105 protein-coding genes and 2 pseudogenes (1 of these 107 cut by a window edge) are annotated in these 112,863 nt (G+C 65.6%); 49 read left to right on the top strand and 58 right to left on the bottom strand.

Translation table 11 applies throughout. The features are described 5' to 3' along the window. Positions 1 to 70: 70 nt before the first annotated feature. From P2G67_RS08240 to P2G67_RS08230, 3 genes are read right to left on the bottom strand one after another with little or no spacing between them, the layout of a single operon-like run. A complete protein-coding gene (locus P2G67_RS08240) occupies positions 71 to 382 on the bottom strand; it encodes a DUF1244 domain-containing protein (protein WP_275821912.1) in 312 nt (103 codons plus the stop codon). A gap of 25 nt (positions 383 to 407) precedes the next feature. After that, positions 408 to 1,286: an N-formylglutamate amidohydrolase gene (locus P2G67_RS08235; protein WP_275821910.1), complete on the bottom strand. Its 879-nt coding sequence runs from the start codon at positions 1,284 to 1,286 to the stop codon at positions 408 to 410. Next, positions 1,283 to 1,600: a DUF1476 domain-containing protein gene (locus tag P2G67_RS08230; protein WP_275821908.1), complete on the bottom strand. Its 318-nt coding sequence runs from the start codon at positions 1,598 to 1,600 to the stop codon at positions 1,283 to 1,285. The genes P2G67_RS08235 and P2G67_RS08230 overlap by 4 nt, the downstream gene beginning before the upstream one ends. 193 nt (positions 1,601 to 1,793) lie before the next feature. On the opposite strand from P2G67_RS08230, the gene P2G67_RS08225 reads away from it, so the two are divergent. Further along, complete coding sequence (locus P2G67_RS08225) at positions 1,794 to 2,564, top strand: NRDE family protein (protein WP_275821906.1); 771 nt, start codon at positions 1,794 to 1,796, stop codon at positions 2,562 to 2,564. A 6-nt stretch (positions 2,565 to 2,570) separates the two neighbouring features. Here the strand turns inward: P2G67_RS08225 and P2G67_RS08220 are convergent, their stop codons facing one another. The 5 genes from P2G67_RS08220 to P2G67_RS08200 form a co-directional block, all read right to left on the bottom strand. Then, a complete protein-coding gene (locus P2G67_RS08220; protein ID WP_275821904.1) occupies positions 2,571 to 3,380 on the bottom strand; it encodes a phosphodiesterase in 810 nt (269 codons plus the stop codon). 58 nt (positions 3,381 to 3,438) lie between these two features. After that, entirely contained in the window at positions 3,439 to 4,719 is a 1,281-nt protein-coding gene (locus tag P2G67_RS08215) for an ABC transporter substrate-binding protein (protein ID WP_275821902.1), read from the bottom strand. Positions 4,720 to 4,780: 61 nt separating this feature from the next. Next, positions 4,781 to 5,623, bottom strand: a complete 843-nt coding sequence (locus P2G67_RS08210; protein WP_275821901.1) for a carbohydrate ABC transporter permease — start codon at positions 5,621 to 5,623, stop codon at positions 4,781 to 4,783. Further along, a complete protein-coding gene (locus tag P2G67_RS08205; protein WP_275821899.1) occupies positions 5,623 to 6,540 on the bottom strand; it encodes a carbohydrate ABC transporter permease in 918 nt (305 codons plus the stop codon). Before P2G67_RS08205 ends, P2G67_RS08210 begins: the two co-directional genes overlap by 1 nt. Beyond that, positions 6,537 to 7,712, bottom strand: a complete 1,176-nt coding sequence (locus tag P2G67_RS08200) for an ABC transporter ATP-binding protein (protein ID WP_275821897.1) — start codon at positions 7,710 to 7,712, stop codon at positions 6,537 to 6,539. Before P2G67_RS08200 ends, P2G67_RS08205 begins: the two co-directional genes overlap by 4 nt. A gap of 452 nt (positions 7,713 to 8,164) precedes the next feature. On the opposite strand from P2G67_RS08200, the gene P2G67_RS08195 reads away from it, so the two are divergent. The 3 genes from P2G67_RS08195 to P2G67_RS08185 are packed head-to-tail and all read left to right on the top strand — an operon-like array spanning position 8,165 to position 12,960. Then, positions 8,165 to 10,102 (top strand): PrkA family serine protein kinase, encoded by a 1,938-nt coding sequence (locus tag P2G67_RS08195; protein ID WP_275821895.1) that lies wholly within the window; start codon positions 8,165 to 8,167, stop codon positions 10,100 to 10,102. 16 nt (positions 10,103 to 10,118) lie between these two features. Further along, the gene (locus P2G67_RS08190) at positions 10,119 to 11,420 is read left to right on the top strand and encodes a YeaH/YhbH family protein (protein ID WP_275821893.1); all 1,302 of its coding nucleotides are present in this window, start codon (positions 10,119 to 10,121) and stop codon (positions 11,418 to 11,420) included. A 16-nt stretch (positions 11,421 to 11,436) separates the two neighbouring features. After that, positions 11,437 to 12,960: a SpoVR family protein gene (locus P2G67_RS08185; protein WP_275821891.1), complete on the top strand. Its 1,524-nt coding sequence runs from the start codon at positions 11,437 to 11,439 to the stop codon at positions 12,958 to 12,960. Positions 12,961 to 13,010: 50 nt separating this feature from the next. Here P2G67_RS08185 and P2G67_RS08180 read toward each other — a convergent pair whose 3' ends face one another. The 3 genes from P2G67_RS08180 to P2G67_RS08170 form a co-directional block, all read right to left on the bottom strand. Further along, a complete protein-coding gene (locus P2G67_RS08180; RefSeq protein WP_275821889.1) occupies positions 13,011 to 13,139 on the bottom strand; it encodes a putative transporter small subunit in 129 nt (42 codons plus the stop codon). A 12-nt stretch (positions 13,140 to 13,151) separates the two neighbouring features. Next, complete coding sequence (locus P2G67_RS08175) at positions 13,152 to 14,768, bottom strand: sodium:solute symporter family transporter (RefSeq protein ID WP_275821887.1); 1,617 nt, start codon at positions 14,766 to 14,768, stop codon at positions 13,152 to 13,154. 71 nt (positions 14,769 to 14,839) lie between these two features. Further along, the gene (locus tag P2G67_RS08170; protein WP_275821885.1) at positions 14,840 to 17,212 is read right to left on the bottom strand and encodes a trimethylamine N-oxide demethylase; all 2,373 of its coding nucleotides are present in this window, start codon (positions 17,210 to 17,212) and stop codon (positions 14,840 to 14,842) included. Between the two features lie 93 nt (positions 17,213 to 17,305). Here P2G67_RS08170 and P2G67_RS08165 point away from each other — a divergent pair, with 93 nt between their 5' ends. Then, entirely contained in the window at positions 17,306 to 18,268 is a 963-nt protein-coding gene (locus P2G67_RS08165; protein ID WP_275821883.1) for a LysR substrate-binding domain-containing protein, read from the top strand. Between the two features lie 55 nt (positions 18,269 to 18,323). Here P2G67_RS08165 and P2G67_RS08160 read toward each other — a convergent pair whose 3' ends face one another. Then, positions 18,324 to 19,739 (bottom strand): trimethylamine monooxygenase, encoded by a 1,416-nt coding sequence (locus P2G67_RS08160; protein ID WP_275821881.1) that lies wholly within the window; start codon positions 19,737 to 19,739, stop codon positions 18,324 to 18,326. A 185-nt stretch (positions 19,740 to 19,924) separates the two neighbouring features. On the opposite strand from P2G67_RS08160, the gene P2G67_RS08155 reads away from it, so the two are divergent. After that, positions 19,925 to 21,211: an ABC transporter substrate-binding protein gene (locus P2G67_RS08155; RefSeq protein ID WP_275821879.1), complete on the top strand. Its 1,287-nt coding sequence runs from the start codon at positions 19,925 to 19,927 to the stop codon at positions 21,209 to 21,211. On the opposite strand, the gene P2G67_RS08150 is transcribed toward P2G67_RS08155, so the two are convergent. The 3 genes from P2G67_RS08150 to P2G67_RS08140 form a co-directional block, all read right to left on the bottom strand. Next, on the bottom strand, positions 21,208 to 21,939 hold the full coding sequence (locus tag P2G67_RS08150) for a FadR/GntR family transcriptional regulator (protein WP_275821877.1): 732 nt from the start codon (positions 21,937 to 21,939) through the stop codon (positions 21,208 to 21,210). The two genes, P2G67_RS08155 and P2G67_RS08150, sit on opposite strands and share 4 nt — an antisense overlap. Before the next feature lie 135 nt (positions 21,940 to 22,074). After that, complete coding sequence (locus P2G67_RS08145) at positions 22,075 to 23,463, bottom strand: aspartate aminotransferase family protein (RefSeq protein ID WP_275821875.1); 1,389 nt, start codon at positions 23,461 to 23,463, stop codon at positions 22,075 to 22,077. A gap of 303 nt (positions 23,464 to 23,766) precedes the next feature. Beyond that, positions 23,767 to 24,531, bottom strand: coding sequence for an SDR family oxidoreductase (locus P2G67_RS08140; RefSeq protein ID WP_275821873.1), 765 nt, complete (start codon positions 24,529 to 24,531; stop codon positions 23,767 to 23,769). A gap of 122 nt (positions 24,532 to 24,653) precedes the next feature. On the opposite strand from P2G67_RS08140, the gene P2G67_RS08135 reads away from it, so the two are divergent. The 3 genes from P2G67_RS08135 (at position 24,654) to P2G67_RS08125 (ending at position 27,010) form a co-directional block, all read left to right on the top strand. Beyond that, positions 24,654 to 25,121, top strand: coding sequence for a flavodoxin family protein (locus P2G67_RS08135; protein ID WP_275821871.1), 468 nt, complete (start codon positions 24,654 to 24,656; stop codon positions 25,119 to 25,121). A 27-nt stretch (positions 25,122 to 25,148) separates the two neighbouring features. Continuing rightward, positions 25,149 to 25,535, top strand: a complete 387-nt coding sequence (locus P2G67_RS08130; RefSeq protein ID WP_275821869.1) for a cupin domain-containing protein — start codon at positions 25,149 to 25,151, stop codon at positions 25,533 to 25,535. Positions 25,536 to 25,633: 98 nt separating this feature from the next. Then, a complete protein-coding gene (locus P2G67_RS08125) occupies positions 25,634 to 27,010 on the top strand; it encodes a glutamine synthetase family protein (RefSeq protein ID WP_275821867.1) in 1,377 nt (458 codons plus the stop codon). A 7-nt stretch (positions 27,011 to 27,017) separates the two neighbouring features. On the opposite strand, the gene P2G67_RS08120 is transcribed toward P2G67_RS08125, so the two are convergent. Next, a complete protein-coding gene (locus tag P2G67_RS08120) occupies positions 27,018 to 28,499 on the bottom strand; it encodes a carboxypeptidase M32 (protein ID WP_275821866.1) in 1,482 nt (493 codons plus the stop codon). Between the two features lie 78 nt (positions 28,500 to 28,577). Here P2G67_RS08120 and P2G67_RS08115 point away from each other — a divergent pair, with 78 nt between their 5' ends. Continuing rightward, positions 28,578 to 29,039, top strand: coding sequence for a hypothetical protein (locus tag P2G67_RS08115; protein WP_275821864.1), 462 nt, complete (start codon positions 28,578 to 28,580; stop codon positions 29,037 to 29,039). On the opposite strand, the gene P2G67_RS08110 is transcribed toward P2G67_RS08115, so the two are convergent. The 9 genes from P2G67_RS08110 to P2G67_RS08070 form a co-directional block, all read right to left on the bottom strand. Then, positions 28,987 to 29,712 carry an SURF1 family protein gene (locus P2G67_RS08110; RefSeq protein ID WP_275821862.1) on the bottom strand — a complete coding sequence of 242 codons (726 nt, stop codon included), beginning with the start codon at positions 29,710 to 29,712 and terminating at the stop codon, positions 28,987 to 28,989. The genes P2G67_RS08115 and P2G67_RS08110 overlap by 53 nt on opposite strands. A 13-nt stretch (positions 29,713 to 29,725) precedes the next feature. Further along, complete coding sequence (locus P2G67_RS08105; RefSeq protein WP_275821860.1) at positions 29,726 to 30,112, bottom strand: DUF983 domain-containing protein; 387 nt, start codon at positions 30,110 to 30,112, stop codon at positions 29,726 to 29,728. A gap of 172 nt (positions 30,113 to 30,284) precedes the next feature. Then, complete coding sequence (locus P2G67_RS08100; RefSeq protein WP_275821858.1) at positions 30,285 to 31,124, bottom strand: cytochrome c oxidase subunit 3; 840 nt, start codon at positions 31,122 to 31,124, stop codon at positions 30,285 to 30,287. A 23-nt stretch (positions 31,125 to 31,147) separates the two neighbouring features. Further along, positions 31,148 to 31,789 (bottom strand): cytochrome c oxidase assembly protein, encoded by a 642-nt coding sequence (locus P2G67_RS08095; protein WP_275821856.1) that lies wholly within the window; start codon positions 31,787 to 31,789, stop codon positions 31,148 to 31,150. A 5-nt stretch (positions 31,790 to 31,794) separates the two neighbouring features. After that, positions 31,795 to 31,950 (bottom strand): cytochrome c oxidase system small membrane protein, encoded by a 156-nt coding sequence (locus P2G67_RS08090; RefSeq protein WP_275821855.1) that lies wholly within the window; start codon positions 31,948 to 31,950, stop codon positions 31,795 to 31,797. Then, positions 31,943 to 32,872, bottom strand: a complete 930-nt coding sequence (locus P2G67_RS08085; RefSeq protein WP_275821853.1) for a heme o synthase — start codon at positions 32,870 to 32,872, stop codon at positions 31,943 to 31,945. The genes P2G67_RS08090 and P2G67_RS08085 overlap by 8 nt, the downstream gene beginning before the upstream one ends. A 105-nt stretch (positions 32,873 to 32,977) precedes the next feature. Further along, a complete protein-coding gene (ctaD, locus tag P2G67_RS08080) occupies positions 32,978 to 34,585 on the bottom strand; it encodes a cytochrome c oxidase subunit I (protein WP_275821851.1) in 1,608 nt (535 codons plus the stop codon). A 23-nt stretch (positions 34,586 to 34,608) separates the two neighbouring features. Beyond that, positions 34,609 to 35,469, bottom strand: coding sequence for a cytochrome c oxidase subunit II (gene coxB / locus P2G67_RS08075; RefSeq protein ID WP_275821849.1), 861 nt, complete (start codon positions 35,467 to 35,469; stop codon positions 34,609 to 34,611). Between the two features lie 285 nt (positions 35,470 to 35,754). Beyond that, positions 35,755 to 37,113 (bottom strand): DUF3422 family protein, encoded by a 1,359-nt coding sequence (locus tag P2G67_RS08070; RefSeq protein WP_275821847.1) that lies wholly within the window; start codon positions 37,111 to 37,113, stop codon positions 35,755 to 35,757. A gap of 106 nt (positions 37,114 to 37,219) precedes the next feature. On the opposite strand from P2G67_RS08070, the gene tldD reads away from it, so the two are divergent. Then, a complete protein-coding gene (tldD, locus tag P2G67_RS08065; protein WP_275821845.1) occupies positions 37,220 to 38,653 on the top strand; it encodes a metalloprotease TldD in 1,434 nt (477 codons plus the stop codon). Positions 38,654 to 39,375: 722 nt separating this feature from the next. On the opposite strand, the pseudogene P2G67_RS08060 reads toward tldD, so the two are convergent. Next, positions 39,376 to 39,735: pseudogene (locus tag P2G67_RS08060) on the bottom strand (transposase); the annotation flags it as partial. Between P2G67_RS08060 and P2G67_RS08055 the strand changes: the two are divergent. Then, positions 39,728 to 39,958, top strand: a pseudogene (locus P2G67_RS08055) (metallopeptidase TldD-related protein); the annotation flags it as partial. The pseudogenes P2G67_RS08060 and P2G67_RS08055 overlap by 8 nt on opposite strands. 9 nt (positions 39,959 to 39,967) lie before the next feature. On the opposite strand, the gene P2G67_RS08050 reads toward P2G67_RS08055, so the two are convergent. Genes P2G67_RS08050 through P2G67_RS08040 form a run of 3 tightly spaced genes read right to left on the bottom strand, consistent with a single transcriptional unit; the run spans position 39,968 to position 44,613 of the window. Beyond that, entirely contained in the window at positions 39,968 to 40,357 is a 390-nt protein-coding gene (locus tag P2G67_RS08050) for a RidA family protein (RefSeq protein ID WP_275821843.1), read from the bottom strand. Between the two features lie 32 nt (positions 40,358 to 40,389). After that, positions 40,390 to 43,509, bottom strand: a complete 3,120-nt coding sequence (locus P2G67_RS08045) for an efflux RND transporter permease subunit (RefSeq protein WP_275821841.1) — start codon at positions 43,507 to 43,509, stop codon at positions 40,390 to 40,392. A gap of 12 nt (positions 43,510 to 43,521) precedes the next feature. Continuing rightward, positions 43,522 to 44,613 (bottom strand): efflux RND transporter periplasmic adaptor subunit, encoded by a 1,092-nt coding sequence (locus P2G67_RS08040; protein WP_275821839.1) that lies wholly within the window; start codon positions 44,611 to 44,613, stop codon positions 43,522 to 43,524. A 264-nt stretch (positions 44,614 to 44,877) separates the two neighbouring features. Here P2G67_RS08040 and P2G67_RS08035 point away from each other — a divergent pair, with 264 nt between their 5' ends. The 7 genes from P2G67_RS08035 (at position 44,878) to P2G67_RS08005 (ending at position 51,286) form a co-directional block, all read left to right on the top strand. Then, complete coding sequence (locus tag P2G67_RS08035; protein ID WP_275821837.1) at positions 44,878 to 45,480, top strand: L,D-transpeptidase family protein; 603 nt, start codon at positions 44,878 to 44,880, stop codon at positions 45,478 to 45,480. A gap of 138 nt (positions 45,481 to 45,618) precedes the next feature. Then, entirely contained in the window at positions 45,619 to 47,895 is a 2,277-nt protein-coding gene (locus tag P2G67_RS08030; RefSeq protein ID WP_322099664.1) for an NADP-dependent malic enzyme, read from the top strand. 102 nt (positions 47,896 to 47,997) lie between these two features. Beyond that, entirely contained in the window at positions 47,998 to 48,540 is a 543-nt protein-coding gene (gene mobB / locus P2G67_RS08025) for a molybdopterin-guanine dinucleotide biosynthesis protein B (protein WP_275821833.1), read from the top strand. A gap of 2 nt (positions 48,541 to 48,542) precedes the next feature. Continuing rightward, positions 48,543 to 49,799: a molybdopterin molybdotransferase MoeA gene (locus P2G67_RS08020; RefSeq protein ID WP_275821831.1), complete on the top strand. Its 1,257-nt coding sequence runs from the start codon at positions 48,543 to 48,545 to the stop codon at positions 49,797 to 49,799. Between the two features lie 13 nt (positions 49,800 to 49,812). Continuing rightward, positions 49,813 to 50,064 carry a molybdopterin converting factor subunit 1 gene (gene moaD / locus P2G67_RS08015; protein WP_275821829.1) on the top strand — a complete coding sequence of 84 codons (252 nt, stop codon included), beginning with the start codon at positions 49,813 to 49,815 and terminating at the stop codon, positions 50,062 to 50,064. A 4-nt stretch (positions 50,065 to 50,068) separates the two neighbouring features. Next, entirely contained in the window at positions 50,069 to 50,521 is a 453-nt protein-coding gene (locus P2G67_RS08010) for a molybdenum cofactor biosynthesis protein MoaE (protein ID WP_275821827.1), read from the top strand. Positions 50,522 to 50,617: 96 nt separating this feature from the next. Further along, on the top strand, positions 50,618 to 51,286 hold the full coding sequence (locus P2G67_RS08005; RefSeq protein WP_275821825.1) for a hypothetical protein: 669 nt from the start codon (positions 50,618 to 50,620) through the stop codon (positions 51,284 to 51,286). Positions 51,287 to 51,325: 39 nt separating this feature from the next. Here P2G67_RS08005 and P2G67_RS08000 read toward each other — a convergent pair whose 3' ends face one another. The 5 genes from P2G67_RS08000 to P2G67_RS07980 all read right to left on the bottom strand — a co-directional run bounded on the left by P2G67_RS08000 (position 51,326) and on the right by P2G67_RS07980 (position 55,375). Continuing rightward, a complete protein-coding gene (locus P2G67_RS08000; RefSeq protein WP_275821823.1) occupies positions 51,326 to 51,784 on the bottom strand; it encodes a GNAT family N-acetyltransferase in 459 nt (152 codons plus the stop codon). A gap of 147 nt (positions 51,785 to 51,931) precedes the next feature. Continuing rightward, a complete protein-coding gene (locus P2G67_RS07995; protein WP_275821821.1) occupies positions 51,932 to 52,528 on the bottom strand; it encodes a class I SAM-dependent methyltransferase in 597 nt (198 codons plus the stop codon). 183 nt (positions 52,529 to 52,711) lie between these two features. Continuing rightward, positions 52,712 to 54,121 (bottom strand): ATP-binding protein, encoded by a 1,410-nt coding sequence (locus P2G67_RS07990; protein ID WP_275821819.1) that lies wholly within the window; start codon positions 54,119 to 54,121, stop codon positions 52,712 to 52,714. An 11-nt stretch (positions 54,122 to 54,132) separates the two neighbouring features. Continuing rightward, positions 54,133 to 54,843: a response regulator gene (locus P2G67_RS07985; protein ID WP_437124250.1), complete on the bottom strand. Its 711-nt coding sequence runs from the start codon at positions 54,841 to 54,843 to the stop codon at positions 54,133 to 54,135. Positions 54,844 to 54,868: 25 nt separating this feature from the next. After that, the gene (locus P2G67_RS07980) at positions 54,869 to 55,375 is read right to left on the bottom strand and encodes a MarR family winged helix-turn-helix transcriptional regulator (protein ID WP_275821816.1); all 507 of its coding nucleotides are present in this window, start codon (positions 55,373 to 55,375) and stop codon (positions 54,869 to 54,871) included. A 198-nt stretch (positions 55,376 to 55,573) separates the two neighbouring features. On the opposite strand from P2G67_RS07980, the gene P2G67_RS07975 reads away from it, so the two are divergent. Both P2G67_RS07975 and P2G67_RS07970 read left to right on the top strand, forming a co-directional pair. Continuing rightward, positions 55,574 to 56,488, top strand: a complete 915-nt coding sequence (locus tag P2G67_RS07975; protein WP_275822194.1) for a branched-chain amino acid aminotransferase — start codon at positions 55,574 to 55,576, stop codon at positions 56,486 to 56,488. A 27-nt stretch (positions 56,489 to 56,515) separates the two neighbouring features. Further along, complete coding sequence (locus P2G67_RS07970) at positions 56,516 to 57,010, top strand: GreA/GreB family elongation factor (protein WP_275821815.1); 495 nt, start codon at positions 56,516 to 56,518, stop codon at positions 57,008 to 57,010. A 117-nt stretch (positions 57,011 to 57,127) separates the two neighbouring features. Here the strand turns inward: P2G67_RS07970 and arsH are convergent, their stop codons facing one another. From arsH to petA, 5 genes are all read right to left on the bottom strand, one after another. After that, positions 57,128 to 57,856, bottom strand: a complete 729-nt coding sequence (gene arsH / locus P2G67_RS07965) for an arsenical resistance protein ArsH (RefSeq protein WP_275821812.1) — start codon at positions 57,854 to 57,856, stop codon at positions 57,128 to 57,130. A 210-nt stretch (positions 57,857 to 58,066) separates the two neighbouring features. Continuing rightward, the gene (locus tag P2G67_RS07960) at positions 58,067 to 58,420 is read right to left on the bottom strand and encodes a tRNA-binding protein (protein ID WP_275821810.1); all 354 of its coding nucleotides are present in this window, start codon (positions 58,418 to 58,420) and stop codon (positions 58,067 to 58,069) included. 98 nt (positions 58,421 to 58,518) lie between these two features. Then, entirely contained in the window at positions 58,519 to 59,283 is a 765-nt protein-coding gene (locus P2G67_RS07955) for a cytochrome c1 (protein ID WP_275821808.1), read from the bottom strand. A 3-nt stretch (positions 59,284 to 59,286) separates the two neighbouring features. Further along, complete coding sequence (locus tag P2G67_RS07950) at positions 59,287 to 60,567, bottom strand: cytochrome b (protein ID WP_275821806.1); 1,281 nt, start codon at positions 60,565 to 60,567, stop codon at positions 59,287 to 59,289. A gap of 13 nt (positions 60,568 to 60,580) precedes the next feature. Further along, positions 60,581 to 61,129: a ubiquinol-cytochrome c reductase iron-sulfur subunit gene (petA, locus tag P2G67_RS07945; protein ID WP_275821804.1), complete on the bottom strand. Its 549-nt coding sequence runs from the start codon at positions 61,127 to 61,129 to the stop codon at positions 60,581 to 60,583. A gap of 290 nt (positions 61,130 to 61,419) precedes the next feature. Here petA and P2G67_RS07940 point away from each other — a divergent pair, with 290 nt between their 5' ends. Beyond that, on the top strand, positions 61,420 to 61,881 hold the full coding sequence (locus P2G67_RS07940; protein ID WP_275821802.1) for a tRNA (cytidine(34)-2'-O)-methyltransferase: 462 nt from the start codon (positions 61,420 to 61,422) through the stop codon (positions 61,879 to 61,881). Beyond that, positions 61,878 to 62,759, top strand: coding sequence for an oxygen-dependent coproporphyrinogen oxidase (gene hemF / locus P2G67_RS07935; RefSeq protein WP_275821800.1), 882 nt, complete (start codon positions 61,878 to 61,880; stop codon positions 62,757 to 62,759). The genes P2G67_RS07940 and hemF overlap by 4 nt, the downstream gene beginning before the upstream one ends. Before the next feature lie 24 nt (positions 62,760 to 62,783). Here hemF and P2G67_RS07930 read toward each other — a convergent pair whose 3' ends face one another. Continuing rightward, on the bottom strand, positions 62,784 to 63,197 hold the full coding sequence (locus tag P2G67_RS07930; protein ID WP_275821798.1) for an EVE domain-containing protein: 414 nt from the start codon (positions 63,195 to 63,197) through the stop codon (positions 62,784 to 62,786). Positions 63,198 to 63,268: 71 nt separating this feature from the next. On the opposite strand from P2G67_RS07930, the gene P2G67_RS07925 reads away from it, so the two are divergent. After that, positions 63,269 to 64,033, top strand: coding sequence for a creatininase family protein (locus P2G67_RS07925; RefSeq protein WP_275821795.1), 765 nt, complete (start codon positions 63,269 to 63,271; stop codon positions 64,031 to 64,033). A gap of 75 nt (positions 64,034 to 64,108) precedes the next feature. Here the strand turns inward: P2G67_RS07925 and P2G67_RS07920 are convergent, their stop codons facing one another. Further along, entirely contained in the window at positions 64,109 to 65,722 is a 1,614-nt protein-coding gene (locus P2G67_RS07920; RefSeq protein WP_275821793.1) for a phosphoenolpyruvate carboxykinase, read from the bottom strand. Positions 65,723 to 66,034: 312 nt separating this feature from the next. On the opposite strand from P2G67_RS07920, the gene P2G67_RS07915 reads away from it, so the two are divergent. The 9 genes from P2G67_RS07915 (at position 66,035) to otsA (ending at position 76,590) form a co-directional block, all read left to right on the top strand. Then, the gene (locus tag P2G67_RS07915) at positions 66,035 to 66,790 is read left to right on the top strand and encodes a response regulator transcription factor (RefSeq protein WP_275821791.1); all 756 of its coding nucleotides are present in this window, start codon (positions 66,035 to 66,037) and stop codon (positions 66,788 to 66,790) included. Next, the gene (locus P2G67_RS07910) at positions 66,729 to 68,516 is read left to right on the top strand and encodes a sensor histidine kinase (protein WP_437124249.1); all 1,788 of its coding nucleotides are present in this window, start codon (positions 66,729 to 66,731) and stop codon (positions 68,514 to 68,516) included. The genes P2G67_RS07915 and P2G67_RS07910 overlap by 62 nt, the downstream gene beginning before the upstream one ends. An 18-nt stretch (positions 68,517 to 68,534) precedes the next feature. Then, positions 68,535 to 69,911 carry an RNase adapter RapZ gene (rapZ, locus tag P2G67_RS07905; protein ID WP_275821787.1) on the top strand — a complete coding sequence of 459 codons (1,377 nt, stop codon included), beginning with the start codon at positions 68,535 to 68,537 and terminating at the stop codon, positions 69,909 to 69,911. 104 nt (positions 69,912 to 70,015) lie between these two features. Further along, positions 70,016 to 70,426 carry a PTS sugar transporter subunit IIA gene (locus P2G67_RS07900; protein ID WP_275821784.1) on the top strand — a complete coding sequence of 137 codons (411 nt, stop codon included), beginning with the start codon at positions 70,016 to 70,018 and terminating at the stop codon, positions 70,424 to 70,426. A gap of 61 nt (positions 70,427 to 70,487) precedes the next feature. Continuing rightward, positions 70,488 to 70,778: an HPr family phosphocarrier protein gene (locus P2G67_RS07895; RefSeq protein WP_275821782.1), complete on the top strand. Its 291-nt coding sequence runs from the start codon at positions 70,488 to 70,490 to the stop codon at positions 70,776 to 70,778. Continuing rightward, positions 70,768 to 72,546: a phosphoenolpyruvate--protein phosphotransferase gene (gene ptsP, locus P2G67_RS07890; RefSeq protein WP_275821780.1), complete on the top strand. Its 1,779-nt coding sequence runs from the start codon at positions 70,768 to 70,770 to the stop codon at positions 72,544 to 72,546. The genes P2G67_RS07895 and ptsP overlap by 11 nt, the downstream gene beginning before the upstream one ends. Positions 72,547 to 72,625: 79 nt before the next feature. Continuing rightward, positions 72,626 to 73,402, top strand: coding sequence for a trehalose-phosphatase (gene otsB, locus P2G67_RS07885; protein WP_275821779.1), 777 nt, complete (start codon positions 72,626 to 72,628; stop codon positions 73,400 to 73,402). Between the two features lie 3 nt (positions 73,403 to 73,405). Beyond that, positions 73,406 to 75,199, top strand: a complete 1,794-nt coding sequence (locus P2G67_RS07880; protein WP_275821777.1) for a glycoside hydrolase family 15 protein — start codon at positions 73,406 to 73,408, stop codon at positions 75,197 to 75,199. Next, positions 75,199 to 76,590, top strand: coding sequence for an alpha,alpha-trehalose-phosphate synthase (UDP-forming) (otsA, locus tag P2G67_RS07875; protein WP_275821775.1), 1,392 nt, complete (start codon positions 75,199 to 75,201; stop codon positions 76,588 to 76,590). Before P2G67_RS07880 ends, otsA begins: the two co-directional genes overlap by 1 nt. Here the strand turns inward: otsA and P2G67_RS07870 are convergent, their stop codons facing one another. Continuing rightward, entirely contained in the window at positions 76,591 to 77,796 is a 1,206-nt protein-coding gene (locus P2G67_RS07870; RefSeq protein WP_275821773.1) for a diaminopropionate ammonia-lyase, read from the bottom strand. It abuts the gene before it with no gap. Positions 77,797 to 77,911: 115 nt separating this feature from the next. Between P2G67_RS07870 and P2G67_RS07865 the strand changes: the two genes are divergently transcribed. Continuing rightward, a complete protein-coding gene (locus P2G67_RS07865) occupies positions 77,912 to 78,931 on the top strand; it encodes a glucokinase (RefSeq protein WP_275821771.1) in 1,020 nt (339 codons plus the stop codon). Positions 78,932 to 78,938: 7 nt separating this feature from the next. On the opposite strand, the gene P2G67_RS07860 is transcribed toward P2G67_RS07865, so the two are convergent. Genes P2G67_RS07860 through P2G67_RS07850 form a run of 3 tightly spaced genes read right to left on the bottom strand, consistent with a single transcriptional unit; the run spans position 78,939 to position 81,840 of the window. Further along, positions 78,939 to 79,880, bottom strand: coding sequence for a prephenate/arogenate dehydrogenase family protein (locus P2G67_RS07860; protein WP_275821769.1), 942 nt, complete (start codon positions 79,878 to 79,880; stop codon positions 78,939 to 78,941). Further along, on the bottom strand, positions 79,877 to 80,947 hold the full coding sequence (gene hisC / locus P2G67_RS07855) for a histidinol-phosphate transaminase (protein ID WP_275821767.1): 1,071 nt from the start codon (positions 80,945 to 80,947) through the stop codon (positions 79,877 to 79,879). The genes P2G67_RS07860 and hisC overlap by 4 nt, the downstream gene beginning before the upstream one ends. After that, complete coding sequence (locus P2G67_RS07850) at positions 80,947 to 81,840, bottom strand: chorismate mutase (protein WP_275821765.1); 894 nt, start codon at positions 81,838 to 81,840, stop codon at positions 80,947 to 80,949. Before P2G67_RS07850 ends, hisC begins: the two co-directional genes overlap by 1 nt. A 208-nt stretch (positions 81,841 to 82,048) precedes the next feature. Between P2G67_RS07850 and metX the strand changes: the two genes are divergently transcribed. Genes metX through P2G67_RS07835 form a run of 3 tightly spaced genes read left to right on the top strand, consistent with a single transcriptional unit; the run spans position 82,049 to position 84,780 of the window. Then, on the top strand, positions 82,049 to 83,275 hold the full coding sequence (metX, locus tag P2G67_RS07845; RefSeq protein ID WP_275821763.1) for a homoserine O-acetyltransferase MetX: 1,227 nt from the start codon (positions 82,049 to 82,051) through the stop codon (positions 83,273 to 83,275). Beyond that, positions 83,272 to 83,913: a methionine biosynthesis protein MetW gene (gene metW / locus P2G67_RS07840; protein ID WP_275821761.1), complete on the top strand. Its 642-nt coding sequence runs from the start codon at positions 83,272 to 83,274 to the stop codon at positions 83,911 to 83,913. The genes metX and metW overlap by 4 nt, the downstream gene beginning before the upstream one ends. Before the next feature lie 39 nt (positions 83,914 to 83,952). Further along, positions 83,953 to 84,780: an ion transporter gene (locus P2G67_RS07835; protein ID WP_275821759.1), complete on the top strand. Its 828-nt coding sequence runs from the start codon at positions 83,953 to 83,955 to the stop codon at positions 84,778 to 84,780. Between the two features lie 63 nt (positions 84,781 to 84,843). Here P2G67_RS07835 and aspS read toward each other — a convergent pair whose 3' ends face one another. Next, positions 84,844 to 86,634 (bottom strand): aspartate--tRNA ligase, encoded by a 1,791-nt coding sequence (aspS, locus tag P2G67_RS07830; protein WP_275821757.1) that lies wholly within the window; start codon positions 86,632 to 86,634, stop codon positions 84,844 to 84,846. 501 nt (positions 86,635 to 87,135) lie between these two features. Between aspS and P2G67_RS07825 the strand changes: the two genes are divergently transcribed. The 5 genes from P2G67_RS07825 (at position 87,136) to P2G67_RS07805 (ending at position 96,425) form a co-directional block, all read left to right on the top strand. Further along, positions 87,136 to 88,170: a TAXI family TRAP transporter solute-binding subunit gene (locus P2G67_RS07825; protein WP_275821755.1), complete on the top strand. Its 1,035-nt coding sequence runs from the start codon at positions 87,136 to 87,138 to the stop codon at positions 88,168 to 88,170. A 112-nt stretch (positions 88,171 to 88,282) separates the two neighbouring features. Beyond that, entirely contained in the window at positions 88,283 to 90,277 is a 1,995-nt protein-coding gene (locus P2G67_RS07820; RefSeq protein ID WP_275821753.1) for a TRAP transporter permease, read from the top strand. Positions 90,278 to 90,338: 61 nt separating this feature from the next. Continuing rightward, entirely contained in the window at positions 90,339 to 91,511 is a 1,173-nt protein-coding gene (gene rnd, locus P2G67_RS07815) for a ribonuclease D (RefSeq protein ID WP_275821751.1), read from the top strand. A gap of 37 nt (positions 91,512 to 91,548) precedes the next feature. Then, positions 91,549 to 94,035 (top strand): ATP-dependent helicase HrpB, encoded by a 2,487-nt coding sequence (gene hrpB / locus P2G67_RS07810; protein WP_275821749.1) that lies wholly within the window; start codon positions 91,549 to 91,551, stop codon positions 94,033 to 94,035. Between the two features lie 167 nt (positions 94,036 to 94,202). Further along, complete coding sequence (locus P2G67_RS07805; RefSeq protein ID WP_275821747.1) at positions 94,203 to 96,425, top strand: cellulose biosynthesis cyclic di-GMP-binding regulatory protein BcsB; 2,223 nt, start codon at positions 94,203 to 94,205, stop codon at positions 96,423 to 96,425. A 21-nt stretch (positions 96,426 to 96,446) separates the two neighbouring features. Here the strand turns inward: P2G67_RS07805 and P2G67_RS07800 are convergent, their stop codons facing one another. The 3 genes from P2G67_RS07800 to P2G67_RS07790 all read right to left on the bottom strand — a co-directional run bounded on the left by P2G67_RS07800 (position 96,447) and on the right by P2G67_RS07790 (position 97,811). Further along, the gene (locus P2G67_RS07800; protein ID WP_275821745.1) at positions 96,447 to 96,983 is read right to left on the bottom strand and encodes an NUDIX hydrolase; all 537 of its coding nucleotides are present in this window, start codon (positions 96,981 to 96,983) and stop codon (positions 96,447 to 96,449) included. 106 nt (positions 96,984 to 97,089) lie between these two features. Then, entirely contained in the window at positions 97,090 to 97,434 is a 345-nt protein-coding gene (locus P2G67_RS07795) for a ribbon-helix-helix domain-containing protein (protein ID WP_275821743.1), read from the bottom strand. 104 nt (positions 97,435 to 97,538) lie between these two features. Next, positions 97,539 to 97,811 (bottom strand): BolA family protein, encoded by a 273-nt coding sequence (locus tag P2G67_RS07790; protein WP_275821741.1) that lies wholly within the window; start codon positions 97,809 to 97,811, stop codon positions 97,539 to 97,541. 131 nt (positions 97,812 to 97,942) lie between these two features. Here P2G67_RS07790 and P2G67_RS07785 point away from each other — a divergent pair, with 131 nt between their 5' ends. Next, positions 97,943 to 98,896, top strand: coding sequence for a DMT family transporter (locus tag P2G67_RS07785; RefSeq protein ID WP_275821739.1), 954 nt, complete (start codon positions 97,943 to 97,945; stop codon positions 98,894 to 98,896). Positions 98,897 to 98,952: 56 nt separating this feature from the next. Beyond that, positions 98,953 to 99,684 carry a tetratricopeptide repeat protein gene (locus tag P2G67_RS07780; protein WP_275821706.1) on the top strand — a complete coding sequence of 244 codons (732 nt, stop codon included), beginning with the start codon at positions 98,953 to 98,955 and terminating at the stop codon, positions 99,682 to 99,684. A gap of 6 nt (positions 99,685 to 99,690) precedes the next feature. Here P2G67_RS07780 and P2G67_RS07775 read toward each other — a convergent pair whose 3' ends face one another. After that, entirely contained in the window at positions 99,691 to 100,359 is a 669-nt protein-coding gene (locus tag P2G67_RS07775) for a glutathione S-transferase family protein (protein ID WP_275821704.1), read from the bottom strand. 186 nt (positions 100,360 to 100,545) lie between these two features. On the opposite strand from P2G67_RS07775, the gene lepA reads away from it, so the two are divergent. Then, complete coding sequence (gene lepA / locus P2G67_RS07770) at positions 100,546 to 102,351, top strand: translation elongation factor 4 (RefSeq protein WP_275821702.1); 1,806 nt, start codon at positions 100,546 to 100,548, stop codon at positions 102,349 to 102,351. A gap of 82 nt (positions 102,352 to 102,433) precedes the next feature. Continuing rightward, positions 102,434 to 103,018, top strand: a complete 585-nt coding sequence (locus P2G67_RS07765; protein ID WP_275821700.1) for an NAD(P)H-dependent oxidoreductase — start codon at positions 102,434 to 102,436, stop codon at positions 103,016 to 103,018. Between the two features lie 343 nt (positions 103,019 to 103,361). Here the strand turns inward: P2G67_RS07765 and P2G67_RS07760 are convergent, their stop codons facing one another. Genes P2G67_RS07760 through otnK form a run of 3 tightly spaced genes read right to left on the bottom strand, consistent with a single transcriptional unit; the run spans position 103,362 to position 106,370 of the window. Further along, on the bottom strand, positions 103,362 to 104,420 hold the full coding sequence (locus P2G67_RS07760) for a TauD/TfdA family dioxygenase (RefSeq protein ID WP_275821698.1): 1,059 nt from the start codon (positions 104,418 to 104,420) through the stop codon (positions 103,362 to 103,364). 46 nt (positions 104,421 to 104,466) lie between these two features. After that, positions 104,467 to 105,102, bottom strand: coding sequence for a 3-oxo-tetronate 4-phosphate decarboxylase (gene otnC / locus P2G67_RS07755; protein WP_275821696.1), 636 nt, complete (start codon positions 105,100 to 105,102; stop codon positions 104,467 to 104,469). Beyond that, complete coding sequence (gene otnK, locus P2G67_RS07750) at positions 105,099 to 106,370, bottom strand: 3-oxo-tetronate kinase (protein ID WP_275821694.1); 1,272 nt, start codon at positions 106,368 to 106,370, stop codon at positions 105,099 to 105,101. Before otnK ends, otnC begins: the two co-directional genes overlap by 4 nt. Positions 106,371 to 106,664: 294 nt before the next feature. On the opposite strand from otnK, the gene P2G67_RS07745 reads away from it, so the two are divergent. Further along, positions 106,665 to 107,324: a peroxiredoxin gene (locus tag P2G67_RS07745; protein ID WP_275821692.1), complete on the top strand. Its 660-nt coding sequence runs from the start codon at positions 106,665 to 106,667 to the stop codon at positions 107,322 to 107,324. An 89-nt stretch (positions 107,325 to 107,413) separates the two neighbouring features. Here P2G67_RS07745 and P2G67_RS07740 read toward each other — a convergent pair whose 3' ends face one another. The 4 genes from P2G67_RS07740 to P2G67_RS07725 form a co-directional block, all read right to left on the bottom strand. Next, positions 107,414 to 108,331, bottom strand: a complete 918-nt coding sequence (locus P2G67_RS07740; RefSeq protein ID WP_275821690.1) for a cytochrome c — start codon at positions 108,329 to 108,331, stop codon at positions 107,414 to 107,416. Positions 108,332 to 108,342: 11 nt separating this feature from the next. Beyond that, positions 108,343 to 108,816, bottom strand: coding sequence for a c-type cytochrome (locus P2G67_RS07735; RefSeq protein WP_275821688.1), 474 nt, complete (start codon positions 108,814 to 108,816; stop codon positions 108,343 to 108,345). 128 nt (positions 108,817 to 108,944) lie between these two features. After that, a complete protein-coding gene (locus tag P2G67_RS07730) occupies positions 108,945 to 109,688 on the bottom strand; it encodes a competence/damage-inducible protein A (protein ID WP_275821686.1) in 744 nt (247 codons plus the stop codon). A 13-nt stretch (positions 109,689 to 109,701) separates the two neighbouring features. Beyond that, positions 109,702 to 110,148, bottom strand: a complete 447-nt coding sequence (locus P2G67_RS07725; RefSeq protein WP_275821684.1) for a hypothetical protein — start codon at positions 110,146 to 110,148, stop codon at positions 109,702 to 109,704. Positions 110,149 to 110,421: 273 nt separating this feature from the next. Here P2G67_RS07725 and P2G67_RS07720 point away from each other — a divergent pair, with 273 nt between their 5' ends. Both P2G67_RS07720 and P2G67_RS07715 read left to right on the top strand, forming a co-directional pair. Then, complete coding sequence (locus P2G67_RS07720; RefSeq protein WP_275821682.1) at positions 110,422 to 110,544, top strand: aa3-type cytochrome c oxidase subunit IV; 123 nt, start codon at positions 110,422 to 110,424, stop codon at positions 110,542 to 110,544. 205 nt (positions 110,545 to 110,749) lie between these two features. Further along, a complete protein-coding gene (locus tag P2G67_RS07715; RefSeq protein WP_275821680.1) occupies positions 110,750 to 111,994 on the top strand; it encodes an MFS transporter in 1,245 nt (414 codons plus the stop codon). Positions 111,995 to 112,082: 88 nt separating this feature from the next. On the opposite strand, the gene denD is transcribed toward P2G67_RS07715, so the two are convergent. Next, on the bottom strand, positions 112,083 to 112,863 hold the 3' portion of the coding sequence (gene denD, locus P2G67_RS07710; RefSeq protein ID WP_275821678.1) for a D-erythronate dehydrogenase. 197 nt of this gene lie beyond the right edge of the window; only the last 781 of its 978 coding nucleotides appear in the window; its start codon lies off the right edge, out of view; its stop codon occupies positions 112,083 to 112,085.

Here is a 112,863-nt window from a genome sequence, read left to right as displayed (position 1 = left end):
ATGAAGGTTGAGGGAACCTAGCGAGCGGGAGGCCGCTGCACAACGACCTCCCGCAGCGCATTTCCAACAATCAGCCGTGATTGGCGTGGGACTTCTCGAAGGCCGCCTTCTGCTCCGGCGTGGCTTCGCTCTGATACTTGGCGCGCCACTCCGCGTAGGGCATGCCGTAGACGATCTCGCGCGCCTCCTCCTTGTCCAGGTCCAGCCCCTTTTCGTTGGCGGCCTCCTGGTACCAGCGCGACAGGCAGTTGCGGCAGAAGCCGGAGAGATTCATCAGGTCGATGTTCTGCACATCGGTGCGTTCGCGCAGATGATCGACCAGGCGGCGAAAGGCAGCCGCTTCCAGTTCGGTGCGGGTGGCGCTGTCGAACTTATCGGACATAATAAAAAATCCCTTGCTGTGTCTCTCAGGTCTGTCCCTCTGAGGGGATGTTGGCCATATCGCGCTGCTGCGCAAGCAGGGGCTTCAGCACGTCGCGCAGAATCCGCGCCCAGCGCTGCACGCCCTCGCGAGTGTCCACCAGATCCTGGCGCAATTCGATGAGCGCAGAGGGCAGGCCCCGCCCCTCACCGTGGGCGTGCAGGCCGTAGTCCTCGCTCGAGGCGCCGGAATAGGGTTCATTGTCGCCCACCGTCAGCCCCCGCGCCCGCAGCGCCTCGATCAGCGGCCGGGCGATGCGGTCATCCTCGTTCCAGAGAATGCCGATCTCCCAAGGCCGCCGGAAGCCATCCATCACCGGTGTGAAGGAATGCAGGAAGATCAGAAGCGGCGGCCGGCCCTCTGCGAGCTTTGCCTCGATCTGACGTGAGACAGCGGCGTGGTAGGGCTTGAAGAGTTGCTCGACCCGCGCGCGCCGGTGCACCTCTCCCAGATTGCGGTTGCCGGGAATCTCTGTCCCATCGCTGACCGCCGGTATCGAACCGCTCGAGCCGGTGCGCCGATTGGCGTCGATGACCAGGCGGGAGAAATCCGACAGCACGCAGGGGCAGTCCAGCGCCGGTGCGAGCTGCGCGGCCACCTCCGCCACGCCGATGTCCCAGGCGATGTGTCGGGCGAGCTCGGCCCCATCGAGGCCGAGTCGCTCGAGCCGCGCCGGAATGCGCCGCGAGGCATGGTCGCAGATCAGGACCGCCGGCGCCTGCCCCGCACTGTTCAGAAAGCGGAAAGATGCCGGCTCTCCCGCCTCGCACAACGGCAGCTGGCCGGCGCAGTCAAAGCGATAGAGTTCCGCGATCGCCGGCTCGGACAGCGCAGGATGGCTCATGGCGGCGACGTTCGCGCTCACTCGGACATCAGCTGATGTTTTGCCGTGGCCGTCAGTTCTTCGATCTTCTTGCGCAGGCGATGCTCGGAGAGATCGATGTTCTTTTCCTGAAGATCGGCGAAGACCTTGCGCACCACGTCCTCGATGCCGGGTTCGCTGAAGTCGGCGGAGATGACCTCGCGGGCATAGTCATCGGCCTCCGGGCCCTTCATGCCCATCAGTTCAGCGGCCCAGAGACCGACCAGCTTGTTGCGCCGGACCTCGACCTTGAACTGCAATTCCTGATCGTGCTTGAACTTATCCTCGAATGCCTTCTCGCGGTCACTGAAGCTCATCTGGTTATCCTTCGTTCGGCTGGCCTTCGATCGGCTGGTAGGGACGCGCTGCAGCTTGCCGCCTCACGTCCCGAAGTGCTAGAGCCGATCATCTCACATCGGACGCGCGAAGCGATCCGAACAGAGACGTGAATCGGCTCTACCGCTTTAATGTAGACCGGAGGTGAACAACGCGCAAAGGACGCCTCCCACCTTGTGCACACTCGTGATTCTGCAACGCCCCGGCACCGATTGGCCCCTGCTGCTGGCCAGCAACCGCGACGAAATGGCCGAACGCCCCTGGTTGCCCCCTGGCCGACACTGGGAAGACCGCTCCGAAGTCGTCGCGGGCCAGGACCTGCTTTCGGGCGGCTCCTGGATGGGCCTGAACGACCACGGCCTCGTCGCCTGCATGCTCAACCGCTACGGCAGCCTGGGGCCAGCGCCGGGCAAGCGCAGCCGGGGGGAACTGGTGCTGGAAGCGCTGGATCACGCCGACGCCCGCGACGCGGCTGAGGCACTGGCGGACATCGAGCCCAGCGCATACCGTAGCTTCAATGCCGTGGTAGCCGACAACCGGGATGCCTACTGGGTCCGCCATCTGGGCGATGAAAGCGAGGTGGTGGTCCAGCCCCTGCCGCCGGGGCTCTCCATGATCACCGCCCACGACCGCAACGACACCCGGGGCAGCCCGCGCCAGCGCCTCTACCTCGATCGCTGGCGCGCGGCCACCACGCCCGATCCGGAGCAGGGCAACTGGCAGGCCTGGGAAGCCCTCTTGGCCAGTCGCGAAACACTGCCCGGCGAAGGGCCGGCCAGCGCCATGACCGTCAGTCTGCCCAGCGGCTTCGGCACCCTCTGCAGCAGCCTGATCGCCCTGCCCGCTGACACGAACCGGAAACCGATCTGGCGCTTCGCGCCGGGCGCACCGGACCGGACGGCATACGAACTGATTGATTTGGGTCTCGAGCCGTCGGGCGGCTGAAAGGGCTCAGGGACCCAGGCAGTTGCGGGCGCGCACGATGCCCTCGCACTCGATCATGTCATAGCCGTGCACGAACACCCCTTCCTCGTTCAAGGTGATGATGCTGTAGTTGAGCGGCGCTGAGGTCCAAAACGGCGTCGGATCATCGAAACCGGGGATGAACTGGTGATTCGAGCCGCGTCCGGCACTGAAGGGGATCCCGTCGCTCGTGACGCCCGACAGCGGCACGTGGATGTGACCGAATATGATGTGGCGGACACCGCCCGGATGGGCACGCAGCAGTGTCATCACCGACTCGCCGTCATGGAAACCGATGTGCTTGAAGTGCCGCATGCCGTGGGGGACCGGGGGATGGTGCAGGAAGACCACCACCGGCACGTCCGGTCGCTCCTGAAGGCGCGTGTGCAGCCAGCGCAGCCGGTCGGCGCAGTAGATGCCGCCGATCACTCCCGGCGCCTGGCTGTCGAGAAAGAGCAGGCGCAAGGAGGGGTTCTCCAGATCCTGCACCGACTGAACGAAACCATTCTCGTCGACGGGTGACTCGGGGAAGGCTTCCAGAAAGGTGTCGCGCCGGTCGTGATTGCCGAGCAGGAGCCGGCAGGGCATCGGCAAGGGTGACAGCACCTCTCGCAGCTGGCGATAGGCGTCCAGGTTGCCGTCGTTCGCTATGTCGCCGGTTATGACCAGCAGGTCCGCGTCGGCTTGATGCTCGCAGATGTGCGTCACCAACTGGCGCACGCGATCACAAGGGTCCATGCCGTAGAGCCGCGCGCCCGGCTCCACCAGGTGGGTATCGGTAAGCTGTATGATCTTCATGACCTGTCCTTCGACGGGACGGGAAAGGCTCGATCAGAGCCTCTCCCCTCCGAGGCATTCAGCGCATCAGCGCTTCGGTTTCGCTGACAATCTGCTCCAGCCCCTCCTCCACGCTCAGGTCACCGCGCATGACTGAGGCAATCAGATCGCGTTGGGTGCGCCAGATTCGCACGGACTCTCCGCCCGGGTAGCCGACCCACGGCCAGGAACGATCGATCTGGCTCGGTGCCGTGGCAAAGTTCGGGTTGGCCTCGTAGAAGGGCGCCAGATAGTCCTCGCCCAACGCACGCCGGTTGGTCGGCAGGTATCCCGCCGTCTGCACCACAATGGACTGTGCTTCGGGACCCGTAACGAAGGTCACGAACTTCCAGGCCGCCTCCTGCTTCTCCGCCTCATCGCTCAGAACGATGACGGCATTGCCGCCGGTGGGAACGCCGCCCTCCTCAGGATTGTCGAGCGGGAAAACCGCGGTGCGCAGATCGAAACGCTCGCCGACGAGGCCGCTAACCCGCGCGAGCTGTGCCGGCGTGGCAAAATAGATGCCCGTGAGGCCTGCGCCGAACTGCTGCATGGACTGGTCGCGATCGATCAGTTCCATGCCGCCTTCCGCTACCAGCCGCCGGCTGATCGACAGCGCGTTCAGGCCCAGTTCGTTGTTGAAGCCAACGGAGGCTTCATCCTCCGAGATCAATGCGCCGCCTTGCTGGTAGATCAAAGCCTGCCAGAGCCAGTCGTCCGGCCAAGCATGAATGTCATAGGCGATCCCGCTGATATCAGAGCCCAGTTCATTGATGTCCGCGGCCAGTTCGACCAGGTCATCCCACTTGGACGGCATGTTCTCCGGATCACCACCGGCCTGGCGCACCAGGTCGGCGTTGAAATAGATGATCGGTGAAGAGGCGTTGAAGGGGATGCCGTACTGAACGTCATCCACCCGCCCGAGCGCCAGCAGCTTCGGATCGAAGTTGGCGTTGATGAACTCCTCGCCCTCTTCCTCCAGCAGCGGCCCCAGTTCAATGATCTGACCACGCTCCGCGAGCCGGCCGGTCAGTTCGCTGAGCAGGTGGAAACCGGAATAGTAGACGTCGGGAAGCTGATTGGTCACCGCGTTGCGGAGCATCTGCTGATGCCCCTCATCGTAGTTGGCGCAAGGGGCCAGGAAGTTGATCCCGATCTCCGGATGCTGCTCCATGAAGGCTTCGGCAATCGGCTCATGAAAGCGGGAGAAGCTGGGATTGCAGTAGAGCACGTCCAAGATGACGTCCTGCGCCGAGGCCGATGTCGCAAACACGCCCGCGACAAGTGTGGCGCAAAGCAATCCGCTTCGAAGGTGTCGCATTCTTATTCTCCACTATGGGCTGATCGATTGAGAAAAGAGAGGAAGGAGGAGGCCGCGGGCGCTACTTGACGCCGGTCATGGTGATGCCCTGGATGAACTGGCGCCTGGCGAAGAGGAAGGCGACCACAAGCGGGGCTGTGAGCACGGTTGCACCGGCCATGAGCGCGCCGTAGTTGGAGCCGGCCTCGGCATTTGTGAAAAAGAGCATCCCGAGCGGAGGCGGCGCGAGCTTGGTGTCCGAGACCACGATCATCGGCCAGTAGAGATCGTTCCAGTGGGCCACGAGCGAAAAGACGGCAAAAGCCGAGATGGCAGGCAAGGCCGAGGGCGCGACCAGCCGCCAGCAGATCTCCAGCTCCGTGAAGCCGTCCAGCCGGGCCGCCTGAATGATTTCGTCGGGATAGCTCTTGAAGGTCTGGCGGAAGAGAAAGATTGCGAAGACCGACAGGAAGAAGGGCAGCATCATCGCAAAGTAGGTGTTCAGCAGATTGAACTCCGCGAGGCCCATGAAGAGCGGCAGGGCCAGCACCTGCATCGGGACACAAAGCGCGCCAACCACCAACGCGAAGAGCAGTCGCCGGCCGGCAAAGGGAAGCTTGGCCAGGGCATAGGCAGCAGGTACGGCGACAAGCAGCTGCACCACGAGAATGCCCAGGCAGACGATCACCCCGTTCAGCATGAAGCGCAGCAGCGGCACCATGCCAAAGGCCTCGCCGTAGTTTTCCCACCCGTAGAACTCACGTGGGATCGGCCAGAAGCTGACGCTGAATATCTCGGAAGGGGAACGGATCGATGTCAGCACCATCCAAAAGAAGGGCAGCAGGATGAAGGCTGCACCGATCAGCAGGACAAGATGCGACAACAGCGGCGTGAGCCCTGCAAGGGGAGAGGGAAATTTGCGCATCAGTAGTGGACCCGGCGATCGAGGTGGAAGGTCTGCCAAACCGACAGCAGCAGCACGAAGGTCATGAAGACGAGCGTCAGTGCGGCGGCGTAGCCCATCTCGAAGTACTGAAAGCCTTCGAGGTAGATGGCATAGAGCAGCACTTCGGTGCCCCGCTGCCCCTTGGTCAGAACCGCCACGGTCTCAAAGACCTTGAAGGCGGTGATCGAGGTGGTGACGGTCACGAACATCGTCGTCGGACCGAGTTGCGGCCAGGTGACGGTGAGGAAGCGGTCCAGTGGCGCCGACGCGCCATCCACCCGCGCCGCATCGTAGAGCTCACGCGGAATGGCCGTGAGGCCAGCCAGGAACAGGATGACGTTGAAGCCCACGACCTGCCAGACGCCGATCGCCGCCAAAGTCGGAACGATCAGCGCGGGATCAGACAGGAAGTGAGTCTCCGGCAGCCCCAGTGTCTGCAGCAGCTTGTTCACCGGCCCCAGACGCGGGTGCAGGATGAACTGCCAGACTGTCGCCATGGCCACGAGCGTCGCGGTGACGGGCAGAAAGTAGATTATCTCGTAGAGCGAGCGGGTGCGGCGACGCTGGTGGATCAGGATTGCGATGACCAGCGCCAGCCCCACACCGAAGGGAATGACGATGGCGACGTAAAGCAGCGTGTTGCTGAAGGCGCGCTGGAACACGGGGTCAGCGAAGGCGCGCTCAAAATTGTCCAGCCCGACGAAGCCCGTGACCACTGCGCCCAACTGGTAATCAGTCACACTGAGCGCCAGGAGCATCGCAAGCGGCACCAGGTAGATCAGCATCAGCAAGAGGGCGGCCGGACTGACGAAGGTCCAACCTTTTAAGCTCTCCGCGTAACCACGCCTTCGATCACGACGGCGAGAAATGTCGGTGGGAAGACTGATGGCGCTCATGCCGACTGCAGCCTCACCGGGGCATCGAACAGGCTGACGTCCATGCGCCGATCATCCGAGCCGAACAGATGAGCATCAGCCGCAGAGAAGGCAATGGTCAGCGCCTGTCCCTCGGCCAGCGGCTGTCCCTCCAGGGCTGCGCCGGAGACCCGAATTCGCACCAGTTGGTCACGTCCCTGTGGCTCGGCGAACAGGATGTATTCGCTGCCATGGTGCTCGATGCGCCGCAGGGTGGCCCCAAAGACCACATCCTCGGATCGGGCGGAAAGCCGGATGCTCTCCGGCCGTACGGCCAGGCTTGCCCGCTGCCGGGTTTCCGACGTCACCATTCCCGAAACGGGTCGGCCGAGACAGCTGACGGTCCCGGCGCTGTCGATCTCGGCAGGAAAGCAGTTGATTGAGGGAGTGCCGATGAACTGCGCCACACGCAGGTTCGCCGGCGCACTGTAGAGTTCGCTTGGCGTGCCGAACTGCAGGATGGCCCCGCGCTCCATCAGGGCGATCCGGTCCGACATGGTCATCGCTTCGACCTGATCGTGGGTGACGTACACGAAGGTCGCGCCGACGCGCCGATGCAGATCGGTCAACTCGCCGCGCATATGGACCCGCAGCTTGGCATCCAGATTGGACAGAGGCTCATCCATGAGGAACAGCGACGGCTGTCGGACCATGGCGCGCGCCAGAGCGACACGCTGACGCTGCCCGCCGGAAAGCTGGGCAGGCTTGCGCCCCAGAAGGGGCCGAATCTCGAGCTGGTCTGCGACCTCTTCAACCGCCCGGTCGATGGTGCTGCGGACCTGTCTGCGTCCCGGCGCAAGCGCGCCGAGCAGCGGAAGCCGGGCCAGAAAGTGAAGGCGGGACATGATCAGAGGCGTGGCAATGTTGGCTGCCACGGTCATGTGCGGGTAGAGCGCGTAGCTCTGAAACACCATGGCGATCCGCCGCGCCTTCGGCTCCAGGTACGTCACCTCGCGGCCGTCAATGGCCACCCGGCCGCCGTCTGCCTGCTCGAGCCCCGCGATGATCCGCAGCAAGGTGGACTTGCCGCATCCCGACGAGCCCACCAGGGAAACGAACTCCCCGCGCCGGATCGAGAGGTCGATGCCTCGGAGGACGGGGTTCTCCGGCTCGAAACTCTTGTCGAGACCGCGCAATTCCAATCCCAGCGTCATGATCTGCTCCGCAGCTGCCGTGGTGCGGGCACACCATCGCTGCGGCGTGCGACAAAGGGATCACGCTTTGGCGATCCTTCATTGAAGGATCGATTACAGAACGACGACGGTGACTTCCTTGGGAGCAGGCGATGAAGCAGGCGATGGGGGGATGGCGTGGCGGCCTGGCGGGCCTATATCCTTATGGTAAGGCTACGGCCAAAAAGGGTCGGGCGACGCCCCGGCCGCTCCCGCTTGATACCACTCGGTCTCGGCGGGGATGCCGCCACCCCTTTTGACCGTATACACATCGCGACCCGAAATAACGCGGAATTGCGATAGGTGCGCCGGCAGAAGGGGAGCATTGTTTATGGAACGCTTCAGTTGATTTTCGATTTCTTTATACGACGAGGGTGAACGCGCAGAAGTACCGAAATTTTACGCCCGTCATACCGCAGCGAGGGACTTGGGTCATGCTGGATGTCTTTTCCGACTACACGGAGAACTACCGGACCCGCAAGCAGTCCGAGATGAGCCTGATGGAGTATCTCGAACTCTGTGCCGAAGACTCCATGGCTTATGCTTCGGCGGCCGAGCGTATGGTGGCCGCTATCGGTGAGCCCGAGGTGCTCGACACATCGAAAGACCCGCGCCTAGGCCGAATCTTCATGAACCGGACGATCAAAGTCTATCCGGCCTTCCATGATTTCTACGGCATGGAAGAAACAATCGAGCGCCTGGTGGGCTACTTCCGCTACGCGGCCCAGGGTCTGGAGGAGCGCAAGCAGATCCTCTACCTGCTCGGCCCCGTGGGCGGCGGCAAGTCGTCGCTGGCTGAGCGGCTGAAGAGCCTGATGGAGGTCCACCCCATCTATGTGCTCAAGGCCGGGGATGAGATCAGCCCGATCTACGAAAGCCCGCTCGGCCTCTTCGATCCCGAGCGCATGGGGCCCAAGCTGGAAGAGCGTTTCGGCATCCCCCAGCGCAAACTAACCGGCCTGATTTCCCCCTGGGCAGTGAAGCGCCTCGACGAGTTCGACGGCGACCTGGCCCGCTTCACCGTCGCCAAGGTCTATCCCTCCAAACTGCGCCAGATCGGCGTGGCCAAGACCGAACCGGGCGACGAGAACAATCAGGACGTTTCCAACCTCGTCGGCAAGGTCGACATCCGCAAGCTGGAGTACTTCAGCCAGAGCGATCCCGACGCCTACAGCTATGCCGGCGGCCTCAACTGCACGACCCAGGGGCTGCTGGAATTCGTGGAAATGTTCAAGGCGCCAATCAAGGTGCTGCACCCCCTGCTCACCGCCACCCAGGAAGGCAACTACGTGGGCACCGAGAACATCGGCGCCATCCCCTACCAGGGCATCATCCTGGCCCACTCCAACGAGTCGGAGTGGCAGAGCTTCCGCAACAACCGGAACAACGAGGCCTTTCTGGACCGCGTCTCGGTCATCAAGGTGCCCTACTGCCTGCGGGTGAGTGAGGAGGAGAAGATCTACGACAAGCTCATCCGCAACAGTGAACTGGCTGAGGCGGACTGCGCACCGGGCACGCTGCACATGCTGGCACGCTTCAGCGTGCTCACCCGCCTGAAGGAGCACGAGAACTCCGATCTCTTCTCCAAGCTACGGGTCTACGACGGCGAAAGCCTGAAGGACAGCGACCCAAAGGCCAAGTCGATCCAGGAGTATCGCGACGCCGCCGGGGTCAATGAGGGCATGGAGGGGCTGTCCACCCGCTTCGCCTTCAAGGTGCTCTCGCGCACCTACAACTACGACGCAACGGAGGTGGCGGCCGACCCGGTGCACCTCATGTACATGCTGGAGCAGGCAGTGCGTCTGGAGCAGTTCCCCGAGGAGACGGAACGGCGCTATCTGGAGATGATCAAGGGCGAGCTGGCGCCGCGCTACGCGGAGTACGTCGGCAACGAGATCCAGAAGGCCTACCTGGAGTCCTATCACGATTACGGTCAGAACCTCTTCGACCGCTATCTCGACTATGCCGATGCCTGGGTTGAGGACCACGACTTCAAAGATCCGGACACGGGCCAGATGATGGATCGCGAGCTGCTGAACCAGGAGCTCAGCAAGATCGAGAAGCCGGCGGGCATCGCCAACCCCAAGGACTTCCGCAACGAGGTGGTGAAGTTTGCCCTGCGCTCACGCGCACAGAACGCTGGGCGTAACCCTTCCTGGACCTCCTACGAGAAGATCCGCGAGGTGATCGAGCGGCGCATGTTCAGCCAGGTGGAGGACCTGCTGCCGGTGATCAGCTTCGAGAGCAAGAAGGAGTCCGAAACCCAGCGCAAGCACAGCGAGTTCGTCGAGCGCATGGTGGCCCGTGGCTATACCCAGCGTCAGGTCCGACGGCTGGTGGAGTGGTACATGCGAGTGAAGCAGGCCGGCTAGGCCGGGGGAGCAGGCAGTGCGGATCTTCGATCGGCGACGCAACCCGCAAGGTAAGAGCCTGGCCAACCGGCAACGCTTCATGCGCCGCGCCAAGCGGCAGGTCACCGAGGCGGTGCGCCAGGCGTCCTCCGACCGCAGCATCCGGGACATGCCGGGCGAGGAGAAGATCGTCATCCCAGCCGACAGCCTGCATGAACCCCGGCTGCGTCACGATCCGCGTACAGGCCAGCAAGACGGCGTGTTGCCGGGCAACAAGCACTTCCGCCAGGGTGATCGCGTGCGCCGTCCGCCCGAAGGCGGCGGCAGCGGGGGCCGCGAGGGCAGCCCCGACGGCGAGGGCGAAGACGCCTTCACCTTCGTGCTGTCGCGCGAAGAGTTCCTGGACATCTTCCTGGAAGACCTGCAACTGCCCGACCTGATGAAGAAGAGCGTCACCCGCTCGGAACAGGTCTCCTACCAGCGCGCCGGCTTCACCGCCAGCGGCGCGCCGACCAACATCAACCTGCTGCGCACCATGCGCAACAGCCTGTCCCGGCGCATTGCCCTGCGGCGACCGGGCCGAGGGGAAATGGCTGAGTTGGAGCGCGAGATCGAGGCTCGCGAGGCACAACTGGCCGAGAAGTCCGAGGCCGAGAACGACCCGGAGCTGATCGCGCTGCGTGCGCGCCTGGAGCGGCTGCGCCGGCGCGCGCGGGAAATTCCCTTCCTCGATCCGCTCGACCTGCGCTTCAACCGTTTCGAGGCTGTACCGAAGCCGGTCACCCAGGCGGTGATGTTCTGCCTGATGGACGTCTCCGGCTCCATGTCGGAAGAGATGAAGGACCTGGCGAAGCGCTTCTTCACCCTGCTCTACCTCTTCATCCAACGGCGCTATCGGCACGTGGAGATCGTCTTCATCCGCCACACCCACCGGGCCGAGGAGGTGGACGAGGAGACCTTTTTCTATAGCCGGGAAACCGGCGGCACGCTGGTCTCCACCGCGCTGGAGGAAATGCGCCGCGTGATCGACGCCCGCTATTCGCCAGCAGACTGGAACATCTATGCCGCCCAGGCCTCCGACGGCGACAACATGACAGCCGATGGGCCCCAGGTGGCGGCCCTGTTGGAAAAGGACATTCTGCCCTTCACCCAGTACTACGCTTACATCGAAGTGGCCGGCGGGGTCGGGGAGTTGCTGCGCACCCGCTCCAACCTCTGGCAGACCTACGCACCCTTCAGCGAGTCCCACGCCAATTTCGCCGCCCGGCGCGTGGCCAAGCGCAGTGACATCTACCCCGTTTTCCGCGAGCTCTTCACCCCGGAAACCGAGCGCGCGTGAGAGAGGAGCCGAGCCGATGACCACCTTGTTCAGCGGCGGCGACTGGTCCTACGACAGCCTGGAGCGCAGCTATCAGGCCATCGAGGCCATCGCACTGGGCGAACTCGGGCTGGAGATCTATCCCAACCAGATCGAGGTGATCACGGCCGAACAGATGCTCGATGCCTACGCCTCCATCGGTCTGCCGCTGATGTACAATCACTGGTCCTTCGGCAAACAGTTCGCGCACAATGAACTGCTCTACCGCAAGGGCGCGCGCGGGCTGGCCTACGAGATCGTGATCAACGCCAATCCGTGTGTCAGCTACATCATGGAAGACAACTCCATGGCCATGCAGGCGCTGGTCATGGCACACGCCGCCTTCGGCCATAATCACTTCTTTCGCAACAACCACCTCTTCCGCCAGTGGACGGACGCGGATGCCATCCTGGACTATCTCGCCTTCGCCAAGGGCTACATCGCCCACTGCGAGGAGCGCTACGGGGCACGAGCGGTGGAACGGCTGCTGGATGCGGCCCATGCCTTGATGGACCAGGGGGTCAACCGCTATCAGCGCAAGCGGCGAACCGGGCCCCAGTGGAGCGAAGCGCGCGAACGCGAACGTCGGGCCTATGCCGAGGCCAGCTACGACGACCTCTGGACCCGCACCCGCCCGCACGCGCCGGAACCGCCGCGGGCCCGCCCGGACGCGCCGGCACCGGACGAAGCGCTCGACCTGCCCGAGGAGAACCTGCTCTACTTCCTGGAAAAGCACGCCCCGCGCCTGGCGCCCTGGCAGCGCGAGATCCTGCGCATCGTGCGCCAACTGGCACAGTACTTTTATCCGCAGAAGCAGACCAAGGTGATGAACGAGGGCTGCGCCACTTACGTGCACTACCGGGTGATGAACCGGCTGCACGAGCAGGGGCAACTCTCGGACGGCGGCTATCTGGAGTTCCTGCACGCCCACACGGCGGTGATCTTCCAGCCGGACTTCGACGATCCGCGCTTCGGCGGCGCCAATCCCTATACGCTGGGATTCGAGATGATGCGCGACATCGAGCGCATCTGCCGCGAGCCCAGCGAGGAGGATCGCAGCTGGTTCCCGGACATCGCCGGCTGCGGCACGCCCATGGAGGTGCTGCGCGACGCCTGGGTGGAGTATCGTGACGAGAGCTTCCTGCTGCAGTTCCTCAGCCCGAGTCTAATCCGCAAGCTGCGGCTATTCGAGCTGACCGGGGAGGAAGACGAGCCGGACTACCTGGTGGCCGCCATTCACAACGAGCAGGGTTATCAGAAGATTCGCCGCGCGCTGGCCCGGCAGTACGATGTCTCCCTGCACGAGCCCGACATCCAGGTGGTGGGCGCTGATCTACAGGGTGACCGCACGCTGCTGCTGCAGCATCAGGTCTACGATGGCCGCCGGCTGGACGAAGCGGACGCCACGCTGGTCCTGCACCACATCGCCCGCCTCTGGGGCTATCCTGTGGTTCTGCTGGAGGTGGATGCAGCAAGCGGCGCCACTTGGCGCCGCCTGCATTGCCATCAACCGGATAGTTGAGTGGCCCGATAACTGACTGGATGGGGGAGGCCGAAGCCTCCCCCGAAGGTTCAGACCAGGTCTCGCGATTCCTCACGAGCCTCACGCAGGTCCTTGAGGAATGCCCTGCAGATCACGAACAGCACCGCTGCGGAGATCACGGGCCAGACCAGGATGTAGAGCGTCAGAATCATTTCCATCGTGATCTCTCCTTATTCGGCGGCTTGGGTTGAGTCGCTCTTCTGGAAGCGCTGCACCCGCTGCGGGATGAGGGCGAAGTCGAACTCCTCCTTGCTCATCAGGCTCAGCGCGACACAGATGATCGTGCTGGCCCCATAGGCGGTCAGAGAGGCCAACAGCACGGTGTAATCGCCCAGGAAGCCGGCAAAGTACCAGGCCAGCACCAGGGTCATGATCACACCAACCGCCATGCCGGCCGTACGCCCGAAGAAGGCGAAGGTCATAAGGCCGAGCACGACACCGCCACCGACTGCAGCGATCAGTTCGAAGAGGAGGCCGATCACGCCGTCCATCGGCAGAAGCTCGAAGCGCGCGATGGTGAAGAGTGCCAATCCACCGAGCACCGCGGCCGTGAAGGCAGTGTTGGTGACACGCCCCCAGTAACAACTCGAGATCACCGGGAAAACGATTGCACCCCAGAGCGCACCGACGAAGACCAGCATCACCAGGATGTCCAGCGAGAAGCTGGCCAGGATCAGCCCGATCATCGTTGCCACGATCATGGTGATGCGGCCCAGCAGCAGCATCTTGCGCGGGTCTGGACGACCCTTTGCGATGTTCTTGCCGTAGACGTCGGTCATCATGATGGCCGACAGCGCCGAGAGGTCGGAGTCTGCAGTGGACGACAGCGACCCGATCACCAGGATGAAGAAGAGCGCGATCAGGACAGGCGGCAAGTAGCCCGAGGCCATCTGCGGGATGATGTTGTTCAGATCACCGTCTGCCGGCACCACGCCGATCAACAGCGCCATCAGGCCCAGCATGCCGAGACCGATCACGACCGCGCCGTAGCCGATCGTCGCCGTGATGAAGGTGGGCTTGATCAGGTCCTGGCGCACAGCGAAGAGCCGCTGCGCAATGGTCTGATTGCCGATGGCATAGGCCAGCACCGCGACGAAGAAGGGCGCGCCCTGCTCCAGGATGGCCGTGCGCGAGAAGAAATCGGCCTGCTCCGCCGTCAAGCGACTCATGCCTTCGGCGAGAACGCTGGGCCCGCCAAGGCTGAACAGGATCCAGGGAATGATGATAACCGCAACCGCCATCATGCAGACCAGCTGCGCGAAGTCGGTCAGGATCGAGGCGCGGAAGCCGGACCACAGAGTGTAGGACAGGACGCCGAAGCCCGCGATCAGCACGCCGTGCGTGAAGGACAGCGGCGACAGCACCGCGACCAGGGCGCCGGCGGCCGTGAAGTTCACCATCAGGCTGATGGCACTGCCCAGCAGATTGGAAAACGCGAGGATCAACTGGCTGGAGGAGCCGTGACGGGCGTGGATCAGCTCGCCCAGCGTGTGCGCGTTGGGCGCAAGCTGCCGGAAACGCAGGCCGAAGGGGAAGATGAAGAGGATCATCAAGGCGCCCCACAGACCGTAGTGGATGGCGCCCGATAGGCCATAGGTATAGCCGGAACTGGCCGCGGCGTAGAAGGAGGCCGCCCAGATCCAGGTCGCCGTCATGCTGGCGGCGGCAATGCCAAAACCGACCCGCCCGCTGGAGACCATGTAACCGTCAACGTTCTCCTTCTTGTGTCGCACCAGAAGCGACAAGAGAAAGGTGCCCCCGTAGAAACCCGCGAGCAGCAAAAGCATGCTCGTGCTCGAAAACTCGAAATACGGAATCTCCATTCCTTTTAAACTTCCCCTACTGTTGTTTGTTATATTTAGGCGTAGATGCCTTTGACCCTCTCCTTGGTTGGATCAAAGTGCGGAGCGCGCACCACGGTGGCCGGGATCCGCTTCTGGAGCCCGTCGAGCTGCCCAACCTCGACTTGGGTTCCCTCTTCGGCATGGGTCGCGTCCATACGGCAGAGCGCGATGACCTTGCCAAGGATCGGCGAACGCACAGCCGAGGTGATCTCGCCCACCTGGGCCCGGCCGATGCGCACACAGTCTCCGCTGGACGGCACTTGGTGGCCGACCAGATCCAAGCCGACAAGCTTGCGGGTCGGATGCGCCTTGCGCTCCTCCAGCACCTTACGGCCGATGAAGTCGTCCTCCTTGGACTTGAGCGGAACCGTGAAGCCGATGCCGGCCTCGAAGGGGTTGGTCTGGTCGGTGAACTCGAAGCCTGCGAAGACCAGTCCCGCCTCGATCCGCACCATGTCCAGCGCCGCAAGTCCGAAAGGCGTCAGGCCATGCGGCTGTCCGGCCGCCCAGACGGCATCGAAGACCTCGCGGGCATCCTTGGGATGGCAGAAGACCTCAAAGCCCAACTCGCCAGTGTAGCCGGTGCGCGATACCACCACGGCCGGACCGTGGAAGTCGCCAATGCGTCCGACAGTGAAGCGAAAGACGCCCAGTTCCTCCACTGTGGTCCGGTTCTCCGGCGTCCAGATCACCTCGCGCAGGATGTCGCGGCTAAGTGGCCCCTGGACCGCTATGTTGTGCAATTGGTCGGTGGAGGAGCGCACCCAGACGTCCATACCGTGCTTTTCCGCCTGTTCGCGCAGCCACAGCCCGGACGTGCCGCAGCCGCCGACCCAGCGGAAATTGTCGTCGCCGAGACGGAAGACCGTGCCGTCGTCCACCATGCCGCCGTGCTCGTAGCACATGGCGGTATAGACCACCTGGCCGACACTCAGCTTCTTCATGTTGCGGGTGACGCAGAGTTGCATCAGCGCTTCAGCGTCCGGGCCGGTCACCTCGAACTTGCGCAGCGGGCTCAGGTCCATGATTGCCGCCTTCTCGCGGCAGGCCCAGTACTCCGCGATCGTGCCGTGATCGTTGAACTGGTTGGGCAGCCAGTAGCCGTTGTACTCGACGAAATCGCGCGTGTGTTCGGCGAAGCAGTCGTGGAAGGCCGTCTTCTTGGTGGGCTCCACCTGGGCGTCTGCAGTCATGCGAAAACCTATGGATCGTGAGAAATCTTCCTGCTGGTCATAGACCCGCACCTGGATGTCGGTGGGATTCCAGCCATTGGCGGGATCCACGTCGCAGGGACAGGCGGTGGAAACGCACAGCAGGTCGGTCAGGGCGCGCACCAGCACGAAGTCGCCGGGGCGCGACCAGGGGTCGTCCATGCCGATGGCATTGGCGTCGTCCAGCAGGGTGTTGAAGAAAAAATTGATCGCGGGCCAGCCGCCGCGCGGGGGCAGACCATAGCGCTCGAACTCCCGATTGATGTTGTCGGAACAGTTGACGTGGCCCGGATAGCCCAGGTCCTCATAGTAGCGCGCGGTGCAGGCCAGGCCGAAGGTGTCATGCCGGCCGCAGGTGTCTTGCACGATCTCCACCAGCGGCTGCATGTCGACCGAGTAGTACTTCGCGAAGAGGCCAGGTCGGGGATAGAGCGAGCCGCTCAGGCTGCGCGTCGTGGTCGGGTCGATGTCGGCGATACGCCCCTTCTCGACCGCCCGCAGATCCAGCGCCTGAAAATCGGAACACTCCCGACCCTGCACATCCAGCACCTGGATGTACTGTCCCTTCTTCACCTCATAGGTCCGGGCCTGGCCCGGCTGAATGTTGATATCGGTGAGAGGGTCGGCCAGGGGATCGGGCGGTGCTTGCCCCCCTTTGCGCTGAACGGGGCGCGCGCGCTTCACATAGGCCACCAGGTCGGTGGGCGGGTTCTGCGCGTCCACGGCCATCGGTCCGCCGGGAGCAGCGACGATGAGCAGACCCGGCCCCTCCGCCGTGAAGCTGGCGCTGTCGCCGGCCCGTGATCCGGGGCCGAAAAGTCGGATGCAGGTGGCGTTTGCGAGGTCGAAGCCGGACTTCTCGAGCGCGGCGCGCACCCGCCGCGCAGAAGGCTCCGCGGAATTCAAGATCGCGCGCAAGCCCTCAGGTTGATGGGACGTCTGCACGCCCAGCAGGCCGGAATTGCTGCGGCCCTGCGGGTCGAAGAAGACAAGTTCGCAGGATTGCAGGCCCTCTCGGTTGACGACGGTGATCTCGTCGCCCACTTCGATCGCCAGTGTGCGTGACCCGCCCCCGGGAACAGGGTGGCGTTCCGTGCCCGGTGGAAGCAGCGGCAACCCAGGTACCAGGACGCCGCCACGCACCTGAGGCGTTTCGAACTGCTGCAATACGCCCATTTTTGCGTCCTCCTTCGCAATTCCGGCCATTAGTCGGTTGACAGGAGAGGGGCGTAAAGCAGCATTGTCTGAGGCTCAGCCTCAGGAAAACTTATGCGAAGACGCCAGAACAGACTGCCGCCGCTCGATTATCTGATTGCCTTTGAAGCGGCCGCCAGATTGGGCGGCTTCACTGCGGCTGCTGCGCGGCTCAACCTGAGCCAAGCCGCGGTCAGTCGGCAGATCAAATTGCTCGAAGAGCATCTGGGCGCCCGACTGTTCCACCGGCGCTATCGCTCGGTGGTCCTGACGCGTGAAGGTCAGGCTTTCCTGCAGCATGTGAGCCTGGCGCTGGATCAGGTGGAACAGGGCCTCGAAGGCCTGCGCGAAGCAGTGGAGCGGCCCCGGGTCACGCTGGCCGCCACCCAATCGGTTTCAACCCTCTGGCTGATGCCGCGCCTGCGCCGCCTGCGCCAGGATCATCCGAACCTCGATATCCACCTGGTCTCGACGGATATCGACGCCGAAGCCCTGGCCGGGGAGCATGACCTGGTCATCCTGCGCGGCGAAGGGGCCTGGCCGGATTTCGAGGCCGAGTTGCTGTTGAGTGAAGAGGTCTTTCCCGTCTGCGCGCCAGACTACGCCACGGACCGCAAGCTCCATGACCTCGAGGCTTTACGCCGCTGTACGTTAATTACTGTGGCCAGTCACCACAGCGAGTGGATGGACTGGAGCCGCTGGTTGAAGAGCAAGGGCATGGCCGACAGCAGCGAGATGCCCAGCCTGAGCTTCAACACCTACGCTCTGTCCATCCAGGCCGCCGTCGACGGATTGGGCGTCGCACTCGGCTGGCGCTATCTGGTGGACTGCCATCTGGCCGAGGGCTCGCTCATCAAGCCGCTGGCGGAGAGCGTTCGCACCCGCTCCGGCTACTTCCTGCTGCAGCGTCGCGGCGACGTCCCAAGCGGTGCCGCCCAGGTGGTGCGGGACTGGCTGTTCGCCGAAGCCCGCGCCGCCGACACGCCGCAGGCCCAGCACGCGTTTCCTTGCCTGGAAACGGGATCGCACTCACCCTGAACCCATGGGTCTCAGGGTGAATGCGTAGATTTGGCCCGGCTTCTCCGAAGCCGGATCAGGCTCCGGCCGCTGCGCGCTGCTTGTGCAGCGAGATGACCTCGGCATCACGGGATTCGGACGGCGTCCTCTGGAGGTAGGCTTCTAGGGAATCGTCCAGCGCATCCTTCCACGGCGTGTGGTGGGCGGGCGATACCTTGCCGGTCATCACCGAACGGTAGGATTTGTTGCGGAAGCCCATGATGTCTTCCTTCTTGTGCTTCTTCCAGGCGTAGAAGGCCTCACAGGCTCCGTCGACATCGAAGCTCGGGTAGTCGGTCTCGGCGATCAGTTCCTTGATATAGTCGCCCTGGTACTTGATCGCATGGCTGGCGTCCCCGCCGCCGGCGTCCTCAAGGGCAACCCGCTCCTCGACGTCCTTCTCCAGCACGCTCCTGTCCTCAGGGATCGCGATCTTGCCCAGAATGGCGTCACGCACCCACCAGGCCTGGGCATCGAACATGTTGAAGGTGAACCACTGATCCTGCATGCCGAGGTAGAACATCTTGGTGTTCTTGACGAAGACGACCCCCTTGTAGAGATCGGCCGCCGCAAGGCGGTTCGCCGTTTTCAGCCGCAGGTCGTCCGGCAGGAAGTTGAAGAAGTGCTGGTACCCGGTGCAGAGGATGATCGCGTCCACCTGCCGCGAGGAACCGTCCTTGAAATAGGCCGTGTTGCCGTCAACACGCACCAGCGCAGGCACCTCTTCCCAGTTGTCGGGCCAGGCGAAGCCCATGGGCGCGTTGCGATAAGCCACCGTGATCGACTTGGCGCCGTACTTCCAGCACTGCGATCCGATGTCCTCGGCGGAATAGGAGGAGCCCAGGATCAGCAGGTCCTTGTCGCGGAACTCCCGGGCATCCCGGAAATCATGGGCATGGAGGATCCGACCGTTGAAGCCCTCAAAGCCCTCGTAGTAGGGCACATTGGGCGTGGAGAAGTGACCCGACGCGCAGATGACGTGGTCGAAGGTCTCCTCGTAGGTGGTATCCTTGATCTGGTCGTGCGCCGTGACCGTGAAGGTGCCGTCGCTCTCGTTGTAGCGCACGAAACGCACCGGGGTGTTGAAGCGGATCCAATCACGGATGCCTGCCTTCAGCACACGCCCCTCGATGTAGTCGAAGAGCACCGCGCGCGGCGGATAGGAGGCGATCTCCTGCCCGAAATGCTCATCGAAGGTATAGTCGGCGAACTCCAGGCCCTCCTTGGGTCCGTTGGACCACAGATAGCGATACATGGAGGAGTGGACGGGCTCGCCCCGTTCATCCAGGCCCGTGCGCCAGGTGTAGTTCCAGAGGCCGCCCCAGTTGCTCTGCTTCTCGAAGCAGACGATTTCTGGAATCTCCTCGCCCTTCTCCCGGGCGGACTGAAAGGCACGCATTTGCGCCAGTCCCGAGGGGCCGGCACCGATGATCGCTACGCGTTTGGACTTCATACTGTCTCCTCCGTGGCCCGGACCACTTTCATCTTGTGGTCTCCTGTTCCGACAATGTGGTGCAGCGTGTAGCCAGAATGGTGCAAGAGATTGAACCAATCGGTCAACAGGAAATCGTCAGATCAGTGGACGTGATCGATCCGCAGCCCGCTTCCAATTGACCGCGATCTGCACTAGATGGAGCTATGGCTCCCTCCAGCTTCGCCCATCAGCTCGCGGTCTCCAGCACCCTGCCCCGCCTCTCGGTGGGGATGAATGAGCCCATCATCCTTGGTTTTCTCGCGCCGCTGAGTGGTTCGCTGGAATCATGGGGCCAGCCGGGGCTTTACGGCTGCGAGATCTGGGTCGACTGGCTGAACCGCAATGGCGGCTTGATGATTGGCGGGCGCCGCTATCCCGTCGAGATCAAGCATCACGACTGCGGCCCAGACGCCGAGGCGGCGATGGCCGGCGCGCAGGAACTGGTTGAGCGCCACGGCATCAAACTGCTGATGATGCTGGGCGGCGACGCGCTCACACCGCTGCGCGACTACCTCAACCGGCGCAAAATTCTCACCGCCACCCTGCTGCCGAGCGACCTTTCACCCGAGAGCCCCTATCTGATCGCGCCCAGCGAGCTCCACCCGATCTTCAATGTCACCGGCGTCGAGTGGCTGCGAAAGAGCCGGCCTGAGCTCGGCAGGGTCGCGCTCTGCAGCCAGATGGACGGCCTGGGCCTGCCTTCTCTGGCCAGCTATCGTGCGGCTTTTCGGGCCGCCGGCCTGCCTATCGTGAAGGAGATCCGCTACGCCCCCGACAGCAGAGACGTGGCGGGTGTGGTACAGCCCATGCTGGATGCCGACCCGGACATCCTGTGCTGGTGCACCAGCCACACTCCCATGGTGCACGCGATGACCGAATATGCCCATGCGCAGGGCTTCAAGGGGCAGATCATCAGCTGCACGCTGGACCGCTACGATCGATTGATCGAGCGAACATCGCCCGCCTTTATGGAGGGCGTCATTTTCCAATTCCCGGAGTTCGACGACCCCAAGCTGCGCGGCAAGACCTTCTTCTTCCATCAGCCGGGCGCGTTCTTCGAGGAGTACAACCGTCGCTTCCCAGGCGCCTGGAGCGCCGTGAGTTGGGAGTATGCGGCCATTCTGGACATCTGGCATGGCGCGGTAGAGAAAGCCAACAGCCTCAGCTCCGCCTCCGTGCTGGCAGCCATGAAGCAGCTCGGGCACGTCACCCATGCCTTCGGGCCTGCCCGCTGGTGGGGCCGCGAACTCTTCGGCATCGACAATGCGCTGGTCGGTGACTGGCCCGTTGTGACGATTCAGCAGGGGCGCGCCCGCATTGCCGAGTTCAGGTCCATCTCCACCTGGCTGTCACGCCACGGCGCACTCCTCAAAGAGGAGATGCAGGATCTGGGCCAGCTCTGGGAACAACGCATGCTGGCGGAGAGTCGCACTCCCGCCGACGTCCTCTAAAGCTCCTGCAGCAGCAGCTTCTGCTCTTCGATCAGGTGCAGCTTGATCAGCTCCACAGCCCGCTCCACATCGCGCGCGGAGATGGCGTTGGACAGGCTGTGGTAGCGCTGCTTGTACTCCTGAATCCGCCTGGGGGTGAGGTAGCGGCGCAGCAGCGTGGTGCGAAAGCTCAGGCGGCAGGACTCGATCGCCAACTCATAACAGGAGGCCAGCAGGCGATTGCGCGTGCCGGCGGCAATCATTCGATAGAGCCGCTCCTCGAACTCCACAAAGGCGTCCACGTCGCTGCGCACCGCCTCGAACTCGGTCATCAACTGCACCAGATCGCCGATCTCCCGCGGCGTCATGTTGATGACCGCAAGCCGCACCATCTCCGGTTCCAGAATGCCCCGCACCACCAGATGATCCAGCGGACTGGTCTCGAGCGCGAAGGAATGACTGGCCGGCTCGGGAACTGAGGCTTCCGCCCGGTAGGTCACGAAGCTTCCGCTGCTTCGTCGCCGTCTGATGACGTTGCACTCTTCCAGGACATCCAGCGCCTCGCGCACCGTGTTGCGCGCCACGCCCAGTTCCGCCGCCAGCGCCCGCTCCGAGGGTAAGCGCGATTCGTGAGGGTACTCGCCGTTCTTGATCTGCGCGAAGAGCGTATCCAGCACCACCTGCACCGTCGCCCCCACCGAATGGGTCGCAATGATCTGCGAAATCACCTGTGGGCTACGGTCTTCCATCTGCGGCGTTCTTCCCTGACTTGTGGCTCAATGCCTCGCAGCATAGCGCATTTTGGTCTGGACCAAAATGGCAATCTGGTTCAGCCGCGAGAGACTACAGCAAAACGCCCCGCAGAGCGGGGCGCGCTGGAAGCCTCAGAGCACGCCGAGGTCGCGTGCCGTGGCGTCTATGCAGTGCTTGAGCCGGACCACCATCTCGTCGATCTCGGCCGGGGTGATGACCAGTGGCGGCGAGAGCACCATGGCATCGCGCACTGCACGGATGACCACGCGATTGGCGAAGCAGTGATCGCGGCAGATGCCGCCGACCCGGCCCAGCTTCTCCCAGTGGGTGCGGCTGGCCTTGTCCTTCACCAACTCCACAGCGGCGATGAGGCCGGTGCCGCGCACTTCCCCCACCAGCGGGTGATCGTCGAAGGCGGCGTGCAGGGCCTGCTGCAAGTGCGGGCCGGTCTCGTTGCGTGTGCGCTCCACCAGCCCTTCCTTCTCGATGATGTCGAGATTAGCGAGCGCCACGGCACAGGCTGCCGGATGGCCGGAATAGGTGTAGCCGTGGGCGAATTCGCCCCCTTCGCGCAGCAGGGCTTCTACGATGCGATCGCTGACCCCCACGGCTGAAAGCGGCAGGTAGCCTGAGGTGATGCCCTTGGCCATGGTCATCAGGTCCGGCTCGATGCCAAAGAGCTCGGAGGCAAACCAGTGGCCGGTGCGCCCGAAACCGCAGATCACCTCGTCGGCGACCAGCAGCACGTCGTACTGGCGGCAGATGCGCTGCACCTCCTCCCAGTAGCCCGGCGGCGGCACGATCACTCCGCCCGCCCCCATGATGGGTTCGCCGATGAAGGCGGCAACATTCTCCGGCCCGATCTCGAGGATCTTCTCCTCGATCGCCCGCGCCGCCTTCTGCCCGAACTCCTCTGGCGAGAGGTCGCCGCCGAAATCGTACCAATAGGGCGGCACCACGTGATGGAAGCCGGGCAGCGGCAGGCCAAAGCCCTCCTGCATCGGAGTCATGCCGCCCAGCGAGGCCGAGGCCATGGTGGAGCCATGGTAGGCGTAGGTGCGGCTGATGAAGTGCTGCTTCTCCGGCTGGCCTTCCAGCTTCCAGAAATGCCGCGCCAGGCGCACCACGGTGTCGTTCGATTCCGAGCCCGAGGAGCCATAGAAAACCCGGTTCAGCTTCTCGGGCATCAAGGCGGCCAGGCGCTCGGACAGCTCGACCGGCGGCGGCGTCGCCGTCTTGAAGAAGGTGTTGTAGTAGGGCAGTTCCAGCATCTGCCGGTAGGCCGCTTCTGCCAGCTCCTTGCGGCCATAGCCGACATTGACGCACCAGAGCCCCGCCATGCCGTCCAGGAAGGCCTCGCCCTCGGAATCGAAGAGCTGGATGCCCTCGGCGCGGGTGATGATGCGGCTGCCGGCCTCCGCCCCCTTCAGGTCGCGATAGTCGGTGAAGGGGCTGAGGTGATGGCGGCGGTCGAGGTCGCGCCAGCGCGCAGTGGTGTTGCGGACGGGGGTATCGGTCATGGTTAAGGTCCTTCGCAGCAGAGGGGATCAGCGCCGATGGGAGCACCGGCGCCCGAAAGCGGGCGGCGAAGGCTGTCTAAGGATTGTATCCGATGCGCGCGCAGAGGATCAGCAGCTCGGCCTGGCGGCTGCGAGCGGAGTGATAGCGGCGGCGATCCTGGAGCCGCGTTGCGTGGATCTGTCGCATCGTTGCATCCGGTAACGGGGAAAGTCCCTGTCTATAACAGCCGGACGGGAAAGTCCCAAGCATCACCCGGCACGCCCCGGGCCCCGGCGTGCGTGCCGAGGCCCGGGACGCATCAATCAGCCACGGCCGACGAAGGGCATCTTGGTGGCCATCACGGTCATGGTCAGCACGTTGGCGTCCAGTGGCAGGCTGGCCATGTAGACCACGGCATTAGCCACGTGCTCCGGATCCATGCGCGCCTCCGGCTTCTTGCTGCCGTCGGGCTGCAGCACGCCTTCGGTCATGCGCTCGGTCATCGGCGTGGCGGCATTGCCGATGTCGACCTGGCCCACGGCGATGTCGAAGTCGCGGCCGTCCAGGGCGCAAGACTTGGTCAGGCCGGTGATGGCGTGTTTGGTCGCGGTATAGGGCGCCGAGTGCGGGCGCGGCGTATGGGCCGAGATCGAGCCGTTGTTGATGATTCGCCCGCCGCGCGGCTTTTGCTGCTTCATCAGGCGGAAGGCCTGGCGGCTGCAGAGGAAGGCGCCGGTGAGGTTGGCGTCCACCACCTTCATCCACTCCTCGACCGGCAGTTCTTCCATCGGCACGGCCGGCGCGCCGGTGCCCGCGTTGTTGAACAGCAGGTCGAGGCGGCCGAACTCCTTTTCGATCCGCTCAAAGAGATCCTCGACCGCCACCGGATCGCTCACGTCGGCTGGCACCACCAGGGTGCGGGCTTCGGGGTCGGCCGCGGCGATCTCCGCCTCCACTTCTTCAAGCGGCTCGGGCCGGCGGCCGGTCAACACCACCGTGTAGTTCTCACGCGCAAGCGCCAAGCAGGCTGCCCGCCCGACACCGGTGCCGGCACCGGTCACCAACGCAATCTTCGCGGTAATCTCCATCGGAAACTCCTCCCACCTTTTCTGTTTCGGACGCTGTCTGCTCTTCTTCTAGCTGCCAGGACGCCGAGGGAAAAGCACCGGCTGCTGGAGCCCAGGGCGGCCGGTCTGTTACTGTGGCAGCCATGAGCGGCAAAAGCCTCCTGATCGTCGGGCACATCCCCTCCGACAACACCAAGCGGCTGCGCGATGCGCTGGTCGAGGGCGCGACGCAGCCGGAGATCGAAGGAGTGACGCTTACGGTGCGCACGCCCTTCGAGGCTGGACCCGAGGAGGTCCTGGCGTCGGACGCAGTGCTGCTCTTCACCACGGAGAACCTCGGCTACATGAGCGGGGCGCTGAAGGATTTCTTCGACCGCAGCTACTATCCCTGCTTGGAGAAGACCGATGGCCTGCCCTACGCTCTTTGCGTGCGGGCCGGGCACGACGGCACCGGCACCTGCCGCGCCGTCGAGAGCATCACCACGGGCCTGCGCTGGCGCGCGGTGCAGGAGCCGCTGGTCTGTCGCGGGTCCTTCCAGGAGGACTTCGTCGAGCAGTGCCGCGAACTGGGTCTTCTGATGGCCGCTGGCCTGGAAGCCGGCATTTTCTAGCGAGCACGGACAAACAAGGAGCCAAGCATGGCCGATCCTTTTCAGGCACCAGCGGAGGGCAGCGCGGTTCTGGACCTCTCCCCGCCCGCCAGCGGCAGCCGCTACCACGACCCGGCTGAGGCAACCTGGCAGGCCACCGACGCGCCCGGCTTTTGGCTGAAGCCCCTGCTGGACGATCGGCAAAGCGGCCTGTCGACCGCGTTGATGAAGATCGACCCCGGCGCCTATGCCGATTGGCACGCGCACCGGGAGCTGGAGCAGATCCTGGTGCTGGAGGGCAGCTTCCACGACCAGGATCAGGAGATTTCCGCCGGCGGCTATGTGGTGCGCGCGCCCGGCGCCTCGCACACGGCCGGTAGCCGGGAGGGCGCGGTGGTACTGCTGATCTTCACTGCAGCGCAAAGCACGGACTGACCCGCCCGCAAAAGCCAGCGGCACCGGCGTCATCGGCCGTTCCCCCGCCCCTTTCCCTGTGCCATGCTGAGGCTCTCCTCCGGCAGCGGTGACGAAGCATGAGCGACGGCTTTCATTTGAGCGAAGCGGCACTGGCGCAGACCATCGACTGGCTGCGCTCACGCAAGGTGGACGAGGTGGAATGCCTCCTGCCCGACGCCAACGGCATGATGCGCGGCAAGATCGTCCCGCGTGAAGACTTCATCCGGGCACTGGACAGCCAGGGCCTGCGGGTGCCGGAATCGATCCTGGTGCAGTCGGTGACCGGCCACACGGTGGACGATACCCTGGTGGCCGCCGAGATTGATTCCGACATTCGCGCCGTGCCCGACGTTGCAACCCTGCGTCTCGTGCCCTGGTATGAGGAGCCGACAGCCCAAGTGATCTGCGACGCCTGGACCACCGATGGCCGGCGGGTCGACTATGCACCGCGCTCGGTGCTGCGCCACGTGCTGGAGTGCTACGCCGAGCGCGGGCTGACGCCGGTGGTCGCCCCTGAGTTGGAATTCTACCTGGTCGAAAAGAACAACGACCCGGACCTGCCGCTCATCTCTCCGCCCGGCATTTCCGGGCGCCGCGAGTCCGGCCGTCAGGCCTACGGCATCGAGGCCGCCAACGAGTTCGACCCCGTGGTGGAGGACATCTACGACTACTGCGATGTCCAGCAGATCGAGATCGGCACCATGGCCCACGAATCCGGGCCGGTGCAGCTGGAGATGAACTTCAAGCATGGCGACGCGCTGGCGCTCGCCGACCAGGTTTTTCTCTTCAAGCGCACGGTCCGCCAGGCCGCTCTCCGCCACAAGATGTTCGCCACCTTCATGGCCCAGCCACACGAGAACGAGCCGGGCTCGGCCATGCATGTGCATCAGTCAGTGCTGGAAACAGCCACGGGGAGCAACATCTTCACCGCGCAGGACGGCAGCGATGCGCCGGCCCTACTGCACTACATCTCCGGGCTGCAGCGCTACGTGCCGGCCGCGATGCCGCTCTTCTGTCCCAACGTCAATTCCTTCCGGCGCATCCGGCTCGAGTCCGATGCGCCGATCAACGTGCACTGGGGCCGGGACAACCGCACCTGTGGGCTGCGGGTACCCGATTCACCGCCCGAGGCGCGCCGCGTCGAGAATCGGGTGGTGGGCGCCGACGCCAACCCCTATCTGGCCATCGCCGGCACCCTGGCCTGCGGCCTGCTCGGCCTGGAGGAGGAGTTGCAGCCGGAGCCGATGGTGACCATCGACGCCCACACCCTGCCCTTCACCCTGCCGCTGCACCACCACCAGGCCCTGGAACTGCTGAAGGGCTGCGCGCCGCTGGGCCGGGTGCTGGGCCAGCGCTTCGTCGATGCCTTCATCGAGGTGAAAACCCTGGAGTGGCGCCTCTACAACAAGGTGATCTCTTCCTGGGAGCGGGAGTATCTGCTGCTGAACGTGTAGGGCTTGGTTATCCCAGGTAACGCTGGCGCAGGTGGTCCAGGTAGATTTCCGGATCGAGTGGACGGCCGGTTGCGGTCTCCACCAACTCCTCCCACTCCAGCAGCGATGCCCTGGCATGAATCTCGCGTCGCATCCAGGCAAGCAGCGGCGTGAAGTCACCCTGCTCCAGGGCATCCGGGATCGCCGCATCGCTTTCCACGGCAGCCCGGTACAGCTGGGCCGCGGTCATGGCGCCCAGGGTATAGGTGGGGAAGTAGCCGAAAGCCCCGTCGTACCAATGGATATCCTGCAGGCAGCCAAAGCCATCGCCCGGCGGCACGGCACCCACCAGCGCCCTGGCCTGCTCCCGCCACGCGCCGGGCAGATCAGCAAGCGGCAGATCGCCCGACAGCAACGCCGGCTCGAGTTCGTAGCGCAGCAGCACATGCGCCGGATAGGTTACCTCATCGGCATCCACGCGAATGAAGCCGCGCTCCACCCGGGTCGCCAGACGATAGAGGTTCTCAGGCTTCCAGGCGGGGTCAGCGCCGAAATGCTGCGCCAGCAGGGGCGCCAGGTAAGCCAGGAAGGCGCGGCTGCGGCAGGCCTGCATCTCGACCAGCAGCGATTGGCTTTCGTGCACCGCCATGCCCCGCGCTTCGCCCACGGGCTGCAGCCGCCAGTCCCGGGGCAGTCCGGCCTCGTAGAGCGCGTGCCCCGTCTCGTGCAGCACCCCCATGATCGCGGAGCTGTAGTCCGCCTCGTCCCATCGCGTGGTGATACGCAGGTCGTCGGGAGTGCCACCGGAAAAGGGATGCAAGGAGGTGTCGAGTCGCCCCTGATCGAAGGGGAAGCCCAGCCGCTCCATCAAATTGCGCGCCAGCGCTTCCTGGGCGGCTTGCGGGAAAGGCCCTTGCGGCACCAGGGGCGTGGGACGCGCGGCCTGTGCAGCCAGGGCACCCTCGATCAGTTCGGGCAGTGCCGTACGCAGCGGGGCGAAGAGGCTCTCCACGCGCGCAGCCCGCAGGCCCGGCTGATACTGTTCGAGCAGGGCGTCATAGGGCGTCAGGCCCAGAGCCGCGCCACGCGCCGCCGCACTCTCACGCACGCGGGCAATCACCTCGGCCAGGGCGGGGCGGACGGCGGCAAAGTCGTCGTTCTTCCGGGCCTCGCGCCAAAGCATCTCGCAGCGGCGGCAAGCTTTGGTCAGGGCTTCCACCAACTCCGGTGGAACGGCGGTGGCGCTGCGATGGCTGCGCAGCATCTCGCGCAGGTTGGCCGCCTGCCAATGGTCCAGCGGCTCCTGCTGCGCCTGCTCCAGCAAGTCGCCGGTCTCGGGCGCGGTCAGCAACTCGTGCTGAAGCACCTCCAGCGTTGCCAGCTGCTCCGCGCGGGCGCCACTGCCGCCCGACGGCATCATGGTGGCCATGTCCCAGTGCAGCATCGATTGTGCACCAGCGAGTGTCCCAATTCGCTTGAAGCGTTGCTGTAGAAGCTGATAGGCGGACATGGTCTTGAGTTCATCCTCGCTTTTGCGCCGCGATCAAACTGCAATCGCGGTCCACAGCATGGTCATCCCGGAGCCGCAATGAAACCCCGCCTCGACAAGCCCGTTGCCACCTTTTCCTTCGACCGGACCAAAAGCTGGTCCTTCATGATCATGCTGGCGGTGCTGATGATGCTGGGCTTCGCTCGGATCGCCCAAAATGGCCTGGAGGGCGAACTGGGGGGCATCTTCATCCTGATCGTCATCCCCGGCCTGGCCATGTGGATGGTGGGCGCGGAACTGCGCATCAAGGGTCCGGTGCTGATCATCGCCGAGGACGGACTCGTTGATCGGCGCAAAGGGCCTGATGGCATCGCCTGGGAGGATGTGCAGGAGGCCACCATCAAGCGCCGGCTGCTCAGCCGCGGCATTCGCATCCTGCGCACCGATGGGGAGCGCTACGACATCGAGCTCAACCTGATCAAGGCCAAGCCCCTGGAGGTGATGAAGCTCATTCAGGAGTGCGCCCACCGCGCGGTCGGCGATGAAACAGAACATAAATGACCAGCAGAGCCGCGGCCATGGTGAACCAGAACAGCGCATACTGCAGGTGATTGTCGCGCAGTTCCGGCTCCGGGGGACGGGCTTGGGGCGGCGGCGGCAGCTGGCCGGGCTCGACCACGGCGTAAATCTCGGTGACGGGCTGCAACAGGCCGGTGGCGCCCGCCATCGCCTCCAGGTCCGGCCAGAGCCAACGATTGCCGGCCGGGTCGTTCACCGGGCGCAGCCAAGTGGCCCAGGCCGGACCGCCCCAACCGCCGCGGCGTGCTGTCGCCACCACTTCTAGCGGGCCGTCCGGCTGGCTTGCACGACGTCCGGCGGGATCGAGATCCGCTGCCGACAGCCAGCCCCGATCCAGAAGAATCTCACGGCCATCCTCCAGGCGCAGCGGCGTGACCACGTGATAGCCATTCACGCCATCCAGGGTCCGTGACGCCCAGTAGAGTTCGCGCTCGTGCAGCAGTGTGCCAGTGAGTGCGAGGCGGCGGAACTCCAGCGCGTCCGGATCGATCCGCTCCGGCAGAGGCACCGGTGGTTCGGCCTGTTGGACTGCCAGGTCCGCGATCAGGTCGTGCTTCCATTCCCGCCGATCCAGTTGCCAGGAGCCCAGAGCCAACAGGATCGCCAGGGCTGGCAGCATGATCACTGTGGGCCAGAAACGCGGACGAAAGGACATCACGGTTACCGGCTCAGGGCTCGTAGCGGGTGCTGCCGCTGTCGCTGGCTTTGTGGCGATACTGCAGGGCGATCATCGTCGCCTTGAAGGGCCGCAGCATGGCAATGGCGCCCCCCAAGATGACCACGCCCCAGAGCACCGCATGCACCCAAAGGGGTGGCTCGACCCAAGATTCGAACAGCAGCGCCGCCGGCACGACCAGAAAGCCCAGAATGAAGATGAGGAAAACGGCCGGTCCGTCGCCGCTGTCGGCGCTTTTCAGATCCAGCCCACAGCGTTCGCAGCGATCCTGCACAGTCAGGAAGCCATCGAAAAGCCGTCCCTGCCCGCAGCGCGGGCAACGGCAGCCAAGTCCCGCGGCCAGAGGCGACACGCGGGCATGATGATGTGAAGATGTCATAGTCGAAAATCACCTTGCAGGATCACCCGCACTTCTTGCAAGGGACGGCATGTCGCAGCCCGGAACGGGAACAGCGCGCCCAGGGATAAGGCGCGCTGTTGCAAGCTTCAAACAGAGCTCTCCGCCGCGTCGCCCAAAGGCAGAACAGCGGAGAGTGCACTGCACGGCGGGATCAGTGGGCGGCGATCGCTCCGGCACCCCACCAGTAGATGGCGACGAAGAGGAACAGCCAGACGACGTCGACGAAGTGCCAGTACCAGGCCGCTGCCTCGAACCCGAAATGGTGGTCCGGCTTGAAGTGGCCGGCATAGGCACGAAGCCAACAGATCGCCAGGAAAATGGTACCCACCAGAACGTGGAAGCCGTGGAAGCCGGTCAACATGTAGAAGGTTGTCGAATAGATGCCCTCACGGAAACCGAAAGCCGCATGAGAGTACTCGTACGCCTGCAGGCTGGTGAAGAGCGCCCCCAGCAGAACCGTCAGCCCCAGCCCCTGGAGGAGACCCTGGCGATCGCCTTGGCGCAATGCGTGATGCGCCCAGGTCACGGTGCAGCCGGAGAGCAGCAGGATCAGGGTATTGAGGAACGGCAAGTCGAAGGGATCGAAGGTGATAACACCTTCCGGGGGCCAGACGCCGCCGATGGCCGCTGTGCGCTCGGCGTGAATCGGATCGTTCGGAAAGAGCGCGACATTAAAGTAGGCCCAGAAGAAGGCTACGAAGAACATCACCTCCGAGGCGATGAAAAGCAGCATGCCGTAGCGCAGGCCAATCTGGACCACCGAGGTATGATGTCCTTCGTGGGTGGCCTCGCGGACCACCTGTCGCCACCAGCCGAACATCGTCATGAGCACCAGGAAGATGCCGGCAAACAGCATCCAGTTGGTGGGGGCATGCATGAAGACGACCATGCCGACGGCGAGGAAGCCGCCCGATAAAGCCCCAATCAACGGCCAAGGGCTAGGATTGACTAGATGGTAAGGATGGTCTGGTTTCGCGTGTGCGTCGCTCATCTTTCTCTTCCCCCAGGCGCGGCTTAACGGGCCGCTGTCTGCTCTTGCCTGTAGCCGGACTCTTCCGGCGCCATTTCGCTCATTTGCTGTTCTTCCTGCTCCGCGTCCCAGTCATCCAGGTCGCGGAAGAAGGTGTAAGACAGCGTGATCGTGTGCATATCTTCGAACTCGGGATCCTCCAGAATCGCCGGATCGATATAAAAACTGACCCCCATCTCGACGGATTCACCAGCTTCCAACTTCTGCTCGTCAAAACAGAAGCATTGCACCTTGTGGAAATAGGGCCCTGCCTTAAAAGGCGTCACGTTATAGATCGCGGTCCCTACGGTCGGCCGCGAGGCTTGGTTCTCGGCATGATAGACGGTCAGGTTCGGCTCACCGATCCGCACCACCATCTCTCGCTGCTCGGGCTTGAATGACCAGGGCAGGCGCCGGTTCACGTCCGCGTTGAAGCGCACCCGGATGGTTTCGGCACTGGCCGCATCGGGCGCGCGCTCGGCCACCTGCGTGGTGCCGCCATAGCCTGTCACGCGACAGAAGAGATCGTAGAGCGGCACGGCGGCGAAAGTCAGGCCCACCATGCCCACCACAATGCTGCAAAGCACCAGCACGAGACGGCCATTGCGCCGATCGGTCTGTGAGGAGCGACGGTCGGACTCAGACATCTGCTTCACCCTCCCATACGGATCATGGTGACGAAGAAGACCAGCACGATGAAAGCGAGCAAGGCGAACAGCAGAGCAAGATTCTTGCGGCGCTTGGCATGATGCACATCGGAACTGCCCGGTCTGCGGCGGCGATCATTGGGATCCTTGAGCTCAGGCAAGACCAAGTCCCCCGATCAGACCTTCGCCGCGATCAACGATAAGCAGAGCAAAGAGGAGGAAAAGGTAGAGGATCGAGAAGGCGAAGAGCCGCTTCGCTGCCCGATCGGTATCCGCTCCGCTCGGCGCGCGCAGCACGGCCAGCGCACCGGCCAGGAAAAGCAGACCCAGAACAAGCGCGGTGGCACCGTACACGATCCCAGCGGTGCCCAGCAGCGCCGGCGCCGGCGCCAGGGGCAGCAGCACCAGGCTGTAGAGCAGGATCTGCCGCTTGGTGGCGCCCTCCCCGGCCACAACGGGCAGCATCGGCACGCCCGCGCGGGCATAGTCGCCGCTGCGATAGAGCGCCAGCGCCCAGAAGTGCGGCGGCGTCCAGAAGAAGATCAACGCGAAGAGCAGCAGCGACTCGATCGACACACTGCCGGTCACCGCGGCCCAGCCAATCATGGGCGGGAAAGCCCCAGCGGCACCACCGATGACGATGTTCTGCGGCGTGCGTCGCTTCAGCCACACGGTATAGACAAAAACGTAAAAGAGGTTCGCCAGCGCGAGCAGGCCCGCAGCGACCCAGTTCAGCGCCAAACCCATCACCATGACGGAGAAGAGCGACAGCACCACCCCAAAGGCCAGCGCTTCTTCGGGCGCGACGCGACCCTGCACGATGGGCCGGGCCCGCGTGCGAGACATGACGGCATCGATGTCGCGGTCGTACCACATGTTGATGGCGCCGGCTCCGCCGGCAGCCACCGCAATGCAGAGCACCGCGACGGCGGCCAAGAAGGGATGCAGGCTGCCCGGTGCGACCAGCAGGCCGGCCAGGCCCGAGAAGACCACCAGGGACATGACGCGCGGCTTGAGTAGTGCGACGAAATCACGCAACTGCTCTTGCGTCTCTGTGGCCCTGTCGAGGGTGGTGTCGCTCACGCCTGAAACTCCTGATCACGAACCCGTCTCGTCACCGCGCTTGGTGACGAAGGGCGGGCCCTGACCGAAAGGCTAGGGCCCGCCCGCTGTGTCACTGCGCGCCGATCACTTGATCTGCGGCAGCTTGTCGAAGGTGTGGAACGGCGGCGGAGAGGAAACGGTCCACTCCAGCGTCGTCGCGCCTTCGCCCCAATAATTGCTGGCCACCCGACGCCCCGAAGTGAGCACCCAGATCGTCATCCCGACGAAGAACAGCGTCGAAGCGAAGGACAGGTAGGCACCCAGGGAGGAAACCAAATTCCAGCCCGCGTAGGCGTCCGGGTAGTCGATGTAGCGACGCGGCATGCCCTGCAGACCCAAGAAGTGCTGCGGGAAGAAGGTCAGGTTCACGCCGATGAAGGTGGTCCAGAAATGGATCTTGCCTGCCCATTCGGGGTAGGTCCGACCGCTCATCTTGCCCATCCAGTAGTACATGGCACAGAAGATGGCGAAGACGGCACCCAGGCTAAGCACATAGTGGAAGTGGGCCACCACGTAGTAGGTGTCGTGCAGCGCGATATCGATGCCCGCATTGGCGAGCACCACACCGGTCACCCCGCCGATGGTGAAGAGGAAGATGAAGCCCATCGCCCAGAGTAGCGGCGTCTTGAACTGGATCGAACCGCCCCACATCGTCGCAATCCAGCTGAAGATCTTGATGCCCGTGGGCACAGCGATGATCAGGGTTGCGGCGGTGAAGTAGGCCCGGGTGTTCACGTCCAGTCCGACCGTGAACATGTGATGCGCCCAGACGATGAAGCCCACGGCACCGATGGCCACCATGGCATAGGCCATACCCAGGTAGCCGAAGACCGGCTTCTTCGAGAAAGTCGAGACCACATGGCTGACGATCCCGAAGGCTGGGAGGATCATGATGTAGACCTCGGGGTGACCGAAGAACCAGAAGAGATGCTGGTAGAGGATCGGGTCACCACCGCCCGCCGGATCGAAGAAAGCCGTTCCAAAGTTGCGGTCGGTCAGCAGCATGGTGATGGCACCGCCCAGCACCGGCAAGGCCAGCAGCAGGAGGAAGGCGGTCACCAGAAGCGCCCAGGCGAAGAGCGGCATCTTGTGCAGCGTCATGCCCGGCGCGCGCATGTTGAAAATCGTGGTGATGAAGTTGATGGCGCCAAGGATGGAAGAAGCGCCCGCCAGATGGAGCGAGAAGATCACCATGTCCACTCCAGGCCCAGGATGCCCCAAGCCGGAGGAGAGCGGCGGATAGACCGTCCAGCCAGTACCCACGCCCGGCCCCACGAAAGGCGAAGCGATCAGCAGCGCGAAGGCCGGCACCAACAGCCAGAAGGAGATATTGTTCATCCGCGGGAAGGCCATATCCGGCGCGCCAATCATCAACGGCACGAACCAGTTGCCAAAGCCGCCGATGAGCGCGGGCATGACCACGAAGAAGACCATGATGAGACCGTGCGCGGTGACGATGACGTTCCAGAAATGGCCGTCGGGATCGCCGGCGCTGGTCAGGAACTGAACGCCCGGATCCTGCAACTCCATGCGCATGATCACGGAGAATAGGCCGCCGATCAGACCCGCGATGACCGCGAAGATCAGATAGAGGGTCCCGATGTCCTTATGGTTCGTGGAGAAGAACCAGCGGGCGATGAAACCCGGCTTATGGTCGTGGTGGTCGTCGTGTGCGTGCGAGGCGGTCGCCATCGTCGTTTATCCTCCGGCGAAAATCACTGGGCCGCGCGGGCGTCGGCGAGCTGGGTCGCGCGCGCCGGGGCTGTAGCGGGGGCTTCTGCGTACTGCTCGGCCATCTCGTCGAGCCAGGCGTCATATTCGTCGCGCGGAACCGCGCGCACCTGGATCGGCATGTAGGCGTGACCGGTGCCGCAGAGTTCGGAGCACTGGCCGAAGTAGAGGCCCGGGGTGTTCACATTGAACCAGGTCTCGTTCAGGCGCCCCGGAACCGCGTCGATCTTCACGCCGAAAGCCGGCACGGCGAAGGCGTGCAGCACGTCGCCGGCGGTCACCACCACGCGGATGTTGGTGTCGGTCGGCACCACGATCTCCTGGTCCACGCCCAGCAGACGCGGCAGGCCGGCTTTGGCCGCTTCATCGTCGGTCAGCATGAAGGAGTCGAACTGGAAGGTGCCTTCCTCCGGGTGATCGTACTCGTAGTTCCAGTACCACTGCATCCCGGTCGCCTTGATGGTGATCTCGGACTCCGGCACGCGGTCCGACGCATAGAGCAACCGGAAGGAGGGCACGGCAATGATCACGAGGATCAGGACCGGGACGGTGGTCCAGACGATCTCGATCAGCGTGTTGTGCGTGGTCTTGGAGGGCGTCTTGTTGGCGTCCTCGCGGAATCGCAGGATCACAAAGACCAAGAGCGCCAGCACGAACAGCGTGATGGCGGTAATGATGATCAGCAGCAGATTGTGGAAATCATGCATCTGATCCTTGATCGGCGTGACCGACGGCTGGAAGCCCAGGCCCCAGTTCCGCGGCTCGCCGATAATCTCTTGAGCCAGGACCGGGGCGGCGCTCACCGCCGCTACGAGGGCGACCAAAGCGGCGCCCAGGCGTGACATCAGCCTCATCATCCTTTTCCCGTCTCTCCTTTGCCGGACAGGACACCCAACCGAGCCCTCTCGGCAGTGATCCCTTCCGACCGTTCGCTCCCCCTAGTGGGAACGGACGGCCCCCGCCTTTGTCGGCGCGCAACCTAGCCGAAGCGCCATGGCCCCTCAAGCGGCACGACGTCGCGCCTGACGCAATGCCAGCCGCCTAAAGCCTTCGCCGCAATTATAGCGCCAAGTGAGCCCCTGTGCCGGCTCATGCGACCTTGTGCCGCAGTGAGGCTGCGCGGCTGCTGCTCACTCCCTTACCCAGTGCGCCAGGCGCCGGCGGACCCGACGCATGCCAAGCCAGACCGCAGCCGCGACCAGGGGGATGGCCAGGCCCGGCGTCACCTCCACCGGCAGGGCGACGCCCAGGTCCTCGGCCGACTTGATGGCATAGGCAAGCAAACCGATGGCGTAGTAGGTGATGGCCGCCACTGACAGGCCTTCAACCGTTTCCTGCAGGGCAAGCTGCAGCCGTGCCCGCCGGTCCATGGAGCCGAGAAGATCGCGATTCTGGGCCTCCAGTTGCACGTCGACGCGGGTGCGCAGCAATTGGCCGGTGCGCGCCACCTGCCGGGACAGGCTTTCCAGCCGTTCGGCCACCGCTCGGCAGGTGCGCATTGCCGGGGAGAGGCGACGGTCCATGAATTCCCCGATGGTCTGCTGACCCTCGATGCGTTCCTCGCGCAGTTCGGCGATTCGACGCTCGACCAGCGCCTGGTAGGCCCGAGCGGCGCCGAAGCGATAGGCGGTGGCGGCTGCAATCTGTTCGGTCTCGGCCGCGATCAGGGTCAGGCGATCCAGCAACGCGCGCTCGCTGTCCACACCAGGCGGCGCGTCCTTATCGGGCAGCAGTGAATCGGAGGGTTTTGCCAAGGCCTGTGTCACCTCGGCCAGGCGCGACCCGATTCGCGTCAGCTCGCTGCCATGCTGGCGCGCCAGCGGCAGGGCCAGCAGGGCCATCATGCGATAGGTCTCGATCTCGAAGAGCCGCTGCGCCAGGCGGCCCGCCTGCCGGGCGCCCAGATGGCGGTCGAGCACCAGGACGCGCCCGAATCCGTCCTCGTTGATCGTGAAGTTCATCCAGACCTCGGCCGCACCGCCCGCAACCAGGGAGCCCGAAAAGGTGTCGCTGCCCAGCAGCACTCCCACGCCCTCGGGGTCGAGCTCCTGCTCGCCGGTCGGACGCAGTTCCAGATGAACCGCGGCCAACACCCGACCAGGCAGACGCTGCAGCCACTCATCCGGCACCTGCTCGATGGCGGTGCCTGCGAAGGGCGCTTGCGCAGCTTCGCCCCGCCATGCTGTCTGCGAGTCCCCGGCAACGAAGAAGCCGTAGGTGGAGAACTCGGTGTGCCGCTCCCAGCGCAGGCGGAAGCCGTCGAGCTCAACCAGGTGAAAATTGGCGTCCGGCCCCGGGGGTGACGCGCCACGCGCCTCACAAAAGGACGCCAGCAGGCTGCGCTCGGCCTCCACGCCGTCCTCGCCGGTGTAGAGCGCCAGATGGCTCGCCCGCTCCGGCGCCTGCAGGCGCATGTAGGGGCGGGCATGGACCTCGTCGGACAGCAGCTGGCGTTGCGGATGGTCCGGCACGGGCAGGATCTGGCGCATGGTCTCCCCCTTTTGGACGGCCCGACCGGCTGGGTGGTCGATAAAGCCGCCGCCAATCTCTATATCAGGGGCAAACCCGCCACGCATCGCCGGAGGCCACAGCCTGATGTCATTGCTCACCGAAACCGATTCGCTCTTCTTCTCCCGCAGCGGCCTGGAACGCAGCCGCCTGGAACGCCAGGTGGGCGAAGCCCTGCGCGGCGCCGACGACGGCGAGATCTTCCTGGAGTACCGCCAGTCGGAAGCACTGGGTTGGGACGACGGACGCCTGAAGAGCGCTTCCTTCGACACATCCCAGGGTTTCGGCCTGCGCTCGGTGGCCGGAGAGGCCGCCGGCTACGCCCATTCCAGCGAGTTGAGCGAAGAGGCGGTGGGCCGCGCCGCCGAGGCCGTGGCCGCGGTGCACCGGGGTCGCGGCGGCACCCTGGACCTGGCACCCGCCGGCACCAACGCGCGGCTCTACAGCGACGACAACCCCATCTCGGCGCTGCCCTTCGAGCAGAAGGTGAAGCTGCTGGAAGAGATCGACGCCTACGCCCGGGCGCGCGACCCGCGGGTGCGCCAGGTTTCGGTCTCGCTGGCGGGAAGCTGGCAGGCGGTGCAGATCATCCGCCCCGACGGGGAGCGACGGGCCGACATCCGGCCGCTGGTGCGCCTCAATGTCTCGGTGGTGATGGAAGAGAACGGCCGCATGGAAAGCGGCAGCCACGGCAGCGGCGGACGCTTCGCCTATGAGAGCCTGATCGAGCCCGCCCATTGGCAGGCCAGCGTTGCCGAGGCGATCCGCCAGGCCGAGGTGAATCTGGGCTCGGTCGACGCCCCCGCCGGCGAGATGCCGGTGCTCCTCGGCCCCGGCTGGCCCGGCATTCTGCTGCACGAAGCCATCGGCCACGGGCTGGAGGGCGACTTCAACCGCAAGAAGACAAGCGCCTTCGCCGGCCTCATGGGACAGCGCGTCGCCGCGCCCGGCGTCACGGTGGTGGACGACGGCACCATCGCCGACCGCCGCGGCTCGCTCACCGTGGACGACGAGGGCACGCCCAGTCAGCGCACCGTATTGATCGAGGATGGCATTCTCACGGGCTACATGCAGGACCGCCAGAACGCGCGCCTCATGGGCATGCAGCCCACCGGCAACGGCCGCCGGCAGTCCTATGCGCACATCCCCATGCCACGCATGACCAACACGGTGATGCTGGCCGGCGACCGCGAGCCCGAGGAACTGTTGCGCTCCATGAAGCGCGGGCTCTATGCCGTTAACTTCGGCGGCGGCCAGGTGGACATCACCAGCGGCAAGTTCACCTTCTCCTGCACCGAGGCCTACCTGGTGGAAGACGGCAAGATCGGTCCTGCGGTCAAGGGCGCCACCCTGATCGGCAACGGCCCCGACGTGCTGACCAAGGTCACCGGCATCGGCAACGACATGGCGCTCGACCCCGGCATCGGCACCTGCGGCAAGGACGGCCAGGGCGTCCCCGTGGGCGTCGGCCAGCCCAGCCTCCTGGTCAGCGCCATCACCGTGGGCGGCACGGCGGCCTGAGGCGGCTCAGCGGAAGGCGCAACTGGACTTTGTGCCTCCTGGTGAGCAGAGAACGATCCAACAATGAGATCTGCGCCATTTCCTACGCGGCAGCACACCCTTCTGCCATCTCCTTTGCACTGCGTGCATTTCCCGCCACCAGAGCCGATCCTCAGATTGGATTTGCGAATCCATCCGAACAGTGCTGCAAATTCAACTTACACAAGAAACAATTAAGTAATTATACTAATTGATCGCGGATAATTCGTGACACAAACTACACCGTAAGGTGGTCGGCACACACATCAGCGCACGGAACGCAAAGACAATTTGCTGCGCTTGCCAGTAAGTTTCGGCCAGACCAATTGCTTAACCCGATAGCGAACCAGAAAGCCGAGGAAACTATGAAAGTGAAGCGGACCATACTATTCTCTGCATCAGTTGTGATCATATCGACATTTACAGCTTGTGAGTCAACCATCACCGAATCCCCGAGTATATCCGTAGACGGGGAGCAGTACAGAGTTAGAACTGTGGAAGAATCAGACTACTTGGGAAATATTGGTGTAATACCTGAATCGTGGGAAGAGGTTTTTATACCTGGAATGGGCTGGGTTGACTGCCATGGGGACTGTGGTCGGATGGTTACGCAAGAATTAAGCGAAAGCTCACAGCCGACGACACGCACACCCACGTTTGAACCATCGCAAACACAGGGCGGCGGGCACTAGGCCCCGGACGCATAACCAGTAGTTGACCATGGCAACAACCTGGAGGGCGGCGAGGAAGTTGGTGGGCAGCCGGTTGTACCGCGTGGCAACCGGAAGAAAGTCCTTGAGCCTGTTGAACATCCGCTCAATGGCATTCCGGATTCGGTACAGATAGGGCGAGAAACAACCTTTCCAGCGGCGGTTGACCTTGGGCGGAATGTTGGGTGCTGCTCTCTTGGCGTCGATCTTGCAGCGCACGGCGTTGGTGTCGTAGCCCCTGTCGCTATGCACCAGATCGGCGTTCGTTACCTAGTCCAGCAGTTGCTCCGCAGCCGTGCAATCTGCAACCCGCCCACCGGTCAGGAGGAAGGCAACGGGGCGACAGGCGGTGTCGGCCCACCTGGTGGAGGACGGCAAGACCGGTCCCGCGGTCAAGGGCGCCACCCTGATCGGCAACGGCCCCGACGTGCTGACCAAGGTCACCGGCATCGGCAACGACATGGCGCTCGATCCCGGCATTAGCACCTGCGGCAAGGACGGCCAGGGCGTCCCCGTGGGCGTCGGCCAGCCCAGCCTCCTGGTCAGTGCCATCACCGTAGGGGGCACTGCGGCATAACTCTCCTACTCAGGCCGCCGCGACAGCCTCGATTTCGACCAGGAAGTCGGGGCTGGCGAGGCCGGCGACGATGAGCAGGGTGGAGGCGGGTTCGGCGTCGCCGATGAAGGAGTCGCGAACGTCGCGGAAAAGCTGCAGGTCTTCGCGCCGGGTCAGATAGACATTGAAGCGCACCAGATGCTCCCAGCCCATGCCGGCCGAGCGCAGCAGCGATTGGATGTTGGTGAAGACGGCGTGCATCTGGTCTTCCGCCCCTTGCGCCACGCTTCCGTCGGGCAGAGTGCCGACCTGGCCCGAGAGGTAGAGCCAGCGCCGGCCTTCGTCCACCTCCAGGGCCGGGGCATAGCGCGCGGTGGGCGATGAGGCGCCGGCGTGGCGCTTGTGCAGGGTCTTCGGCATGACGGTCTCCCCCCAAGAAAATGGACGGCGTGCTATTCCGCCGGCTGCTCGCCCGGCTTGGCCTGGCGACGCTCATCCGCCTCCAACGCCTCGAGATCCTGCGCCACGGCGTTGCGCGAGCGGGTGAAGCCCGCCAACAGATCATAGAGCACCGGCACGACGAAGAGCGTCAAGACCGAGGCGAAGAGCAGGCCGCCGATCACCACCACACCAATCGAGGCCCGGCTTTCGGCGCCGGCCCCCGTGGCCATCACCAGTGGCAAGGCACCAAAGACGGTGGAGATCGCGGTCATGAGGATGGGACGGAAGCGCAGCACCGAGCCTTCGACGATGGCCTCGCGCACGCTCATCCCTTCGTCGCGCAGCTGGTTCGCGAACTCGACGATCAGAATGCCGTTCTTGGCCAGCAGGCCAATCAGCAAGATCATGCCAATCTGGCTGTAGATGTTGAGCGAGATGCCGCTGAGCAGCAAAGCGCCCAGTGCTCCAGTGATGGCCAAGGGCACCACCAGCAGGATGATCAGCGGGTGGATCCAGCTTTCGAACTGCGCCGCCAGCACCAGGAAAACGATGAGCAGCGCGAGGGCAAAGGTGACATAGATCGCGCCGCTGGTTTCCATGAACTCCAGAGACTGGCCGAGATAGCCGAGCCGCGCCTCCGGCGGCAGTTCTTCCGCTGCCAGGTCCTGGATGAATGTCAGCGCCTGCCCCAGATCGTAGCCATCGGCCAGGGAGGCGGTGATGGTGATCGACGGCAGACGGTCGACGCGCGTCAGGCGCGGTGAGGCGCCGCGTTCCTCCACGGAGATCAGGCTCGACAACGGCACGAGTTGGTCGTCGGAGGCGCGCAGGAAGATGTTCTCCAGATCGGCCGGCGTGGCCCGGTCGGCCGGATCGGCCTGGACGATGACGTCATACTCACGCCCACGGTCGAGATAGCGGCCAACCACACGCGAAGCGATCATGGTCTCGATGGCGCGCGCCACCTCTTCGGAGTTTACACCCAGGTCGGCGGCGCGGCGCCGGTCGACCGAGACATCGAGTTGCGGCCTGTTCTCGTCATAGTCCGTGTCGACGTTGATCAGCCCCGGATTCTGTCCCGCCCGCTCAACCAGCCGGTCGGTCCAGCGCTTGATCTCGTCGTAGTCGGCGCCACTGACCACCACCTGCAAGGGCTGGCGGAAGCTGGACTGGCCCAGGCCCGGTGGATTGACCGCAAAGGCGCGAATGCCCGGCACATTGCCCAGCATGGGGAAGATCTGCTGGGTGACGTCCTGCTGGCGCACCTCCCGCTCCTCCCAGGGCACCAATCCAAGGATGGTGAAGGAGCGATTGCCGATGCCGCCAAAGCCCACAATGGTGAAGATGCGGTTGGCGAGCCCCTGTTCGCGGAACTGCTCGAGTTGCCGCTCAATGCCCTGGACGCTGCGATAGGTTTCTGCCGGCGTGGTGCCTTCGGCTGCGGTGCCGGGAATGATGATGACACCCCGGTCCTCGATGGGCGTCAACTCCTGGGGGAGGTAGAGAAAGAGCTGAACGGCAGCCAGCGCGGCCACGAAGGCCAGTGCCAATACCACGATCGGCAGCTTGAGCGAGACCTGCAACGCGCTGCGATAACCGGCGGCAAGGCCGTTCAGGAAGCGCTCGGAACCGCGCACGAACATGTTGCCGCCACTCGTGGGCCGCAACCACTTGGAGCAGAGCATGGGCGCAAGCGTGAGCGCAACCAGGCTGGAGAAGATCACGGCCGCAGCCATGACGAAGCCGAATTCGGTAAAGAGCCGGCCCACGTTGCCCTCCATGAAGGCGATGGGCACGAAGACGGCGATGAGGGTCAGAGTGGTTGCGATCACGGCGAAGGCCACCTGCCGGGCGCCGCGGTAGGCCGCCATCAAGGGCGGCTCACCCTCGTCGATACGCCGCTGGATGTTCTCCAACATCACGATGGCGTCATCCACCACCAGGCCCACGGCCAAGATCAGCGCCAGCAGCGTCAGCACGTTAATGGAGAAGCCCGCTGGCGCCATAATGATGAAAGCGCCGATGATGGACACCGGGATCGTGAAGGCCGGGATCGCCGTCGCGCGGATCGACCGCAGGAAGAGAAAGATGACGACGATCACCAGGGCGATCGCGATGCCCAATGAGATGATCACCTCCCGCACGGCGGCACGCACGAAAACCGATTCATCATAGCTGCGGGTGATGGAAACGCCGGGTGGAAGGTTCTCCTCGATCAGGTCCAGTTCGGCCTGCACCCGGTCCGAGACCTCGATGACGTTGGCGTTCGACTGGCGAATGACGCCAAGCCCCACGGCCCGCTGCCCGTCGGCACGCAAGATCGTACGCTCGCTTTCCACGCCGCGCTCCACCCGGGCCACCTCGCCCAGGCGCACTTGATAGTCCGGCGTGCGCGCCACCACGATCTCGGCGAACTCCTCGGCCGTGGCCAGCCGCGTCGAGGTGCGTACCGTCAGTTCCCGCGTCACCGATTCGATCCGCCCGGCGGGCAGTTCGAGGTTGTTTTCGCGCAGCGCGCTTTCGATGTCGCCGATGGTCAGATTGCGCGCAGCCATGGCCTCGCGGTCGAGCCAGATGCGCATGGCATAGCGCCGCTCACCACCGATGTTGATGCTGGCCACGCCCTCCAGCACCGACAGGCGATCCACCAGGTAGCGCCGGGCGTAGTCGGTCAATTCCGACGGCTCCATGCGCTCGCTGGTCAGCGAGAGCCACAGCATGGGACGCGCATCGGCGTCCGACTTGCGCACTATGGGCGCGTCGGCCTGGTCCGGCAGGCGGTTGAGAACCCGCCCGATGGCGTCGCGCACATCATTGGCCGCAACGTCGACGTCACGATTGAGGTTGAAGTTGATGGTGATGAAGCCGCGCCCATCGCGGCTTTCGGAGGTGATGTAGCGGATGCCTTCGACCGTGGCGATGGCGTCCTCGATGACCTCCACCACCTCGCTCTCGATCACCTGGGGCGAGGCGCCGGTGTACTCCACGCGGATCGAGACGATGGGCGGATCGATGTTGGGGTTCTCGCGAACCGCCAATTGCATAAAAGAAGCGATCCCCAACACGACGATCAGCAGGCTCAGCACCGTGGCCAGAACCGGTCGCTTGATCGAGACGTCGGAGAGAACCATTGCGCCCGGGCCTCAGACGCCGGCCGCCGCGCCGGGGGCCTGCTCATCCCCCTCGACGATGCTAACCTCCATGCCGTCGCCCAACCGCTGCAGGCCCAACACGGCCACGCTTTCGCCGGCCGCCAGACCGTCGCGTATCTCCACTTCGCCATGCAGCCGCTGGCCCATGGTGACCGCTCGCCGTTCCGCCCGCGCGTCAGCGATCACGAAGACGTAGCTCTCGCTGCCTTCATTGACCAGCGCCGCCTCAGGCACCAGGACGGCCTCATCGTTGGCGTCCACGGTAAGAGACACGCCCATGAACATGCCCGGCCGCAAACGCCGATCGGCATTCGCCAACTCGGCCTGAACCCGAAGCGACCGCGTCACACTGTCCACTCGGGTGTCGATCCGCGTCACCCGACCGGTGATTGCTTGTCCGGGAAAGGCGGAGCTGTTCGCCTCCACTGCCAAGCCCGGCACAAGGGCGGACAGGAAGCGCTCGGGGACCGAAAAATCCAATCGCAGGGAAGAAATGTCGTCGAGAGTCGTCACGCGTTGCTGCGGCTGGACGAAGGCGCCGCGGCTGATCTCGCGCAAACCCACTACGCCATCGAAGGGCGCCCTGATCTCCTTGTCGTCCAGCGCAGCCTGCAGGGCGGCCACCCGCGCGTCCGCCGCGGCCAGACCAGCCCGCAGTTCATCCACCCGCGCCTGGGCGACATTCTGGGACTGCAGCAGGCGATTGGCGCGTTGCAACTGACTGGCGACGTCATTGCGCAAGGCCTGGGCCTCGCGCAGTTGAGCAGATTCGCGCTCCTTGTCGATTTCGACCAGCAGCTGGTCCTCCTCGACCTGCTGGCCTTCCTCAAAGTGAATTGCGACAACCCGTCCGGCCACCGGCGCCACCACTTCCACCGCTTCGCGCGCCCGGGTCGTGCCCACGCTTTCCACCCGATGCACCACACGGCCACTGCGCGCTTCGGCAACCGCCACAGGCACCGCCGCCGAGCCCTCCGGGCGCGCCTCCTCGCGTGCCGCAGGCTCGCCCAGAGCTTGCCAGGTGGCATAGGCGCCGGCTGCGATCGCCAGAACGATCGCCAATTGCAAGAGAGTCCGCTTCATGATCACCTTATAGCATCGCCGCGTTGATACTACGCCGCGAAGAGCTCACTCCATCCCCAGAGATCGGGCCCTGGACGCGCAAAGCTGCGGCAGAAGGACTCCAATCTTTTCTATGTACTCGCCCGCCGGACAGATTACAGGACTACATGCTCACCCGGAACTGTACGTCCTGGACACAACCGGCTGGAAAAGCGCCTGCTTTCCCGGCACACTTGCCGAGCCGCAACCTACAGCAGACCGCCGGCAAGTGGAATAGAAAGCGCAATGCTTCAACGAGCGATTCTTTCAGCATTACTCACTTTGACCCTGGCAATGGCCACTCCGGCGCTTGCCGACCTGCCGCGGCCGCCGGGCCCGAAGCCGGCAGAGCTCGGACTGTCGCAGCCGGCAGCACTGAATGCGCTGCCCGAGGACCCTCTGCGCAATGGCGCACATAAGGAACCGCTGGCCGACTATGTCCTGGTGGACAAGACTGAACGTGTTCTCTCCCTCTTTGCCGAGGGCGAGGAGATCGCCCGCTTTCCCATCCAGCTTGGCAAGGAGCCAAAGGGTCACAAGCAACGCGAAGGGGACAACCGCACGCCGGAAGGAGTCTATCACATCGACTGGCGCAATCCTGAAAGCGCCTTTTTCCTTTCCCTGCGCATCTCCTATCCGAACAACCAGGACCGGGCCCGCGCCGAGGCCGAAGGGGTGAGTCCGGGCGGCATGATCATGCTGCACGGCATGCCCAATGACGTGGACTACCGCCGGGAGGTCTGGGACGAGGACAACTGGACAAACGGCTGCATCGCCCTGCGCGATCATCATATTGCCGAGGTCTGGGACCGGGTGGCAGTGGGCACGCCCATCGAGATTCGCCCCTGACAGCCCCCCCGGCACCAGAGCCTGTACGAACGGCACCCTGCATCGCACTGTAGTTTTTGACGCTGCCGCCATCGCTCTCTAACATCAACGCCCCACCGTCGTCTTGAGACGGCCAGGGCAACGATTAGGGGAGAGATGATGGGCGACAACAAGGCGCGGACTCTGGCACAGGATGCACTGGATTTTCACACGCAGGGCCGACCCGGCAAGCTGGAGATCACGCCTACCAAGCCGCTGACCACGCAGCGCGACCTCTCCCTCGCCTACTCCCCCGGTGTGGCCGAACCCTGCCTGCGGATCGCCGAAGACCCCGCCACCGCCTATGACTATACGGTCAAAGGCAACCTGGTCGCTGTCATCTCCAACGGCACCTCCGTACTGGGCCTGGGCAACCTGGGCGCGCTGGCCTCCAAGCCGGTGATGGAGGGCAAGTCTGTCCTCTTCAAGCGCTTCGCCGACGTGGATGGCATCGACCTCGAGGTCTCCACCGAAGACGTGGACGAGTTCGTCAACTGCGTGCGCTTTCTCGGCGCCTCCTTCGGCGGCATCAATCTCGAGGACATCAAGGCGCCGGAGTGCTTCATTATCGAGGAGCGGCTGAAGGAGCTGCTCGACATTCCGGTCTTTCACGATGACCAGCACGGCACGGCCATCATCGCTGCCGCCGGCATCATCAATGCGCTGCACCTAACGGGCCGCGACCTGGCCGATGCGCGCATGGTGGTCAATGGCGCCGGCTCCGCGGGCATCGCCTGCGCGGAACTGGTCAAGGCCATGGGCATGCGCCCGGAGAACGTGATCGTCTGCGACACCAAGGGCGTGATCTATCGTGGCCGCACCAGCGGCATGAACCAGTGGAAGTCGGCGCACGCGGTGGAAACCGAAGCGCGCAGCCTCGCCGATGCCCTAGACGGCGCGGACATCTTCTTCGGCCTCTCGGCCAAGGGTGCCATGACCCGCGAGATGGTGGCCTCCATGGCCGACAATCCCATCATCTTCGCCATGGCCAACCCCGATCCGGAAATCACGCCGGAGGAGGTGGCCGAGGTCCGCGACGATGCGATCATGGCCACCGGCCGCTCCGACTATCCCAATCAGGTCAACAACGTCCTGGGCTTCCCCTACATCTTCCGCGGTGCGCTGGACGTGCGCGCCTCGACCATCAACATGGAGATGAAGATCGCCGCCGCCGAGGCGTTGGCTGCGCTGGCGCGCGAGGATGTGCCGGACGAGGTGGACAAGGCCTATGCCGGGCGCCGCCTGCGCTACGGCCGGGAGTACATCATTCCTGCCCCCTTCGACCCGCGCCTCATCGTCGCCGTGCCCAAGGCCGTGGCCCAAGCTGCAGTGGACAGCGGGGTGGCGCGCAAGCCGATCGAGGACATGCGCGCCTACGAGCAGCAGCTTTCCGCCCGGCTCGACCCCACGGCGGCGAGCCTGCAGTCGATCTTCGAGAAGGTCCGGCGCTCGCCGCGGCGCATCGTGTTCGCCGAGGGCGAGGAGGAGAAAACCATCCGCGCGGCACTGGCCTATTACAATGCCGGGCTGGGCAAGCCGATCCTCATCGGCCGCGAGGAGCCGATCCGCGCGACCATGGAGGCGCTCGGCGTCTCCAGCGACTTTGCCGAGATCGCCAATGCGGCGATCGGCAACCACCGCGAACGCTATACCGAGTATCTCTACAACCGGCTGAACCGGAAGGGCTCGCTTTATCGTGATTGCGTGCGCATGGTGAACCAGAACCGCAACATCTTCGCCGCCTGCATGGTCGCCTGTGGCGAGGCCGACGCCCTGGTCACCGGCCTGACGCGGAACTTCAACGTCGCCTACGAGGACGTGACCCGCGCCATCGACGCCAAGCCGGGCCGGCAGGTCTTCGGCCTCAACATGCTGTTGCACCGTGGCGGCACGCTCTTTATCGCCGACACCCAGATCCATGAGCTGCCCTCAGCGGAGATGATCGCCGACATCGCCGAGCAGGCGGCGGAGTTCGCCCGCGGGATGGGGCACGAGCCGCGGGTGGCGCTGCTCTCCTTCTCCAGCTTCGGCAACCCGCCGCGCGAGCGGGCGATGCGGGTGCGCGAGGCCATCGCCGTGCTCGATTCCCGCGCGCCGGACTTCGAGTACGACGGCGAGATGCAGGCCGGCGTGGCCCTGAACCACGCGCTGATGCAGGAGCTCTATCCCTTCTGTCGTCTCTCGGGTCCCGCCAACGTGCTGGTAATGCCGGCGCTCCACGCCGCCAACATCTCCACCCAGATGATGCAGGAGCTAGGCGCTGGGACCATGATCGGGCCGCTGCTGAACGGCCTTGCCTGCCCGGCCCAGATCGTGGGACTCGGATCGACGGTCGGCGACTTGGTCAATGCCGCCGCCTTGGCCGGCTACGGCGCGCTCTCCGACCGTCTCGGCTGAGCATCGACCGCGGCCGCTTACCCCCAAAGCCTGCGCGGTTGACAGGCACCGCTTGCCTGCCTTCCATGGCGGGGAAATTTGCGGCGGGAAAGGCACGACGGTATGAAGGTTATCGGGCTGGCGGGATGGAGCGGAGCGGGCAAGACCACCCTGGTCTGCAAGCTGATCCCGGCATTGCGTCAGCGAGGTATATCGGTCTCCACGATTAAGCACGCTCACCATGCCTTCGACGTGGACAAGCCCGGTAAGGATTCCTACGAGCATCGCGCCGCCGGTGCCACGGAGGTGCTGGTCTCCTCGGGCAAGCGCTGGGCGCTGATGCATGAGTTGCGCGAGGAGGCCGAGCCGACGGTGGACGAGCTGCTGGCACACCTCAGCCCGGTGGACCTCGCGATCATCGAGGGCTTCAAGCGCGAGGCGCACGACAAGATCGAGGTCTGGCGCCGCTCGGTCGACAAGCCGCTGCTGGCCGGTGAGGATCCGCAGGTGGTGGCGATTTGCAGCGACGGGCCGGTCCCGGAAGCGGCCGCCCTGCCCGGCGGCACGCGCCCGGTGCTAGACCTGAATGACGTGGAGGCCATCGCCGATTTTATCCTCGCCCACTGCGGGCTGGCGGCGAAGTTGACTCAGCGGGAAGAGGCCTGAGCATGGCCCAGCTGAGCGACGACTGCTTTGCCCACGGCGGACCGCTGATGCCCTGCGAGGACGCGCTGGCGCTGCTGCGCGAACGGCTGGTGCGCGTGACTGAGGACGAGTCCCTGCCGCTGGCTCAAGCCTTGGGGCGGGTGCTGACCGAAGACGTCATCGCGTCCGCCGACGTGCCGCCGCATGCGAACTCGGCCGTGGATGGCTACGCGGTCTACTTCGACGATCTGAACCGGAACAGCGAGACCCGCCTGCCGCTATCCGGACGGCTGGCCGCGGGGCAGGCGCTGCCCGAGGCGCAGCAGCCGGGCACCGCCGTGCGCATCTTCACCGGCGCGCCCCTGCCCCAGGGCGCTGACACGGTGATGATGCAGGAGGACTGCCGCGAAGAGGCGGGCACCGTGGTTATCGCGCCCGGCATCAAGCGCGGGTCCAACTGCCGCAGTGCCGGCGAGGACGTCGCCAAGGGAAGCCGCGTGCTCGCTGCTGGTCGCCGTCTGCGCGCCCCGGATCTGGGCCAGGCGGCGGCCGTGGGTCGGCGCAGCCTGCAGGTCTCGCGCCCGTTGCGCGTGGCGCTCTTTTCCACCGGCGACGAACTGCGCGAGCCGGGCGAAATCCTGGTGCCGGGCGCGATCCACGATTCCAACCGCTATACCTTGATTGGCCTGCTGCAGGGACTGGGCTGCGCGGTATCCGATCTCGGCATCCTGCCGGACCGGCGCGACCACATCACGGGCGCACTGAAGGAGGCGACTCAAAGTCACGATCTGCTCATCACCTCCGGCGGCGTGTCCACAGGCGACGAGGATCACGTCAAGCAAGCGGTGGAAGCGCTGGGGCAGCTGCATGCCTGGCGGCTCGCGATCAAGCCCGGGCGCCCCATCGCGCTTGGACAGTTGGGCCGCGTGCCCTTCATCGGCCTGCCCGGCAATCCCGCGGCCGTGGTCGTGACCTTCACCATGCTGGTGCGGCCACTGCTCCTGCTGCTCATGGGCGGCGAAGCGGAAGCACCCCTGCGCTTTCCCGTGGCCGCCGGCTTCGACTACAAGAAGAAGCCTGACCGACGCGAATGGGTGCGTGCCTCCCTGCGCCGCGAGGCTGACGGTCGGCTGACGGCCACGAAGTTTCCCCGGGACGGCGCGGGCATCCTCAGCTCCCTGGTGGAAAGCGATGGGCTGATCGAGCTGCCGGAAAGCCTCACCCGCCTGGAAGCCGGCGCGATGGTCGACTTCCTGCCTTTCAGTGAACTCTTCGGATGAGTGGGAGGGTAAAGTGCGTCTGCTCTATTTTGCCTGGTTGAAACAGAAGACCGGCGTCACCGAGGAAGAGGTCGAGCTTCCCGGCGAGGTGACCAAGGTCAGCGAACTGCTGGACTGGTTGGCCGGACGCGGCGAGGGCTACGCCGAGGCGCTGGCCAACCGCAAGACCATCCGCGTTGCGGTCAATCAGGAGTACGCCCGGGCGGACGATCCGGTGAAGGATGGCGACGAGGTGGCGCTTTTCCCACCGGTCACCGGAGGCTGAAGCCATGGCCGTACGCGTACAGCGCGAGGACTTTGACCCCGGCGCAGAGATCGCGGCTCTGACTGCCGGGAACACCGCCGTGGGCGGCCTGGCCGTCTTCGTCGGTCTCGTGCGCGAAATGGCGGAGAACCGCCAGCTCTCGGCGATGACGCTCGAACACTATCCCGGCATGACCGAAAAGATGCTGGAGCGTATCGAGGCGGAAGCGAAGGAGCGCTGGCCCTTGGAGGCCAGCCTGATCATCCATCGCCACGGCCGGCTTGAGCCGGGCGAGCGCATCGTTTTGGTCGCGGCCGCCAGCCCGCACCGCGACGCCGCCTTCGATGCCTGCCGCTTCCTGATCGACTGGCTCAAGACCCAAGCGCCCTTCTGGAAGCTGGAAGAGGACAGCAAGGGCACCGGCACCTGGGTGGAGGCCCGCGAGAGTGACGAGGAAGCAGCCGGCCGCTGGCAATGAAGCGCGGATCCTGCTGCCTTTCGGCCTTGCGTCCCAGCCCCTGTCGCTTATAGCTGAGTCTCGTTTCAGTAGACATCACAGCGCTGGGAGCAATCAGTGAAAGTGAGCCGGGTAATCGGGGTGGCTGCAGCATGCTGCCTGTTGGCGGGCTGCTTCGAGGCGGACCAGGACCTGACCGTGGATGAGGATGGCTCCGCCACATTCCGCACACGCATCGCAATGGAAGCCAGCGTGGTGCAGATGTCCGAAGATGATGGAGACTTCTGCTCACCCGAGGAGGTTCCAGCGGTAGACGGCGTTTCGGTTGAGCAGGAGAGCTTTGCCGAAGGCAGCATGGAGGTCTGCACCGTCACGGCTTCGGGCCCGATTGACCGCCTTGCGGAGTGGATCGAACTGGATCAGGGCCCGACCGGGGCCGACGGCGAGATGGGAGAGGCGCCGACGATCGCGCTCCGGCGCGAGGACAGCGACTACGTCTTCTCCGTGCACTTCGAAAGCAGCCCGATGGAAGCCGGCGCCGATGATCCGATGATGGAAGAGATGAAGCCGATGATGGTGGCTGCCTTTGCCGGACGATCGCTGGACTGGTCCGTCTCTGCGCCGGAGATCCTCGAGACGAACGGGCAGCTTTCGGAAGACGGCAAGACAGCCAGCTACTCTGTACCGATGGCCAGCCTCCTGGATGAAGGCTTCAAGGACCGCCTGTTTGAAGTGCGTTTTGCCCTGGACTCCCCAGGCCTGCTCAAACGGCTGTTGGGCAATTAACAGGGATCGCCCTCAAGCGGAATCGTCTCTCGGCTCGGCCTAAAGAGTCAGCACCATGGCGCAGCGGTGTCCGGCTTGCGCTTCACGCTCCAGAATAGCCTTCAGCCGTGGGTTCAGGGCGTCAGCCTCACGCACCCTGAACCCCAGGCGTTCATAGTATGGTGCGTTCCACGGCACTTGCCGGAATGTCGTCAAGGTGAGCGCTGCAAGGCCGCGTTGGCGCGCGCGGCGCTTTGCCGCCTCGATAAGCCGCCGCCCGATCCCTCGCCGCTGGTAGTCATGGTGGACGGCCACCTGCCATAGGTGCAGGGCATCCGCGGCGAACTCCCCGTTCACAAATCCGACGACACCGCGCCCTGGCATCTCGGCGACCAGGGCGACACCTGAGGCAATCAAATCATGGTGCTGTTGGGTCGATTGAACAGCGTCGTCGGCAATCCACTCCAGTCCCGGCCATTCGCGAAAGATCGCCCCGGAACTGCGCTCGACGTCCGGCAAAGCAGCGGCGTCCCTATGCTCCGCTGGCCTGATATCGATCATGGTACCAAGATTCCGCTCGGCGGCGTGCGGTACGGGATGCACCCCAGGAGACAGCCATTGCTCATTCTGCGGCGCAACGTGATGCCAGGCCTTGCTGTCGCGCCGCTACTCGCGCGAGGGTGAACCTGCCTCACGCCTGAAGCTCCAAACCGACGCGGGCGGAAAATTCAGGGGCACGAAGCGCTCACGCCGGGCGACGAGGCCGGCCCTTTGCAGCAGCGAACGCCGGGCCGGCGCCACCGGACCATAGGTGAACTGCAAAAAGGGCGCCCCGGGTTCCAGCAGCTCCGCTGCCTGATTGAGCAACAACCCCTGCTCATCGGCCGGAATCGCCACAAGCGGGATGCCGGAGACGATGGCTGACACGCGTTGGATGCCCCGCGCCCGCAGCAGAGAGCCCAGGTGCAGGGCATCATCGGTCAGGATCTCAACGCCTTCGGGCAGGTCTTTGGCCAAGAGCTCTGCCAACTGCGGTTCCCGCTCGATCGCCAGCAGGCGGTCGGGGCGCAGGCCGCGCTTGAGCAGCGCGCGGGTGACCACACCGGTACCCGGCCCCAGTTCCACGACCCAGGCCTCGGGATCATCCAGCGGCACCGGCGCAGCCAGCGCCCGCGCCAGGGCATGGCTGCTCGGAACGACCGATGCGATGGACAGGGGGTGCTCGAGCCAGAGCTGAAAGAAAAGGCTGTTCGGATTTGCCATGAACTCGCCGGCGCTCCCTGCGCAGTCAGCTATCTCAAATAGTCGGCGTTGCTATAACTTCAAAGATCTAGAGCAGATTCACGCATCAAATCGACTCACGTCGTGCACCCGCTTAACGCGATCTGCTCGCGCGCGCCAGGTCCGAGCATCAAGGCTGCGGAGACCCGAGCAAGCGGAACAGAATCAAGCCGGTATCCACAAACGCGCTCGTAGACCGCCCCCGGGCGCGTCATTTAGAGACAGTTCTCCCCCTTGTCCACGTATCATATCACGCGCAATGGTCAATCCTAGCCCGGTGCCGCCGGTATCAAAGTTCCGTGAACGCTCCAGGCGGACAAAGGGCCGGAAGACCGCCTCGCGCTGTTCTTCAGGAATACCGGGCCCGTCGTCGTCAATGAGAATCTCGATGCCCTTGTTCCGTCGATGCGCAGTGACGCCGACACGTTCGCCATAGCGCGCGGCATTGGCCAGCAGGTTGGCAAGCGCCCGATGCAGGGCCTCAGGCCGCACCACCGAGACCAGCGCGCTCTCCAGGTGGAGGTCGACGCCCGCCCCGGCCCGCCGCGCCTCGGCCACGCAGTCGCGCAGTAGCTCCGCCACGTCAATCTCGCGTGCCAGCTCGCTGCCCTCGCCTCGGGCGAAGGCAAGGTAGCCTTCGACCATGCGCTCCATCTGCGTGATGTCGGCCTGCAGGCTGTCGATTTCCGGCGACGGGGGCAGCATCGCCAGTTCCAGCTTCATGCGGGTCAGCGGCGTGCGCAGGTCGTGACTGACGCCGGCCAGCATCTCCGTGCGCTGTTGCACCTGACGGCGCAGCCGGTCGCGCATCACCAGAAAGGCGCGCCCCGCCCGCCGCACCTCGGACGCCCCGGCCGGCCGGAAGTCGCCCACGTCCTGGCCGCGGCCGAAGGCGTCCGCCGCCTTCGCCAGACGACGAATCGGACGAACCTGGTTGCGCATGAAGATCGTGGCAATGGCCGAGAGCACCAGGGAACTGCCGAACATCCACCAGAGGAAGATGTAGATCGTCGAACTGAACAGCCGGCTGCGGTCCACCATGACCCGCAGCACGCCCCTGTCCTCCAGATCGACGCGAACCTCGACATGGTCTGAATAGCTGTGCGTGTCGATGGAGAACTCATGCCAGAGCTGCTCGCGCAGCGCCCGCCCCAACCGGTCGTGAATCAGCGATGGCCAGAAGGGAGGTTCATACTCCTCGATGCTGCCAGGTGGCAGCAAGCCGATGGAGATTGACAGGTGGTCGCGAGCGAGACCGATGATCTGGTCGCGCGTGACCGGCATCTCCTCTGCCTCCAGCACGGCCGAAACTGCGGCAATCTCGCCCGCCACCGCCTGGCTGAGCCGGCGGGTGATGTTCTCATAGTGCCGATCATAGAAGGCCCAGGTGGAGATGCCCTGCAGGATGACCAGGGGCAGGATGATAATGAGCAGCGAGCGCGCCAGCAGGGTCTGGGGCACTAGGCGCTTCAGCCGCAGTCGCCGCCGGCGCCGCAGGCGGGCCTCGGGCGAAGGAGCATAGCGCTCATCCGAAGCCTGGCGCTCTTCCTCACTCGGCGAAACGGCCTCTGCCACCGCGAGACTCCTCAGTCAGGCTCAAGCACGTAACCCGTGCCGCGCACGGTTAGGAGATAACGCGGCATCTTGGGATCGCGCTCGATCTTGCGGCGCAGGCGCGTCATCTGCACGTCGATGCTGCGCTGATTGCCTATGTCCGGACTGACCGCCGCCAGGTCCTCTCGGGCCACTGGCACGCCGGGATTGCGCGCCAGTGCACTAAGCAACTGCGCTTCAACTGCGGTCAGATGCACCAAAGCCTCGCCACGCCGCAGCTCCGTGCGCGCGAGGTCGAAGACAAACTCGCCGAAGAAGACGCGCTGGTTGCCAGGCTCGCCTGCACCGGCGGCGGCGCGGCGCAGGATGGCCTGGATGCGCAGGATCAGCTCGCGCGGCTCGAAGGGTTTGGCCAGATAGTCGTCGGCGCCGCTCTCCAGCCCGGCGATGCGGCTGTCCACCTCGTCCATGGCAGTCAGCAGCAGCACCGGCGCCCGGCGCTCCTGCCGCAGCCAGCGCGTCAGCTCCAGCCCGTCCTCGCCGGGCATCATGATATCCAGGACGATGAGATCGAACTCCACTCCGGCCAGCGTGCGCCGCGCTTCGGCGGCATCCCCCGCCGTGGTGACCCGCAGCCCCTGGTCGGTGAGAAAACGCTTCAACAGCTCGCGCAGGCGCGTGTCATCATCCACGACCAGGATATGCGGCCGTTCCTCGCCCGGCTGCAGCGCCGTCAAACCCAATGCCCTTCCATCACGCCCCGCTCCGTCATCGCTTGGCTCCGCCCGCCGTCTCCCGCTCCAGGAAACGCTTGCGGTCCTCCTCGTTGATCAAGCCGAGCAGCACGGTGCGGAAGCCTTCGACCGCCTCGGCCCCGGCGGCCCGATAGGCGCGCGCCACCATCTCCATCTGGGCGGCGCTCAACTGCCGTTCCAGGGCCCGCCCCTTCTCGGTCAGCTCCAGCAGGCGCTGACGCCGGTCCCGCTCACCCGGAGTTTGGCGCACATAGCCTTCCTCCACCAGCTGGCCGAGGACGCGCGACAAGCTCTGCTTGGTGATCTTGAGGATCCCCAGCAACTGGGTCACCGCCATCCCCGGATGACGGCCCACAAAGTAGATCACGCGGTGATGCGCCCGCCCGAAGGCCTTATCAGCCAGGATGCGGTCCGCCTCCCCGGTGAAATCGCGGTAGGAGAAGAAGAGCAGCTCGATGCCCTGACGCAGTTCCTCCTCGCGCAGGAAGAGCGGATTCACCTGGGCTTTTATGTCAGTCATGTTGACTTAGTTCACTAAGGTTGTTACAGATGATCGCAGCGGACGGTCAGAATGTAACAAAGTCAGCGATTCCCTGGTAATGATGCACCTGGTCGCCCTTGACAGCCGAAGGCCGAGCGCGTGTAACGACGCTCGGACCCTGTACCCGGCGTAAGGCGGGTCGGCGTACACAACTCTTATAGGGCCTGAGGACCCGCGATTTCCATGCTTCCTTTTGATGACCGTGATGGTTCGATCTGGCTCGACGGCGCGCTCGTGCCCTGGCGCGATGCAAAATTGCATGTGCTTACCCATGGTCTGCACTATGCTAGTGCCGTGTTCGAAGGCGAACGCTGCTATGGCGGCCGCATCTTCAAGATGCGCGAGCATCATGAGCGGCTGCATGCCTCGGCGGAGCTGATGGGCTTCGAGATTCCCTGGAGCGCCGCCGAGATCGACGCGGCCTCCGAAGAGGTCCTCAAGGCCAACGGCATCGTCGACGGCTATGTGCGCCCCATCGCCTGGCGCGGTGCCGAGATGATGGGTGTGTCGGCCCAGCACAACAAGATCCACCTGGCGATAGCGGCCTGGGAATGGCCGGCCTACTTCAGCCCGGAAGCCCGGCTGCAGGGCATCCGCATGACCGAGGGGATGTACCGCCGCCCGGACCCGCGCACCGCGCCGGTCCATTCCAAGGCCGCCGGGCTCTACATGATCTGCACGCTGTCCAAGCACGATGCCGAGGGCAAGGGCTTCAACGACGCACTGATGCTGGATTGGCGCGGCCAGATCGCCGAGGCCACGGGCGCCAACATCTTCCTGGTCCAGGACGGTGTCATTCACACCCCCACCCCGGACTGCTTCCTGGATGGCATCACCCGGCGCACGGTGATGGATCTGGCGCGCCAGCGCGGCTATGAGATCGTCGAGCGGGCGATTATGCCGGAAGAATTCGGGCGTACTCAGGAGGTCTTCCTAACCGGTACGGCTGTGGAGGTAACACCCGTTCGGGAGATTGCCCTGGCCGATGCGATCTACCATTTCACACCGGGTGAGATAACGGTTAACCTGGTGCATGACTATGATGCCTTGGTCCAGGGCAAGGCGGCGACGCCTGCCACCAGCGCGGCCTGACACGGCGCTCGATGCGAGGCGCCGGTCATGAGCCGGGCCTTTGTCCGTGAAGACGATCTGGAATCCCGCGGCGAGTTCGAGGGGCTTGAGCGCCCCCTGCCGCCGCGGCCGATCCTGATCACTGCCGCCGGCCGCGCGCGCCTGGAAGCTCAGCTTGCCGAGACAGAGGCCGAGGAAGCCGCACTTGCGGAGGACACGGCCCTGGCCGCAGACAGCGCCCGCCAGCACCTGCAGCGCGAGAAACGCTGGCTGGAGAGCCTGCTGACCGCCGCCCAAACGCCTGCTCCAGAGGGTGGCGACGAGGTCGCATTTGGCGCCTGGGTCACAGTGGAGGACGCCGAGGGGCAGGAGCAGCGCTACCGGCTGGTCGGCGAGGTTGAAGCCGACCCCAAGGCCGGTGCCATCTCCTGGCGCTCCCCACTGGGGCGGGCCCTGATGCAGGCCCGCAAAGGCGATCTGGTCACTTGGCAGCGCCCTGCCGGTGATATCGAATTGGAAGTTCTTGCCGTCGAGTGGGATTGAGCCTGGCGCGCCTGATCGACTCTGGACCAGATCGACTCAAATCCGGTTCGCGAAGCGACCCGGTTTGAGTCGTGAATCTGCTCTACACTCTTGGTTCAGAGCGAATCGCGCAGCCCGTCACAGGTTGCCTTGGTTCACACGCTGCGCCACCTCCTGCGCAGACTCCACCCGCTCCGAATAGCGTTCGGTCAGGTAGGCGCTCCGGTCACGCAGGAGCAGGGTGAACTTCATCAGCTCCTCCATCACATCGACGATCCGATTGTAATAGGGCGAAGCCTTCATCCGCCCGTTCTCGAATTCCGTAAACGCGCGCGGAACGGAGGACTGATTCGGAATGGTGACCATGCGCATCCACCGTCCCAGCACCCGCAGCTGGTTGACGGCGTTGAAGCTCTGGGAGCCCCCGCAGACCTGCATCACCGCCAAGGTGCGCCCCTGGGTCGGACGAAGCCCGCCCATCGCCAGCGGCAACCAATCGATCTGCGCCTTCATGATGCCGGTCATCGCGCCGTGGCGCTCCGGCGAACACCACACCTGGCCCTCCGACCAGAGAGACAGGCTGCGCAGTTCCTGGACCTTGGGGTGATCCGCATCAGCCCCATCCGGCAGCGGCAGGCCAGCCGGATTGAAGGTGCGCACGTCCGCGTCGAAGCGCCGGAGGATGCGCGCAGCTTCCTCGGTTACCAGCCGCGAATAGGAGACTTCCCGCAAGGACCCGTAAAGCATGAGAATGCGCGGCGGGTGCCGGGAAACCGGCGCTTCGAAAAGCGCCTCGCGATCGATTGGGCGAAAATGCTCCTCCTGCAGACTCGGGAAGGTAAGCAAGGAATGGGCCGATTCGGGCATGGAAGACGTCCTGCTGAGAGCGTGACATAATTTCGATTATTCGAGAATTATAGATATTAAGGCCGAACCGTTGAATCAAGCTAGCTTTCGTCGCCGTGGTAGGGAGAGGGACCGGGCCGTGAATGAGGCCGTTGAGTCCGCCTCACGCCCTACCACTTTGAAAGCAGACCGGATTGACGCATTAATTCAGAAGCCTTGTGGCGATCCGGGTTAATGCAGCCGGCTGCCGTCGGGCACCGGCTTGTCCGGGCGGACCAGCACCACATTGCCTTCGGTGTCGGCAAAGCCCAGGACCAGCACCTCGCTGCGGAACTTGCCGATCTGCTTGGGCGGGAAGTTGACCACCGCCGCCACCTGGCGCCCCACCAGCTGCTCGGGCTCGTAGTTCTCCGTGATCTGCGCCGAGGTCTTGCGCTCACCGATCTCCGGGCCGAAATCGACCCACAGCTTGACCGCCGGGCGCCTGGCCTCGGGATAGGGCTCGGTCCGCACCACCGTGCCGACCCGAATGTCCACCTTCAGAAAATCATCGAAGGTGATTTCAGCCGCCGCTGCGTCGCCCATGCTGTCCCCCGCGTTCACTTACCGCCCTATATAGAAGCGAACAGGGGCCGCCCCATCCGGAACGGCCCCTGCTGCTGACTCACTCTCCGACCAACCGCTTAGTGCAAGTCGGCCCAGATCTTGCGCTTCACCGCATAGAGCAGACCGGTGAAGATGAGCAGGAAGAGGATAACCTTCATGCCCATGATCTTGCGCGCTTCCATGTGCGGCTCGGCCGCCCAGGTGAGGAAGTAGGTTACGTCTTCCGCCATCTGCGAGACCGTGGCCGGCGTGCCGTCGGCATAGTCGACCACACCCTCCATCAAGGGCGGCGCCATGGCGATCTGATGACCGGGGAAGTAGGCGTTGTAGTACATGCCGTCCATCATCTCCACGTCGGCCGGCGGATCCTGGTAGCCGGTCAAAAGATGATAGAGGTAGTTCGAGCCGTCGGCGCGCGCCTTGGTGATCAGCGAGAGATCGGGCGGGTAGGCGCCACCGTTGGCGGCCCGGGCGGCGTTCTCGTTCGCGAAGGGCGGCGGGAAGCGATCCGACGCCGAGCCGTCGCGCATGAACATCTCTCCGTCACCATCCGGACCATCCTCGACCTGATAATCGGCCGCAATCGTCCGGATCTCCTCCTCGTTATAGCCGAGGTCGGCGAGATTGCGGAAGGACACGAGCCGCAGTCCGTGACAGGCCGCACAGACCTCCCGATAGACCTGCAGCCCGCGCTGCTGCTTGGCCCGGTCGAAGGTGCCGAACAGGCCGTCGAAGGACCAGTCACGGGAGGGGATTTCCACCTCCTCTGCCGCCTGGACCGTGGGCGCTTGGGCCAGGCCGAGGAAGGCGGCCGCCGCGGCGATGATTGCCAGCTTCTTCATGGGTCAGGCCTTCTCCGTCGACTGGTTACCGCTCCTGAGCACCGGCTCGGAAATTGAGGCGGGCAGCGGCTTCGGCCGCTCCAGCTTGCTGAGCAAGGGCAGGATGATCAGGAAATGGATGAAGTAGTAGGCCGTGGCGATCTGGCCGACCGTCACCCAGGGCTGCTCCGGCGGCATGGCCCCGACGTAGCCCAGCACCACAGCCGCGATCACCAGCAGCCAGAAGAACTGCTTGTAGAGCGGGCGGAAGCGCGCCGAGCGCACCGGCGAGGAGTCCAGCCAGGGCAGGAAGAAGAGCAGGATGATGGAGCCGAACATCACCAACACGCCGCCCAGCTTGGCCTCGATCAGCACGATCCCAGTGAAGGGGATGGAGATGTCGAAGGTGATGGCCCGCAGCATCGCGTAGAAGGGCAGGAAGTACCACTCGGGCACGATGTGCGCCGGGGTCACCAGCGGGTTGGCCTCGATGTAGTTGTCCGGGTGGCCCATGTAGTTCGGGGCGTAGAACACGAAGGCCGCGAAGATGATCAGGAACACGCCCAGGCCGAACATGTCCTTCACGGTGTAGTAGGGGTGGAACGGGATCTTGTCCTGCGGGCCCTTGGCATCGATGCCCAGCGGGTTGTTGGACCCGAAGGCGTGCAGCGCCCAGAGATGCAGGAAGACCACGGCGACGATCACGAAGGGCAGCAGGTAGTGCAGCGCGAAGAAGCGATTGAGCGTCGGGTTGTCCACCGAGAAGCCGCCCCACAGCCAGGTTACCAGCGCATCGCCGATGCCCCAGGGAATGGCCGAGAAGAGGTTGGTGATCACCGTGGCGCCCCAGAAGGACATCTGGCCCCAAGGCAGCACGTAGCCCATAAAAGCGGTGGCCATCATCAGCAGCAGGATGATGACGCCAAGTCCCCAAAGCACCTCACGTGGCGCCTTGTAGGAGCCGTAGTAGAGCCCCCGCAGCATGTGGGCGTAGACCACGATGAAGAAGAAGGACGCGCCGTTCATGTGGATGTAGCGCACCAGCCAACCGTAGTTGACGTCGCGCATGATTCGCTCGACCGAATCGAAGGCGTGATCCACGTGCGGCGTGTACTGCATCGCCAGCAGAATGCCGGTGACGATCATCACCACCAGCACGATGCCGGCCAGGGAACCGAAGTTCCACAGGTAGTTCAGGTTACGCGGCGCCGGATAGTCGACCAGATGGTGATTCATGGTCGAGACAATCGGCAGCCGGCTGTCCAGCCACTTGACCGCTCTGTTGTTCGTTTTCAAACCGCTCATCCCTCGCGCCCCCTCAGCCGATCACGATCGTGGTGTCGTCGCGGAAGTCGTATTCCGGCACATCCAGGTTCCGAGGCGCCGGGCCTCGGCGAATCCGGCCCGAGGTGTCGTAGTGGGACCCGTGACAAGGGCAGAACCAGCCACCGAAATCGCCCTTGGGATCACCCGCACGCTGGCCGAGCGGCACGCAACCAAGATGGGTGCAGATGCCAACCATCACCAGGAACGAGGGATTGACCACCCGAGCCTCATCGGTTTCCGGGTCCATCAAGTCCGACAGCGGCACGCTTTCGGCTTCCTCGATCTCATCGGCCGTCCGGTGCCGTATGAACACCGGCTTGCCGCGCCAGGTCACGGTGATTGCCTGCCCTTCCTGGATCTGGCTGACGTCCACTTCCGTGGTCGCCAGGGCCAAGACGTCGGCGGAGGGATTGAGGGTGTCGATCAGCGGCCAGGCCACCGCAGCGACACCCACCGCGCCCATCGCGCCGGTTGCCAGGTAGAGGAAATCGCGGCGGGTCTCTCCTTCGCCGCCGTGTCCGGCATGCGCACTGTCTGCCATTGGATTCCAAGTCCCCTCGTCGTTGACGCAACGCGAAGCTTGTGCCCGTGATGCCGGCCGCCCATGCACCGCGCGTGGGTCCCCTGCCGTCCTGCTCGCGAACACCGGCCTCGTCATGGCGCAAGCCAGCAGCCGCGCAGCTCGCTCGCCTTGCGTGACGCGGTGCATATAGAGGAAATTCCGCCGTGAAGTAAAGGCCGGCCGGTCCGGTTGCGCGCCGAATTCGCCCAGGCGTGGTCGCAAGTCCCCAATTCCACCACCCCTCCGACGCAGGAATGCCGAGAACCACCATGCGCCTTGCCCTTTATCAACCGGACATTCCCCAGAACTGCGGCACGCTCCTGCGCCTCGCCGCCTGCCTGGCCGTGCCTGTCGACCTCATCGAGCCGTTCGGCTTTCTCTGGGACGACAAGCGCCTGCGCCGCGCCGGCCTCGACTATGCTGTGCTGGCCTCTGTCACCCGCCATTCCTCCTGGGATGCCTTTCTCAACGCGCGGGCACAGCGGCTTGTTCTGCTGACCACCGCCGGCACCACATCCTATACCGACTTCGCCTACCGGGCGGACGACATACTGCTGCTCGGTCGAGAGAGCGCTGGCGCCCCCGAGTCGGTCCACGCCGCCGCCGACGCCCGACTGGTGATCCCCTTGTCTCCGGGCTTTCGCTCCCTCAATGTCGCCGTGGCGGGCGCCATGGTGCTTGGCGAGGCGCTCCGCCAGACGGCTGGATTTCCGCAACAGGAGCCGCAATGAGCGATAGAGACAGCATCGAGGCCCGCAAGACGCAGGCGGCAGCCTGGTTCGAGGAACTGCGCAACCAGATCTGCGCCGCCTTCGAGGAACTCGAGGACGAGCTGAGCACGGTCCCGGGCGCACCGCTGGCCGAGAAGGAACCGGGGCGATTCGAGCGCAAGAGCTGGGAGCGCAAGGATCATGACGGCGCGCCGGGCGGTGGCGGCGTCATGAGCCTCATGCACGGCCGCGTCTTCGAGAAGGTGGGGGTCAATATCTCCACGGTGGAGGGCCGCTTTTCGCCGGACTTCGCGAAGAAGATCCCCGGCGCCGAAGCCGATCCGCGCTTCTGGGCGTCTGGCATCTCCCTGGTGGCCCACATGCAGAGCCCGCTGGTGCCGGCGGTGCACATGAACACGCGGCACATCGTCACCAGCAAAGCCTGGTTCGGCGGCGGCGCGGATCTCAACCCCATGTACCCGGACGAGCAGGACACCGCCGACTTCCACAACGCCTTCCGCAGCGCCTGCGACCGGCATGATCCCGAGCACTACCCGCGCTTCAAGGCCTGGTGCGACGACTACTTCATGATCCGCCATCGCGGCGAAGCCCGCGGAGTCGGCGGCATCTTCTATGACTATCTGGAAAGCGATTGGGAGCGGGATTTCGCCTTCACCCAGGACGTCGGCCGCGCCTTCCTCGAGGTCTATCCGAAGCTGGTGCGCCGTCACATGCACCGCCCCTGGAGCGAGGAGCAGCGCCAGCACCAGCTGTTCCGCCGCGGGCGCTATGTCGAGTTCAACCTGCTCTACGACCGCGGCACCCGATTCGGCCTGGAGACCGGCGGCAACGTCGAAGCCATTCTCATGTCCCTGCCCCCGCTGGCCGCCTGGCCCTGATCCAAGCCCGTCCGGCCGGCAAGCTCAGGCTTCAGTTTCCGCCATGGCGCAGATCAGGCGCCAGTGCTCGTCGGAAACCGGAACGACGGACAGGCGCGACTGGCGCACCAATGCCAGATCGGCCAGGCGCGGTTCGGCCTTGATCTCGGCGAGGGTCACCGGTCGCTCGACGGGCTTCACGGCTTCCACGTCCACCATGCCGAAGCGCCCACGGGGGTCGCTGTCGTCGGGATAGTACTCCTTCACCACCCGCACGATGCCGACGATCCGCTTCTCATTGACCGAGTGATAGAAGAAGGCGAGGTCCCCCACCTTCATGGCCTTCATGTTGTTCGAAGCCTGGTAGTTGCGCACGCCGTCCCAATGGGTCCGGTGCTCGCGCACCTGATCGTCCCAGGACCAGGTTCCCGGTTCGCTTTTCATCAGCCAGTAGGCCATGCTTTCCTCCACAGCGGTTGAGGCCCCATAGCAAAAGCCCCACCGCACCGCCACACCGGAAAGGAGCCATCATGAAGCTGCAGCACTGCGCCTGGCCGGACATCGAGGCCTATCTCAAGCGCTCGACCGCCATCATCATCCCCATCGGCTCCACCGAGCAGCACGGCCCCACCGGCTTCCTCGGCACCGATGCGCTTTGTCCCGAGGTGCTGGCGGAGGGCATCGGCGAGCGCTGCGGCGCGCTGATCGCGCCGACCTTGTCGATCGGCATGGCCCAACATCATCTCGGCTTTCCAGGATCGATCACCCTGCGGCCGACCACGCTGATCGCCGTGGTGCAGGACGTGGTCAACTCCCTGGCGCGCCACGGCTTCGACCGCTTCTTCTTCCTGAACGGCCACGGCGGTAACATTGCCAGCGTCACGGCCGCCTTTTCAGAAGTCTATGCGGAATCCAGCCTGGGCACCGCATCGGGCAATCGGCCGCCGCTTCGCTGCCGCCTGCACAATTGGTGGGACGTGCCCGGCGTCAAGCGGCTCTCGAGCGAGGTCTTCGGCGCCGACGAAGGCAGCCACGCCACCTGCTCCGAGGTGTCCCTCACCTATCACGCCTTTCCGGAAGCCGGGCAGCGACTCGCGGCGGCCGGCGACGCGCTGACGCCGGGGCGCGCGCCCAACGGTCCGATCCGCGACGCCGACGACTACCGCCGCCGTTTTCCGGACGGGCGAATCGGCTCAGACCCTCGCAAGGCGAGCGCCGAGGCCGGCGCACGGCTGTACGAAACAGCCGTGACCGAACTCAGCGAGGTCTGGAAACGCTTTGCAGCAGAGGATTGACTTGGTGCTCAGAGCGGATTCACGCGTTCGATCTGGAACCCTGTGGTTCAGATCGAACGCGATCCGGTCGTTGCCTCAGGCAGCCTTGGCGTAGATGCCAGCCGCCTTTACGGGGTCGTCCACATAGGCCTCGAACTGCTTGAAGTTCTGCTCGAAGCGCTTGGTGAGCTCGTGCGCCGTGGAATCGTAGGCCGCGGCATCCTGCCAGGTGCGCCGGGGGTCGAGCACCTCCGCCGGCACTTCGGGGCAGGCGGTTGGCACACGCAGACCGAACTGCGGATGGACCACGCTTTCCACGCCGGCCAGGCTTCCATCCAGGGCCGCGCGCAGCATGGCCCGGGTGTGGCGGATCGACATGCGCTGTCCCACGCCGTACTGGCCGCCGGTCCAGCCGGTGTTCACCAGCCAGCAGCGCGCACCGGTCTTGGCCATCTTTTCTCCCAGCATGCGGGCATAGACACTGGGGTGGCGCGGCATGAAGGGCCCGCCGAAGCAGGTGGAGAAGGTGGCCTGCGGCTCATTTCCCAGTCCCTTTTCCGTGCCGGCAACCCGTGCCGTGTAACCGGAAAGGAAGTGGTACATGGCCTGCTCGGGGCTCAACTCGCTGATCGGCGGCAGCACACCGAAGGCATCAGCGGTCAGCATCACGATGTTCTGCGGCAGACCGCCCACGCCCTCTGGCACAATGTTGGGAATGAAGTCGAGTGGATAGGAGGCGCGGGTGTTCTCGGTGAAACGGCCATCATCGAGATCCAGTTCACGGGTGGCCGGATCGAGGGCCACATTCTCCAAGATGGTGCCGAAGCGCCGGGTCGTGGCCCAGATCTCGGGCTCCGCTTCGGCGGAGAGCTTGATCACCTTGGCGTAGCAGCCGCCCTCAAAATTGAAGACCCCGCTGTTGGTCCAGCCGTGCTCATCATCGCCGATCAAGTTGCGCGAGGGATCGGCCGAAAGCGTGGTCTTGCCGGTCCCGGAGAGCCCGAAGAAAATTGCGGTATCGCCCTTGGGCCCGACATTCGCCGAACAGTGCATCGGCAGCACATCGCGCGCCGGCAGCAAGTAGTTCAGGACGGAGAAGATCGACTTCTTGATCTCGCCGGCGTACCAGGTGCCGCCAATCAGGACCAAGCGCTGGGCGAAGTTGACCAGCACGAAGCACTCGCTGTTCGTGCCGTCCACCTCCGGGTCGGCCTGCAGCCCCGGAAGCTGCAGCACGGTGAATTCCGGCTCAAAGGACTGCAGGGCCTCGGCCGGCGGGCGGATGAACATGTTGCGGGCGAAGAGATTGTGCCAGGCATTCTCGGTGATCACCCGCACATTGAGGCGATGCTCGGGGTCGGCGCCGGCCCAGAGGTCCTGAACGAAGGCTTCGCGGTTCTGCAGATAGGCCCGCGCCTTGCGCAGCAGCCCGTCAAAGGCTTCAGGCGACATGGGGCGGTTGACGTTGCCCCACCAAATATCTGCCTGGGAAGAGGGTTCCTCGACGATGAACTTGTCGTTCGGAGAACGGCCGGTATGCTGACCGGTGTAAGCAACGAAAGCGCCGCCGGAAGCAACGAGCCCTTCATTGCGCCGCAATGCCGCTTCGTAGAGCAGCGGTGCGGGCAGGTTCCAATGCGCCTTGCCGAGATTATACAGTCCGATGGTATCCAGTCCGTGGCTGCTGACGACCGGGCCGGTGTTATCCACGATGCGTCTCCGTTTCCTTGTTTCGTGAACCTCTCCGAGATTGTGGTTAGTGGGCCGCGGTGCAAATGGCAAGAGTTGGGCTGTCACAGGGGAAACGAGCGACTCTCGCAAGTGTTTCACCCGCCCCCGCACCGGCGTTCCTGCTCGGCGCTGCCGCTGGCTCGGATCGCCCTGCGGGCGCGCGTTTTCGGCGGCGGCGCAGGAGTTCTGGCCAGTGCTGGCATGTTCCCGCTATGATCGCGCACTTTGAACATGACAGACGCAGCACCACCCATCGACATTTAATGACCCTGTGACCAGAGTGAGCAGAGCATGAGAGCCCAAAGCGAGCGCCTCGGGAGCGCAGCCTCACCGGATGACATCGAGTCTCAGCGCTACGACATTGCTCTGGTGGATGACGACCGGAACATTCTGACCTCGGTATCCATGGCGCTGGAAGCGGAGGGCTTTCGCGTTCGGACCTATACGGACGGCACCGAAGCCCTGCGGGGACTGAGAAGTCATCCGGCAGACCTTGCCGTGCTCGACATCAAGATGCCGCGCATGGACGGCATGGAGCTGCTGCAGCGTCTGCGCGAGAACTCCAACATGCCGGTGATCTTTCTCACCTCCAAGGACGAGGAGGTCGACGAGGTGCTGGGCCTGCGCATGGGGGCGGACGACTACATCACCAAGCCCTTCTCCCAGCGCTTGCTGGTCGAGCGCATCCGCTCCCTGCTGCGACGCGAGCGGGCGGCCCGCGAGGAACTCGACCCGGAGCGCGAGGCGCCGATCCGCCGCGGCGAGTTGATGCTGGATCCGGCGCGCCATCTTTGCACCTGGAAGGGCGAACCGGTGAACCTCACTGTCACCGAGTTCCTGATCCTGCGCGCGCTGGCGCAGCGCCCGGGGCATGTGAAGAACCGCGACCAGCTGATGGACGCGGCCTATGGCGAACACATCTATGTAGACGACCGCACCATTGACAGCCACATCAAGCGCCTGCGCAAGAAGTTCAAGGTGGTCGATGATGACTTCGCGCAGATCGAGACCCTCTACGGTGTCGGCTACCGCTACCGAGACAGCTGAGCCGAAGGCGGCGGCCGCATCGGGCGCGAAGCGGAGGCGGAGCGGCCGCCCGGAAGAAAGGACAGGCGAGACGATCGCACCCCGGCGTTCGCAGCTGCGCGGAAGGCAGGAGAGCAGCGCCGAGGCGCGTCGGCGACTGCCGGCTTGGCGCTCCCCTCTCACGCGCCGCATCCTCCTGATCAACACCCTGGTGTTGCTGATCCCCGTGCTCGGCCTGCTGCATCTGGAGCAGTACCGCCAGAGCCTGATCGATTCCGAAATCGAGGCCATGCGCACCCAGGCCACGACCGTTGCCCTGGCCCTCGGCTCCGCTGCCATCCGCGACGGTCCCCAGGGTGATCAGCAGCTCATGCATGAGTCCGCCCGCCAATTGATCCGTGTACTGCTCAGCGACATCTCCCTGAGCGCGCCTTTGCGCGCGCGCCTCTTCAGTCAGAGCGGCGAGCTGGTGGCGGATTCCTTCATGCTCGGCGGCCCAGAAGCAGTGGTCCGCGTGGAAGAGCTGCCACCGCCGCAATCGCGCGGCCTGGAGGTGATTCGCTGGATTGAAGACTTCTACGACAAGAACATGCGCCGCCTGCTCTACCCCGACGCCTTGCCGCTCTATCAGGAGCAGCCGCGGCAGAGCGCTGCACACTATAACGAAGTCGAGCAAGCCCTCGCCGGTGAGGGTTCCGCAGAAGTGCGTCAGGACGCCGGCCAGCGCCTCGTGCTCTCGGTCACCGTACCGGTCCAGCGCTACCGTCAGGTCGTGGCCGCCCTGATGGTCAGCAAGGATGGCGGCGCCATCGACCGAGCAGTGCGCGACCGCCGCAGCGACATCCTGCTGGTCTTCGCCGTGGCGCTGGCGGTCACAATCCTCCTCTCGCTCTACCTGGCGCGGACCATCGCCCGCCCCATCCGACGCCTGGCGGAAGCCGCCGACCGGGTCCGTGGCAGCAGTGGCCAGTTCGATAGCATTCCCGACATGACCGCCCGGCGCGACGAGATCGGCGACCTCTCGGCCGCGCTCATCGAGATGACCCAGGCGCTGCACAGCCGGCTCAAGGCCATCGAGCACTTTGCCGCCGACGTCGCGCACGAGATCAAGAATCCCCTCACCTCTTTGCGCAGCGCAGTGGAGACAGTGAGCCGGATCGAGAACCCCGAGCAGCGCGCGCGGCTCATGGCAATCATCATCGATGATGTGTCACGCCTCGACCGGCTGATCAGTGACATCTCCGATGCCTCCCGCCTGGATGCCGAACTGGCCCGGGCCGAAAGCGAACGCTTCGACATGGCGATCCTGCTGGAAACCCTGGTGGCGGTGGAGCGCGAACGGTCCGAAGACGGCACCGCTGATCTCAGCCTGACCCTGCCTCTGCGGGCCAATCTCACGGTCATGGGCAAGGAAGGGCGCCTGGGCCAAGTCTTCCGCAATCTCATCGCCAATGCCTTGTCCTTCAGCCCGCCAGACAGCACCATCCGCCTTGCCGCCCGGCGTGAAGGCGCCTGGGTGGTTATCACGGTCGACGACGAGGGTCCCGGCATACCCGAAGGCAAGGAGAACGCCATTTTCAGCCGCTTCTACAGTGAGCGTCCCGCCGGAGAGAAGTTTGGCACCCATTCCGGTCTGGGCCTGTCGATCTCGCGTCAGATCGTCGAGGCCCACCACGGGACCATTGTTGCCGAGAACCGGCCGCAGGGCGGCGCCCGCTTCACCGTGCGCCTGCCGGCGGCCGGCTGATTGCTGCAGGAATCGCGTATGGAACGCATGCATGCCACCTGCGTCGCCCTTTCCACCCAAGCCGGCCCACTCGGGGTGCTGCTCCGCGGACCGGCCGGCGCGGGCAAATCCGGTCTGGCGCTGCGCCTGATCGATGAGGGCGGTTGGCTCGTCGCCGACGACCAGGTGGAAATCCGCCGTGAGGAAGATCGCCTGCTGGCCCGCGCCCCAGCGCAGCTCGCCGGCATGATGGAACTGCGCGGATTCGGTCTGGCCGAGGTGCCCCACCTGCCGGAGACGCCGCTGGCCCTGGCGGTGGACCTGGTGCCAGAGGAAGGGGTGGAGCGTCTGCCAGAAGAGACGAGCCTGGAACTGCTCGGCCTGGACCTGCCGCTGCTGCGCCTGGACCCGGCCGCAGCGACCACGCCGGCCACGCTGCGATTTGCCGCCCGGGCGCGGGCCACGGCCCTGGCGCCGCCCACAGCGGAAGCTCAGGACCCCGCTGCGCAAAGGGAAGACGCTCCCGCACCGCTGCTGCTCATCACCGGCCTGTCGGGAGCAGGCCGGACCTTGGCGCTGAAGCACCTGGAGGATCTTGGGTGGGAGGCCATCGACAACCTGCCTTTGGGCCTGCTGGACGGCGTGCTGGGAGCCAACCCACGCCGCCAGCCGCTGGCGGTGGGCATCGACAGCCGCACGATGGATTTTTCCGTGCCGCTGTTCCTGCGGCAACTGGCGCGCCTGCGCGCCGACCCACGCATCGAGCCCAGCCTGCTCTTCCTGGACTGCGACGATGCGGTTCTGCAACAGCGCTACACCGAGACCCGCCGGCGTCATCCGCTGGCGCTCAACCGGCCACTGGCCGACGGCATCGCCGCCGAACGGGTCCTGCTGGAGCCGCTGCGCCTCAAGGCCGATCGGCTCCTTGATACCAGCGATCTGCCGCCGGTGGAGTTGCGCCGCCTGCTGGCAGCCGATCTCGCCGTCGACCGCGCCGCCGGCATGCAGGTCTTCGTCACCTCCTTTTCCTATCGCTTCGGGCTCCCGCGGGAGGCGGACCTGGTGTTCGACACGCGCTTTTTGGCCAATCCCCACTGGGAGCTGGAACTGCGTGGCCTGACCGGACGCGACCCGGCGGTGGCCGCCTATCTGGCCGCCGACCCCAACTACGAGCCTTTCATCGCCGGTCTGCTGGCCCTGCTGGAGCCCTTGCTGGAGCAATACCAGGCGGCCGGGAAGAGCTACCTGACCATCGCTTTCGGCTGTACGGGCGGACAGCACCGTTCGGTTGCCACCGCAGAGCGAGTCATGGCGCGGCTCTCCGAGCTCGGATGGCCGGCGGGCCTCTCACACCGCGAACTGGAGCGGGCTGTGGTCAACGCCAACAGCTCCCGCCCCTCGCCGGTCCCCCGATGACCGGTGGCCAAGGGTCGCGGGTGGACGAATGATGGCTGCGGTCTCAGATCAATTCGGGTAGTAATGGCCGGCCCGCGCAAGGCTGCGCTCGTAAGGAAAGCGAAATGATCGGTCTCGTTCTGGTCACACACGGCAATCTGGCTAGCGAATTCATCGCCGCCATGGAACATGTCGTCGGCCCTCAGGCTGACGCCGTTGCGGTCTGCATCGGCCCCGAGGACGACATGGAACAGCGGCGTCAGGAGATCATCGAGAGCGTGCAGCGCGTCGACAAGGGATCGGGCGTGGTCATCCTCACCGACATGTTCGGCGGCACGCCCTCCAACCTCGCCATCTCCGTGCTGGACCAGGGCCGGGTGGAGGTGATCGCCGGCATCAATCTGCCGATGCTGATCAAACTGGCCCAGGTGCGCGGCCGCGAACGCCTGGCCGACGCCGTGCTCCAGGCCCAGGAAGCTGGCCGCAAGTACATCAGTGTGGCCTCGCAGCTGCTGCGCGACGAAGCCTCGCGCTAAGGGGCCACTCGCGCTGGGGGTCTCCCGTCTAAAGGCCGCTCGCGGAAGGGATATCAAGAACGTGGACGATCATAAAACAACATCCCCCTTCGTTCGTCACGTCACCATATGCAATCGAAAGGGATTGCACGCGCGGGCTGCGGCAAAGTTCGTGAAGCTGGCCGGGGAGTTCTCGGCCAAGGTCATCGTGGTGCGCCGTGACCAGGAAGTGCCTGGAGATTCGATCATGGGCCTGATGATGCTGGCGGCCGCGCCGGGCTGTGAACTGGAACTGCGGGCAGAGGGGCCCCAAGCGCAGCAGGCGCTCGATGCTTTGGCGGAACTTGTGCAGCGCGCATTCGATGAAGACTGAGAGCGGACAGGGCGAGTCGAACACACGGGGCGAAACCCGGCTGCAGGGCCTGGCCGTCGCGCCCGGCATCGGCATCGGCACGGCGCATCTGCGCGATGGCAGCCGGATTCCGGTGCCCGAATACCTCATCTCCGCCGCTCAGGTCCCCAAGGAGATCAGCCGCTTCACCGCAGCGGTGCAGGCTGCCGAGCGGCAGATCAGCAAGCTGCGCAGCAAGGCCGGCTCGACGCACGGCGCCTCGGCAGAGGAACTGACCTATCTGCTGGAAGCCCACGCGCAGATGCTGCGTTCCGGACAGTTGCGTCAGGGCGTGGAGCGTCGCGTGCGCGATGAGCGCCGCAATGCCGAGGCGGCACTGGCGATCGAGATCGACCAGATCGTCGGCTTTTTCGAGGCCATGGACGATCCCTACCTGCGCAGCCGTGGCGAGGAGGTGCGCCAAGTCGGGCAGCGCATCCTGCGCCACCTCACTGACCAGGCCTATCAGGGCTTCGGCGAACTGGGCCGCAACTCCCTGGTCTTCGCCGAAGAGGTGACACCGGCGGACACGGCCCTGATGGACCCGCGCCGGGTGGTGGGCTTTGCCAGCGTGCTCGGCGGTGCCGAGGGGCACACTGCAATCATGGCCCGCTCGCTCGGCATTCCCGCGGTGCTGGGCGTGGCGGAACTGCTGCGCCACGCACGAAACGGCGCCGCTGCCATCGTCGACGGGGACAAAGGTCTGGTGATCCTCGAGCCAACGCCCGAGACGCTGGACAGCTATCGCCGCCGTCGCGCCGGGCAGCTGCGCTCCACCCGTGCGCTCAAACGTCTGCGCGACCTGCCGGCCGTGACCCGCGACGGAACGCGCGTCACGCTCCAGGCCAATCTGGAACTCCCTTCCGATGTAGAACAGGCGGTGGCCGCCGGGGCCGAGGGCGTGGGTCTGCTGCGCAGCGAATACCTCTTCATGAACCGCGACGACCTGCCCGAGCAGGAAGAACAGGTCGGTTCGATCCGGCACATCCTCGGCGGTCTGCCCGAGGGGCCGGTCACGGTACGCACACTGGACGTGGGCGGGGAAAAGCTCGCGTCCGCCCTAGGGCATCATCTTGGCGAAGCCACGAACCCAGCCCTGGGTCTGCGCGCCGTTCGCCTCTCCTTGCGGGTTCCGGAGTTGCTGGAAACCCAACTCGCGGCGATCCTGCAGGCTGACGAAGGGGGCCGCCTGCGGATCCTGCTGCCGATGATCGTCAACGTCGAGGAGCTGCGCATGGTGCGGCGCACCCTCAACAGCGTTGCCCGCAAGCTGGCGGCGCAAGGACGACCGGTTCCGCACCCACTTCCCCCGCTGGGCGTGATGATCGAGGTTCCCGGCGCGGCGCTTGCCGCCGATGCCTTGGCGCCGGAAGCGGACTTCTTCGCGATCGGCACCAATGATCTCATCATGTACACCCTCGCGATCGACCGGGGCGACGAGCGGGTGGCCTATCTTCACGACCCGCTGCACCCGGCAGTGCTGCGGCTGATTCACTTCGCCGTCGACGTGGCCTTGCGGCATGGGAAACCGGTGTCAGTTTGCGGCGAAATGGCTGGCGATCCCCGCTACCTGCCGCTTTTCGTCGGCCTTGGCGTGCGTGAACTTTCCATGCGCCCCACCGCCCTGCCCCGCATCAAGCAGTCGCTGCGCCGACTGGATGCTTCGGCCTGTCAAAGCCTTGCGGAAGCCATGTTGCGCGAGCACGATCGCGAGACCATCCAGCACCTCCTCGAGAGCTTCCACGCATAGCAGGGGCGCTTCACCTGCGTTGCCGCATCCCCATAGTTTGGCTAGGGTCCGGGCACATGCATATCTGCCTATAGTCGTCATGCCGCTCGAAGAGCCCCTCTTCCATCTGCCCGCACCGCCGCTGCCGGGAACCGACTGGGCGTTGTTTCTCGACGTGGACGGCTGCCTGCTGGACATCGCCGAGCGCCCCGATGAGGTTGCGGTGGAAGCCGGGCTGACCGAGACTCTGGCCTGCCTGCGCACCCGCCTGGGCGGCGCGCTGGCTCTCGTGAGCGGCCGGCCCTTGGCACAGCTCGATGCACTCTTCGCTCCCCTGCACCTGGCCGCCGCCGGCCAGCACGGTCTGGAGCGACGCGATGCCCGGGGGCACCTCCTGCCCACAGCCACTTTGCCCGACGGCTTTGCCGCAGTGGAAGCGCGGCTTGCACTCTTTGCCGAGCGTCATCCTGGCATGCTGCTCGAACGCAAGTCACACGGACTGGCCCTGCACTATCGTGGCGCGCCCGCCTGCGAGACCGAAGCCCGTCGCCTGGCCGAAGCGCTTGCCGGCACTTGCGAACCGCCCTTGGCCGCCGTGCCAGGCAAGGCGGTCATCGAACTGCGCGTGCCGGGCAGCGACAAGGGCCAGGCCATCGCGGCTTTCCTCGATGAACCACCCTTTCGGGGGCGCATCCCTGCCTTCGCCGGGGATGACGTGACCGATGAGGATGGCTTTCGTAGGGTCAACGCCCTGCAGGGCCATACCATTCTTGTTGGAAGGCGGGCCAGCGCAGCACGCTGGGCCCTGCCCGATCCCCCAGCCCTGCGCCGCTGGTTGAGCGAAGCTGCGCAGGCATTGACCCCAAAAGGAGACTGACGCTTGACCTTCGCGCCTCGGCCCAACCTCGATCTGGCGGTGATCGGCAACTGCGCCATCGGCGTCCTGGTGGACTGCTACGGGCGGATGGTCTGGGGCTGTCTGCCCGCGTTCGACGGCGATCCCTGGTTCAGCGCCCTGCTGGGGGGCGAGGAGCCAAACGAAGGCTTCTTTGCCATCGAACTCAAGGGGCAGCAGCGCTGCGAGCAGGAGTATCGTCGCAACTCGGCGGTGCTGGTCACGCGGCTTTATGCCGAGGACGGCAGCGCCGTGGAGATCACCGACTGCATCCCGCGCAGCAAGCTGTTCGGCCGCACCTTCCGCCCAACCATGATCGTGCGCCGCATGCGCCCGATCAGCGGCACGCCGCAGGTCCGCGTCGTTCTCCGTCCTACCTGCAGCTACGGCGCCGAAAAACCACAGGTCACACGCGGCAGCAATCACGCCCGCTACATCGGCCCCTCGTTCACCTTGCGGCTCTACGCCACCGCGCCGTTGGCCTACGTCCTGCCCGAGCGCTGGTTCCTGCTCGAGGAGGACGAGCACCTGCTGCTGGGGCCGGATGAGAGCCTAGCCGAACCGGTGGAAACCGCGGCCAACCGTCTGATTGCCGAGACCGATGCCTACTGGCGGGACTGGGTGCGCTCGCTCTCCATCCCCTTCGAGTGGCAGGAGGCGGTAATCCGCGCCGCCATCACGCTCAAGCTCTGCAGCTACGAGGAAACCGGCGGCCTGATCGCGGCGCTCACCACTTCCATCCCCGAGGCGCCGGGCTCGCAGCGCAACTGGGACTACCGTTACTGCTGGCTGCGGGACTCCTACTACACCGTCAATGCCCTCAATCGCCTGGGCGCTACGCGCACCATGGAAGGCTATCTGCGCTACATCATGAACGTGGTTTCGGCGGCCCCGGACGGTTACCTCCAGCCGGTCTTCGGGCTCGACCTGGAACAGCGCATCGACGAGCGCGTTGTCGAGAGCCTGCCCGGCTATCGGGGCATGGGGCCGGTGCGCGTCGGCAATCAGGCCTACACCCAGATCCAGAACGACGGCTACGGCAGTGTGATCCTGGCCGCAACGCAGTGCTTCTTCGACCAGCGCCTGATGGCGCCCGGAACGCTCAATCTCTTCCGGCGTCTGGAGGAGTTGGGCGAGCAGGCGATCCGGCGCTTCGACATCCCGGATGCGGGCCCCTGGGAGTACCGCAGCCGGCAGATGGTCCACACCTACTCCACCCTGCTCTGCTGGGCCGCCTGCGATCGCCTGGCACGGATCGCGCGCCGCCTGGGGCAGACCCAGAGGGCGGCCTACTGGCAGACCGAGGCCGAGCGCATCCGCAGCGTGATCCTGAAGCGCGCCTGGAACGACAAGCTGAACAGCTTCGTGGCCACCTTCGAAGGCGAGACCCTGGATGCCAGTCTGCTGCTGATGCAGGATCTGGGCTTCGTCGAGGGCAAGGATCCCCGTTATCTGGGAACCGTGGCCGCGGTGGAGCGTTCCCTTATGCGGGAGGGTTACCTTTTGCGGTATCATGCAGCGGACGATTTCGGAGTACCTGAGGTAGCCTTCACCATCTGCTCATTCTGGTATGTGGACGCCTTGGCCGCGACCGGGCGCGAGGAAGAAGCGCGCGCGCTCTTTGAAAACCTCCTGGCGCGTCGCAACCACGTCGGACTGCTTTCCGAGGATCTGGATCCGAAGACAGGCGAGCTCTGGGGCAACTTCCCCCAGACCTACTCCCTGGTCGGCATCATTCATTCGGCGACGCGCCTCAGCCGGAGCTGGGAGGCGCTGTGATGCGGCGCCTGCTGTTGCTTTCCAACCGTGTAACACCCCTGCAAACCGGCGCCGGAAACCGCGGCGCAACCGGAGGCCTGGCGGTGGCCATTCACGACGCACTGTCGGAAAGCCACGGCCTCTGGTTCGGCTGGAGTGGCCGCATTGCGGAGAGTGAGACGGAGCGCAGGCTCAACACGGAGGAAAAAGAGCATTACCAGGTCACCACCATTGACCTGACCGAGGCCGAACTCGAGGGCTACTACAACGGCTACTCCAACGGCGTGCTCTGGCCGATTCTCCACTACCGCGCCGACCTGATGGAGTATCACAGCGCGCATTTCGAAGCCTATCGCCGGGTCAACGAACTCTTTGCCGAGCAGCTTGCGCAGCAGGTTCGCCCCGGCGACCTGATCTGGATCCACGACTATCACCTGCTCTTGGTGGCGCAGGAGCTGCGCAAGCGCGGCGTAGACAACCCCATCGGCTTTTTCCTGCACACTCCCTTCCCGGCCCCCGAGGCCCTCACCGCCCTGCCGAACCACCGCGAACTGATGGAAGGGCTCTGCCACTGCGACCTGATCGGTTTGCAAACCCGCACTGACCTGCGGGCCTTCCTGGACTATCTGCGCTTCGAGGCCGGCGGCAAGGTACTGGATGAAGAGCGCATCGAGTGCTTTGGCCGCCGTTTGCGCGCCGGCTGCTTTCCCATTTCCATCGATCCCGACGGCTTCGCCCAAGCGGCGGCGCAGGTGCGCAACGAGGCTCGGCGACGCCTGCTCATTAGCCTGGATGGCCGGCGCCTGCTCTTGGGGGTCGACCGCCTGGACTACACCAAGGGCCTGCCCCAGCGCATTCTCTCCTACGAGCATCTGCTTGAGCATCATCCCGAGCACCGCCGGCGCATCGCCTTCCTGCAGATCGCCCCTCATTCACGCTCGGAAGTGCCGGAGTACATCCACCTGCGCCGGCGCCTGGAAGAGCTGAGCGGGCACGTCAACGGCCGCTTCGCTGAACTGGACTGGGTGCCGCTGCGCTACGTGAACCGTGGCCTCTCCCGCAGCGCCTTGGCCGGGGTGTTGCGCATTGCCTCAGTGGCGCTGGTCACCCCGCTGCGCGACGGCATGAACCTGGTGGCCAAGGAATATGTGGCCGCGCAGGACCCGGAGGACCCGGGCGTCCTGCTGCTCTCGCGCTTTGCAGGCGCGGCGCATGAACTGGATGCGGCGCTGATCGTCAATCCCCTGGACTACGAGGCCACCGGTGAGGCGCTGCACCAGGCGCTGGCCATGTCCCTGGAGGAACGCCAAGAGCGCTGGCAGGCCATGATGGAGGTGATCCGGGCCCAGGACGTCACCCGTTGGTGGCGCAGCTTCGTCACCCGCCTGGCCGAGGATGCCTGGGAAGCCTAATCAGACTGAATGCGGGCCGCTGCCCACCAGCCGCCGATAGATGTCCGGGTCCGTCGCCCCTTCGCTGCCCAGCAGGAAGACCCGGCTGTCCGGACCCAGGCCCAGCCCCGCCCGCAGGGCCTCGTCCTGGGCGGCGGCGGTCAGGCCGATGAGACCGGCGACAGCCGATTCCCCGGCGACGATGGCGCCGCCGCCGGCCTCGCCCGAGGCCAGCAGGCGCATCGCCGGCGCCACCCCTTCCTCACCGATGGAGAGATAGTCCGAGGCCCCGGCCTTGAGGATGTCCCAGGCCAGCAGGGAGATCGTGCCGCAGGACAGGCCGGCCATCAGGGTCTCCTCCTCCAGCGGCACCTGCGTCGGGCTCCCGGCCCGGGCGGTGGCGAGGATGCAGGCGGCGCTGGCCGGTTCCACCACCACCGTCCGCGGCCGTCTCTCGCCCAGCCCCTGCCAGAAGCGCGCGCAGAGCGCCGCGGCCACGCCGCCCACACCGCCCTGGATGAAGAGGTGGGTGGGTGGCGCGTCGGCAAGCTGCTCCAGCGCTTCCGACGCCATGACGCTGTAGCCCGCCATCACCTCCCGCGGCACCTCGGTGTAGCCCTCGTAGGAGGTGTCCGAGACCACGAACCAGCCGTTCTCCTCGGAGTCGCGCGCGCAGCGGATCACCGATTCGTCGTAGTCCCCCTCGATCCGCACCACCTCGGCCCCCAGCGCTTCCATGGCCTGCTGCCGCCCGCTGCTGACGGTGGCGTGGATGTAGATGCGGCAGCGGCAGCCGGCCATTTGCGCCCCCCAGGCGACCGAGCGGCCGTGGTTGCCATCGGTGGCCGTGGTGACGGTCAGTTCGTGAAGCTGCTCGCGAAATTCTCCGGCACGGATGCGGCTGAGCGCCGGAGTGGCACCGCTCCGCTCGGCCACCTGCGCCGCCGCCAGGCGCAAGACGCCATAGGCTCCGCCCAGCGCCTTGAAGCTCTCCAAGGCAAAGCGATGCCCCTCGTCCTTGTAGTAGATCGCGCCCAGCCCCAGCGCCTCGGCCAGGCGGTCGAGCCGGTGGATCGGCGTCGGTGCATAGCCCGGCCAGTCGGCAATCTCCGTCAGGGCCGCTTCGGCCATCGCCGGCGAGAGCACGGCATCCAGCGCCGCGGGCCAGGGCCCCTGCGTCACAGTCAGGTGCGCTTGGTCGAGAATCCGCGGCGGTGGCTGCAGCATTTTGTCCTCTTGGTTCAGGCGCGAGGCCATCGACTTTTCAGGCTGTCGCAAGAGGCTTAGCCTAGAGCATGCCCGGTCGCGACGGAATCGGCTTTCTGATGGAGATCATCCAGCCATGACCGAGTGGGAGTCCAAGGCCCTCTGGCTGGTGGCGGATATCGGCGGCACCAACGCCCGCTTCGCGCTCTATCCCGCTGGCTCGCTGGCGGAGGGAGACGCCCTCTATCACACGCGCATGGCCACGGCCTCGGTCGCCGGGCCGGCCACCGCCATCGCCCGCGTCCTGGAGGAGGCCGGCTGCCCCACCCCGGCCGCGGCGGCCCTGGCCATCGCCGCGCCGGTGGCAAACCACAGCGCTGATACGCAGATCAGCCTGACCAACGCGCGCTGGCGCTTCACGCCGCGCGCCGTGCAGGCAGAACTAGGTCTGGAGCGTCTGGAGGTTGTGAACGACTTCGCGGCCCTGGCGCATGCGCTGCCTCTGCTGACGGACGGAGATCGGAGTCCGCTGGGTCCGGCTCTATCACCGAGGCCCGGCCGACCAATCCTGGTGCTCGGTCCCGGCACGGGGCTGGGCGCGGCAGCCATCGTCGCCGACAGACACGGTGGCTGGACCGTGGTGCCTGGTGAAGCAGGCCACATGACGGCCGCCGCCTGCACTGCCGAGGAGGCGGAGGTTCTGGACCACCTGCGTCACGAACGCGGGCATGTCTCCTATGAGCGCCTTGCCAGCGGCCCCGGTCTGGTGGAGATTGCCGGGGCGCTGGCAGCGCTGCGCCGCGCACCCACCCCGCCAGACACACCGGCCGAAGTCGTGGCGGCCGCCCGCGCCGGTGACCGGCTCTGCGGGGATGCCATCGTGCTGTTCCAAAACTGGCTGGCAACGCTCGTCGGCGACCTTGCCCTGGCCTTCGGTGCCCTGGGCGGCGTTTATCTGGCAGGCGGGGTCCTGAGCCATCTGGAGGGGCTGTTGGATGCCGAGGCGTTTCGTCGGCGCCTGGAAGACAAGGGACGCTTCTCAGACTATCTTGCCCAGGTGCCGCTGTGGCGGCTCACCCGGCCCGACACCGCGTTTCTGGGCCTGCGCCGCCTGCTGAGCGAAGCACCGGAGCCCGACGAGCTCAAAAAGACGTAACCTTTGGCTACTGCGACGGCTCGTCCTCAGGCGCCGGATTATCAGGCTCGCGCGCGTCGAAGGTGCCGGCCTGGCGCATCTCGATCACGCCGCGGCGGATCTCACGGGTGCGGCGGAAGAGGTCTTCCAGCGTGTCGCCTTCGCCCCAGCGGATCGCCCGCTGCAGGGCGGTGAGGTCTTCGCTGAAGCGCTGCAGCATCTCCAGCACGGCTTCGCGGTTGTTGAGGAAGACATCGCGCCACATCACCGGATCGGAGCCGGCGATGCGGGTGAAGTCGCGGAAGCCACCGGCGGAGTAGCGGATCACCTCCTGGCGCTCGCTGGCCTCCAGGTCGAAGGCAGTGCCAACGATGGTGTAGGCGATCAGGTGAGGCAGATGACTGGTGACCGCGAGCACCTTGTCGTGGTGAGCGGCGTCCATGCTTTCCACCATGGCGCCGCAGTCTTCCCAGAGGCTCTTTACCCGCGCCACCGCCTCGCCGTCGCTGCCGGGCGGCGGCGTCAGGATGACGTAGCGGTTCTCGAAGAGATCGGCAAAGCCGGCGTCGGGGCCGCTGTGCTCGGTGCCGGCAATGGGGTGGCCCGGTACGAAGTGCACCCCCTCCGGCAGGCAGGGGCCGACGTCGCGGATGACCGATAGCTTGACCGAGCCCACGTCGCTGACGATGCAGCCTGGAGCGAGCCTGGGCGCCATGGCCTCGGCCACGGTCGCATTGGCACCAACGGGCAGGCAGAGCATGACCAGATCGGCACCGGCCACGGCATCGGCCGGGCTGTCGGTCAGCCGGTCGCAAAGCCCCAGCGCCACGCTGCGCTCACGCACCGCCTCGGCGCCATCGAACCCGATGATCTCTTCGGCCAGACCCCGCGTGCGCATCACCCGCGCGAGGGAGGAGCCGATGAGGCCAATGCCGAGAACCGCGACGCGGTGGAAAGGAGCCCTGCTCATTGTTCGAAGCGGGAGAGCGCGTCCAGCACGCGCGCCATCTCCTCGTCGGTACCGATGGTCACCCGCAGGTGCTGCGGCAGCCCATAGGCATCCATGCGCCGCACCAAGATGCCCTCCTGCTTGAGATGCGCCGCCGCTGCGGCCGCATCGCCGAAGCGCACCAGGACGAAGTTACCCTCGCTGGGTTCGGCCCGGAGGTTCAGGCGCTTCAGCCCCTCGACAAAGGCTGTCCGGGCAGCCGCGTTGTGCCGGCGCGAATGCTCCAGATGGTCGCCGTCGCCGATGGCGGCCACGCCGGCGGCCTGGGCCGGAGCCGCCACGTTGAAGGGGCCACGCACGCGGTGCAGCACGTCGGCCACCGCCGGCGGACAGTAGGCCCAGCCCAGGCGCAGAGAGGCCAGCCCATGGATCTTCGAGAAGGTGCGGATCATCACGACATTGTCGTGCTTTTCCACCAGCGCGCTGCCGTCGCTATAGTCCGCCCGCTCCACATACTCGGCGTAGGCGGAGTCGAGAACCAGCAGCACTGAGTCCGGCAGGCCGGCATGCAGCCGCTCGATCTCGGACGCCGGCAGGCAGCTGCCGGTCGGATTGTTCGGGTTGGCCAAGAACAGCAGCCGCGTGTGCTCGGTGACCGCAGCCAACAACGCATCCACATCGCTCGTCATGTCCCGCTCCGGTGCCGCCACCGGCGTTGCGCCGACGCTCTTGGCGGCGATGGGGTACATGAGGAAGCCGTGCCGCGAATAGAGCACCTCGTCGCCCGGTCCGGCATAGGCGCGAGTGAGCAAGGAAATCAGCTCATCGGAGCCGGCGCCGCAGACAATGCGCGCGGCATCCAGCTTCAGCGCCTGCGCGATGGCCTCGCGCAGTGCCACAGCGCCGCCGTCTGGATAGCGATGCAACTCCTCCGCCACGGCGCGATAAGCCTCCACCGCCCGGGGGCTCGGGCCCAGCGGATTCTCATTCGAAGCCAGGCGAATCACCCGCTCAACACCGGGAATGGCAGCCTCACCGCCGACATAGGCGGCGATTTCCATGATTCCGGGACGGACTTGCAAAGGCATTAGCTACGCTCTCGTTCCTTGGCGGCGACCCGCGGGTCCACCAGATCGGCTTCGGCGAAAGGCAGGGGATAGCCCCCAATCAGCCAGCAATGCTGGATCCGCTCGCCGTTGTTTTCCTGCAGACGCTTTAGACGCGGGTCGTCGCGGCCCACGAAATCGGCGACCTCCACCAGAAGCAGGTAGCCCTCCGAAGGGCTGTCCCACAACACGGTATCATGAACCGGCAGGTCGGCCTTTTCCACCAGGCTGCGCGCTGCGCTGCGGCTCAATTCAGATCCGGCCTCCAGGACCAGGAAACTGTGGTCCGCGCCCGAGGGCTCGGCATCGACCAGGCCAATGACCAACGCGGTCTGGTCGGCGCCCGACGGCGCCGCAGCCGGCGCAAAGGGCAGGTAGCCAATGATGCGCGGCACCTTCTCGCCGCTGCGCGCCAGATAGCGCCACCAGGCATCCGGCGCATCGCTGGCCGGCGGCGGCAGCAGTCCGATGCTGCATTCTCCTTCAACGACGGCATTGATCACCCGCACCGCGGAGCCACGCTCCAGCACCGGAGTCAGCACGCCGAAATGGTCGCGCGCCAGCCCGGTCAGGCTGCTGCCCGGCTCGGCGCTATAGGCGGCCACGGCGAAGGGGCCCTGCTGGGAGAGGGAGTCGGCCAGGATCTCGCGCCAAAGACGCACCAAAACGGCACGCGGCAGCGGACCCGCATGGCGCGCCACCAGGCGGCGCAGCACCTGCATTTCCCGCGCCAGGCGGAAGGAGGTCGGCCCCTTCGGCTTGGCATTGGCGATGGTGCGCGAAACCTGGGTGCGGCGCATCAGGAGATCGTGGATCTTGCTGTCGATCTCGTCGATCTCGCCACGCAAGCTGTCAAGGGATGGAGTGCTATCCATCATTGTCCGGGATCTTGGTTCTAAGGGCGCCCAGTGTTAGTCGCAGAATCGACGAAAATCAAAGGAATCCCGCAACCTTTGCGCTGAGCGGACGCCGGAGCTGCTTCCCGGAAAGGGGCATTGACAGAAAGGGTCCCCGCTTCCTTAGTGTGCGATCACTCCACCGTTTGCACCCCGTTACACCAGAGTAGTCGCATCTTCGCAGCCCATGGCCGGTCCAAGCTCCTCGAAATCCCCCGAGATTCAGCGCGCCCTGCCCGGTCACCGGCTCGAAATCGGACCGGAGCGACCTTTGGAGCTGGACTGCGGCGCCGCGCTTGCACCGGCTGTGCTGGCCTACCAGACCTATGGTGAGCTGAACGCCGAGCGCAGCAATGCCATCCTGGTCTTTCACGCGCTCACCGGCGACCAGTTTGCCGCCGAGGATCACCCGATCACCGGCCGGCCCGGTTGGTGGGAAGTGATGATCGGCCCGGGGCGACCGCTCGACACCCGGCACTATTTCATCATCTGTGTGAATGTGCCCGGCGGCTGCATGGGTTCGACGGGACCGAAGGAGATCAATCCCGAGACCGGCGAGCCCTGGGGCCTCGATTTTCCCGTGGTGACCATCGCCGACATGGTGCGCGCGCAGTTGAGGGTGCTGGACCATCTGGGTATCGACAAGCTCTTCTGCGCCATCGGCGGCTCCATGGGCGGGATGCAGGCGCTGCAGATGGCAGCGCACCACCCCGAACGCGTGCACAGCGTCATCGCCATCGCCACGGCCGCCCACCACAGCGCGCAGAACATCGCTTTTCACGAAATCGGCCGCCAGGCGATCATGGCCGATCCCGATTGGCGCGGCGGGCGCTATCTCGAGGCCGGCAGCGTGCCGCGCCGCGGCTTGGCAGTGGCGCGGATGACCGCCCATGTCACCTATCTCTCTGAGCCGGCGTTGCACCGCAAGTTCGGCCGACGGCTCCAGGACCGGGGCGCGCTCAGCTATGGCTTCGACGCAGATTTCCAGGTGGAAAGCTATCTGCGCTACCAGGGCGCCAGCTTTGTCGAGCGTTTCGATGCGAACTCCTACCTCTACATCACCCGGGCAATGGACTATTTCGACCTCGCCGCCGACCATGCCGGGGTGCTGGCCGGAGCTTTCCGTGACTCGCCAGTGCGCTTTTGCCTGGTCTCCTTCACCAGCGATTGGCTCTTTCCGACATCCGAGGCCAAGCGCGTGGTGCACGCCCTGAACGCCGTCGCTGCCGACGTCAGCTTCGTGGAAATCGAAAGCGACAAGGGACACGATGCCTTCCTGTTGAACGAGCCCGAGTTCCACGCCACGCTGCACGGCTTCCTCAACGGCTCGGCGGAACGGCTGGACCTGCCGACGGGGGACCTGATTCCACTTGAGTTGGGCGAACGAGACCCGAGCGAAGAGCGGATCTCATGAGCCGGGCGCAGCCTCTCTCCACGCCGACAGCGGGCAGCCTCGGGCGCTCGGACCTTCGGCTGATTGCCGAGTTGATCGAGCCCGGAAGCCGCGTGCTCGATATCGGCTGCGGCGACGGCTTGCTGCTGGAGTTCCTGGTACGGGAAAAGTCCGTCGTCGGCCGCGGGATGGAACTCAGCCAGACAGGCGTGAACGCCTCGGTGGCGCGCGGTCTTTCCGTCGTGCAGGGCGATGCGGACACCGCGCTGTCGCATTACCCGGACGGCGCATTCGATGTGGCCGTGCTGAGCAAGACCCTGCAGGCGACCCGCGACCCGCGCGCCGTCCTGCGGCAGCTGGTGCGCATCGGCCGGCGTGCCATCGTCTCCTTCCCCAACTTCGGCTACTGGCGCATCCGCCTGTCCCTGCTGCTGCACGGGCGCATGCCGCAAACACCCTCGCTGCCTGAAGCCTGGTATGAGACGGAGAACATCCACCTCTGCACCCTGCTGGACTTCCTCTCGCTCTGCCGCGAGGAAGGGATTGCCGTGGACCATGCCTTCACGGTGCGCGACGACGGCACCCCGAAGGAGATCACCTCGCCCACGCTGGCCAACCTCCTGGGACAGGACGGAGTGTTCCTTCTAAGACGCGATTGAAAGACCGGCCAATGAGGAACGCACAGTGAGGGACCGGGCATGACCGCGGGGCAATCGGCGTGGCGTGAGAAGCTGCGGGCGCTGGTCGAGCACCCGCGCAGCCAGCGCATCATCATGACGCTGATCGTCATCAACGCGGTGGTCCTGGGCCTGGAAACCAGTGCCACGGCGCGCGAGGCCGCCGGCGAGCTGCTGCGCGTTCTGGACAGCCTGATTCTCGCCGTCTTCGTGCTCGAACTGGGGGCCAAGATCCTGGTCCACGGGCGGCGGTTTGTCCGTGATCCCTGGAACATTTTCGACTTCCTGGTGGTGGCCGTGGCGCTGGTGCCGGCCACCGGCAACCTTTCGGTCTTGCGGGCGCTGCGCGTGCTGCGCGTCATGCGCCTCGTCTCCGGCATCCCCTCGATGCGCCGTGTGGTGGGCGCGCTGCTGAGCGCCATCCCCGGCATGGGGTCGATCGTAGCCCTACTCGCCCTGGTCTATTACGTCTTCGCCGTCATCGCCACGCGGCTCTACGGCGCGAGCTTCCCGGAGTGGTTCGGCACCATCGGTGCCTCGTCTTACTCGCTGTTCCAGATCATGACACTGGAATCCTGGTCCATGGGTATCGTGCGGCCGGTGATGGAAACCTATCCCATCGCCTGGCTGTTCTTCGTGCCCTTCATCATGCTGACCTCCTTCACCGTGCTGAACCTCTTCATCGGCATCATCGTCGATGCCATGCAAAGCCAGCACCAGTCGGAGGTAGAGGCCGAGCGCGAACAGGCCCACGCCGACGCCGAAGCCATCCTGGCAGAGCTGCGCAGCCTGCGGCAGGAGGTGACGGAGATGCGCCAAGAGCGGCGGTCAGAGGATCAGGGGCAATAGGCGAGCGGCGGCCCCTCAGGGCCGCACGCACACACTTCCGGGCCTTGGCACCAAGAGGCGCCCTTAGCCCTCCTTCACGACCTTCGGCGGCAGAGCCAGCTTGAGGTGCAGTTCCTTCAGGCGCTCCGCCGGCACTTCGGCCGGGGCCGCCATCATCAGGTCCTCCGCGCGCTGGTTCATCGGGAAGAGGATGACCTCGCGGATATTGGGCTCGTCGGCCAGCAGCATGACGATGCGGTCGATGCCCGGTGCCGAGCCGCCATGGGGCGGCGCGCCGTAGCGGAAGGCGTTGAACAGGCCGCCGAAGCGCGCCTCCACCTCTTCCTTGCCGTAGCCAGCGATCTCGAAGGCCTTGATCATCACTTCCGGCAGATGGTTCCGGATCGCGCCGGAGGACAGTTCCACGCCGTTGCAGACGATGTCGTACTGGAAGGCCTTGATGGTGAGCGGATCCTGGTTTTCCAGCGCGTCCAGTCCGCCTTGCGGCATGGAGAAGGGGTTGTGGGAGAACTCGATCTGCCCCGTCTCCTCGTCCTGCTCGTACATCGGGAAGTCGACGATCCAGCAGAACTTGAAGACGCCGCTTTCAATCAGGTCCAGTTCCTGGCCAACGCGGGTGCGAGCCTGACCGGCGAAAGCGGCGAACTTTCTCGGCAGCCCGGCGACGAAGAAGACGGCATCGCCGTCCTTGAGCCCAAGCTGCTCGCGGATCGCGGCCGTGCGTTCCGGGCCGATGTTCTTGGCCACGGGGCCGGCCCCTTCACCCTCGCGGAAGAAGATGTAGCCCAGACCCGGCTGCCCCTCGCCCTGCGCCCAGGAGTTCATGCGATCACAAAAGGCGCGGCTGCCGCCACCCGGCGCCGGAATCGCCCAGACCTCGACCTGGGGGTCCTTTTCGATCATGCCCGCGAAGACCTTGAAGCCGGAACCGGCGAAGTGCTCGGTCACTGCTTCCATCTCGATGGGATTGCGCAGGTCAGGCTTGTCGGAGCCGTACTTGCGCATGGCCTCGTCGAAGGGAATGCGCGGGAAGGGCGCCGGGGAGACCTTACGGCCGTCAGCGAACTCCTCGAAGACCCCATGCAACACCGGCTCGATGGCGGCGAAGACGTCCTCTTGCGTCACGAAACTCATCTCGAAGTCGAGCTGGTAGAACTCGCCCGGCGAGCGGTCGGCGCGGCTGTCCTCGTCTCGGAAACAGGGCGCGATCTGAAAGTAGCGGTCAAAGCCTGCTACCATGACCAGCTGCTTGAACATCTGCGGCGCCTGGGGCAGCGCGTAGAACTTGCCCGGGTGCAGACGGCTCGGCACCAGGAAATCACGCGCGCCTTCGGGGCTGGAGGCGGTGAGGATCGGCGTCTGGAACTCGACGAAGTCCTGCTCGATCATCCGGCGCCGGATCGAATTGATCACCTTGCCGCGCAGCACGATTTTGCGCTGCATCTTTTCACGGCGCAAATCGAGGTAACGGTAGCGCAGACGGATGTCTTCGCCGGCATCCTCTTCCGAGTTAACCTGCAGCGGCAGGAGGTCGGCGCGGGACTGCAGGGTAAAGGCCTCGATGCGCAGTTCCACCGCGCCTGTCGGCACCTTCGGATTGACCGTTTCCGCCGAGCGCTCGACCACCGTGCCCGTGATGGTCACCACGCTCTCCGGCCGGGCTGCCTCGACCTCCGCAAAGATCGGCGACGAGACGTCCACCACACACTGGGTGATCCCGAAGTGGTCGCGCAGGTCCACGAACAGCAGCTGACCATGGTCGCGCTTGCGTTGGATCCAGCCGGACAGGCGCGCTTGCGTGCCAGCATGGGAGGCGCGCAGTTCACCGCAGGTGTGGGTACGATAGGCGTGCATTGGCTTTTCCGTTTCGAAGGGCCCCGCGCCTGCCCCCATGAGCGAGCAGGCAAGCGGCTGTTCAGCCGCGAATGATGCTGGATCGTCTCGCACTCAATCGGCTCGCCAGGCAAACGCGATCGAGAACGACCTTGTCCAGGCCCCGACGCCGCGCTTCACAAGGACGCGCGCGCGTCGAAAAGGCGGCGGCAAGAGGCAACGAGCGGCGGGTGTTTGTCAAGGATCGGGGCACAGGGAGAAGGCCAGGCGGTGGAATTGCCGATGCACGAAGAATCAGCACCATCCCACAGCGGCTCGACAGGCACTCGCCGTTGATGTCGGATCAAGTAGGCCTTCTAGGTGAGCGGGGAATCGATTACAGCCAAACATTGGTGTACAAATAGTTCGCTGCCAATGGCTCACCGCGAACTTGACTGGCTGTTGATCAGCGGTTGTGAGCAGTTGCATCGACAGGTTATAGTTCCTGCACAAACTGGATTTGATCAACATTGGGAGGCTCGCATGAAACATCCGATCCTAACTCTGGCAGCGGGCGTTGCCGCCGTCGGACTGAGCGGGGGCCTGATGTCCTCACCGGCCACGGCGCAGGACACTCAGGAAATTCGCTGGGCGACGTCCTCTGTCGGCTCCGCCGGTCACCGTGCGCTGGTGAGCCTGTCCCAGATTCTGAACAGCAACATGGATGAGATCTCGATCACGGTGATGCCGACCCCCGGGGCGGCGGCCTCGGTGCGTGGCTTCTCGGCGGGGCAGTTCGACGGCTACTATGGTGCCGACGTCGCCTTTCACGAGATTGCCGGAGACACCGGCCGCTACGAAGGCTTCGAGCCGGGCGAGAACGAGCTCACTCAGTCCTTCTGGGCCTACACGCTGGAGATGGGCTTGGGCGTGCGCGCCGAGGACATCGGCGAGTATGAGGGCTGGCGCTCGCTGAGCGGCCGCCCCGTCTTCACCAGCCCGGCGCCCTGGGACACGCGCGCGGCTCTAGAGCGCGCGATGAACGCCCTCGAAGTCGGTCATGAGTATGTGGAGCTCGACACTGGCCTGACGGCCCAGTCGCTCCAGAACGGCACGGTCGATGCCTTCTCGATCTACACGGCCGGCGAAGCGAGTGCGTCCCCCTGGGTGCAGGAAGCGCTCATGAGCACGGACGTCCACGTCCTCAATCCCAGTGACGAGGAAATTCAGGAACTCGCAGATGCGGGCATCCAGGTGGTTCGTATCAGTGCCGATGCCTACGACAATGCCATCGGCGCCGACGAAGTGGTGGCCGTTCCCTTCTATTATGGTTTCCACGTCGGCATGAATGTAGACGCCGATACCGTCTACCGCATGCTCGAGGTGGTCGAGGAGAATGTCGACGAGCTTGTCGCGGCGGACCCCGGCCTGTCCCAGTTGCAAGACGATCTCGTCGGCATGCAGGTGCGTGGCATCGAGTCCATCGGCGATGCTGCCCCGATCCATCCGGGGCTGGCCCGCTTCCTCCAGGATCGCGACGCCTGGAACGAGGATTGGGACGACCGCATCGCGGAATAAGTAATCCTACCGTGTACAGGGCGCTCAACGCCCGCCCCTGAGACACCGCCCCCGGTCCGATCGGCCGGGGGCGGTTGAATCTGATCCCACCAGCCGCAAGAGACACAAGAGGATGTCGGATATCGTCGAATTGGAAACTGGACCGCCGCCCCGGGACACCCCGCTCAAGCAGCGGCTTGGCCTGGTCGCCGACATCCTGTTCTACGTCTTCTGCACCGGCTTTTTCGTCTACCTTTTCCGCTACTACATGACCGGCGCCGGGGGTCCCTCCCTGCTGGCGGTCACAATGATGCCGATCACGCTGTGCATCGTCATCCTGAACGACCTGCGCAAGCAGATGCTCTACCCGGCACTGGGGCCGGCGCTGCCGTGGCTTTTTGCCCTCGTTTACATCGGCTTCAGCGTCTACGCCGCCTACTATCTCCGGACCGAGTTCGACGGCATCCGCATCTACCGCATGGGCATGTGGAACACCCACGACCTGATCGTGGGTGCCGGGATGGCGGCGCTGATCCTCGAATACACGCGCCGGCGCTACTTCGTACTCTTCGTCATCAATCTCCTGCTGATCCTCTACACCGTCTACGGCTATGTGGTCCCGGGCCTATTCAACCACCCGGGCATGTCCTGGGAGCGGGTGGCCAGTTCAATCAGCGTCGAGATGTCGACCGGCATCTTCGAGCGCCTGCCGCAGCTCGGCCTCACCCTGATCGGGTCCTTCATTCTGGTCCTTGCCGTGCTGCGCGCCTTCGGTTGCATCGATTCCATCCTGCACGGCTCGTCGCGGCTGGCAGCACAATCGCCCACCATGCTGCCGCAGGCGGTGGTGGTCGGCTCCTTGGCGGTCGCCGCTGTTTCCGGCTCTGGCGCCGCAAACGCAGCAACCACCGGATCGGCCACCATCCCGGCACTGGTGCGCGCGGGCTTTCCCCGCGTCACCGCAGCAGCAGTGGAAACCGCCTCCTCGCTGGGCGGGCAGCTCATGCCGCCCCTGATGGGAATCGCGGCCTTCCTGATGGCCGAGTACCTGCGGGTGAGCTACTTCGACGTGGTTGCCCGCGGCTTCGCACCGGCCTTCGTCTACTTCATCGGCGTGGCGTTCGCCGTCTACCTTCTCGCCCTGCGCTTCCAGCACCGCACCCTGGTGGACAAGGTCGGCCCGCTGCGCCATCTCGACCGCTTCAACATCGCCGCCTATGCCCTGGCGGTGGTGGGTCTGGTCTATTTCATGGGTGTCGAGCGGCGCGCGGCCATGTCGGCAGCGCAGACGGTCTTCATCTATCTCTTCCTTGTCATGGCGGCGGTCTTCCTCTTCCGCGTGGTCAAGGAGCGCCTTTTCGACATCCGGGAGATTGCACGGCCCTTCCTGCGGATGATCGAATCCTTCGCGACGATCACCTGCGAACTGGCCATCCTGCTCGCCACCCTGGGCATCCTGACCGCGAGCTTCACCATCACCGGCGTGCCGACCAAGGTTGGCGTCATCCTGATGGAAGGCGCCGGCATCAATCTCATCGTCATGGTGCTGGTGGCCTTCGGCTTCGGCTACCTGGTGGGCATGGGCCTGCCGGTGGCGCCGACCTACATCATCACCGCGGTGGTCATCGCGCCCTTCATGATCAGGGCCGGGCTCGACCCCTGGGTTGTGCACTTCTTCGCCTTCTTCGTCGCTGTCTTCGGCGAGCTCTCGCCACCCACCTCGGTGGTGGCGGCCGTGACCTCACGCATCGCGGACGCCCCCTTCGTACGGACCATGATGCATGCGATCGTGCTGTGCATGCCGCTGATGGTCATGATGGCCGCGGTCTTCACCCATCCGGAGTTGGTGCTCAACCCGGGTTGGGCGCAAATCCCCGCCTTCCTAATCGTCGTGACCGGCACTCTGGCACTCAGCCTCTCCTTCCAGGGGCGGCTGTCGCACAGCAAGGCTGCGGACATAGGACTGCGCGTCGTCATCGCCGCACTGGGCTTTGGGGCCATCTTGATCCCCGACACCACCCTTGCAGGCGCCTTCGCGGTCGCCTGTCTGGTGGCACTGGTGCTGGGCACGCTGGCAATGCGCCGTGTCGTTCGCACTCTGGGGGCGCCCGAAACGGCGAAGGCTTGACGCAACGCGGTCTGCGGTTGCGCCTTTCGAGGCGCGCTGCGGCGCGCTATAATTGGCGGCCATGCTAGTCCTGACAGATACCGACGCGCTCGCCGGCTATTGCGCGGCCCAGCGCAGCGCAGATTTCGTTACGGTCGATACGGAGTTCGTTCGCGACACAACCTATTGGCCCAAGCTCTGCCTGATTCAGATCGCCGGCCCGGTCGAGCCGGCGATCATCGATCCTCTGGCACCGGGCATGGATTTGACGCCGCTGCTGGATCTCTTTGCCGACACGCGGGTGCTGAAGGTTTTCCACGCCGCGCGGCAGGATCTGGAGATCTTCTATCATCTCTGCGGCCGCCTGCCGGAGCCCGTTTTCGACACCCAGGTGGCGGCCATGGTCTGCGGTTTTGGCGAGCAGGCGAGCTACGAGAAGCTTGCCGGCGCCCTGGCCAATGCCCGAATCGACAAGTCCGCGCGCTTCACCGACTGGGCGCGGCGTCCGCTGGGCCGGCGGGAGCTGGACTATGCTCTGTCCGACGTCACGCATCTGCGCACGGTTTACGTCAAGCTGCGCAGCCGCCTGGAGCGTAACGGGCGAGCGGAGTGGCTCAGCGAGGAAATGGCCACGCTGACCAATCCGGCGACCTACAACCTCGACCCAGAGAATGCCTGGAAACGCCTGAAAAGCCGCTCGCGCGACCGGCGCTATCTCGCCGCCATCAAGGCGCTGGCCGGCTGGCGCGAGCGCGAGGCGCAGCGCCGGGACGTGCCACGCAACCGGGTGATCCGCGACGAGCAGCTCTACGACCTCGCCGCCCAGCTCCCCACCACGCCGGACGCCCTGGGGCGTACGCGTGGCCTGAACGCTGACGTGGCGCGCGGGCGGATCGGCAAGGAAATCCTGGCCGAGATCGAGGCGGTGCTTGCCCTGCCAAAGGATAGCCTTCCCCAGGCCCCCAAAGTGGACAATGCCGAAGCACCGCAGGCCCTACTCGACCTGCTGAAGGTGCTGCTCAAGCACAAGTGCGAGGAGCACGACATCGCCCAGAAGCTGGTGGCGAACAGCGCCGATCTTGAGCAGATCGCCCTGGACGACAATGCCGAGGTGGCGGCGCTGACGGGCTGGCGCCGCAAGATCTTCGGCAAGGATGCCCTGGCGCTCAAGCGCGGCGACCTCGCGCTGGCAGCCGCGGGCCAGCGGGTCAAGCTCGTCCCCCTTTCCGCAGGCGGCGCCGACCTCAAGTCCTGACGGCTGTCCGGTGTCACCCACCCCGGTCGTTCCAACCATGACCGAGACCCTGCCCATCGAAGAGCTGCTGCCGAACTTGCGGCGGGCGCTTGCAAAACAGAGGGCTGCGGTGGTCGAGGCGCCGCCGGGAGCCGGCAAAACCACGCTGGTTCCCCTGGCCCTACTGGAGGAACCCTGGCTCGCCGGTCAGAAGATCCTGATGCTGGAGCCGCGCCGGCTCGCGGCCCGTGCTGCCGCGGCGCGTATGGCAAGCCTGCTGGGCGAGGTGCCGGGGAAGCGCATTGGGTACCGCACCCGCCTGGACAGCAAGGTCGGCCGCGAGACCCGCATCGAGGTGGTGACCGAGGGCATCCTGACTCGCCGGCTGCAGAGCGATCCCGGACTGGACGGCGTCGGGCTGGTGATCTTCGACGAGTTTCACGAGCGCAGCCTGCAGGCTGACCTGGGCCTGGCGCTCTGTCTCGAGGTCCAGGCCCTACGCGACGACCTGCGTCTCCTGGTCATGTCGGCCACCCTGGACGGCACTGCCGTGGCCGCCCTGCTTGGCGATGCCCCGCGGCTCACCAGCGCCGGGCGCCAGCATCCCGTGAGCGTGACCCATCTGGGGCGCCCCCGCGACCGCCTGGAGCCGGCCATCGTCGCGGCGGTCCGCCAGGCCTTGCGCGAAGCCCGAGGCGACATCTTGGTCTTCCTGCCCGGCGAGGGGGAGATCCGCCGCTGCGAGACCGCCTTGACTGAGGTCATCACGGATGAAGCGGTGCAGGTGCGCCCGCTCTACGGCGCTTTGCCGCCGGAACGTCAAGACGCGGCCTTGCGCCCGGCCGAGGCCAGGCAGCGGAAGGTCATCCTTGCCACCGCCATCGCCGAGACCAGCCTGACCATTGAGGGCGTGCGGGTGGTGATCGATTCCGGGCTTGCCCGCCGGGCCCGCTTCGACCCGGCCAGCGGCATGACCCGCCTGGAAACCGGTCCCGTTTCCCGGGCAGCCGCGGACCAGCGGCGCGGACGCGCCGGCCGCACCGCGCCCGGCCACTGCTACCGCCTGTGGGGTGCCGCGGAGGAGCGTGCGCTGCCGGCCTTCGACCGTCCCGAAATCCTGGATGCCGACCTGGCGCCACTGGCGCTTGAACTGGCCGCCTGGGGCGTGGAGGAGGCAGAGCAGCTCGCCTGGCTCGATCCGCCTCCCGCAGCCGCCCTGGCACAGGCACGCGACCTGCTGAGCGCTCTGGGAGCGCTGGATGCTGATGGCCGCATCACGGAGCACGGGCGCGCCATGACCCGGCTCTCCGCGCATCCGCGCCTGGCGCACATGCTGCTTGCGGCGAAAGGCGAAGAGAAACCCTTGGCCTGCGACCTCGCCGCTCTGTTGTCGGAACGCGATATCCTGAAAGGCGCGCGCGATGCCGACCTGCGTCTGCGACTCGATCTGCTGCGCGAGGGGGCTGCGACGACCCAGGGTTTGCCGGTGGATCGGGGTCTGCTGCGGCGCTGCCGCCAGGCCGCCGCCGACTGGCGCCGTCGCCTCGGACTTTCGGGCAAGCCGGCCTCCAGCGAGGCCGCCGGCCGGCTGCTGGCCCTGGCCTATCCCGAGCGCCTGGGCCAGGCCCGATCCGGCCGTCCCGGCAGCTTTCAGCTCGCCAACGGCCGCGGCGCGGTGCTGCGGGTAGAGGACCCGCTCGCGGCGGCAGACTGGCTCGCGGTGGCCCACTTGGACGGCGGCGAGCGCGATGCGCGCATCTTCCTGGCCGCTCCCCTCACCCAGGCCGAGATCGAGCTGGTGTGCGCCGAGCGCATCGAGGAAAGCGAGACCATCACCTGGAACGAACGCAGCGGACGCGTGGAGGCCCTCTGGCAGCGCCGGATCGGCGCCCTGGTGCTTGAGAGACGGCCGCTGGCGCGCCCCGCCCCCGAGCAGATCGCCGCCGCGCTGCTGCAGGCCGTAGAACGCCGCGGCATGGAATCGCTGCCCTGGAACCAGGCTGCCCGGCAGTTGCAGGCGCGCGTCGCCCTGCTGCGCCGTGTCGAGGGCGAGGAGACCTGGCTCGACTTGTCCGATGCGGCGCTGGCCCGGGACCTGGCCAGCTGGTTGCAGCCCTACCTACACGGAATGACCCGCCTGGAGGATCTGCAGCGCCTCGACCTCACCGCCATCCTGACCGACCGCCTGGACTGGCCGCAGCGTCAACGCCTGGACAGCCTGGCCCCCACGCACCTCACCGCGCCCAGTGGCCGGCGCCACCGCCTGGATTATGGCACCGGCGAGCAGCCGGTGCTGGCGGTGAAGCTGCAGGAGATGTTCGGTGCCGAATCGAGCCCGAGTGTGGCCGGCGGGCGGGTGCCGGTGCTGCTCCACCTGCTCTCCCCGGCCGGTCGGCCGCTTCAGGTGACAGGAGACCTGCGCACCTTCTGGCGCGAGGGCTACCGCGAAGTGCGCGCCGAGATGCGCGGCCGCTACCCCAAGCACCCCTGGCCGGAGGATCCCCTGACCGCCCCGGCCACAGCCAGGGCCAAGGCGCGGCGATGAGCGAGCGCACGAGCCGACGAACAGCGTCATGCTTTGGCCGCAGGGTCACTTGGGTTATGCTGGCGGCCGTTACGAGACAGCAAGAGAGACAGCCGGTTGGGGCGGACAGACTTGGGGCGGGTCGGCGTGGCTGGGCCGCGCAGGGCATGGGTGTGGACGGCCGCGCTATGAGTGTCGCAGCGCCCGCAAAGCTGCGCGCCCAGCTTGGGGCTTGCCGCCCGAGCCTGTTTGGCAGTCTGTTGCTGGCCCTGCTGCTGGTGTCGCCCTTGGCTGCCCAGGAAGAGGCTGCCGATCCGACCGAGGTCGAAGCGGCCGGGACTGAGGAGCCAGGTGCAGAAGCTTCGGACACGCAACCCTCCGCCCGCATCATTCGCCGCATTCCCCTGGCCCGCTTGGGTCATCTCCAGGGTCTGGCGCTGGAAGGCGTCGCCGACGCGCGGGAGCTGCGCTTTCCCCTACCGCACGGCGTGACGATCGAAGAGGGCTGGCTGGGCTTGGGGCTGGAGCATGTCACGCCTTTCAGCGAGACCGCCAGCCTACGCCTGTCGATTGACGGCATGCCACGCGCCACCCGGGGTCTAGCCGGTGAAGGCGAGAGCGATTGGCCCTTCCCCCTCGACCCGGCCAGCCTCAGCGGTGACAGCCTCTCGGTGGGCTTGGAGTTCCGGGCGAGCCGCAGCGAGAACCGCTGCCTCGATGAACGCACCCTGACGGACTTCGTACGGATCGGGCCGGGCAGCGGCCTGCACCTGGCCATCGATGCCCACAGCGTCCAGTCCCTGGCCTCGGCCTGGTCGCTGCTGCCGCAGCGGGTCACGGTCTCGCTGGGGCGCGAACCGCTCTCGCCGGGCGCCTTTGCCGCGCTGCTGGAGATCACCCGGCGCCTGCAGGCCAGCGGCCGCGAGGTGCGCTATCTGCCACTGCCGGAGATCCCGGCCGATGCGCCGGTTGGGCAGCTGGCCTCCGGCTTGGCCGGCGCGCGCAGCCTGCTGTTCGAGGGCTTTGCACCGGACGAGAGCTTTGGCATCGGTCACATCGTCGTGGCCGCACGCAGCGAACTGGCGGCACTGGAAAGCGCGGTGGCACAAGCACAGGAACGTTTCGAGCGCTTCTCCGGCGCCGCAGAGGGCGAAATGCCGCTCCCCTCGACACGCCTGCAACCGCAGCCAGGCGACGCTCCCGATCTGCGCCTGGTGCGCTTCCTGGATTACCCGGTGATCGCGGCCGGCAGCAGTGATCCGGAGCCGGCGATCGGGCTGCTGACAGGGCCCTGGTCAAGTCTGGCAGACTCCAGCAGCCTGCGTGCAGACCTGCAGCAGTCGCTGAGCGCAGACGCACCAAAGCGAGACGGCGCCACCTTTGCCGAGCTCGGGTTTGACGATGGTCTGCGCAGCGCCGCGGGCCGCTCCGAATGGCTCCTCGACTTCGCCCTGCGCGACCTGCCCCAAGGTCGCTTGCCCACCGCGGTGGAACTGCAGCTCATTCTGCCGGGCAGTCCGGACGGCTCGCGCTCGGGCCCGCTTGACGTCTATTTCAACGACTCGCTGCTGGCCAGCATTCCGCCCGGACGCAGCGGCGAACGGCGGCGCGAAACCCTGGCTCTGCCCACCTATCTCATCGGCACGGAGAACCGCCTGCGCGTGGTGCTGCGCCGCGTCCAGAGCGCCGAGGATTGCACCCTGCCGCCGGCTGATACTCCCGCCCAGTTGCTGGCCAGCAGCCGCATCCTCACCGAGCAAGAGGCACCGCGGCCGCGCGACTTCTACGAACTAATCAGCCACATGGGGCAGGATCCGCTCTTCCTTCTGCCTGAAAGCCTGCTGGCCGACCCAGCCGCAGCCCTGCCGCTGCTCGCGCGCGTAAGCGAAACTCTGCTGCCGGCCCGGGTGCGACCCCGCCTGCGCTTTTTCGGAGAGAGCGCTCCGGCCAGCGTCGACGGCCCCTTCCTGCTGCTTGGCCAGGCGCAAGGACTGCGGCCACAGGCGCCGCTCGACCTCTCCGATGGCCAGCTCACTCTGCGCGATGGAACCGGCCGCAACCTGCTGCAAACCGATGCGCCGCTGCAAACTGCCGTGGTGCAGTTGGCGCGGCTTGGCGAGCACAGCGGACTGTGGGTTTTGCCCGACGGTCAGGGTCGCTATCCGGCGCCGCCAAGTCTCTCCCTGGGCCGCAACAGTCTGGCCTGGATCGACGACGGGGGCGTGGCCCTGGCGCTGCAGACCGAACCCGAAGCGGCCGCGCGCCTGCGCTACCCCTGGGCGGAAACCTGGCTCGAACTGCTGGACCGGCACCGCCATGCCATCCTGGCGGGGGGCGCGATCCTGCTGACGCTGCTGATCCTGGCGCTGATCACCCGTCAGCGTCGCCGCCGTCGGCGCAGCCAGGGCTGACCGGCTAACGGAGCGAGGCCCTCACAAGCCAGCGGGCCGTCCTTCCACTGGGTTACTGAAGGGAACGAAAGCCTCCTGCCCGGCCACCTCGCGATGGTGGCGAAGGGCCCAGTGCACGGAAGGAAAGGCGAGCGACTCCCAGGGAATGTCGGCCCAGGCAAACAGCCCGACATCGCTTGATTCCGGCCCGGCCCACACGGCATCGTCCAGCAGCCGCGCGCGGTAGATCAACTGCACCTGGCTGATGCGCGGAATGGAATAGACGGCGAGCAGCTGGTCGATCTCGATGCGGGCACGCGCTTCCTCCCAGGCCTCCCGCCGGGCCCCGGCATCGGCCGTCTCACCCAGCTCCATGTAGCCGGCCGGCAGCGTCCAATAGCCGAGACTGGGCTCGATGGCGCGACGGCACAGCAGAAGCTTCTCCTCCCACAACACCACCGAGCCGACGACGATCTTCGGATTCTGGTAGTTGATGAAGCCGCAATCGCGACAGACCAAACGCTCCCGGTCGTCGCCCGCAGGCCTGCGCTGTTCGAAGTTCGTCCCGTCTCCGTCCAAGCCACCCGCTCCTTCTCTGTCCCTCACCTGCAGTGTGGGAAACGACCGGGACGGGGGCAAGCATCAGCTGGCCGATTGTCGATCAGCGGATTGCGCGAAACGGCGCTCAGCAGTCGCGGAACAGGCCGTGGCCGGCGGCCTTGTGGCCTTGTTCGGTGGCGGCGGCGCGGTAGTAGGTAACCAGGAAGGTACGCACGGCCGAGGCGAGATTTCCCTCGCTGGTGGCTCGGATGCAGGATATCAGGCGATCCATGCCGACGCCCTCGCGCAGGCACACCTCCTCAAGGGCATCCCACATCGGGCTTTCCAGGCGCAACGACGTACGGCGTTCCTGGACCCGGATGTTGCGCAGTTCCTGCGCGCCATGATCTACGGCATCCCGTTTCGATCGAGGCGCAGAGGCTTCCACGGGGCCGTCCAGTGGGCGGGATTCAAGGGCGCGTGTCGGCATGGTGCACCCAATGATTGAGGCGGCGGCGTTTCATCCTCCATTAATCGCGCGTCCGTTGCGAGCAGCGCAAGTCTATTTCACATCCGAAAGGCGTACTGATCAGTTTATTTCGCTTCCTCAGGGGTAAGAGTTTGCATCTGCAGGGCGTGCAAGCCAGCCTCGAACTCTGCGCCGAGCACCGCATAGACCGCTCTCTGGCGCTCCACCCGGCTGAGCCCCACGAAGCGGTCGGAGACAATGCGCACCCTGTAGTGTGTCTCGCCACCCGGCCGCGCGCCGGCATGGCCTTCGTGGCGAGCGGAATCGTCTTGGATCGTCAGTTCCTGCGGCGCGAAGGCCTCACGCAGCTTCCGCTCCAGGTTCTGCGACATCGACATGGCATGGACCTCCTTGGGGCTGTATGGCTTGGAAAGGTATGGCAAGAGGCGACGCTCCGTCGCTCCCGCCGGCCTGTCAAGCCGGACCGCGGCGGCAAGCATGGATGCGCTGGGGAGGATGACCTGATTTCATGAGCAGAACATCGAGCTCCGCGCCGCCCCCAGCGCCAGGGGCGGCACCGGGGGCGCCCGCTCCCGCGCTGGCCTACGGCCTCTTTGCGCTCACGGTGCTGATCTGGGGCAGCAACTGGCCGATCATGAAGATCGGGCTGACCATGATTCCGGCCTTCTGGTTCGCCTTCCTGCGTGTCTTCCTGGGCTGTCTTGCGCTTTTTGCCGTGTTGGCCGCCGTGGGCAGCCTGCGCCTGCCGAAGCGCAGCGACCTGCCAGTGATCCTCTCGGTCGGCATGCTGCAGATCGCCGCCTTCCTGCTCATCATCAATCTGGCGGTGCCGGTGGTGGGCGCGGGGCGCTCGGCCATCCTGGCCTACACCACACCGCTTTGGGTGGTGCCGGGCGCCCTGCTGCTGCTGGGCGAGCGCCTGCGGCCACTCAAGACCCTCGGCCTGCTTGCGGGCCTGTTGGGTGTGGCGATCCTCTTCAACCCGATGGCCTTCGATTGGGCCGATACGGCCCAACTGCGCGGCAATGCGCTGCTCATGCTGGCTTCCCTGGCCTGGGCCGTGGCCATCCTGCATGTGCGCTCGCGCCGTTGGCAGGGCTCGCCGCTGGAGCTGGCGCCCTGGCAGTTGCTGGTCGCCATGCCGCCGCTGCTGGCCGGCGCGCTTTTCTTCCATCCCGACTGGCGCCCGCCGGCGCGCTGGGATCTGGCGCTGCTGTTGCTGCACAACGGCGTTCTGGCCACCGGCTTCTGCTACTGGGCCGCCTTCACGGTGACCCGGGCGCTACCGGCCATGTCCACCTCGCTTGGCTTCCTTGGGGTCCCGGTGGTGGGCGTGCTCTCCTCCGCGGTCATCGTCCAGGAGGCCCTGACGCTCAGCGTGATCGCAGGTCTGCTGGCCATCCTGCTGGGCGTCACGCTGGTCAATCTTTCGGACCTGCGCCGCAATCGGCGCCGACGATAGGATTGAGGGTACGCAAGGCTCTTGCAGGCGGCGCGCTCCGGACGCACCCTGCAGCCATGCTGCACCTACCCCTCCTCGCCCTTGCGCTCGTCGCCCTACTCCCCGCCCTGCCGGCAACGGCCCAGGATCGCCATCAGGCCTGCCTGCAAGAAGCGGCCTCGCAGCCCGCGCAGGCGCTGGAGCGCGCCCAGGCCTGGCGACAGCAGGGCGGAGGTGCTGCCGCGCGCCACTGTGCTGCGGCCGCGCTCGCCGAGTTGCAGCGCTATGGTGAAGCGGCGCAGGAACTGGAGGGCGTGGCCCGGCTGGTCGAGAATGAGGCCCGTCCCGGCCTGCTGGCCGAGGCGGCCTGGCTGCACCTGCTGGGCGGCGATCGCGATGCAGCGGATGCTGCCCTGAGCGCCGCCATCGAACAGGCGCCTAGCGATGTGGAGCTGCGCATCGACCGCGCCATCGTGCGCGCAGAAGGCGAGCGCTGGTGGCAGGCGATCGATGACCTGGACCGCGCCTGGGAGCTGGCGCCACAGCGCACGGAAACGCTGCTGCTGCGCGCCGAGGCCTACCGCCGGGTCGATGCCTCGGAACTGGCGCTCGATGATCTCAACCGCCTGCTTTCCCTGGAGCCGGACAATGCCGAGGCGCTGATGCAGCGCGGCATCGTGCAGATCGAACTGGGCGAGACCGAAGCCGCCGCCATGGACTGGCGGCAGGCGAGTGACCTGGACCCTCAGGGCGAGGCTGGGCGCATCGCGCGCGAAAACCTGCAGCGCCTCGAGGCGACCGCCGAATAAAAGCCTTCAGAAATCCAGATCAGCGTAGTGCGCCGGCGCCGGCACCCCCGGCACGCTATCGGACAGCAGTGCGCGCATGATCGGGCGCGACTTGATCCGGGCGTACCAGTCCCGCGCCACGGGGTGATTATCCCAAGGGACGTGCCCCAGGTAGTCGACACAGGAGAGATGCGCCGCAGCCGCCAGGTCGGCAAGACTGAGGCTCTCGCCGGCCAGCCAGTTGCGCCGCTCGGCCAGCCAGGCCAGGTATTCCAGGTGGTGGTGAATGTTGTGATTGGCGGCCCGAATCGCCTGGGAGTCCGCCGAACCGCTGCGCGCCAGGCGCTTCAGCAGCTTTTCTTCCAGGAGCGGCTCGGAAACTTCGCGCGCGAACTTGCGGTCGAACCAGTTGGTCAGACGGCGCACCTCCACCCGGTCTAGGGCCGTTTCGCCCAGCAGTTGGCGCTCGGGATAGATTTCGTCGAGGTACTCGGTGATGACCCCGTCTCCGGGCACCACGGTCCCGTCCTCCTCGATGAGAACGGGCACCTCGCCAGCCGGGTTGAGGCGCAGGAAGGCCTGGCGCCGCTCCCAGACCTGCTCGGCCTTGAGCTCGAATTCGAGGCCCTTCTCTGCCAGCGCCAGTCGGACCTTGCGGCTGCCGGGATTGAGGGCATGATGGTAGAGGACACGCATGAGCGCCACCATATACGGACTGTCTCCCGGACTGAACAGGGCCGGGATTCTGCCGATTGCAGGAAGAGCGCGTCCGCATGACATTGCGGCAGCGGCCCGTCCACCCTATTTTCCGCCCTCAATGAGCCCGCAGGCTCCCAGAAGTCTGCACGCCCAGGGCGCCCCAGTCACGGTAACCGGACCGGCATGAGCATCGACCTGAGTCATATTCGTAACTTCGCCATCATCGCGCACATCGACCATGGTAAGTCCACCCTGGCCGACCGCATGATCCAGCTCTGCGGCGGGTTGACCGAGCGCGAGATGAAGGAGCAGGTGCTCGACTCCATGGACCTGGAGCGTGAGCGCGGTATCACCATCAAGGCCCAGGCTGTGCGCCTGGAGTACACCGCGGACAACGGCGATACCTACCAGCTCAACATGATCGACACGCCTGGCCACGTGGACTTCTCCTACGAGGTCAGCCGCTCGCTTAAGGCCTGCGAAGGCTCACTTCTGCTCGTGGACGCTTCACAGGGCGTGGAAGCGCAGACGCTGGCCAATGTCTACCTGGCCATCGACCACGACCACGAGATCGTGCCGGTGCTTAACAAGGTCGACTTGCCGGCAGCGGAGCCCGAGCGCATCCGCGAGCAGATCGAGGAGGTGGTGGGGCTGGATGCCACCGACGCGCTGCAGATCTCGGCCAAGACCGGCGTGGGCGTCAAGGAGGTGCTGGAAGCCATCGTCCATCGCCTGCCGCCGCCAGAAGGCGATGCCGAGGCGCCGCTGCAGGCCCTGCTGGTGGATTCCTGGTATGATGCCTATCTGGGCGTCGTGGTCCTGGTGCGGGTGATGGACGGCAAGCTGCGCGCCGGCATGAAGATCCGCATGCTGGGCACCCGGGCCCTGCACGACGTGACCCAGGTGGGCATCTTCAAGCCGACCAAAACCAAGGTCCAGGAACTCGGCCCCGGCGAGCTCGGCTATGTTGTGGCCGGCATCAAGGACATTGCCGACGCCAAGGTGGGCGACACCATCACCGACGAGCGCCGCCCCTGCGCCGGCCCGCTGACCGGTTTCCAGCCCTCGATCCCCGTGGTCTTCTGCGGCCTCTTCCCGGCCGACGCCAGCGACTATGAGGAGTTGCGCGATAGCCTGGGCAAGCTGGCGCTTAACGACTCCTCCTTCGTCTTCGAGCCCGAAGTCTCCCCGGCGCTGGGCTTCGGCTTCCGCTGCGGTTTTCTGGGGCTGCTGCACCTGGAGATCGTGCAGGAGCGCCTGGAGCGAGAATTCGGCCTCGACCTCGTTACCACGGCGCCCTCGGTGGTCTATCACGTGCATCAGCGCAACGGCGAGACGCTGCACCTGCACAACCCCTCCGACATGCCAGACCCCACCAAGGTGCTTTCCATCGACGAGCCTTGGATCAAGGCGACCATCATGGTGCCGGACGAGTTCTTGGGCTCGGTGCTCAAGCTCTGCGAGGAGCGCCGCGGCGAGCAGCAGGACCTCACCTATGCCGGCAACCGGGCCATGGTGGTTTACAAGCTGCCGCTCAACGAGGTGGTCTTCGACTTCTACGACCGCCTTAAGTCGGTCACCCGCGGCTATGCCTCCTTCGACTATCACCTGGAGGGTTATCGCGAGGGCGACTTGGTCAAGCTTTCCATCATGGTCAACCAGGAGCCGGTGGATGCTCTGGCGCTCATCGTCCATCGCAGCCAGTCGGAAGCGCGCGGACGGGCGCTCTGCCAGAAGCTGAAGGAACTGATCCCGCGTCAGCTCTTCAAGATCGCCATCCAGGCCGCCATCGGCGGCAAGGTCATCGCGCGCGAGACGGTCTCGGCCATGCGCAAGGACGTCACCTCCAAGTGCTACGGCGGCGACATCTCGCGCAAGCGCAAGCTGCTGGACAAGCAGAAGGAAGGCAAGAAGCGCATGCGCCAGTTCGGCAACGTGGAGATCCCGCAGTCCGCCTTCCTGGCCGCGTTGCGCATGGGCGAGGAGTAGCGTGCCCCGCTGATCCAGGTCATGGCCGCCAATCGGTAGGTGTGGCAAGGAGCCGGCGAACCATAACCGCCGGAGCCCTCCGATGCCGCGCCGCATTCTGATCATCCAGGGCCATCCCGACCCCGACCCGGCGCGCCTTTGCCGCGCCCTGGCCGAAGCCTATGCCGAGGGCGCACACAAGGCGGGGCATGAGGTCGCGCGCCTCGACCTCGCCCAAATGGACATTCCCCTGCTGCGCAGCGAAACTGCCTTCAAGGAGGAGCCACCCACGCAGGAGATCCGCCGGGCCCAAGAGGCCCTGCTGGCCGCTGAGCACGTGGTGGTGATCTTCCCGCTGTGGCTCGGCACCCTGCCCGCCCTGGTGAAGGCTTTCTTCGAGCAAACACTGCGCCCCGGCTTCGCCTTCGCGACCAAGGGCAAGGGCTTTCCCAAGGGACGGCTCAAGGGCCGCTCGGTGCGCCTGGTGGTCACCATGGGCATGCCCGCGCTGGCCTACCGCTGGCTCTACGGCGCCCACGCCCTGAAAGGCCTATCGCGCAGCCTCTTCGGCTTCGTCGGCCTCAAGCCGGTGCGCCAGACCCTCTTCGGCATGGTGGCCAGCGCCAGCCAGCAGCGGCGCCAAGGCTGGCTGGACGAAATGCGCCGGCTGGGAGAGCGGGCGCGGTAGCGCGGAGAGCCGCGTCACTGCGAGCGACCGCAGGGAGCGTGGCAGCCACACGGGCTGGCCTGTGACCCTGGATCGCCACGTCGGCTGCGCCTCCTCGCGATGACGGCGGCAGGAATCGGCAGCCCCCGCATCCGTACGACGCCGACGCGGCCCAAAACGCCGTCATTGCGAGCGACCGCAGGGAGCGCGGCAATCCAGGGCGACTGGCCTGTGACCCTGGATCGCCACGTCGGCTGCGCCTCCTCGCGATGACGGCTGTGGTGAGGGGTTTCTCCCAGATCAGTCACCGTGCAGCGGAGCAAGCGGCTCGCGGTGATGCCATTGGGATGGGAGGCTCCTCCCCCTATCCCATCGCCTCCTGGCCGATGCCGCCGCGCAGGGCGCCGGGCGCTACTGACCCCCAGAGCACCGCATGGTCCTCCGGCAACGCACGGCTGTTGGGCATGGCGAGCCAGAGGCGGTAGAGCAGGCGTTGGCGGCCCGCCTCGGCATCGTCGGTGAAGGGCGTGCGGCCGTGGTAGATGACGTGGTTGTTCAATAGCTGGATGTCGCCCGGCTCCAGCGTCATCTCGAAGGAGAGCTCCTTTGCCACCGCCATCAGCATGTCCAGCGCCTCGCGCTGCACCGCCGTCATCTTCGGGATGTCGGGCAGCAGCTCTGCCGCCTCGATGTAGGTGAGGGAATAGTGGCTGGTGAACTTGCCGTCTCTCTGCCCGAAGATCGGCAGCGGGTAGGCCAGCCGCTCCGCGCCCTTTTCCTCGCCGAAACGGCTACGGTGATAGGGCTGGTAGAGCACGGCGGCGAGGTCCGGCCGGCGCTCCAGGATTCTGTTGTGCACCGCTGCCGAGGAGCAGAGCGTGCTGACGCCGCCGCTGCCGGCCTGGCTGACGCAGAGCAGGCCCACCACATCGCAGCGGTCGGTGTGGAAGCGCAGCGCGCCGTTGCTCAGAGTGCGGGCGTAGGAGGAAAGGAAGGTGCCCTTGTCGGTCTCCACCGCACCGTAGCGCTCGCCGATTCCGGCGCCCTCGTCGCAGATCTCGCGCATCAATTCGCCGCGGGCGTTCTGGAAGCGCGGGCTGCCGAGGTGAAGGCCGAGACCGTACCAGAGGCGCTTCAGGTCGGCCGGCTCGTAGCGCTCAACCGGAATGCGGCGCAGCTTCACCATGCCGCTGCCCTCTTCCAGCTCGGCGCGCGCCGCCGCCAGCCGCTCCTCCAGGCCCGGCAGCGCAAAGCTCTCGCGGGTGAGTTCCTGCCAGGGCGTGCCGCGGCGCTTCGCCGTCGCCACCGCCGCGTCCAGAGTCGCGATCTCCGACCTCGTCAACTCGATGATCCAGCGATCCGAAACCGCCATCTCCTGTCCGTCCCAGACACAGGCGCCCTCGATCCTCCGCGGTGACTTCATCGCTCCCCGCTCTCCCCTTCGTCTTTTTTCTCGCTTGTTCCGCGCCTCAGGTTGGGAAGTGCGCGGTCAGCTCGCCCACCTGTTCGGGCGTGAGGTAGCGCGTGCGCTCGCCGCGCAGCAGCAGAAAAAGCTTCGCCGTCTCCTCCAGCTCCTCGGCGGCATAGACGGCCGCATCCAGCTCCTTGCCCGCGACCACGGGCCCGTGGTTGGCCAGCAGCATGGCACGGTGCTCGCGCGCCGCAGTCCGCACCGCCTCGGCCAGTGCCTTGTCGCCCGGCCGGTAGTAGGGCAGCAGCGGCAGCTTGCCGACGCGCATCACGTAGTAGGCGGTGATCGGCGGCAGCACGTTTTCGGGGTTAATCTCCGCCAGGCAGGAGACCGCCACCGAATGGGTGGCATGCAGATGCACCACCGCGCGTTCCTCGGGGCGCTCCTGGTACATGGCGAGGTGCAGAAAGGCCTCCTTGGAGGGCTTATCGCCGGCAAGGAGGTTGCCCTGCCAGTCGAGGCGGGAGATGCGCGCCGGGTCGAGCCGACCCATGCTGGAGTTGGTGGGCGTCACCAGGATGCCATCCTCCAGGCGCACCGAGATGTTGCCCGAGGAGCCGCAGCCATAGCCGCGCTCGAAGAGCGACTTGCCGTGCAGCGCGATACGCTCGCGCAGCCGGTTCTCCTCGCTCATGCCCCACCTCCCGGCAGCTGCCGAAAGGCCTTCTCGAAGAAGTCGACCGTGCCGAAGTTGCCCGACTTGAGCGCCAGGAGCAGCGGCGGCTCGCCCAGGGTCGCGGTCCAGGGCACGCCGGGATCGATCTCCGGGCCGATGCGAAGCGCAGCGATGCCCAGGGCCGCCACCACGGCGCCGGAGGTCTCGCCGCCGGCCACCACCAGGCGCCGCAGCCCGGCCGCGACCAGTCCCTTGGCCACGCCGGCCAGGGTTTCCTCGACCAACGTGCCGGCCGCCTCGCGCCCCAGTTCGGACTGCACGGCAGCGACGGCATCGGGCTCGGCGGTGGCGTAGATCAGGATCGGCTCCGCGCCCATCTTCGGCCGCGCCCAGTCGAGAATCGTTTCGACGCTCTGCGCGCCACGGGCCAGCGCCAGGGGGTCGAGGCGCAAAGCCGGTCGCTTGGCGGCGAAGTGCGCCACCTGCGCGTTGGTGGCGCGCGAGCAGCTGCCGCTCAGCACGGCGGCCGCGCCCGCGATCTCCGGCAGCGCGTCGCTGACCTCGGCCTGCAGCAGGCCGCTGCGCCGGAAGTTCTCGGGCAGACCCAGCGCCACGCCGGAGCCGCCTGTGACCAGGCTCAGATCCGCCACGGCTTTGCCGATGGCGCGCAGATGGGCATCGTCCAGCGCGTCGACGATGGCGTGGCGCTTGCCTTCGGCCCGAAGCTCGTCCAGGGCGGTGCGGATCGCCTCGGCACCCCCGGACACGCTGGCATAGGGGACAAGCCCCACCGGATGGCGGGTCTGGCGACCCAGGACGCGCACGAGGTCGGCATCGGTCATGGGGGTCAGCGGATGGTTCTCCATGCCGCTTTCCGACAGCAGGCGGTCACCGACAAAGAGATGCCCCTGATAGATCGAGCGGCCATTGGTGGGAAAGGCCGGGCAGTAGATGGTCTGCTCCCCGCCCAGCGCCTCCAGCAGGGCCTCAGCCACCGGCCCGATGTTGCCGGCATCGGTGGAATCGAAGGTGGAGCAGTACTTGAAGAAGATCTGCCGCGCCCCGGCACCGCGCAGCCATTCCAGCGCTTCCAGGGATTGCCGCACCGCCTCGGCCACCGGCGCCGTGCGCGATTTGAGCGCCACCACCACGGCGTCGACATCCGGCGGCGTCCAGTCACTCGCCGGCACCCCCAGAACCTGCACCGTGCGCATGCCCTCGCGCACCAGCGTCGAGGCCAGGTCACTGGCTCCGGTTACATCATCGGCAATACAGCCAAGCAGCATGGTATTTCCCCGTTTCGTGTTTGTCCGGAAAGCTAAACCGCGTATGGCACAGGGTCCAGCCTTCCCGAACGTGCTCGAAGACCATCCGAGCACAAGCGGGAAACTGAGGGCCGAAGCGTCTCGAGTCCGCCTATTGGGCGATTGCGCGGCGCGGTGATTCTTGGTGCAATGCGCCGGTCAGGCTCGGCGGCCGTCGGCAGCACAGTGCTGCGTGCCGATCTTTCCCGCCCGAGCGACAGTCTCCGCCGCCATCCGGGCGGCGGGACACGGCTTCTGCCACATTGGAGGTACATCATGACCTTGCGGATCAATGCCGTCGCGCCGGATTTCACGGCGCAGACGACCCAGGGCACCATCAACTTCCACGAGTGGATCGGCGATGGCTGGGCCATCCTCTTTTCCCACCCCAAGGACTTCACGCCCGTTTGCACCACGGAACTGGGCTATATGGCCGGGCTGCTGCCCGAGTTCGAGAAGCGCAACTGCAAGATCATCGGCCTGAGCGTCGATCCGGTGGACAACCACGCGGCCTGGGCCAAGGACATCGAGGAGACCCAGGGCCATGCCGTCACCTACCCGATGATCGGCGACCCGGAACTGCAGGTCGCCAAGCTCTATGACATGTTGCCGGAGAGCGACGGCAGCAGCTCCGAGGGTCGCAGTGCCGCTGACAACGCCACGGTGCGCTCGGTCTTCATCATCGGGCCGGACAAGAAGATCAAGGCGATGCTCACCTATCCCATGAGCAGCGGCCGCAACTTCGACGAGGTGCTGCGCCTGCTGGATTCCTGCCAGCTCACCGCCAAGCACCAGGTGGCCACGCCCGTCAACTGGAAGCAGGGCGAGGACGTCATCATCGTCCCCTCCGTTTCCGACGAGGAGGCCAAGAAGCGCTACCCCGACGGCTGGAAGGCCCTGAAGCCCTACCTGCGCATCGTGCCGCAGCCGAAGTAGGCCACGACGTCAGAGCGGATTCAAAGGTGTAACGCAGAGTCACGCATTCATTCGGATCGCGCAGCGACTTCGAATGAATGCGATCTGCCTCACTCGCGCGGCAGGGGCGCCAGGCGCTTGAGATAGGCCGCCATGGCCTGGCGGTCCGCGTCGCTCAACTGGCTGGTGGAGGTCTCGATCACCTCCACCATGGCGCCGCCGGCATAGTCGAACTCCGGCGTGAAGCCGGTCTCCAGATAGTAGGCGATGTCGCCGGCGCTCCAGTCGGCAAGGCCGTCCTCGTGCGGTGTGATGTTCGCCACCCGGCGCCCATCCGGCCCCGTCGCGGTTCCGCCGAAGGCACGGTCCTGCTCCTGCGCGCCCAGGCGGTTGCGCGGCGTATGGCATTCGCCACAGTGGCCCAGCACCTCGACCAGATAGGCGCCGCGCGCCTCTTCCTCGCTCAAAGCCGGATCCGGTTCGAAACGACCCTCCTCGAAGAAGAGCAGCCGCCAGGGCTCCAGCAGGAAGCGGAAGCCGAAGGGGAAGGAGAGATCATGCTCCCGGTTGGCTTGGTCCGAGGGCTCGATGGTCTGGATATAGGCCCAGAGATCCGACACGTCGGCATCGCTCATGCCGGTGTAGGAGGTATAGGGAAAAGCAGGATAGTAGGCTGAACCGCCCGGCATCCGCCCCTCGCGCAGGGCGCGGGCGAACTCCGCCTCGCTCCAGTTGCCCAGCCCGGCCTCCGGATGCGGTGTGATGTTCGGGCTGTAGAAGGTGCCGAAGGGCGAGGAGATGGCCCGCCCGCCGGCCAGGAATGTGCCCTCGTCCGGCGCCGTGTGGCAGCCGGCGCAGGAGGCGGCGAGGAAGACCTGGCGCCCCCGCTCCTCGGCAGGCGAGAGGTCTGCCGTCGCTTCAGCCTGTTCTTCCTGGGTCTGCTCTTCCTGATCCTGCTCTTCCTGGGCCTGCGCCGCCGTCACCAGCAGCGCCAGGCCCAGGAAGGCCGGCAGAGCGCGCAAAAGCATCGCGGCTGCGATCAATCCAGTTCTTCGCGATAGGTCCGGTGACAGGCACCGCAGCCGTCACGGCCGAGAGCGGCCATGCCGGCCCCGATCTCGGCCGGGTCCTCGGTGGACTCCGCAAGCTCGGCAAAGCTGGTGGCCGCTTCGCTCAGTCCCTCGGCTTTGGCCGCGAAATCATCCGGATCTTCCCAGATTTCCGGGCGTGCCCCAGTCTCGATATCCACCTCGTGCATGCCGGTGCCCTCGGGGAAGAGGGCCACGATCTCGCCGGCGCGCTCGGCAATGGTCCGAGCAGCCTCGGCCACATCGGCAGCAGTGCCCTCGCCGTCCTGAACGTAGGAGCGGGCGACGCCCAGCTGCTGGCCGAGGCCCTTCATGAACTCCTGCCGCTCGTCGATGATCTCCGCTGGGTCGGCCTGGGCCGCCAGCGGTGCGGCGATCAGCAGGCCGGCCGCCAGAAGCGTGAAGAGGGACTTAGTACAGCGCATGGCATCGTCTCCCTGTTTTTTCCGAACCCTGTCGTAGCGGACTCATGTCAGAAGACTAGCGGCCCGCGTGCCCTTGCCGCAAACATTCTTTGTTCGCTCGGGCGTCCGAGCTACGTGGCAGCTCCCCGTCACATATCCTCGTCAAGGCCACCGCCCAACGCGGCGATCAGGTCGCGCAGTTCATCTGTCGCAGCCTTCAGCCGGGCCTCATCGGTCGCGCGCAGCACAAGCGAGGTGCCGACACGACCGTCGCGCATATAGGGATAGCTGCCCATCTCCACGTCGGGATAGCGTTCCTGCAAAGCACCCAATCCCGGCGCCACCTCGGACTCCGGCATGGCCACCGGCAGTGAAACCGACTGCATGGGCAGACCGCCCACCAGGTCCGGCGCCAGGGCTTCGAACTGCGCCTGCATGATGCGCGGCACCCCGGCAAGCACGAAGACGTTCTCAATCTTGATGCCCGGCGCGCGGCTGACCGGATTCTCGATCAGCCCGGCCCCCTCAGGCGTGCGCGCCATGCGCAGACGCGCGTCGTTGATGCGGTCGCCGTAATAGTCTTCCAGCAGTCGACGGGCCTCGGGATGCTCTATCACGGGGCGCTCGAACGCCGCGGCGACGCAATCCACCGTGATGTCGTCGTGCGTCGGGCCGATGCCGCCGGTGGTGAACAGGTAGTCGTAATCCTCCTTCAGCCTGCGCAGCGCCGGCACCAGCGCCGACTGCAGGTCCGGAAGGATCCGAACCTCGAGCAGGCGGATGCCCAGCTCGTTCAAGCGGCGGCCCAGGTAGCCAATGTTAGCGTCCTGGGTGCGTCCCGAGAGAATCTCGTTGCCGATCACCAGCACGGCGGCGGTGTAGATCCGACTCATCTCAGCCTGCCGCTCACTCCGTGGAGGTCCCGCGGCTTTCCATGCACTGACGGAAGTGCCGCTCGTAGCTGCCCTGTTCGCCGTGGTCGCGCATGGAGCGGCTGAGTGAGCTCATCGGGGCCGAACCAAGGCGGCTGCTGCGCATCGTGTCCCGGTCACTGCGGATGCGTCGGTCCTGGGCCACCACCGCGCGGGCATAAGCATCACACTGCTCATTGGCTTCCTGGTAACCCTCGTCCCTTCCACGTTGACCGGGCTGCGTGGCCGAATCGTCGTAGATCAGAGGCGAGGTTTCCTGCCTGGGCTCATCATAGCGGTAGGCCGGGGCCGCGCCTTCGCCCGCCGGCGCTTCGGCCGATCGTTGGGCACAGGCGCCCAGTGCAAGCAGTCCCGCCAGGGCGACGCCCCAGAGAATCGGTGGGCGGCAGGCGGCTCGGGGTGTGGAAGAAGTCAGTGCCATCATGCCGACAGCTTGCGACCCGCGTTGCGCAAGTGCAAGTGGGAAGCAAAGCAGGCAGCTTTGTCACGTCCTTCTGCCACCTTTGCCTCCCGGTGCTGTCTCCCGATGCAGGGTCCGCCTTGGTCAGGCCGGCAAAACCCGGATTTGCTTGAGCCCGGGCGGGGATTTTCCTACATAGGCTGCAAAAGGCGGGCGAGGACGCCCGTGTTGCCCACTCGGATATTCAGGGGCCGGACACGCAGGGGCCCGACCAACAAAGGGGATCGCACGAGCATGACCGACGACCGGATGCTGCAGGACCACAAGTCGACCTACTCTGGCTTCATCAAGTTTTCCACCGCCGGCGCCGTCATCGTTGCCGTGGTGCTCATCCTCATGGCCCTCTTCCTGGTATAATTCCCGTCTTTCCCGCGCAGCGGGACCACTGGCCGGCAAGTTCTGTCCGGTTTTCCCTTCAGTGGCCCGTATCGCTCTTTGGGCGTGACACGCCCCACGCCCCTTCCCGGCTTGTCCGCGACGTACGCGCATCCCGCCGGCACGGAAGGCCCCGCCGCCGTGTGCCGGCTTGCGAGTTTAGGACGGGCCAAGGGAGTCGGGAGCCATGCATCTCCAGCGTTTCCTGGTCCTGAGCGTTCTCTGCCTGGCCGCCATGGTCAGTCAGTTCTATCGCGCCGCCAACTCGGTGCTGGCCGCCCCGGTGATGGCCGACCTCAGCCTGCCGCCCGCTGCCTATGGCGGCATGACCGCGGCCTTTTTCGTCGCCTTCATGCTGACCCAGGTGCCCGCCGGCATCCTGCTCGACCGCTACGGCCCGCGGCTGACGATCAGCGGCCTGCTGCTTTTCGCTGTGGCCGGCGCGCTGCTGTTCGCCGCCGGCGACCGCCTGGTCGTGCTCATCGCCGCGCGCGTGCTGCTGGGGGTGGGCTGCGCCGCGGTGATCATGGGAGCCTTCATCGCCATCTCCGGCTGGTTCCCGGCGCGGCACTTCGCGCTGATCTCCTCGGTGATCATCTCCACCAGCCATCTCGGTAACCTGTTGGCCACGGCGCCGCTGGGTTATTCGGTGGAAACCGTCGGCTGGCGCGGCAGCTTCGTCGCCCTTGCCGGAGTGACCCTTGTCGCCTCCCTGCTGGTCTATCTGCTGGTGCGCGACACGCCGCGACCGCGCAGCCGCCAGGCCTCGCGCAGCTCCTGGTCGGAAACGCTGAAGGGTTCGCTGTCAATCCTGAAGATGCGCGACATTCAGCGCGCCTTCGTCTTGGCCCTGGTCGGCTATCCCAGCATGATCACCATTCTGGGGCTGTGGGGTGGCCCCTATCTGCAAACGCGCTTCGGCCTGACCTCCGCCCAGGTGGGCGAGGTGCTGCTGGTGATGCCGGCCTCCAGCCTGGTGGGCGCGCTTTGCTTCGGACCGCTGGACCAGCTCTTCAACTCACGCAAACGCGCGGTGCTGGCGGGCATCGTGCCGCTTGGCCTGCTGCTGCTCGCCCTTGGCATCCATCCCGCGCCGTCCCTGACCCTGGTCACGCTCTTCCTCGGCGCCATCGCCTTCTTCTCGGCCGCCAGCATGCTGATCATCGCCCATGGGCGCGGGCTGTTGCCGGATCACCTGGCCGGGCGCGGCATCACCACCATCAACATCGGCATCATCGGCGGCGCCGCGCTGTTCCAGCTCTGCAGCTCGCTGCTGCTCGATGCTTACACAGGCTCGCAGGGCGTCATCGCCGACGCCGGCTTCCGGGTGCTCTTCACCACCATGGGTTCGCTGGTGCTGCTGGCCGTGCTGGTCTACCTGCCGGCGCGTGACGTGCACCCGCGCCAACTGACCGGCAAGCCGAGCGCCTGAACCGCTCTCTGAAGACAGAAGCGCCCCGCAAGCCGGACCTGCGGGGCGCTTTTACCAAGATAACGCCGGCCAGAAATAAGTCGGCCGGTCAGGACGCGATCTTGCCGCCCAGCTCGTCCTCGATGTGGGCGCGGATGATCTCCTCGAAGTTGCTTTCCGCCTTGAAGCCCAACTCGCGGGCGCGTTTGGCCTCAAAGGTGGTGGGCCAGCCGGCGACGATGCCTTGGATGAAGGGATCGGGCTCCCAGCGCACGCGGTCTGCGACCTGATCGCCGGCCACCCGGCGCAGCGCCTCGACCATGCCGCCGACGGTTTCGCCGAGGCCGGGCATGGTCAGGTTGCGGCGCGGCCCCACCGTCTCCCCGTCCAGCCCCGCGGCGTGGATCAGGAAGCCGACGGCCGAGCGCGGGCTGGCGAACCAGTGGACCACGTCGGCATCGACGGGACAGACAGCTTCCACCCCGGCAAGAGGCTCGCGGATGATGCCGGAGAAGAAGCCTGAGGCCGCCTTGTTGGGCTTGCCCGGGCGCACACAGATGGTCGGCAGGCGGATGCCAATGCCGTCGACCATGCCCTTGCGGGTGTAGTCCATCAGCAGCATCTCGCCGCAGGACTTCTGCACGCCGTAGGAGGTCAGTGGCGTGTGATGGAAATCATCGGGGATGGTCTCGGGAAAGGGTGCGCCGAAAACCGCGATCGAGCTGGTGAAGACCAGGCGCGGACGGTACTCCGCTTTGCGGATTGCCTCGAGCAAGGCCCAGGTGCCGGTGAGGTTGATGCGGTAGCCCTTGTCGAACTCCAGCTCCGCCTCGCCGGAGACGATGGCGGCCAGATGAAAAATGACGTCCGGGCGCCCGGCAATCAGCGCC

The sequence above is a fragment of the Aquibaculum arenosum genome, assembly GCF_029222965.1.
Taxonomy (GTDB): domain Bacteria; phylum Pseudomonadota; class Alphaproteobacteria; order Kiloniellales; family DSM-21159; genus Aquibaculum; species Aquibaculum arenosum.
This window is presented reverse-complemented; position numbering and strand designations above follow the sequence as displayed.

Coding starts and splice junctions, on each gene's coding strand:
- P2G67_RS07865 (WP_275821771.1), top strand. CDS start 77,912: ATGACCGAGTGGGAGTCCAAGGCCCTCTGGCTGGTGGCGGATATCGGC.
- P2G67_RS07780 (WP_275821706.1), top strand. CDS start 98,953: ATGCTGCACCTACCCCTCCTCGCCCTTGCGCTCGTCGCCCTACTCCCC.
- P2G67_RS07950 (WP_275821806.1), bottom strand. CDS start 60,567: ATGAGCGGTTTGAAAACGAACAACAGAGCGGTCAAGTGGCTGGACAGC.
- hemF (WP_275821800.1), top strand. CDS start 61,878: ATGAGCGATAGAGACAGCATCGAGGCCCGCAAGACGCAGGCGGCAGCC.
- hisC (WP_275821767.1), bottom strand. CDS start 80,947: ATGCCTTTGCAAGTCCGTCCCGGAATCATGGAAATCGCCGCCTATGTC.
- otsA (WP_275821775.1), top strand. CDS start 75,199: ATGCGGCGCCTGCTGTTGCTTTCCAACCGTGTAACACCCCTGCAAACC.
- P2G67_RS08215 (WP_275821902.1), bottom strand. CDS start 4,719: ATGCGACACCTTCGAAGCGGATTGCTTTGCGCCACACTTGTCGCGGGC.
- rapZ (WP_275821787.1), top strand. CDS start 68,535: ATGGAACGCATGCATGCCACCTGCGTCGCCCTTTCCACCCAAGCCGGC.
- P2G67_RS07980 (WP_275821816.1), bottom strand. CDS start 55,375: ATGACTGACATAAAAGCCCAGGTGAATCCGCTCTTCCTGCGCGAGGAG.
- P2G67_RS08155 (WP_275821879.1), top strand. CDS start 19,925: ATGGCTCCCTCCAGCTTCGCCCATCAGCTCGCGGTCTCCAGCACCCTG.
- P2G67_RS08200 (WP_275821897.1), bottom strand. CDS start 7,712: ATGACGCTGGGATTGGAATTGCGCGGTCTCGACAAGAGTTTCGAGCCG.
- P2G67_RS07745 (WP_275821692.1), top strand. CDS start 106,665: ATGACCTTGCGGATCAATGCCGTCGCGCCGGATTTCACGGCGCAGACG.
- ctaD (WP_275821851.1), bottom strand. CDS start 34,585: ATGGCGACCGCCTCGCACGCACACGACGACCACCACGACCATAAGCCG.
- arsH (WP_275821812.1), bottom strand. CDS start 57,856: ATGCCCGAATCGGCCCATTCCTTGCTTACCTTCCCGAGTCTGCAGGAG.
- P2G67_RS07720 (WP_275821682.1), top strand. CDS start 110,422: ATGACCGACGACCGGATGCTGCAGGACCACAAGTCGACCTACTCTGGC.
- P2G67_RS07955 (WP_275821808.1), bottom strand. CDS start 59,283: ATGAAGAAGCTGGCAATCATCGCCGCGGCGGCCGCCTTCCTCGGCCTG.
- rnd (WP_275821751.1), top strand. CDS start 90,339: ATGCTAGTCCTGACAGATACCGACGCGCTCGCCGGCTATTGCGCGGCC.
- P2G67_RS08100 (WP_275821858.1), bottom strand. CDS start 31,124: ATGAGCGACGCACACGCGAAACCAGACCATCCTTACCATCTAGTCAAT.
- P2G67_RS07785 (WP_275821739.1), top strand. CDS start 97,943: ATGAGCAGAACATCGAGCTCCGCGCCGCCCCCAGCGCCAGGGGCGGCA.
- mobB (WP_275821833.1), top strand. CDS start 47,998: ATGAAGGTTATCGGGCTGGCGGGATGGAGCGGAGCGGGCAAGACCACC.
- P2G67_RS07940 (WP_275821802.1), top strand. CDS start 61,420: ATGCGCCTTGCCCTTTATCAACCGGACATTCCCCAGAACTGCGGCACG.
- P2G67_RS07805 (WP_275821747.1), top strand. CDS start 94,203: ATGAGTGTCGCAGCGCCCGCAAAGCTGCGCGCCCAGCTTGGGGCTTGC.
- P2G67_RS07960 (WP_275821810.1), bottom strand. CDS start 58,420: ATGGGCGACGCAGCGGCGGCTGAAATCACCTTCGATGATTTTCTGAAG.
- P2G67_RS08105 (WP_275821860.1), bottom strand. CDS start 30,112: ATGACATCTTCACATCATCATGCCCGCGTGTCGCCTCTGGCCGCGGGA.
- P2G67_RS08210 (WP_275821901.1), bottom strand. CDS start 5,623: ATGCGCAAATTTCCCTCTCCCCTTGCAGGGCTCACGCCGCTGTTGTCG.
- P2G67_RS08165 (WP_275821883.1), top strand. CDS start 17,306: ATGCGAAGACGCCAGAACAGACTGCCGCCGCTCGATTATCTGATTGCC.
- metX (WP_275821763.1), top strand. CDS start 82,049: ATGGCCGGTCCAAGCTCCTCGAAATCCCCCGAGATTCAGCGCGCCCTG.
- P2G67_RS07775 (WP_275821704.1), bottom strand. CDS start 100,359: ATGCGTGTCCTCTACCATCATGCCCTCAATCCCGGCAGCCGCAAGGTC.
- P2G67_RS08045 (WP_275821841.1), bottom strand. CDS start 43,509: ATGGTTCTCTCCGACGTCTCGATCAAGCGACCGGTTCTGGCCACGGTG.
- P2G67_RS07900 (WP_275821784.1), top strand. CDS start 70,016: ATGATCGGTCTCGTTCTGGTCACACACGGCAATCTGGCTAGCGAATTC.
- P2G67_RS08160 (WP_275821881.1), bottom strand. CDS start 19,739: ATGAAGTCCAAACGCGTAGCGATCATCGGTGCCGGCCCCTCGGGACTG.
- P2G67_RS07835 (WP_275821759.1), top strand. CDS start 83,953: ATGACCGCGGGGCAATCGGCGTGGCGTGAGAAGCTGCGGGCGCTGGTC.
- P2G67_RS07860 (WP_275821769.1), bottom strand. CDS start 79,880: ATGAGCAGGGCTCCTTTCCACCGCGTCGCGGTTCTCGGCATTGGCCTC.
- P2G67_RS07765 (WP_275821700.1), top strand. CDS start 102,434: ATGCCGCGCCGCATTCTGATCATCCAGGGCCATCCCGACCCCGACCCG.
- P2G67_RS08030 (WP_322099664.1), top strand. CDS start 45,619: ATGGGCGACAACAAGGCGCGGACTCTGGCACAGGATGCACTGGATTTT.
- otnK (WP_275821694.1), bottom strand. CDS start 106,370: ATGCTGCTTGGCTGTATTGCCGATGATGTAACCGGAGCCAGTGACCTG.
- P2G67_RS08240 (WP_275821912.1), bottom strand. CDS start 382: ATGTCCGATAAGTTCGACAGCGCCACCCGCACCGAACTGGAAGCGGCT.
- P2G67_RS08205 (WP_275821899.1), bottom strand. CDS start 6,540: ATGAGCGCCATCAGTCTTCCCACCGACATTTCTCGCCGTCGTGATCGA.
- P2G67_RS08020 (WP_275821831.1), top strand. CDS start 48,543: ATGGCCCAGCTGAGCGACGACTGCTTTGCCCACGGCGGACCGCTGATG.
- P2G67_RS08070 (WP_275821847.1), bottom strand. CDS start 37,113: ATGCGCCAGATCCTGCCCGTGCCGGACCATCCGCAACGCCAGCTGCTG.
- P2G67_RS08040 (WP_275821839.1), bottom strand. CDS start 44,613: ATGAAGCGGACTCTCTTGCAATTGGCGATCGTTCTGGCGATCGCAGCC.
- P2G67_RS07740 (WP_275821690.1), bottom strand. CDS start 108,331: ATGCTTTTGCGCGCTCTGCCGGCCTTCCTGGGCCTGGCGCTGCTGGTG.
- P2G67_RS07825 (WP_275821755.1), top strand. CDS start 87,136: ATGAAACATCCGATCCTAACTCTGGCAGCGGGCGTTGCCGCCGTCGGA.
- P2G67_RS07715 (WP_275821680.1), top strand. CDS start 110,750: ATGCATCTCCAGCGTTTCCTGGTCCTGAGCGTTCTCTGCCTGGCCGCC.
- P2G67_RS08150 (WP_275821877.1), bottom strand. CDS start 21,939: ATGGAAGACCGTAGCCCACAGGTGATTTCGCAGATCATTGCGACCCAT.
- P2G67_RS08145 (WP_275821875.1), bottom strand. CDS start 23,463: ATGACCGATACCCCCGTCCGCAACACCACTGCGCGCTGGCGCGACCTC.
- P2G67_RS08230 (WP_275821908.1), bottom strand. CDS start 1,600: ATGAGCTTCAGTGACCGCGAGAAGGCATTCGAGGATAAGTTCAAGCAC.
- P2G67_RS07730 (WP_275821686.1), bottom strand. CDS start 109,688: ATGAGTCGGATCTACACCGCCGCCGTGCTGGTGATCGGCAACGAGATT.
- P2G67_RS08135 (WP_275821871.1), top strand. CDS start 24,654: ATGAGCGGCAAAAGCCTCCTGATCGTCGGGCACATCCCCTCCGACAAC.
- P2G67_RS08130 (WP_275821869.1), top strand. CDS start 25,149: ATGGCCGATCCTTTTCAGGCACCAGCGGAGGGCAGCGCGGTTCTGGAC.
- P2G67_RS07915 (WP_275821791.1), top strand. CDS start 66,035: ATGAGAGCCCAAAGCGAGCGCCTCGGGAGCGCAGCCTCACCGGATGAC.
- P2G67_RS08010 (WP_275821827.1), top strand. CDS start 50,069: ATGGCCGTACGCGTACAGCGCGAGGACTTTGACCCCGGCGCAGAGATC.
- otsB (WP_275821779.1), top strand. CDS start 72,626: ATGCCGCTCGAAGAGCCCCTCTTCCATCTGCCCGCACCGCCGCTGCCG.
- P2G67_RS08120 (WP_275821866.1), bottom strand. CDS start 28,499: ATGTCCGCCTATCAGCTTCTACAGCAACGCTTCAAGCGAATTGGGACA.
- P2G67_RS07995 (WP_275821821.1), bottom strand. CDS start 52,528: ATGGCAAATCCGAACAGCCTTTTCTTTCAGCTCTGGCTCGAGCACCCC.
- P2G67_RS07970 (WP_275821815.1), top strand. CDS start 56,516: ATGAGCCGGGCCTTTGTCCGTGAAGACGATCTGGAATCCCGCGGCGAG.
- P2G67_RS08180 (WP_275821889.1), bottom strand. CDS start 13,139: ATGGAAATGATTCTGACGCTCTACATCCTGGTCTGGCCCGTGATCTCC.
- P2G67_RS07790 (WP_275821741.1), bottom strand. CDS start 97,811: ATGTCGATGTCGCAGAACCTGGAGCGGAAGCTGCGTGAGGCCTTCGCG.
- P2G67_RS08095 (WP_275821856.1), bottom strand. CDS start 31,789: ATGTCTGAGTCCGACCGTCGCTCCTCACAGACCGATCGGCGCAATGGC.
- P2G67_RS08115 (WP_275821864.1), top strand. CDS start 28,578: ATGAAACCCCGCCTCGACAAGCCCGTTGCCACCTTTTCCTTCGACCGG.
- petA (WP_275821804.1), bottom strand. CDS start 61,129: ATGGCAGACAGTGCGCATGCCGGACACGGCGGCGAAGGAGAGACCCGC.
- P2G67_RS08220 (WP_275821904.1), bottom strand. CDS start 3,380: ATGAAGATCATACAGCTTACCGATACCCACCTGGTGGAGCCGGGCGCG.
- P2G67_RS07735 (WP_275821688.1), bottom strand. CDS start 108,816: ATGCGCTGTACTAAGTCCCTCTTCACGCTTCTGGCGGCCGGCCTGCTG.
- P2G67_RS07795 (WP_275821743.1), bottom strand. CDS start 97,434: ATGCCGACACGCGCCCTTGAATCCCGCCCACTGGACGGCCCCGTGGAA.
- coxB (WP_275821849.1), bottom strand. CDS start 35,469: ATGTCACGCCTGGGCGCCGCTTTGGTCGCCCTCGTAGCGGCGGTGAGC.
- lepA (WP_275821702.1), top strand. CDS start 100,546: ATGAGCATCGACCTGAGTCATATTCGTAACTTCGCCATCATCGCGCAC.
- P2G67_RS07870 (WP_275821773.1), bottom strand. CDS start 77,796: ATGCTGCAGCCACCGCCGCGGATTCTCGACCAAGCGCACCTGACTGTG.
- metW (WP_275821761.1), top strand. CDS start 83,272: ATGAGCCGGGCGCAGCCTCTCTCCACGCCGACAGCGGGCAGCCTCGGG.
- hrpB (WP_275821749.1), top strand. CDS start 91,549: ATGACCGAGACCCTGCCCATCGAAGAGCTGCTGCCGAACTTGCGGCGG.
- P2G67_RS08185 (WP_275821891.1), top strand. CDS start 11,437: ATGACCACCTTGTTCAGCGGCGGCGACTGGTCCTACGACAGCCTGGAG.
- ptsP (WP_275821780.1), top strand. CDS start 70,768: ATGAAGACTGAGAGCGGACAGGGCGAGTCGAACACACGGGGCGAAACC.
- P2G67_RS08140 (WP_275821873.1), bottom strand. CDS start 24,531: ATGGAGATTACCGCGAAGATTGCGTTGGTGACCGGTGCCGGCACCGGT.
- P2G67_RS08110 (WP_275821862.1), bottom strand. CDS start 29,712: ATGTCCTTTCGTCCGCGTTTCTGGCCCACAGTGATCATGCTGCCAGCC.
- P2G67_RS07925 (WP_275821795.1), top strand. CDS start 63,269: ATGAAGCTGCAGCACTGCGCCTGGCCGGACATCGAGGCCTATCTCAAG.
- P2G67_RS07760 (WP_275821698.1), bottom strand. CDS start 104,420: ATGAAGTCACCGCGGAGGATCGAGGGCGCCTGTGTCTGGGACGGACAG.
- P2G67_RS08175 (WP_275821887.1), bottom strand. CDS start 14,768: ATGCTTTTGCTGCTCGCGGGTTTCTACGGGGGCACCTTTCTCTTGTCG.
- P2G67_RS07850 (WP_275821765.1), bottom strand. CDS start 81,840: ATGGATAGCACTCCATCCCTTGACAGCTTGCGTGGCGAGATCGACGAG.
- tldD (WP_275821845.1), top strand. CDS start 37,220: ATGTCATTGCTCACCGAAACCGATTCGCTCTTCTTCTCCCGCAGCGGC.
- P2G67_RS08170 (WP_275821885.1), bottom strand. CDS start 17,212: ATGGGCGTATTGCAGCAGTTCGAAACGCCTCAGGTGCGTGGCGGCGTC.
- P2G67_RS08195 (WP_275821895.1), top strand. CDS start 8,165: ATGCTGGATGTCTTTTCCGACTACACGGAGAACTACCGGACCCGCAAG.
- P2G67_RS08050 (WP_275821843.1), bottom strand. CDS start 40,357: ATGCCGAAGACCCTGCACAAGCGCCACGCCGGCGCCTCATCGCCCACC.
- P2G67_RS08125 (WP_275821867.1), top strand. CDS start 25,634: ATGAGCGACGGCTTTCATTTGAGCGAAGCGGCACTGGCGCAGACCATC.
- P2G67_RS07930 (WP_275821798.1), bottom strand. CDS start 63,197: ATGGCCTACTGGCTGATGAAAAGCGAACCGGGAACCTGGTCCTGGGAC.
- P2G67_RS07820 (WP_275821753.1), top strand. CDS start 88,283: ATGTCGGATATCGTCGAATTGGAAACTGGACCGCCGCCCCGGGACACC.
- aspS (WP_275821757.1), bottom strand. CDS start 86,634: ATGCACGCCTATCGTACCCACACCTGCGGTGAACTGCGCGCCTCCCAT.
- P2G67_RS08035 (WP_275821837.1), top strand. CDS start 44,878: ATGCTTCAACGAGCGATTCTTTCAGCATTACTCACTTTGACCCTGGCA.
- otnC (WP_275821696.1), bottom strand. CDS start 105,102: ATGAGCGAGGAGAACCGGCTGCGCGAGCGTATCGCGCTGCACGGCAAG.
- P2G67_RS07725 (WP_275821684.1), bottom strand. CDS start 110,148: ATGGCACTGACTTCTTCCACACCCCGAGCCGCCTGCCGCCCACCGATT.
- P2G67_RS07910 (WP_437124249.1), top strand. CDS start 66,729: ATGATGACTTCGCGCAGATCGAGACCCTCTACGGTGTCGGCTACCGCT.